We start from the raw sequence: 114,667 nt of genomic DNA on the forward strand, positions 1-114,667 counted from the left end.
GCCGTTACGCACCAGCGTGTAGTTTCCGCATTCGCCGCAGGGGTCGCCTTCGTAGCCCTGCATCTTAGCCTTGGTGCGGGCGTCCATACTGGTCGTCACAGTTGTTTCCACGACGGACGCTTCGAATTGTGCAGCGGGTTCCGCCATGCCGCTCACTTCGGCCTGGCCACTGTTGAACACGACCAAGTCTTGCGGAAGGCGCTTTCTTAGGTATCCGGTTGAACTGATTTGTTTTAACACTTCCAAAGACTTGGACGCCGCACTTTCACTGATTTCCGACACGTTCGCACGGCCCTCTTCTTCGCCCCGGCCCAGATCGTCGAAGGTCGCTCCTTCGGGCTTCACATGGGCCAGATCGGTGCGGTCCAGATAGGACACGGCCAGTTCGCGGAAGATGTAATCAAGGATCGACGTCGCGTTCTTAATCGAGTCGTTGCCCTGCACCATCCCAGCTGGTTCGAACTTGGTGAAGGTAAAGGCGTCGACGAATTCCTCAAGCGGAACACCATATTGCAGGCCGACCGACACAGCGATGGCAAAGTTGTTCATCATCGCCCGGAAGCCAGCGCCTTCCTTGTGCATATCGATGAAGATCTCGCCCAGTTTGCCGTCTTCGAACTCGCCGGTGCGCAGATAGACCTTGTGTCCGCCAACGATCGCTTTTTGCGTGTACCCCTTGCGGCGGTGCGGCAGTTTCTCGCGATGACTGCGGATCATTTCTTTGACCACAACCTTCTCGATCACTTTCTCTGCCAGAACGACGGCTTTTTCCTGCGCCGATCCGCTTTCAAGAACTTCTGCTGCTTCGTCATCATCCTCGACCAGCGCCGCCGCCAGAGGTTGCGACAGTTTCGAGCCGTCACGATAAAGAGCGTTCGCCTTCACACCCAGCGACCAGCTAAGTTCATAAGCCTTCTGGCAATCCTCGATGGTCGCGTCATTGGGCATGTTGATCGTTTTCGAGATCGCGCCCGAGATAAAGCTTTGCGCCGCAGCCATCATTGTAATGTGGCTATCAACCCCAAGGAAACGTTTGCCTTTCTTGCCGCACGGGTTGGCGCAGTCGAAGATCGCGTAATGCTCCTCTTTCAGGTGCGGTGCGCCTTCCAGCGTCATGGTTCCGCAGACATGGTCGTTGGCCGCGTCGATATCCGCCTTACTGAAGCCAAGATGACGCAGCAAATCGAAGGTAGGGTCGTTCAGCTTGGTCGCCGGAATGCCCAGAACACCGGTGCAGAAATCCTCTCCCAATGTCCACTGATTGAAGACAAACCGGATGTCGAATGCGCTTTCCAGTGCGGCGTCTACCTTGGCCAGTTCGCTTGGACCAAAACCGTGACCGGTTAGCGACGTGTGGTTGACGCCCGGCGCGTTGCCGATTGTACCGTGGCCGACCGCGTAACCTACGATCTCTTCAATTTGAGACGAGGAGTAGCCCAGCTTTTCCAGCGCCGAAGGCACCGAACGGTTGATGATCTTAAAATACCCGCCACCGGCCAGTTTCTTAAACTTTACCAGAGCGAAGTCCGGTTCGATCCCAGTCGTGTCACAATCCATCACCAGACCGATGGTGCCGGTCGGTGCGATCACGGTGGCCTGCGCGTTGCGATAGCCGTTCTTTTCACCCAGGCTCAGCGCCTCATCCCAAGCCGACATGGCTAACTCGACCAGCCGCTTATCCGGACAGTTGCCATGATCCAAAGGCACGGGCTTAACGGCGAGCTTCTCATAACCCTCGGTCACGCCCTGCGCCGCGCGGCGGTGATTGCGAATCACGCGCAGCATGTGGTCGGCGTTGCGCTTGTACCCTTTGAACGCGCCCAGCTCCCCGGCGATTTCAGCCGACGTCGCATAGGCCACACCCGTCATAATGGCAGTCAGCGCGCCACAGATCGCCCGCCCCTCATCCGAGTCATAGCTGTAGCCCATGTTCATCAGCAAACCGCCGATATTGGCATAGCCCAGACCCAGCGTGCGGAAGTCATAGGACAACTGCGCGATCTCCCTTGACGGGAACTGCGCCATTGTCACCGAGATTTCCAGCGTCAGCGTCCAGAGACGCGAGGCGTGCATATAATCCTCCGCCTGGAATTCACCATCCTTCAGAAAGGTCAGCAGGTTCATCGACGCCAGGTTACAAGCCGTGTCGTCGAGGAACATGTACTCCGAGCACGGGTTTGATCCGCGAATCTCGCCATCTTCGGGACATGTGTGCCATTCGTTGACGGTGTCGTGGAATTGAATGCCCGGATCGGCGCAAGCCCAGGCCGCGTGTCCGACCTTTTCCCACAGATCGCGAGCCTTAACAGTCTTGGCCACCTTACCATCGGTGCGGTTTATCAGTTCCCAATCGGCGTCTTTCTCGACCGCTGTCAGGAACGCATTGGTCACACGGATCGAGTTGTTCGAGTTCTGACCCGAGACCGAGCTATAGGCCTCGGAATCCCAGTCTGTATCGTATGTTGGGAATTCGATACTGTCATGCCCCTGCCTAGCATAATCTAGCACACGTTTAACGTATGTCTCTGGAATTGCGACTTTTTTGGCCTCGCGAATGGCCTTCTTCAATGCCGAATTCTTTTGGGGGTCATACGCGTCATCCTGCGCACCATCCCACGCGCGGATGGCCTCGAAAATGCCGTTCAGCATCTTTTCGTGCATCTTAGATCCGGCAACGATCGAGGCCACCTTCTGTTCTTCGATCACCTTCCATTCGATGAATTGTTCGATGTCAGGGTGATCCGCATCGACGATCACCATCTTTGCTGCTCGACGGGTTGTGCCGCCTGATTTGATCGCGCCAGCGGCGCGGTCGCCGATCTTGAGAAAGCCCATAAGGCCCGAGGACTTGCCGCCACCCGACAGCGCCTCACCTTCTGCACGCAGGTGGCTGAAGTTGGTTCCGGTGCCCGAGCCATATTTGAAAAGGCGGGCCTCGCGCACCCACAGATCCATGATGCCACCTTCATTCACCAGATCATCACCAACAGACTGGATGAAGCACGCGTGTGGCTGCGGATGTTCGTAGGCGGATTTCGACTTGGTCAGTTTGCCAGTCTTGTAGTCGACATAGTGGTGCCCCTGCGCAGGGCCGTCGATGCCATACGCCCAATGGAGACCAGTGTTGAACCATTGCGGCGAGTTCGGCGCAGCGCGCTGCGTCGCCAGCATGTAACGCATCTCGTCAAAGTAAGCGCGCGCGTCTTCCTCGGTCGAGAAATAGCCACCTTTCCAACCCCAATAGGCCCAAGCGCCGGCCAGACGGTCGAATACTTGCTTCGAAGACGTCTCACCGCCGAATTCTGCTCCCTCAGCGGGAACCGAGCGCCATAGGAACTCGGGTACGTCCTTTTCTTTGACCTTCTTCAGCTTACTGGGAACGCCCGCCTTACGGAAATACTTCTGCGCAATCACGTCGCTTGCGACTTGGCTCCACTCTGCGGGAACTTCGATTTCTTCCAGGCGGAAAACAATTGTTCCATCCGGGTTACGGATTTCGGACGTCGCTGTGACAAAGTCCAGATTTGCGTATGCGTCCTGCCCCGACTTAGTGAATTTTCTGTCAATCTTCATGTCCGCCGCCCTAGATTCAATCAACTTTTCCGTTTGCGTCAGGCGCGCCTGCGCAACCCGAACGCCGTGCCAGACAAGATTGGGCGCGGCTGGCCAAGCACCGCCTACGGCAACGTAATACCGCCGACGCGGCTGCACGATAAATTGATGTGCTTTCCGGCCCTCGCCCTGTGCTTTCTTCTAGTTTTCCTACTAGATTTAGTAGCACCTCTCTCGGCCCATACAACTTGACGTATTCGGCCATAGATCGTCAACGGCATTTTTCAGCGATTTTTGAAATCTTTTGTATTGACCCAAAAGTTACAGCAACCGCGGTTTTTGGCCGACACCGATTCCTCCACAGGGTCATCTAGGGTCCGCAGAACCGTCTTGAGCTTTGACGCAGCAAAATTAGCTGTTTTTCTCTACACAGTTACGAGCACTTTATAAACTCACGATATGGTGGATGGGTTCAGAAAGAATCAGGGCCCTTCACCGACCGCACCAGTCAGGAGGCAGCATGATCGAGGCAGTGAGTCAAAAGGATGATGGGCGATGAAGGTACTAAGGTTGTTTCCAGTACTGACCCTGATCGTGGCTTGCACACAACAAATCGCCCCCACCCCTACAAAAAGCGCACAGTTCGAATCCTATCCTGAACGTCTTTTCACAACCTTCGAAACCGAGTGTGATGGCCTAGCCGAGCAGTTCGAAAAAATCGGGAATCGGGTTTTCGAATGTCAGGAACTGTTACCGCCCGAGACCACAGCGTTTCTGATTCTCAACTACGACGGTTATCCGCAGGATCTGCCGAAAAGTGTGATGCGCATGACATCAACAAAAAACGCGTCGGGCTACCGTGTGGATGCCGAACTGTATTTTAATGTGCCGCAGAAAAAAGGCCCTGCTGTAAAAGTCCCTGTGGAAAGCAAGGCTTTGGACGCGGCTATTGGTGCCCTGTTTCAAAGAATGGGTGGAACACCAACGTAGTAATAGAAGTGGTCGGGGCGGCAGGATTCGAACCTACGACCCCCTGTACCCAAAACAATGGGCGCAAACCATTTTAGGAAATAATTTCAAAAGTTTGACGAACGGCCCTTCGATTCTGCCTCACTTTTCTCTAGCCGAATTCGCGATCCTAGACACTTCTTCGCTGGAAGCACACTACTTGATTCTTAGAGTATTCTTGAATCCAAGAAAAAATTGCCGCCCGAGTCTCCCGCTCACCCGGTCTTTGTCATGGAGAGATTCTGAGTCGGGAATGTACAAGCAGTAAGTATTTACAGGCTGACTTACCTATTAGTTTCGAAACACTGCCTAAGAAGACTGAAAAGCTTAGGCCAAGTGCCTTGCAAAGCTCCCTCGAGAACTTGGTTTTGCCGATACCAGGAGAACCAACCAAAAGCGTCGGTCGGAACCGGATGACATCGGATCCCATTCCCCAACTCAATTCGATGTCATGAGCAATACCGTCGACGGCCCGCTTGCAGTGCGGAAAACTTGTCGGCAGCAAGCGAACTTTCTCAAGGTGTTCCGGAACTTTGAGGCGCGCGAACTGGCCACTCCATTCAACCAACTCCTGGATGTGTTTTGGCATTTCGTTTTTGAGATTGCGCGGCAGGTAGTCAAAGTCGCTTTGACCGATGAGGCAACGTGCGTCGAGCTTATTTGAATCTTCGTCAGACTCACCATCCTCTGCCGACGTCGTCTGGTAGTTTTTGACAAGCAATTTAGCGACCTGGTGCCACACATCCATGCTGGGCATCTGGTTGATTGCATCGGCTGCGAAAGATGTTGGGATCGGGTCGTTTTCTTTCAGTTTGTCGATCTCGGTTTGTCGCCAGTCTGTGTCGTCTGAAACGGTATACATAGATGCTTCAGCGCCCCTGCTTTTGATGACCTTGAACGCGTTTTCGGGTGGCTGCTGGTCGATAATGCGCGCCTTGAGTTCGTCCCATTCACGCTTGTCTCCAACAACTTCGACAGCGCGGCGAACAACGTCCTGAAACTCCCAGTCGAACCCCGAGAGCCGCCTGACTTCTGCGTCTTCCCATTTCCGTCTCTTGAGTACCATTTCTACAGTCCTTTGGAGACGCAACACGGGCACCGATGACCGATTGCCGTCCAAGCAATTTGACCCAAATAGCCGCAATTTTGACACCGGAGCGGATCATCCAGCAGGTGTTGGATGTTGAATCTCGGCTTCGACTTGCCAGTGTTGTCCGCCATGCGATGCATGCACCAGCAGCACATGTTGACGATCCAGGCATCGAGGATTTGCGTCCGGCAGCTGTTTCCGCACCACTCGCAACTGCGATTGGCCTCAGTGATCGCGGTCACAATGTCCGAATCCTGGTAGCCGTCGGTGTTTGCGCGGCTGTAGTAGATACGCAGCTCGCCAAACTTTTGCTTGATCTGATGAACCTCGGGAGCATGCCTTTTTTGCCCAATCGCGCGCTTCTTGACGCGCTCAAGCGCTTCTTCGACGATCCGGATCCAGCCCTGGCACTCCTTTCCGAGTTCGCTGACTACGCCGTTATGGATATCATCCCAATCAATCACGGACATATCTACCTCCCGTTTCTTGCCGACAGGGGCGATTTAGCCATGTGTTCACAGATTGCTTCCGCTACCAACTCTCGGAACATAGACCACCAGAGACTTGGTTCCGCTACGCGCAGGTGCCGTTTGAATTCCTGGTTGTCTTGATGGTGGGCTACGCTTCTAGGAAGCCAATTGAATTCATGCTGAGACTTACTTTCCGACACAAGAAATTCCTCCTTTGAAAATGGTAGGAGGGGTCGGAATCGAACCGACTCGTGCACTCTAATCTGGAGCTATCACAGGGGTATAAGCCCCGCCCGCATACCAATGCTGCCTCCCACGGGTTTCGCGTTGACTATCGACCTCAGGTCGATATTCGGTGGCAGATGATGCGTGCGTTTGACATACGCTAAGGCTGGTCCAATTCCTGCGCCCACGTCAAGACGGAAACTGAAGCGCCAAGTGAGATTATTTATAGATGATTGAAAATAATCAATTATTTCCATTAACATTCTACGAATGCGCAGTTTGAGTACCAGCTCACATGACTTCGCTAGGTGAAGAATCGACCGATCCTGATGCTCGCGTTGTTCATGCTTGGAGCGTCAGGTAAAAACGCCCTGAGAACGCTTGATGCGAGTGACTTTTGTTGGTTCAGCAGTCTCAGGAACAAGATTTAGAACAACGAAAGCGAGCCTGCTTGCCAAGGCTTGGATGGCTTGAGAGTCCTCCATCAAAAATAAGATGAAAAAGTCATGCGTCGTCTTTTTCATAGAATTCCTTTCGAACCCTTTTCTGATATTCAATGTCATGAACAAGAATTGCGCAGATCTTGGTCGTATCTAAGAATACCTTTTCAATCTCTTCGTCTGTAGCCGCTTTCGGCTCTTCAGGCAGACTTCGCCATGTCAGCCAACATACTGCTAAACCAAATACACCGATGCCGACGGCGAAGATTGAAATAATCTGATCAGGCTCCATTCGCTCATTTTACCATAGCTATCCTGAGTGGAGAAAGAATTTGCGTACGAACAGCCCAAAGCCGACCTTCAAATCCGAACTTTGCAGTTACTATGTTGCGTGACCAGGCCGCCGGTTTTATCAGCGCAACTTGGTTCCGGCACCGCTATTCTGGCAACCCTGCACGATGAAGCGCCTCAAAGTAGCGTTCAGCGCCTTCAGAGCCGCCATAGTCCACGTTGCCCCGCCACTTCGAGATCGTTTCATCAGGTTTCATTTGCAGCATCTGCGCCAACGCCGCAGACGCTTTATCAGGTTCCCCAAGCATTGCGTGAGCGGCGGCCCTTGTGCTGTGGAGTGCGGCATAGTTCTTTGAGAAGCGCAAACCAGCCTCTGCGTAGGCGATAGCATCATGGTCTCGACCAAGCATTACGCAAGAGGTGGCGGCACCCCCGGAAGCACCCACGAAAACGGCTCCATATCGGCCCAACCGAAGCGCCGTCTGAAAGCAACTCAATGCCATTTTAGGAAACCCGGCCCAGTTGTATCCCCAACCCATAAACAAATGCAGGCGGGCATCTAATGGCGCTCGTTGCCGGATTTGCTCCAGCGCCACTGAAAGTCGATCCGCGTCCCCGTCAACGTTGTAGTCAGCCACGGCAACACTCAGATCAAGCGTCGGGCTTTGCCCTGCCATCTGTCGTCCGACCTCAATCCAGCGTGGCAATTTCTCATAGTAGGATGACAGCTCGCGACGAAGATCATAGGTTCTCGCGCCATTCATTGTCCAAATAGCCTCGGCATAGGCGGCAGCGAGGGTTGGTTTGGCTTCGATGGCTCTGGCGTGATACGATAACGTTTCTTCGTAGCTGTCGATGCTGGCATCCGACCAAGCGATCATGCCCATAAGGACGCATTGCTCAGCGGTCAATTCGTCCTCTGGCAAAGCGGAGAGCTTTGCGGTCTCAGACTGAATCAAGAGTCCACCAACGGCGTCCAACAGCTTTTCTACGACTTCGTCCTGCCAATCGAAGATGTCTTCTATCAAGCCATCGAACTTCTGAGTCCAGATTTCAGAACCAGAAGGGTCATTTAAGCGGGCCTCCAAGCGCAATCGTTCACCGTGTCCACGTAGCATGCCACGAAGTGCATACCCCTCTGATGGTATTGTGGAAGTTATCGCCGCGTTTAACCAGTTGATCGTTTGAAAATAAGACCCGAAATCTGAAGTGAGGGCGGCGGCCATTTCTTGTAATTCAGTGCGTAGGTCGCTGCACGTGACAGGATGAATGGAGAGCTTTGGCAAGCTCGTCTCGGCGAAGGAATTCGAGCTTTGCCATGCGCCCAGGTGTGGCCCATCGTAAATCCACACATCCAGGCTGCGCTGGATGTTCTTGAGCTTCTTTTTCCCAACTGCTTTGAAAGCGTCTGCAAGAGTGTGTTCAAGATTCAAGTGTACGGGTTCAGAAATTGCGATGCCACCGGTTGGCGCAATACTCTCAAGCCGTGCGGCAATGTTTACACCGTCACCCAGGATGTCATCACCTTTTTCTGTGATGTCACCCACATGAACACCGATCCGCATGTTCATTAACGTGTGTTCAGCCAACTGCTCTTGCAGCTGCATTGCTGCGGTTACAGCTTGCGCCGCGCTGTCAAATTGCACCAGCCAACCATCGCCCATGCTCTTTACGACACGACCTGATTGGCCTGCTATCGTTGGGGTGACGATGTCGCTTTCCAGGTTATCAAGCATTAGAATTGTAGCTTGCTCATCTTTGTGCATAAGCGCCGAATACCCAACGACATCCGCAGCTAGTATTGCCGCCAACCTTCGTTGCAACTGTTGACTCTTGTCCGACATGCGTTCGACGATAGATGATGCGGCTCTCTACTCCAACTGCCTGAAAACGAGGGTCGCTCAGGGCTCTTTGCTGAAGTTCTCCGCCCTTGGCATCAGCGACAGTTCCAGCCCAAAGCAGACATGCCACAGCAACACACGGGACGGGAACTGCCGTTCTTTGCAGTTGCAAAGTCATTCATGGGAAACTCAAAAAGCGGCCATTCAGGTTCAGTATGACGATCTCGACGATCCCGCGGCCGCACCTATGTCACCGAAGCGCCCAGTAGAACGGTTAGTCCACCGTAGCGTCTGTTCAGCGAAGAAAAATCGACGTCACCTCAGTTTTAATAACGCCAAACAAAGCCTTAGATAGTACAGGAGAGACATCAACGTTTACGGATAAGCAGAGGGCGTTGCACCTCACAAACGCACCTTAATCTGTATTTCGGGCAGTGCGAAAAGCGATCATGGTTAAGTCATCCAAACGTTCTTCATTCGTACTATAATCTTGAAAAGCGCTGTGAATAGCCGACAATAGATCTGCCGAACAAGACCACTCTTCCTGTTCAAATACAGATACAATTCTCTGAAAACCAAAAGCTAAACGTTTTTCTCCACCTAATTGGTCAATCAACCCATCAGTTGAAATAAAAAAATCTGTGATTTGATCCATTTGAACTTCGTGCTCCAAGTATTTTGGACCAATTGGAGTATCCGCATACCCAATGCTCAGCTTATCACCTCGGATTCGGTCAATGCCGGTCTTGGATTTGACCAAAAGAGACATGTGGGCACCTGCAAACGTCGCTACCCCTTTTGCTGAATCGATCTGGCATATCGCAGCGTCCATGCCGTCGTTGGAGGTCCCGTTTTCAGTATCCTGGTTTAGAAGTGAACGCGTCAAATCGCTCAACTTGGACAGCGCCAGCGACGGGCTAAGCGTTTCATTTTCGAAGTAGAGCCGCTCGAGTGTAGCGATTGCCAACATGGTCATGAAGCCTCCGGGAACGCCATGTCCAGTGCAATCAATTACGGCGAGCGTCGTAATTGGGCCGTCCGCTTTGATCCAGTAGATATCCCCACCAACCAAATCGCGTGGTTCCCATATGACAGCGAAATCAGCAAAGGCTTCCTCGCACTGGCTTGTCGTAGGCAACAAACCCTGCTGAATTCGCGTGGCATAGTTTACGCTTGCGACGATCTGGTGGTGCGCCTCGCGGATTTCATTGACACGTTCAACCTCCCGATCCAACATTGAGTTATAGCTTTGAACAACCTTGCCAATCTCATCTTCCGACTCGTATGGGACAATTTGAGGGTCATCGTATCGCTCGAACCTTTCAATGGCTTTCAACATTTGGCCGAGAGGTCTGTTGATGAGCCATAAAAATGCAGCAGCGCCTGCTAAGATGAGTGCAAATCCCCCGAGCATTCCAAGAAGGACCACAACCCCCACTTCTGTCCTTAACTCATCGTTCAGGATCTCCTGATCAATTCGGACCAACATCGTGGCTGGCCCTGCGGCCGTCGGAACAGAAACGACGACGTCTAGACCAGATTTTTTTATCTTGTCGCATCCAATAGCAGGCCAGGAAACCAGAGATTCCGAGCTTCGCTCTAACCTCTGTTCAGCGCAAATAATGTAAGGAAAACCCGAATAGACGGCGAGCAGACTCGTTGCTTGCGCAAAATTCCCTACTTCAACCAATTCAGCCAATGGGCGTGCTATACGATTGGCAATCGTTGCAACCTCTGCGGCAACCTGATCCGTTTGAGCTTTCTTTTTAAATTCATAGTAAAAAAGAAGCACAATGGCATTTAACACGCCTCCGAGCAGGAGGGTCGCCAGAATATGCTTTAGAAATATTCGGCGCTTCAAGAATGTCCAGAGTTTACGCACTAAATGCCTCTATAGTGTCCGGCATCTAGTTCCCGATGTTCTTCATCGCGGCCTGAAGAGCGCCACGATTGTTGACGATCATCTGCACAACTTTGTAGTCCCCGGAAACTTCCCGCACAAGAAAGTCTGCCGTCACAGTGTCGCCATCTTCGGTTATCATTTCAGAGCAGACGAAATAGTCATTTCCCGCAAGAAGAACCATGGGATGAACATTCGCAGGGTAAACGGTTTCAAACGCGTTGGTTGTCGTGTCCAGATACGTGTAAGAACCGTCGACCATCACCCCATCGACATGCGAAATCATGGCGGATTGGAGCTTTGCCTTGACCTCAGTTGGAATGTCGGCCGCTGTAGCCGGGTTGGACGATATTACTACGGCGACCACACACAATAGCCTAATCACATTAACCTCCCCACTTACAACACTGCACAATTGATACACTAAAAATGCATAAATGTGTATCTTATGATATTAAGACCTGAATTGAACTTGGTGCCACCCAAGCATGACCAAGGGGAACAGATGCTTGCAAGCGAAGTCTACGAACTACGCGCCAACCTGCGCCGACAAGGCGTTGTCTTTGCATACAGTGGTTATGTAACCGAAGGTATTCTCAGTGGTGTTGGCGATGCGTTAAAGCAGAAATTAGTGTCTGAAGATGCTGACACCAAAACTCTCCGAAGCGTTTTCGCTGTTTTTGTAGAGCAAATGCAGAACATCATCAGATATTCAGTTGAACGGCTACCAGCCGAAGGTGAGACCGAGGTGTTGGACATAAGTTACGGCATCGTGACTATCGGCAACGAGGCCGACGGCTATGTCGTTCATGCGGGCAATCTGATCCTTTTGAGTGACGTAGATAACATGCGAAAACGACTTTCCGAACTACGCGCCATGAATCGTGAGGAACTTAGGGCTGCGTACAAAGGCCAACTCCGGTCAGAAACTGACGCCGTCAGCAATAGTGCAGGTATCGGGTTAATTGAAATTGCGCGCCGAGCGTCAAAGCCAATCGAGTTTGATTTTATGCGGATTGACGATCAGCACGCATTCTTCGCACTCAAAGCGACGGTTTAAGAGGGTACGAATGCAGAAAATTGATATCCCGGCAACAAACCGCACCCCGGCCGTGGCGTTCGATTTTGACGTTGGCCACCTCAAACTGATTGGGGAATCCTACCCTGAGGATGTTACGACATTCTACAACCCGTTGTTTGATGCTTTGAAAAGTTGGTTGTCGGATGGTTCAGTATCCAAATGTCGTTTTGACTTTGAACTCATCTATTTCAATTCGTCCAGCGCCAAGGCCATCATGATGATCATGGAGCTTTTGGATTCCGCTGCTGAGGCGGGGAATAGCGTTGACGTCTATTGGTTTCACGACCCCGAAGACGAGACCATGGAAGAACTTGGGGAGGAGTTTGGGGAAGACCTGAAACATGCCAAGTTCACACTGGAAAAGTTGTTGGATCGATGACTATCGACGATCTCTTTGTTCGCGAGAATGAGGCTTTGGAAGTCGCGGAAGCAGCTTTAAACAGTGGACAATTTCCGAATGATGAAACACGCAAATCAATTGAAAACCTTGTCGGAGAATACAGAAAGCTGCTCAGAACCACGCGGCGCATGATGCGATTGAGTGATCGTAACGAGCGGGAACTGAATGCACTAGCCGAAAAACAGCGCATCGCCGCCGAAGAGGTTACCCAAAAAAACCAAGAGCTTGAGGCATTGTCAGGAAAGCTTGCCAAATACTTATCGCCTCAAGTCTACAACTCGATCTTTTCCGGTCGCCAAGAAGTTAAACTCGCGAGTAAGCGAAAAAAGCTGACAGTGTTTTTCTCGGACGTCGCCGGCTTCACAGAGCTTACGGATCAGATGGAGTCGGAAGATTTAACAGAACTCCTGAACAGCTACCTGACCGAAATGGCGGAAGTCGCTCTGAACCACGGTGCGACGATAGATAAGTTTATCGGCGACGCAATCCTTGTCTTCTTTGGAGATCCGGAGACTAAAGGGGTGCGGGAAGATGCTTTGACATGCGTGAGAATGGCAATTGCAATGCGAGACAAGTTGACAGAGTTGCGGGCAAAATGGAGCCGTCATGGAATAAGACAACATTTACAATGCCGTATAGGTATCAATACAGGCTTTTGTACGGTTGGGAATTTTGGAAGTGACGACCGAATGGATTACACTATTATCGGCGGCGCTGTAAACGTGGCATCAAGGTTGGAGCATCAGGCCGAGGAAGGAGAGATTTACATCTCGTACGAAACCTGGGCGCACGTGAACCACGAAATAGAGACCGAAGAAGTTGGAGCTATCCAAGTCAAGGGCGTGGCTCAACCTGTCATGACATACCGCGTCTTGGGTCAAAAGAAATCGAGACCGCGCGCAGAAAAAGTAGTATATGAAAACCCGAACTTTCAAATGGTGTTGGACCCGAGCTCGATGACACCAGAAGAACGCGCCGCAAGCTTAGAGATACTTACGACGGCGCTTGCTTCACTCCGCAAAAACGAACACTGAGGTCTCGCAGCCAGTGTTTGGACGTGTCTCGGCAAATTCCCACGAATACTCAAGAATTGTTCCATGCTGTGGACAAGGTCAGTTTTGTTCATAGATCTGAACTAGATGAAACTGCTTCAAGGGTAGCTTCGCCCGCGGACTGTGAGCTCACCCAACCCAAAACATTGCTCTTGCAGCGGACGGCTGCAATGCGATCTGCGACCACAGAATAAAGACCTACCCTTGGATGTCAAAAGAGAGCTGTTCGCCAAAATTTGCAAAGCCCGCTTTCTGCGCATAGCCGCTGTTGGAACTGATCGCAGAGAAAGCCCAATATTATTCTTCCTAGTAAAGGAAAAATTGCAGCAGTCTTTTGTAGTACCGCATACAGAACACTGAAAAGTCCTCCAAGAACAGATAAGTCGAATTCTATGCTTAAAAGAATCAGGGATCAGGTTCAGATCTCTACCCCACTTTTTCCCAGCTTTACTTGGGTGTTCCAGCGCCCGCCCGCGTTCGTCCCCGTTCAACATTGTATCGGCGGCTAATCCTACGAAGCCAATTAAGACCTTAATAGATCATTGTTTTTCTCGAAGAACAGATATGAGAAGTGGTCGGGGCGGCAGGATTCGAACCTACGACCCCCTGTACCCAAAACAGGTGCGCTACCAGACTGCGCCACGCCCCGGACCGTGCGCCTTCCTAACGATACCGTTCGGATTTGAAAAGCCCTAACAGGGCCAAATTGCAGGTCCTTGTGAAAAAATTTTGTGCTGCATCTGCGTACCCGGTGTGATCCGGTACTGCTCGGCGAGCCCGGCGTTGATTTCGAGAACCGCAAACACCGAATCGCCACCCTCGATCGGCGTTTCGTCGCCCGGAATCGCGTTGTGGTGCACATGAACAACTGTGCCGTTGCGACTCAGGAAAATGATATCCAGTGGAATCAGAGTATTTTTCATCCAGAATACGACTGGTTGCGGCGGGTCGAACACGAACAGCATGCCAGCCCGCTGCGCCAGCGACTCACGGAACATCAAGCCACGCGCCCTCTCCTGCGGGCTTATTGCCAGTTCCACGTTGAAGGTAATCTGAGCCTTATCGTTTCGCAGGCTGACGCGGTCATCCACACATGCAGCAAGAACCTCACCGGTCCATAGCATCAGGATACTTGCAAGAACCGTAAAAATTCTGGCCATCAGGATTTATTCGTCCAACGCCGCTTCCCAGGCCAATACCTGAGCAGCCATACGTCCGCGTTTGCCACTGATAACGCGCATAGCAAGCGCCTCACCGGGTTGCAGATCGGCCAAACCAGACCTGCGCAGAACTTCGATATGCAGAAACACATCCTCGCCGCGGCCAAAAACATTGGCGAAACCAAAGCCTTTGCCCTTGTCGAACCATTTTACCCGTGCAGCTTCTAACGGTGCTTCGGCGATCACGACCGGATCAAGCTCAGCAAAATCCGCAAGCATCATTGAGTCGGTCCGCGCAGGCGGATCAACGCTGATAACTTCTACAGCCTGAACACCGCGATCCGTGCGATGCGTCATAATCTCGATCCCGGCACCATCCGCGACCGAGCTTTGACCGAAATTGCGCAATACATTTACGTGCAACAGGATATCCGGGCCACCTTCGTCCGACACAACAAACCCGTATCCCTTAGCGGGATCGAACCATTTCACGTGTCCACGAACGCGGTACATATTGTTCAGGTCTTCTGGCACGGTTTTCCTAACGCGAATGTCAACTGCTCGTTAAGGGTCCGATGTGTATGAAATTGTCGCGCAAATTCAAGTTGAAAAAAACCTTTAGTTCCTGCGTGTTGCATTTCACGATACGCGAACGTCATGGATTTAACCTTTGCACTTCCCATTCCGAGCCTGCCTGATCCCGGCGCCATTGGAACCGGTCGTGCAGACGGAACGCACCATCGGCCCAGAACTCGATCTCTGTCGGCACCAACCTGTATCCACCCCAAAATGGTGGTCGCGGTGGGTTAGGTCCCAATTTCGCGGTCACCTTTGCAACCTCTGCCATCAAAGCAGACCGACTGCTGAGAGGCTGGGACTGCTTTGACGCCCACGCCCCCAAACGGCTTTTCAACGAACGAGAGGCATAATACTCATCTGCCTGCGGCCCGGTTTCACGTGTTATTGTACCACGAACACGGATTTGACGCCGCAATGATTTCCAATGCATCACAAAAGCCGCTTTTCCCGCCGAATCCAGCTCGGCCGCCTTGGCGCTTTCGTAATTGGTGTAGAAAACAAAAGCGTCGGATTCGATTTCTTTCAGCAGAACCATGCGTGCATTGGGCAGGCCATCGCTATCCACGGTCGCCAGCGCAATTGCGTTGGGATCATTCGGTTCAGTGTCCTGAGCTTCTGCCAGCCACCGTCCCGCAATTGCAAAAGGATCAGTGCCAGCGAAAATGCCGTCACGCTCTGTCATTTCCATCCCCCGGAAACTTTTAAGTTACACCCTAGGGCGAGAACCCGCTGCGAGCAAGAGTTCACGGCCTTGATGGAACGCACCCAATGGCATAAACCAACGCAACAAATCGCGACGACAGGCGGAGAACCACACATGTCAAATCAGTTGATGGCCGGCAAACGCGGCCTCATCATGGGACTGGCCAATGATAAATCGATCGCATGGGGGATTGCGCGCGCTCTATCGGATGCCGGGGCCGAATTGGCCTTTTCCTATCAGGGCGATGCGCTAAAAAAGCGGGTCGATCCATTGGCAGCACAGCTTGGCAGTGAAATCGTTCTGCCCTGTGATGTCAGTGATGAGGCGTCAATTGATGCCTTGTTCACCTCGCTCGAAGATAAGTGGGGCAAACTGGACTTTGTTGTTCACGCGATCGGCTTTTCCGACAAGAACGAGCTTCGTGGCCGTTATGTCGATACCAGCCGGGCAAACTTCAAGCTGACCATGGACATATCTGTCTATTCCTTCACGGCCGTGATGCAACGCGCCGAGAAGATGATGTCAGAAGGAAGCAGCGCGATTACGCTTACCTATTACGGCGCCGAACAGGTTATGCCGCATTATAACGTAATGGGTGTTGCAAAGGCAGCATTGGAAGCATCGGTCAAATATCTGGCCGAGGATCTGGGCAAGGACGGTATCCGCGTCAACTCAATCTCGGCCGGTCCGATCAAGACTCTGGCCGCCAGTGGCATAGGCGACTTCCGCTACATTATGAAATGGAACGAGTATAACTCGCCCCTGCGCCGCAACGTGACCATCAATGATGTCGGCAGATCGGCGCTTTACCTCTTGTCTGATCTCAGCAGCGGCGTGACCGGCGAGAACCTGCACGTGGATTCGGGATATCACATCGTCGGCATGAAAGCCGTCGACGCCCCTGACGTTGAAAAGGGTTAAGCCATGAGCGCCAAGGACCGTCTGCCCCACGAAAAGGGCTTTCACATAAGTTGGGACCAAATTCATCGCGACTCGCGCGCGTTGGCGTGGCGTCTGGACGGGCAAGGCCCAGATGATGGTGCCTGGCGTGCCGTAGTTGCGATCACACGCGGCGGTATGGCGCCTGCGATGATTGTCAGCCGTGAACTGGATATTCGTACCGTTGATACGATCAGTGTGCGCTCGTACCATCATCAGGCACAAGGCGAGGCTGAGGTGCTCAAGGCTCCGGACGCCGAACTTATGGGCAATGGCGAAGGCATTTTGATCATCGACGATCTGGTCGATAGTGGCAAAACCCTCGAGCTCGTGCGCGCGATGTACCCCAAGGCGCATTTTGCGACTGTTTACGCCAAACCCAAAGGTCGCCCGATGGTGAACACGTTCATCACCGAGGTCAGCCAGGACACCTGGATCTTTTTCCCTTGGGATATGGCCCTGCAATATGTTGAGCCGTATCGCGGCACCGACTGATCCTGTGCAGAACAACAAGGACCGCGCATGAGCCTGACACGCACTGCTGCTACGTTTGCCCCTCCGGTGATGGAGGCGCGGCGATGGTTGGAAGGTGTAGTTTTTCCTGAAGACCGCCCTTTAATCAATGTCAGTCAGGCAGCGCCAGTAGATCCGCCGCCCTTGGCTATGCGTCAGGCAATGGCCGAATTCGCTGTAACCGAAGACCGCGCACATCTTTACGGGCCGGTTCTTGGAAACCCCGAACTGCGGACCGAACTGGCAGCGCAAATAGGTCGGCACTACGGGGCCAACGTGGCCACGGATCACGTAGCTATCACATCAGGATGCAATCAAGCCTTTGCCGCCGTTATCACCGCGATTACGGATCAGGGGGATGAGGTTATTCTGCCAACACCATGGTATTTCAATCACAAAATGTGGTTGGATATGGCAGGCGTTAGCGCCATCGATCTTCAAACTGGGGACGATTTGCTTCCCGATGCAGAAGTCGCACGCGCGCTGATCACCGACAAGACTCGCGCCATCGTTTTAGTGACGCCCAACAACCCGGGCGGGGTTGAGTATCCCAGCGATTTGGTCCGCGAGTTTTATGACCTCGCGCGCGAAGCTGGCATTCGTCTTATATTGGATGAGACCTACCGCGATTTCGACAGCCGCAGTGGCCCGCCCCACGATTTGTTCAGTCAACCCGGGTGGGAAGACACGCTGGTCCACCTCTATTCTTTTTCCAAGGCCTATCGACTGACCGGCCATCGGGTTGGTGCAATTGCCAGCGGAGAAAGCCTATTGAGGGAGGTTGAAAAATTCCTCGACACAGTCGCGATCTGCCCAAGCCAGATCGGCCAATTCTCGGCCCTTTGGGGTATACAGAACCTGTCGCAGTGGGTCGCGCAGGAGCGTGACGAAATCCTCGACCGTCGCGCCGCGATTCAAGAGCATCTACCACGTTTGACAGAGAAGGGCTGGCGCTTGTTAGGTTTGGGTGCCTATTTCGCCTATTTTGAACATCCCTTTGACATCCCATCGGACACGCTGGCGCGACGTCTGGTCCCCGAGGCCGGCATTCTTTTACTGCCCGGGACCATGTTCATGCCCGACGGCGACCCGGCTGGAAAACGTCAGGTTCGCATAGCGTTTGCCAATCTCGACCGGTCGGGAATCGCGCAATTGTTCGAACGGCTGCAAGCGCTGTCCTTCTAAGCTTGCCCCTCAGCGGTGCGCGTCGTATTCAGGGCGGCAACCGACAGGGCAGATCCTTGCCACAGAACAAGAGGGCACCATGGCCGCAGGCATGAAAAACCTATCGAAAACCTTCGTCTGGATACTGATGGGCCTGCTGTTTGTGGGCCTTGCAGGATTTGGCGCAACCAACCTGACAGGAACGGTGCGCTCTGTTGCGCAGGTAGGAAACGAGGATATCTCGGTCAACGAATACGTGCGTGAACTTCAGCGCGAAATCCGTGCTGTAGAACAACAAACTGGACAACCCTTGCAAATGTCGCAGGCGCATGAAATCGGTTTGGACCGATTGGCCTTGTCCCGCCTGACCGCACTGGCCGCGCTGGACAATGAGGTTGGCGAGCTTGGCATCTCCATCGGCGACGAAAACCTGCAAGAGGAAATCCTCGCAATCCCCGCTTTTCAAGGTGTAAACGGCAGCTTTGACCGTGAAGCCTATCAATTTCAACTTGAACAGGTTGGAATGACGGATTCCGAGTTCGAGTCGGATTTACGCAAAGAGTCCTCGCGTACGATCGTCCAAAACGCGGTGGTTAGCGGGGTCGAAATGCCTGCTGTCGTGACGCAGGTGCTAACCGACTATATCGCCGCGCGTCGCAGTTTTACCGTTGCTACGGTGTTGCCAGATGCTCTGGAGACGCCCGTTACTGCACCGACGGATGAACAGATTCAGGCCTATTACGATGAAAACCAGGATCAGTTTACCCTGCCCCGCACAAAACAACTGACCTATGCGATCTTGTCCCCCGACATGCTGCTGGACAGCGTCGAGGTCGATGAAGAGATGGTGCGCAGACTCTACGATCAGCGCGCGTCCGAGTTCTTTCAGCCCGAACGTCGTCTGGTCGAACGCCTGACATATCCGAATGAAGAAGCGGCAGAGCATGCGATGGCCCAACTTGAAGTTGGCGGAACGACATTTGAAAACCTCGTGCGTGATCGACAGTTGGAACTTAGCGATATCGACCTTGGCGATGTCACCCGGGAAGATCTGGGCGAAGCTGCCGATGCCGTTTTTGCCGCTGATCTTGACACCGTGGTAGGCCCGTTGCCCTCGACCTTTGGCCCCGCGTTGTTCCGCGTCAACGGCGCGCTGGCCGAAAACAGCACACCGTTCGAAGAGGCAGCCCCTGCCCTGCGCGAGGAACTGGCCGCAGATCGCGCCCGCCGTCAGATTGAGGCGCAGGCAGAAGGTATCAATGACCTGCTTGCTGGTGGCGCAACCTTGGAAGAGGTGGTTCAGGAAACCGACATGGAGTTGGGTCAAATGGACTGGACCCGTCAGAGCGATGATGGCGTCGCGGCGTATGACGGGTTTCGTACGGCTGCAGAAGCGGTGAACGAAGGCGACTTTCCCGAAGTCGGCTTCCTTGAAGATGGCTCAATCTTCGCCCTGCGTCTGAACGAGGTTTTGCCCCAACGCCCCGAACCACTGGAAAGCGCACGCGACCGTGTCGCTGCGGCGTGGACTTTGACTGAGACCAACAAAGCACTGGAATATAAGGCAAAATCGGTCCTTGAAGCATTGAAAGAGGACGGGGATTTCAATGTCACTGGCCTGCCTTTCCGCGTAGAGAATGCGCTGACCCGCACTGCCTTTCTGGACGATGTCCCGGCAGATTTCATGACCCAGGTCTTCGAGATGGAAGTGGGCGAGATGCGCGTCATACCCGGTGCGGGTTCGGCCTTTGTCGTCCGCCTTGATGAAACGCTGCCGCCTGCGGAAACCGACGAATTGCGCCAGGCCCAATCCGCGCTAGAGGCGCAGATGAACCAAGCGTTGGCCCAGAACATCTTCGACGCGTTCGTGCGGGACGCACAGGCCCGCGCCCGGCCAGTCATTGACCAGCAGGCTTTGAACGCCGTTCAGTCGAGCTATTAAAAGAGACCGAAAATGGCCCTGACCCCCGAGTTCGACAGATTCGCCCGCGCCTATGAAGCTGGCGAAAACCAGATCGTATACACCCGCTTGGCGGCCGATCTGGATACGCCGGTGTCACTGATGCTCAAACTGACCGGAGCACAGAAAGACGCATTTATGCTGGAATCGGTGACTGGTGGCGAGGTTCGTGGCCGCTATTCGATCATCGGTATGAAGCCGGACCTGATCTGGCGGTGTCGGGGGGACACATCCGAATTGAACCGCTCGGCCCGGTTCGACGCCGACGCGTTTGTACCTCAGGATGGCAACCCGATGGACAACCTGCGCGCACTGCTCGCAGAAAACCGGATTGAACTGCCCGACGACCTGCCGCAAGCCGCGGCAGGGCTGTTTGGATACCTAGGCTATGACATGGTGCGGTTGGTGGAATACCTACCCGACGTGAATCCCGACCCGTTAGGCCTGCCTGATGCCATCATGCTGCGCCCATCCGTGGTTGCGGTTCTGGACGGCGTAAAAGGAGAGGTCACCGTTGTCTCACCCGCGTGGGTTGCTGAGGGGCAATCAGCCAAAGCCGCTTACGCGCAGGCCGCCGAGCGTGTTATGGACGCCGTGCGCGATCTGGAGCGCGCAATGCCCGCTGAGACGCGTGATTTAGGCGATGCGTCTGAGATTGCGCCGCCAGTATCGAATTTCACGAAATCCGGTTATATGGAGGCGGTCGAAAAGGCCAAGGACTACATCCGCGCGGGCGATATTTTTCAGGTCGTCCCCGCGCAGCGCTGGACGCAGGATTTCCCGCTGCCGCCCTTCACCCTCTATCGTTCGCTGCGACGCACGAACCCTTCGCCCTTTATGTTCTATTTCAATTTCGGTGGCTTTCAGGTTGTCGGTGCCAGCCCCGAGATTCTGGTGCGTGTCTTCGGCAATCAGGTCACGATCCGGCCAATTGCGGGCACCCGTCCACGTGGCGCAACTCCCGAGGAAGACAAGGCCAATGAGGTCGACCTTCTGGCCGACAAGAAAGAGCTGGCAGAGCATCTGATGTTGCTGGACCTTGGCCGCAACGATACCGGTCGTGTGGCCAAAATCGGCACGGTGCGTCCGACCGAAGAGTTCATCATTGAGCGCTACAGCCACGTAATGCACATTGTTTCAAACGTGGTCGGAGAGTTGGCCGAAGACAAAGACGCGCTGGATGCGTTTTTTGCCGGGATGCCCGCGGGCACCGTCTCGGGTGCGCCGAAAGTGCGCGCGATGGAGATCATCGACGAACTGGAGCCCGAAAAACGTGGCGTCTATGGCGGCGGTGTGGGCTACTTCAGCGCTGGGGGCGACATGGATATGTGCATCGCGCTGCGGACTGCAATCGTAAAGGATCATAAGCTGTATATTCAGGCCGGCGGCGGTGTCGTCTATGATAGCGACCCCGAGGCCGAGTATATGGAGACGGTCCACAAGTCGAATGCCATAAGGCGCGCGGCAGCCGATGCAGCCCGGTTCATGGGCTCTGGGAATTCATGATAAACGGCTGGCCTTTCAGGTGAGCCGTTTACCATTTCTCTTTACTGAATCCCTTTCATCATCACCGCCGAAATCGGTGCCATCGCAACGCGGCCGCCCCGATCTTCGAGTCCCCACAACAATAGGGCCGAGATCGTTTCGGGACGCACGCGCCCCAGCATTACAACAGTTCCTTCCTGACCAGCCCGGAAAGCGGCCTGATCCAGAAACCGGCGCATGAGTTTGGAATCCTGACGCGCACCATCTATGTCACGAAAGATCACACTTGAAGGTACACCGTTCCGCGCGGCCAGCTTTTGCACGGTGTTCAAACCATTATCCTGCGTGATCAGACCCCGCCCTGTCCCGGCAGCAATCGCGGCAACCTGATCGGCCAGTTTGCGGTTGCCTTGAATACCCGATTTGACACCTTCGAGAATGCCAACCGTTTCGGGTAACGTATCAAGCCAAACACCCAGTGACACCTCGGCATCCTGCGCGCTGGCGGCTTCGGGTAGATCGACCAAGGCCAGCACCTCGAACCCTGCCTCGCGATGACGGGCCATTTTCTCGGCGGCCTCCGGGTCAGACGGGCTGACAGCAAAGCTGAGCGGATACGGGAAATCGCGCAAGGCTTCGGCCCCATACGCCCCTTCATCGTCGATCAGGATGATGGACATAAGCGGCTTGTCGTCGGGATTTTCAAATTCGGCGGCGAAGACCTCAATCGGCTTTCTTGGTGCAAGTGTATCCGAAGTCGTAGAGCTTACCGGTGTGACATCGTCGCGCTCAGTTAGTGGCAGAACGCGCTTTCCGACCGTGGGAACCGAGGACGATTCATCGGTTCCGCCGATTTGTGGAACCGAAGCAATTCGGGGCAAATCGCGCGGAGCGGTATCCTCGTCGCCCTCGACGGCAATCGGGCTATCGACAAATGGGTTCACGTCCTCTTCTGGCTTGTCGACAGCCGCGACATCGGGTTCGGGTTGCGGTTCAACATCAGACGCTTCAGGCTGGGGCTGCGGTTCAACTTCAGCGGTTTTTGGGTCAGTCTGCGGTTCAACCTCGGCGACTTTTGGTTCGGGTTTGGCTTCCGTTTCAGTAACCTCAGGCTCTGCTGACTGCTCGGGCGTGGCTACTTCAGCGTTGGGTTGCGACTCGGCATTTGTGGTCTCTGGCTCAACCTCAGCAATCGGCGCAGGCTGCGGTTCGGGGACGACGAGCGACACTTCGGGCAAAGCTTCTGCGCTTGGCGATGCTTGCGCAAGCGGCGGCGCCTGCGGCGCAACCGGCACCTCGGTCGCCACGGAAACGGCTGTCGAGCTTGGAATGCTAGGCGCGTCAACCTGCTTGGCCGCTTCTTTCAACTCGGGCTGCGCTTCCGGTTCAAGCTCGACATCCGACAATTCGGCCAACGTATCCGTCTCATCGTCAATAGCTTTGGGTGTGGTCGGGGCCAAGTCCAGTACATCGGCGTCACTCACAGCGTCGGTGGCATCTGCAACCGTTTCGGGGACTTCTACCGCCTCAGGAGCCGGAGCCGTCACCGCCACGTCCGGTTCGTTCGTTAGGGGCGCGTTCAAAGACAACACCGCCCCCAGCGCAAGTACAACGATCGTTCCCACGATCATCCCGCCCACAAATCCGCCCATAACAATTGCCTCTCGTCCTGGCCTTGCTTAAATACACACTCGCCGTCTACTGCAGCAGTTACTTTCGGCAACAGCAAGAACAGGATGTCCCCTTGACGCTGCCGCGCAAGCCTGAGCATGTATGTCCCGACATTATACCTTGGCGCGGGGCTGCATCGCCAGTCCGAAATGCCCAATCCGAGACAAGTGCCCAAATGCTGCTGCTGATCGACAACTACGACTCGTTTACCTACAACCTCGTCCACTATATAGGCGAACTTGGTGCCGAAATGGTCATTCGGCGAAACGATGCCCTGGATGTTCAGGAAGCAATGGCCATGAATCCGGCGGGCATCCTGCTGAGTCCCGGGCCTTGCGACCCTGATCAGGCCGGAATTTGCCTGGCCTTGACCGAGGCCGCGGCCGAGACAAAGACGCCTTTGCTAGGTGTGTGCTTGGGGCATCAGACAATCGGACAGGCCTTTGGAGGAGATGTCATCCGGTGTCATGAGATTGTGCACGGTAAGATGGGGACCATGCACCATACGGGTAAAGGTTTGTTCGCTGGTCTGCCTTCGCCTTTCGAGGCGACGCGTTATCACTCGCTGGTCGTCGATCCGAAAACCTTGCCCGACTGTCTTGAGGTAACGGCCAAGTTGGAAGATGGCACGATAATGGGCCTGCAGCACCAAGACCTGCCGATCCATGGTGTTCAGTTCCACCCGGAATCCATCGCCTCCGAGCATGGTCATGCCCTGCTCAAGAATTTCTTGTCCGAGATGAAAGTTCCTGCATGAGCGACGCTCTGAAACCGTTGATCGGGGCCGCTGTTGATCGGCCGTTGACCCGCGCTGAGGCTGAACAGGCCTTTGGTATTCTATTCGAAGGCCAGGCGACGCCCAGCCAAATTGGCGGCCTTCTTATGACCATGCGAACCCGTGGCGAGACAGTCGAGGAATATGCCGCCGCCGCCGCCGTGATGCGCGCAAAATGCCACGCGGTCAAAGCCCCGACCGGTGCGATGGACATCGTTGGTACCGGCGGTGATGGCAAGGGTACGCTAAACATCTCGACCGCGACCGCCTTTGTTGTCGCGGGTGCCGGTGTGCCCGTTGCCAAACACGGTAACCGCAATCTCAGCTCGAAATCCGGGGCCGCGGACGCTTTGGGACAGTTGGGAATCAACGTTATGGTCGGCCCGAAAGTTGTTGAAAAAGCACTGGAAGACGTTGGCATCGGCTTTATGATGGCGCCAATGCATCATCCGGCCATTGCCCATGTGATGCCGACCCGGCAGGAGCTTGGAACCCGCACCATTTTCAATATTCTCGGCCCGTTGACAAACCCGGCCGGTGTCAAACGCCAGTTGACCGGTGCTTTCAGCCGCGAGCTGATCCGCCCAATGGCCGAAACGCTGGGGTTGCTGGGCGCGGAACATGCTTGGCTGGTTCACGGGTCGGACGGTACGGATGAGTTGACCATAACTGGCGTAAGCTGGGTCGCGTCTCTCGAAGATGGCGGAGTGAAAGAGGTCGAATTGCACCCCGAAGACGCGGGATTGCCGGTCCACCCGTTCGAAGACATCCTTGGTGGATCACCTGAAGAAAACGCAGTTGCTTTCCGCGCGCTGCTGGATGGAAAGCCCTCGGCCTATAGAGACGCTGTGTTGCTGAATTCGGCGGCTGCGTTGGTGGTGGCAGACGCAGTCTCAGATTTGCGTGAAGGCGTTGCAATGGCCATCGAAAGCATCGATAGCGGAAAAGCAAAAGAAAAAATCGCCGCACTGGCCCGATTGACGCAGGAGGCCGCATGACCGAGACGGTACTGGACAGAATAAAAGCCTATAAACTTGAGGAAATCGCTTCAGATAAAGCTGATAAGTCGCTGGAAGAACTGGAAAGTGAGGCCCACAGCGCCCCGGAAGTTCGTGGTTTTACCGATGCCTTACAGGCGTCTGCACGCAGCGGTTATGGCCTGATTGCCGAGGTTAAGAAAGCGAGCCCCTCCAAAGGACTGATCCGTCCGGACTTTGACCCGCCCGCGCTTGCCAAAGCCTATGAAGAAGGTGGGGCAACTTGCTTGTCCGTGCTGACCGATTCACCCAGTTTCCAAGGTGCAAAACACTATCTGACTGCAGCCCGCGAAGCGACGTCGTTGCCAGCATTACGCAAGGATTTTATGTATGACCCCTATCAGGTGGTTGAGGCGCGGGCTTTGGGTGCGGATTGCATTCTGATCATCATGGCCTCGGTCGAAGATAGCCAGGCCGCTGAACTGGAACAGACCGCATTTGATTGGGGTATGGATGTTCTGATTGAAGTTCATGACGAAGCTGAACTTGAACGTGCAACTCAACTGAAAAGTTCACTAATCGGGATAAACAATAGGAATCTCAAGACTTTCGAAACCACTCTTGATACGACGCGCCGGCTATCTAAACTGGTTCCCGCTGATCGTATAATCGTTTGCGAAAGCGGGCTGAGCACACCCGAAGATCTGGCCGATATTGCCAGATACGGCGCGCGGTGTTTCCTGATTGGGGAAAGCCTTATGCGGCAGGATGATGTTGCTGGCGCGACGCGGAGCCTGCTTACCAACCCGTTGATCCCCGGAGTGATGTGATGCCCCTGACCCATTTTGACGCTCAGGGCCAGGCTCATATGGTCGATGTCTCGGGAAAGGACGTGACAGACAGGGTGGCGGTTGCGGCTGCTTACATTAAGATGATGACGGAAACCTTTGATTTAATATCAGAAGGCCGGGCAAAAAAGGGTGACGTGTTGGGCGTAGCACGTCTTGCTGGCATCATGGGTGCGAAAAAGACACCGGATCTGATCCCGCTGTGTCATCCTCTGCCGGTCACGAAAGTGTCCGTCAATCTGACGCTAGACCCTGATTTGCCGGGCGTTCAGATTCGGGCGACCGTAAAAACTTCGGGCCAGACCGGAGTGGAGATGGAGGCCCTTACCGCGGCCTCAACCGCTGCACTGACCGTGTATGATATGACCAAGGCGGTTGATAAGTCGATGGAAATTGGCGGCATTCGTGTTCTTCTAAAAGATGGCGGAAAATCAGGACGTTACGAGGCGAAATGATTTCTGTTGAAGAAGCGCGGGCACTGCTGTTTGATCTTGTCCCACCACTCCCATCCGAGCATATCCTACTTGCAGAAGCATCCGGTCGTGTTCTTTCTGAGGATATGACGGCGACGCGCGATCAGCCGCCTTTTGCTGCGTCTTCAATGGATGGCTATGCACTGAAATCGACTGAGGCCGAGCTGCACGCCATGTTTGAAGTTATCGGCGAATCCGCCGCCGGGCGTCGGTTCGACGGCGTGGTTGGTCCGGGTCAGGCGGTGCGTATATTTACTGGCGCCCCAGTGCCTGAAGGTGCGGATTTTGTTGTTGTTCAAGAAGATACAGAACGGCGTGAAAGTCTTATTACGATCACAGAAGACCCTGGTGCAAAAACGAATATCCGGCCTGCAGGTATAGATTTTACCCAAGGCACAAAAATTGCCGCCCCGCGTGTTTTGCGCCCCGAAGACATTGCATTGATGGCCGCAATGAACCTTCCTACTGTGCCGGTGACACGAAAACCCGTAGTTGCGTTGATCTCAACCGGAGACGAACTGGTGATGCCCGGCGAAACGCCCGGCCCCGACCAGATCATCGCTTCGAACACCTTTGGACTGAAGGCACTGTTGGAAAACGCGGGTGCGCATGTTCGAATTCTTCCAATCGCCCACGATACGGTTGCGTCGCTTGAGACAGCTTTTGGGCTGGCCGACGGGGCCGATCTGGTCGTCACAATTGGCGGTGCTTCTGTTGGGGAATATGATCTGGTTGCCGAAGTATCACAGACCCTGGGGATGGAGCGGTCTTTCTACAAAATCCGCATGCGCCCCGGTAAGCCCCTGATGGCCGGGCGGTTGGGGAACACCGCCATGGTTGGGTTACCCGGAAATCCTGTGAGTGCAATGGTTTGCGGCTATCTCTTCTTGCTTCCGATGCTGCGCCGTATGCTGGGGATCGAACAGGTTCTCACCCCATTTCAAAGTGCCCGGCTGGCCGAGCCCATCAGTAAGAATGGCCCACGTGAGCACTACATGCGCGCTGTTCTTGGGGCTGATGGTATACGTGCTTGCGCAGATCAGGACAGTTCGCTGCTTAGCGTTCTGGCCCAAGCCAACGCGCTGTTGGTACGCGAACCACATGACCCTGCGCGCCGAGCTGGTGATGAGGTCCGGTACCTACCTCTATAGGTCCCGCTCAAATCCGTTGACACAAAACGTGAACATGCGTAGAACAAAAGAAAACGCATGACCGACGAGGTGAGAGCAATGCTGACCAAGAAACAGTTGGATTTGTTGGAATTCATCCACAAGCGCGTTCAGGCGGACGGTGTTCCGCCCAGCTTTGACGAAATGAAGGCCGCGCTGGATTTGCGTTCAAAGTCCGGCATTCATCGCTTGATCACTGCGCTGGAAGAGCGCGGCTTTATCCGTCGGCTAGCCCATCGGGCCCGGGCAATTGAAATCGTAAAACTACCCGAGAGCCTCGGCGGCGAACCAACTGTCGCCTTTAAACCTCGGGTAATTTACGGTGACAAACCGACCGGCCCGCGTCCTGCCAATTTTGAGCCTGTAACCGTAGACGCAATGGAACTACCGGTGATGGGCCGCATTGCTGCCGGTGTGCCTATCGAAGCCATTAGCCATGTCTCGCACCGTGTGGCGGTACCGGGCAGCATGGTCTCGGGCAAAAGCGAACATTACGCGCTTGAGGTTCGCGGCGACTCGATGATCGACGCCGGCATTAATGACGGTGACGTCGTTGTAATCCGCGAAAGCACAGTGGCCGACAATGGCGACATTGTAGTTGCCTTGGTCGAGGATCAGGAGGCCACGCTGAAACGCTTTTTCCGTCGTGGAAATGCCATTGCACTTGAAGCAGCAAACCCCGCGTATGAGACCCGCGTTCTGCCCGAGGATAAGGTTAAAGTCCAAGGACGGCTGGTTGGATTGATTCGCAGCTACTGACCCCGTTTGAAATCGCGGCTTCCGCCTTCACTAGGGGACCACAACCGATGGCCGATCGTTTCGCGGCTGGTTGCCATTTTTTCGCCATTCAGGGCGAGGCTTCCCGTGCGTTTTAGACGCCGGGGGTCAAAATGGCTACAATCTCCACTCAGGTTCAGATCTACCGCGGACACCACGATTTGGTTTTCTCGGCATTCCGCGAAACCTTGGGCGGCACGCTTTCCGGTGATGTGAACCAGCTCATTGCCTTGCCAAATATACCGCCGGATATCACCAGAGCTGTCGGGCCAACGGCTCGCCGCCTTAACTTGGTTCGCTCCGTCGCCGTCATTTTCAAGCCAAACCGATGCAATAAAGCCGCTGCCTTTTTCCTTGCTCAGCGCGCGACCACTTTCCGTCATTACACCCACCAACCCACCGGAATCAGCAATCAGAACGTCAGGACGATGTCCCTGCCCCCAAAGAAAAAACGCCGCGAAAACCGGCGCGATCCCGATCCATTTGGCCCGACCACGCCACAGCGCCAACCACAAGGCGCCTAGCGCGAACATGGGAAGAACATAGTGCGGTGGACTGACGATATACCCCTGGGCTCCGCTCAGGCCCGACACCCTCTCGGACACGGTCAGAATCCACTCCAATCCCAATCCCATGACGTGCAACGCGATAGCCTCAAGTCCGAACGGGGCCAAAAGTCCCGCAACAAAACCCGCCGGAACAACAATAGCACCCATCATGGGAACTGAAAGCATATTGGCCAACAAGCCGTAGTGCGACATCGTGTTAAAATGCGCTGCCCCGATCGGTGCAGTCGCCAATCCGGCGATAGCCGATGACAAAAACAAACCGACTACAGGCTTCAGCCATTTCGGTCCGGGCATCGGACCAAAATCGCGGAGGTGGCTGAATACTGCAACAAGCGCCGTAGTTGCAGCGAAGGACATCTGGAACCCGGGGCTCAACAGTGTTTCGGGCCGCAGGGTCAAGACAATCAACGCAGCGACAGCAACAGCGCGCAGCGAAATCGCACGGCGGTCGATAAGGATGGCACCCAGCATCACGCTGGCCATTACAAACGCGCGTTCTGTTGCAACGTTCCCCCCGGACAGCATTAGGTAAAACGTGGCGGCGACCAGCGCAAAGAGCGCGGCCAGCTTGCGCACGGGCAGCCGCAAAGCCACGGCGGGAATGGCGGACATCGCCAGCCGACTGACCATAAACACGAAGCCGGTCAGCAGCCCCATGTGCAGTCCAGAGATTGCCAGCAGGTGCGCCAGGTTTGATGCACGCAGCGATCTGAGCGTGTCTTGCCCCATACCACTGCGGTCACCAGTCGTAACCGCGGCTGCGAACCCTCCAATCTCACCCGGCAGGATTGAGCGCACCCTTTCCGAAATGGCCATTCGCAGGGCTGTAATGCGTACCCCCTCGGTCGCGTCGCTTGGCGGCGCAATCGTTACAACAGGGGAACGCGTATACCCAACTGCGCCAAGACGTTGAAACCAAGCGTGACGGCGGAAATCGAATCCACCGGGCTCAACCGGTCCCTGAGGCGGCGACAGGTGTCCCGTGGTCATGATCCTTTGTCCCGGTGTCAATGATACCGATTCGCCATGCAATGAAAGTCGGACGCGCTGCGGTCTGCGGTCCGGGGGCACATCCCCTATACGCACCTGGTCCAGCGTCACGCGCAGCGCGTCCGACGCAGAGCGGTCCAAGGCAACGACCCTCCCCTCGATAGGGCCGTAGTAGCGCCAGGACAGGACCGGCTCTGCAACCGAGTGGGCCCGCGCACCCGCCAAGACAAACCCAGCGGTAATCAGCGCGACCCCAAGTGCCAACGGACCCCAACCGGACTGCAGCGCGCGACCGATCCAGACCAACACCACAAGCGCAGCCAGAAGACAGGTATAGATCTGCCAACCCGGCTCAAACCGAAGGCTGAAGTAAAGGCCGACTCCAACGGCCAGACAAATCGGAGACCATTGGAACAGATACCCAGTCTGGTTCAGCACTGCGGCTTTAACCCGTGTCAGAACACGCATGGTTGCCCCCGTCCTTAGGGCTCGTTAGACAGACGCCAAACTATGCCAGCCAAGGTTACCAAAAGGTTAATTTTCCAAAATGTCCGATCAGGTTGTTACCCGCTTCGCCCCGTCGCCCACCGGCTTTCTGCATATTGGTGGTGCCCGTACCGCCCTGTTCAACTGGCTCTATGCGCGGGGCCGCGGTGGGAAGTTCCTGCTGCGGATCGAAGACACCGACCGGGAACGCTCGACACCCGAAGCAACAGCGGCGATTCTGCAGGGTATGGAATGGCTTGGACTGAATCATGATGGTGATGTGATCAGCCAGTTCGAGGGTGCAGAGCGTCATGCCGAGGTGGCGCATCAGTTGCTGGCGGAAGGAAAGGCATACAAGTGCTTCTCGACCCAAGATGAAATCGCCGCATTTCGGGAAAAGGCGCGGTCCGAGGGCCAATCGACCCTGTTCCGCAGCCCTTGGCGTGACACTGACCCAACAACCCACCCGGATGCACCTTTTGTGATCCGCATCAAAGCACCTCAGGACGGAGCAACCGTGATCCGGGATCAGGTGCAGGGTGACGTGACCATCCGCAACGATCAGTTGGATGACATGGTCCTGCTCCGCTCGGACGGTACGCCGGTCTATATGCTGGCAGTGGTCGTTGATGATCACGACATGGGCGTGACCCACGTAATCCGCGGCGACGACCACCTGAACAATGCGGCGCGCCAAATGATGATCTATGAAGCGATGGGCTGGAACGTCCCGGTTTGGGCACATATTCCACTGATTCACGGCCCGGATGGCAAAAAGCTGTCGAAACGCCACGGCGCATTGGGGGCGCAGGAATATCAGGCGATGGGCTATCCCGCAGCCGGTATGCGCAACTACCTGGCACGCCTCGGTTGGAGCCACGGTGACGATGAGTTTTTTACCGACGCACAGGCGAAAGAATGGTTCGACCTTGACGGAATAGGTAAAAGCCCGGCCCGCTTCGATTTGAAGAAGCTCGAGAATCTCTGCGGCCAGCATATCGCCATTTCTGATGATGCTGCGTTGCGGCATGAAATCGGTGCGTATCTGCAAGCCGCAGGGCGCCCTGGTCTCACCGAGACACAAAATAGTGATCTGGAACGTGCGATGTATTGCCTTAAAGATCGCGCAAGCACATTCCCGGAATTGCTTGAAAAGGCTCATTTTGTATTGACATCTCGACCGGTTGAGATGGATGAGAAGGCTGCAAAAGCCTTTGAGGCAGTATCCGATGGTATACTGAAAGAATTGACGCCGCATGTGCAAAATGCTAGCTGGTCGCGAGACGGACTGGAGGAGGCGCTCAGTGCCTTTGCAAACGACAAGGGCATAAAGTTCGGCAAGCTGGCTGCCCCCTTGCGGGCGGTTTTGGCAGGCCGTGCTGTAACTCCTTCGGTTTTTGATATGATGCTTGTGCTGGGGCGCGAAGAAACCTTGGCACGGATGACTGACGCAGCGAACTGAAACTGATTTTATATTCAGGTAACGCTGCTCCGCTATGAAACGGAAAGCACATTAGTGCGTGACCGCAGACCGCAGGGCCGATAACTCGTTTGGCGTGCGCATGAACGAAGAAGGGACAATGATGACCGACAGCCAAAAAACAGCTACCCTCACCATACATGGCGAAAAATACGAGTTGCCGGTTAACTCGCCGACTGCTGGTCCGGATGTTATCGACATTCGCAAACTCTACAGCGACGCTGGCGTGTTTACCTACGATCCTGGTTTCACCTCGACAGCTAGCTGTGACAGCACCATCACCTATATCGACGGTGAAAAGGGTGAACTGCTGCATCGTGGTTATCCGATTGATCAGCTGGCAGAGAAATCTCACTTCCTCGAAGTTTGCTACCTGCTTCTATACGGAGAGCTGCCAGCAGCCAAAGAGTTGGAAAACTTCGAAACTACCATTACCCGTCACACCATGCTGCACGAACAGATGCAGTATTTCTACCGTGGCTTCCGCCGTGACGCGCATCCGATGGCGATCATGGTTGGTGTGGTCGGTGCTATGTCGGCGTTCTACCACGACTCCACCGACATCTCGGACCCTCACCAGCGCGAGGTCGCCTCGCACCGCCTGATCGCCAAGATGCCGACCATCGCGGCCTGGGCGTACAAATACCATACCGGCCAGCCCTTCGTTTATCCGCGAAACGATCTGGACTATGCTTCGAACTTTCTGCGTATGTGCTTCAGCGTTCCGGCCGAAGAATATGAAGTCAACCCGATCCTGAGCCGTGCAATGGATCGTATCTTTACCCTGCATGCCGACCACGAACAGAACGCTTCGACTTCGACCGTGCGTCTGGCGTCGTCTTCCGGTGCGAACCCGTTTGCCTGTATCGCGGCTGGCATCGCCTGCCTGTGGGGTCCTGCCCATGGTGGTGCAAACCAGGCCTGCCTAGAAATGCTGGAAGAAATCGGCAGCGTCGAGCGTATCCCGGAATTCATCGAACGCGCCAAGGACAAGAACGATCCGTTCCGCCTGATGGGTTTTGGCCACCGCGTCTATAAGAACTTCGACCCGCGTGCGAAGGTGATGAAGCAGTCGGCTGACGAAGTTTTGGATCTGCTGGGCGTCGAAAACAACCCGAAACTTCAGGTAGCCAAAGCACTGGAAAAACAGGCTTTGGAGGATCCGTATTTCGCCGAGAAGAAATTGTTCCCCAACGTTGACTTCTACTCGGGTATTATCCTCGAAGCGATGGGCTTCCCGACCTCCATGTTCACCCCTATCTTTGCGCTGTCGCGCACCGTCGGCTGGGTGAGCCAGTGGAAAGAAATGATCGCTGATCCACAGAACAAAATCGGCCGCCCGCGCCAATTGTACCTGGGCGAAACCTTGCGCGACTACGTAGATATCGAAAAGCGCTGATAGCACCAAATCACAAAAGCCCCGGTCGATTGTCCGGGGCTTTTTCTAGAGAAGGCTCAGTTGATCGCCAATCTGGGCCGGTCGCGCAAACAGATCACATCTAAGAGGCGGCAGTTTCACAGCAAGGTCAAATCGTTTTACCGCCAGCTTGAACCGCTTGGCGATCAATTCCGCATACTCACCTTGCCCGCGCATGCGGTGCCCCCACCGCGGGTCATAGTCCCTGCCCCCATGCATTTCCCGCAGCTTGGACATGATCTTTTCAGCCCGCGCAGGCTCGTTAGTCTCCAGCCATTCTTGCCACAGAGTCGAGACTTCGCGCGGCAGGCGCAGCATGATCCAGCTTGCGGCATCAGCGCCCGCATCCCGGCCAGCCTCTAGCAGATGTTCCAACTCGTGATCCGTGAGCCCCGGAATGATCGGCGAGGTCATGACTCGTACAGGAACGCCCGCGTCCGTCAGGCGACGAATAACGGCCAAACGACGCTGAGGCGATGGTGCGCGCGGCTCCATCCGGCGGGACAGTCCGGCGTCCAGCGTGGTCAGCGAAATCCCGACCCGCACCAAGCCTTGTTGCGCCATCGGGGCCAAAATATCCAAGTCACGCTCGATCAACGTTCCCTTCGTTACGACTCCGATCGGATGGTTGAACTCTTGTAGGACTGAGAGGCAATCCCTTGTAATCGAATGTGTCTTTTCAATCGGCTGGTAAGGGTCAGTATTCGTACCAAGTGCGATGGGCGCGACTTTGTATCCCTTGGCAGAAAGCTCTCTGCGCAACACCTCAGCTGCGTTTGGCCGCGCGACCAGACGGGTTTCGAAATCCAAACCTGGCGATAGGCCGAGATAGGCATGAGTCGGACGCGCGAAACAATAGACACAGCCATGCTCACATCCGCGGTACGGATTGATCGAGCGGTCGAAGGGCAAGTCTGGTGAGCGGTTGTAGGTAATCAGGCTGCGGGCAAATTCATCCCGCACATCCGTCCGCAGCGGTGGGATATCTTCTTCGATATCCCAACCATCATCACAGCGAATGGTGTCGAATTTCTCGAACCGCCCTGAACGGTTAGTGGCAGTTCCCCGCCCTCGGATATGCGGCGCATTCATATTTGTTCTTTCTTTGTTCTCATTCTTAGTAATAATAAGAAAAACGTAATCGGACAAGCACTCCACGCAAATTCAGAGGTTTGCCAGCTAATTTACCCAAATGATACGGTCTAGGATCTATTGAACGGAATGCAGGATGATCATGCAGATAATTCTGTCGTGGGATGTTAGAATCTGCCGTATAGGTCGGTCCCGAAACCACTGAGGTCGCAATCGTCACAGTAAAACTGCGACGTTTTGGCCAAAACGGAAAAAATGCCACCAAGGGCCGATGGTCCAAAAAGCTTAGGGAAAAGACCCATGTCCGATGAAGAAGACATCGTCCTGTCCGAACTGAATGACGACGAATTGGTCGAACAGATGTTCGACGATCTTTATGACGGCCTGAAAGAAGAAATCGAAGAAGGTGTGAACATCCTGCTGGAACGCGGATGGACACCATATGACATTCTGACCAAGGCACTGGTCGGAGGTATGACTATCGTTGGTCACGACTTCCGCGATGGTATCCTTTTCGTGCCCGAGGTTCTGCTTGCGGCAAACGCGATGAAGGGTGGCATGACGATCCTCAAGCCGCTGTTGGCCGAAACCGGTGCACCTCGTGTTGGCAAAATGGTCATCGGCACCGTTAAGGGCGACATCCACGACATCGGCAAGAATCTTGTATCGATGATGATGGAGGGCGCAGGGTTCGAGGTGGTCGATATCGGCATCAACAACCCGGTCGAAAACTACCTTGAGGCGTTGGAGACTGAACAGCCGGACATTCTGGGCATGTCGGCTCTGCTGACCACGACCATGCCGTATATGAAGGTTGTGATCGACACGCTGGTCGAACAAGGCCTGCGCGAAGACTATATCGTTTTGGTCGGTGGTGCGCCGCTGAACGAAGAATTTGGCAAAGCGATTGGCGCGGATGCCTATTGCCGTGACGCGGCGGTTGCTGTTGAAACCGCCAAAACCTTCGTGTCTCGTAAACACAATCAACTGGCCGGCTGAACGGACAAACAGATTGTTCCAAAGCCGTCCGGTTTGCGGGCGGCTTTTTTGTTTTCCTGCCGGTCACATACTATCCAAGGGGCGCTTGATGCAGCCAACTAACTTGCCAGATGATGCCAGCCTGACAACCTCAGGTTACGACTCTGATTCCCAAGGGCGGATATTGTTGTTGGCCTGCGGCGCCCTTGCTCGTGAGATTCTGGACCTGAAGCGTCGAAATGGTTGGGATCACATGGCGCTGACTTGCCTTCCTGCGATCCTGCATATCCATCCAGAGAAAATCACTCAGGCCGTACAGGAAGCCATCGAAAAGCATCGCGAAAACTACGATCAGATTTTTGTCGTCTATGCCGATTGTGGCACCGGTGGTCTGCTAGAGAAAGCGTGTGCGGAGTTGGGCGTCGAGATGGTCAAGGGCCCGCATTGCTATTCTTTCTTCGAAGGAAATCAGGCGTTTGAGGCGCGTGGTGAAGATGAAACAACGGCGTTTTACCTAACCGATTTTCTGGCCCGCCAGTTCGATGCGTTTGTCTGGAAACCCCTGGGTTTGGATCGGCACCCCGAATTGCGCGATATGTATTTCGGTAACTACACAAAGCTGGTCTACCAAGCACAGATCGACGATCCAAATCTGACAGCCCGCGCCCGCGACTATGCCGACCGGATGGGTCTGGAATTCGAGCGGCGGTTTACCGGGTACGGCGACCTTGAAACCACCCTTGCTGATTGGGCGAACCGCAAACCTGTAGATTAGACCCTAACAGGCGTTCTCCTGCGCGACCTCACGGATGCGTTCGATCATGGCGCGCAATCCGTTCGAACGCTGCGCAGACAGGTGGTCGTTCAAGCCCAAACGCGCCAGCTCACCCCCTGCGTCGACTTTCGGGACCTCGCTAACAGGTAAACCGTTGTACAACGACCGCAAGACGGCGATCAGCCCTCGCACGATCAAAGCGTCACTATCGCCGTCGAACCGAAAGACACCACTTTCGATGATTGGGTGCAACCAGACTTGACTGGCACACCCGTCAACCTTGGTTGCAGGAACTTTGAGCGCATCGTCCAGTGGGTCCATCGCCTTACCCTGTTCAATGACATGACGATACCGGTCTTCCCAGTCCTCCAGGAACTCAAAATCCTCGACGATCTCTTCAAAGGCAGGTGTTGCCATGTTGCGGCGATCCTTTCATTGCAACCACAATTGTGAACTATGCCGCCGAACTATGCCTGTCCACCCCTTTGCGTGGCTTTTCAATCAGCGGAAAGTGCGATAACCCGTTGCAGGACTTACTGCTCTGGACGTTGAGACCATGCAAAAATCGTTTACTGTTCTCTTGGTGGCCACGCTAACCCTGTCTGCCTGCAACAGTTGGAGCAACTCTCGGGCGAACCCGTCTAATTGGTTCGGGTCCAGCACGTCCACGGAAACGGTGGATACAGCCACCTATGATCCAAACGCCCTTGTGCCCGAAGTGTCAGAGGGCGGAGGTCTGTTTTCCCGACCAGTACCTGAGGACACCAGTGTTCCGATCACACGAATCGATGAGCTGCGGATTGATCCGACGCCTAACGGAGCGATCATATTTGCGTCAGGAACCGCAAGCCGGCAAGGAGCTTACGACGCACGGCTTGTTCGCACTGAGAATGAAGAGAATCAAGAGAACGGCGTTTTGGAGTTCGTCTTTCGCGTGACCTATCCCGAAAGAGCGACAAATCAGGGAACCGAACGCTCTCGCATGATCTCGGACGCCATCAACATCAGCAAGGACGACTTGCAAGCCACCCGTTTGGTTCGGGTTGTCGGGCAGCAAAACACACTGGAATCGCGGCGCCGCTAAGCTGCGTTACAGGGCAACAACCCTGACGTTTTGTCCTTGGGCGGCCAATGCGATTTTGCCTTCACACAGCTTCAGAGCATCCTCGCCGAACACTTCGAACCGCCATCCTGACATTGAGGGCAATTCACGCTCACCCGCAGCAATCTGGTCCAGTTCCGAACTGGTGGCAATTAGCTTTGCCGCCACACCCGAGCTTTCGGTTTTCGATTTCAACAGCACCCGCAGCAAGTCTGCCAAGGCCGGATTTACCTTCAACTTGTCGCGACTGTTGTCCACTTTGGGCATTTGATCTGCCGGACAGTTCAAACCCTTATCAATAGCGGCCAAAATCCCTTCCGCAATCGCGCCTTTTCGCGCCTCGCGCAACAACAGGCGTGAGCCGCCCAGATCAGAAGGCGTTCTGGGCTTGGTCGAGGCCAGTTCGATCAGCGCATCATCTTTGAACACCCGGCTACGGGGGACGTTGTTATCTTGGGCGTAGGACTCGCGGAACTGGGCCAACTCGCGAACCACGGCCAGAAATCTGGCGGAATTTGTGCGGGTTTTTACACGCTTCCACGCGTCCTCGGGGCGGATGTCATAGGTTTCCGGCTGGGTCAGCGTCCGCAGCTCCTCAGCCACCCAATGGTTACGATTCGTTTTTTTCAGTTGCGCTGCGAGATGTTCATAAATCTGGCGCAGATGAGTCACATCCGCCAAGGCATAGCTTTTTTGCGCATCGGTCAGCGGTCGCCGCGACCAATCCGTAAAGCGTGACGTTTTGTCGACGCCCTGCTTGCAGATCTTACGCACCAGCGTCTCATAGCCCACCTGCTCACCAAAGCCGCAGACCATGGCAGCGACCTGAGTGTCAAACAGCGGATTGGGAAAGATGCCCGCTTCGACCCAGAAAATTTCAAGATCCTGACGCGCGGCGTGGAATACTTTAACCACATCCTCGTTTTTGAACAGCTCATATAGCGGATCCAAAGAAAGCCCCTCGGACAGGGGGTCTAGCAAAACTGCACTGTCTTCATCACTGGATGGAAACGCCAGCTGCACCAGACATAGCTTTGAGTAGTACGTCCGTTCGCGCAGGAACTCGGTGTCTACGGTGACATAGTCATATTGCGCCGCGGCCTTGCAGAAATCGGCCAGCTCTTGCGTCGTTGTAAGGGTTTTCATACGCCGTACTGTTCTTGCTTTTGTTTTCAGCGGTTGGAGGCAGTTCTTTGCCGTACCCAACCGTAGTGCGGACCATAGGACGATTATGACAGGCGTGTAAATCACCCTGAGAGTTTCAGGGCAGCAACACCGGAGTCCGGTCTCCATTGGCGTATCGGCGCAACACTGCGGGATAAAGCTTGTGTTCCCAAATCAGAACCCTGGCGGCAAGGCTTTCAGGAGTGTCTCCTGCTTCAATCCTGATCCGCGCCTGTCCCAAGATCGGTCCGTCATCCAACGCCGCTGTGACTTCGTGAACCGAACATCCGTGCTCCGTCTCACCGGCCTCGATAGCGCGGGCATGCGTGTTGAGGCCCTTGAACTTTGGCAGCAGTGACGGATGAATATTCAACATCCGCCCCTGAAATCGAGAAACAAAGTCTCCTGTCAGAACCCGCATGAATCCCGCGAGGCAAATAATGTCAGGCTGCGCCTGTTCCAGCGGTTTCAGCAGTTCGGCCTCGAACGTCGCGCGGTCGCCCTTGAACGGGCGGTGGTCCACTACAGCCGTTGGAATACCGCGCGCGGTGGCCTTCTTCAGCCCACCTGCCGCAGCATCATTTGACAACACCAGACATGGCCGCGCCGGGTGGTCGCCGACCATGCTGTCGACCAGCGATACCATGTTGGATCCGCCCCCTGAAATCAGGATCGCGACGCGTTTCTGGGTCACAACAATTGGCCTGTGTATGCCACGCCAGGCGTTTCCGTAACGGTGCCGATGCGGGCAACGGTTTCACCGGCTTCGGCCAGCAGGACGGTTAATTCGTCAGCATGCTCTTCGGAGCAAACAACAATCATACCGACACCGCAGTTGAAGGTTTTTAACATCTCGGTCTGGTGGATGCCGCCGGTTTCGGCCATCCAACGGAAGACGGGCGGCAGGTCCCAGGCATTCAGGTCAATCGCGGCCCCCATCCCCTCGGGCAAGACGCGCGGCAGATTCTCGGTCAAGCCGCCCCCGGTGATATGAGCCAGCGCATGTACCCCCCCTGCCCGGATCGCCTGTAGCACTGGCGTTACATACAGCCGTGTCGGCGTCAGCAGTGCGTCACCCAAAGCACCATCGCCAAAAGGCGAAGGCGAATCCCAGCTTAACCCGGAAAGATCAACCAATTTGCGGACCAGAGAATAGCCGTTTGAGTGCACTCCGTTTGAGGCAAGCCCAAGCAGGACATCACCCTTCTGCACGTCCGCCGGTAAATGCGACCCGCGCTCCATCGCACCAACCGAGAACCCGGCCAAATCAAAATCACCATCCGGATACATGCCGGGCATCTCAGCCGTTTCACCACCGATCAGGGCGCAGTTGGACTGCACGCAGCCCTCAGCAATACCTTCGATGATCCGGGCAGCGGTATCCGTGTCCAGCTTGCCGGTTGCAAAATAATCCAAGAAAAACAGGGGCTCTGCGCCTTGACAGACCAAATCATTGACGCACATCGCAACAAGATCAATGCCCACGCCATCAACCACGCCGGTGTCGATAGCGATTCGCAGTTTTGTTCCCACACCATCCGTCGCGGCAACAAGAATCGGGTCTTCGTACCCCGCAGCCTTGAGATCGAACAAAGCGCCAAATCCGCCAAGTCCGCTCATCACTCCCGCCCGATTCGTCCGTTTGGCCGCAGGCTTGATCCGGCCAACCAGAGCGTTCCCAGCATCAATATCGACACCCGCATCCGCATAGGTGATTCCGTTCTTGCCAGTTGTCATGTCCAGCCCCTCATGAATGGTACCCGCGCGGGTTAGTCGATTGTGAAGCTTGTTGCAACGGTCAGGCTTGACGCGGCCATCCACCGTGATACGCAAATCCCTTAGGCGGACATGCAGCACAAATGGTCTGAGCAATGCGCTTAAAACGATTTGGTTGAGGCTCTTGCCTTTTTTGGTGGGCATACGTCTGCTGATTGGTTGATCCTGTCGACAAGCAAAAGACTTTGAGACCGGGAAATCGACGAACTTCCTTCTAGCCCGGGTGACAATGGACGGGCTTGTAAGAAAATTCGATCAGATCGATCGATCACCCTTGGCGTCGCGGCAACATTGCTGTAACCAACGCCTGCTCCTGGGGGATTAGCTCAATTGGTTAGAGCAGAGCGCTCATAACGCTTTGGCTGGGGGTTCAAGTCCCTCATCCCCTAGGTGAGCAGCCGTCGAGAATTAAGGCTATTCCTTTCAAAATCATACATCAGGCAACTACTGTTAAGCATCTGCCTAACTTGGGCTTTTCAAGATACGCTCGTTTAAAACGACGTCGACCGAACCGAATCGTTACACCAAAAATAACACCTGGCCGGCCTGACGCTTTGATCGCCCCGATGCAAAGGACGGTCGCGCCCCCGCGCTAGTTGTCCCGGTATGCTCTTGGCTGTAGCCCAGACTGAAACCAGCTGACCAAAGAGACGATGGAATAAACCGGCAGTCCAGTTGCCTGTTGAATGTCGGCGGCATATGGGCACATGTTCGTGCATTCCAACACTAACGCACCAAGGTCTTGATGCGCTTCTTTCATCGCCAGGGCAGCCTCGACGTTTTCGGCGCGGGCTTTTTCGACGTCTAGCGTTAATTCGTTATCCAGAATTGCCCGCGTGAATTCCCGCCCTCCCTCGGTCGACCCGATGGGCGTGCCTTTGGGAACCCGCGCGCTGCGCAAATGCGCGTCAGTGAGGGTCGAGGCTGATATGGTTAGCACCCCTGCCCGTTTACCCGCAGGCAGAACCCTGTTCACCATCTCGACCTGCATCAGCGATGAGGTGACGACCGGTACTGGCACCGCCTCGGATAGCTCTTTTTGGAACAGCGACAGGAACCCGCAATTGGTGGTGATCCCGTCCACTCCGTCTTTCACCAACTCATGCGCAGCAGCAATAAAGGCATCCAGCGTTCCTTCGGCTCTGCGGCGCACGACCAGATCGGGCGAAGCATCCCTAACGATGCGATAGTGTACAGGGAACGGCCAGGTCAATGCGTTGCCCATGTCACCCGGAATGCGAGGAAAGCGCGCGTCCAGCATCAAAATACCCACCGAAGCGCCGTATATCGATTTTCCGCCAGTTGCGATCATCAGTCACCCCCGCTGTTCAGTGTCACGCGTCGTGCTCAGAGTTATGTTTCGACGCGCGAAACGCAGAGTTCCTGCAGTACAGATAAAGGTCAACAGGTAAATCTGGCCACGCTCCAGAGCTAAAAAAAATCCCTTACTCCAGCACTTTATACCATGTCCCTAGCCGGGTCCGTTTGTAAGGAGAATGCCTGCATCGCTGGCGTAAGCTGGGCCAGAAATTCTTGAGCAATTGTCGACAGCGGGCGCCCTTTCGCAGTGATGATGGCAAGATCCAAAGTGACTGCGGGCCGGAAGGGTCGGGTTTGATATCCCCCCTCGGCATCGAAGCTAACGGTGAAAGGATCAATCACCGCAACCCCCAGGCCCTGTTTGACAAAGCTTAACAGGTTTTCGGACAAATGCGTGTGAATCTGCGTTCTCCACGTCCGATTGGCCGCTTGAAAAATGTCACGTGTCCCGCGGTGGGTCTGATGCTCTGGCCCCATCACGATAAAGGGTTCATTCTCTAGCAACTCAGGGGTCAGCACATCGTATCGGGCCAGATGACTGCCTTCGGGAAATGTGGCCACCGTTTCAAACCTGAAGACCTGAGAGTTAAGCGTGTCGTGCAAGATCGGCACCTCAACCACGCCCACTTCGAACAGGCCCGAGATCACCCATTCTTGAATCTTCGAGGAGTATTGCGACTGGAAGCTGACCGACAAATTCGGGCGGCTGGCCGCGAAACGCGCGATCTCACGGGGCATAAAGCCAAAAGACAGCATGTGCGGCGCGGCCACCTGCAACTGACCGGGGTGTTTGTTTTGCAAATCCGTCACGGCTTGCGCCACATGATCCAGCCCCCGCACGACTGTATCAACCTCGCGATACAGCAGATCGGCCTCTGGTGTCGGCAGCAACCGGCCTTTGCTGCGTTCGAATAATGGCAATCGGGCTTCGCGTTCTAACTGCGCCAAAAGGTTGCTGATACCGGGTTGCGAGATACCCAGCACCGATGCGGCCCCGGTCACTGTCCCCGTTTCCATGATCGCGTGAAACGCCTGTAGTTGCCTGAACCGAATGGACATCGCCCTTGATCCATCATTTTATCTGATACCCTTGCTATAACATAGTATTTGAAATGATATAGCTGCCTTGGCACGGTTCCTGGCAACAACCGGGGGACCGATGAGCAATCTGAACCAAACCATCACAGGGTTTGACCTTTGGCACCTTGAGCTGCCTGTGAGATCACGGCGCGACCATGGAATCGGGTCGGTCCAAGGCAACTGCGAGGTGGTGATTCTGCGCCTGACCTCAGAAGATGGGACTGAAGGGTTTGGCGAGGCGTCGCCGTGGTCCGTCTTTACTGGAACGCCCGAAGCAACCTTTGCGGCACTTGATCGATACCTCCGCCCATTGGTCATCGGATCTCGCGTCGCAGATCGGTCCGCGGTCATGTCCAGGGCCGCCTATTCCGTCGCCAATTGCACTGAAGCCAAAGCCGCATTGGAGGCTGCCCTGCTGGATTTGACCGGACGCATAAGCGGGTTACCAGTCTGGTCGCTGCTGGGTGGGAGGTGCCGGAATGAAATTCCACTAAGCTGTTCAATCGCAAACCCTGATTTCACACAGGATATCGCCCTGCTGGGCCAGCTGCGCGAGGATGGCGTTCGCACCGTCAAAGTAAAGACGGGCTTCAAAGACCACGCATTCGATATCATGCGGTTGGAACATTTGGCGCAGCATTTCCCCGAGTTTTCGGTACGCGTCGACTATAATCAAGGCTTATCAATCGAGAGCGCTGCGGCCCAACTGCGTGACGTCGCCCAATTCAAGCCGGATTTCATAGAACAACCTGTTCGCGCGCATCTGTTTGGGATGATGGCTGAACTGCGCAGTCAGATCGCTGTGCCGCTGTTGGCGGATGAAAGCGTATTTGGACCAGAAGACATGGAACGCGCAGCGCGTGAGGGCATCTGTGATGGTGTCTCGATCAAGATTATGAAATCAGGTGGGCTTAGCCGAGGTCAGACGGTGGCCCGCATCGCCGCCACCCATGGGCTTAGCGCCTATGGCGGAGATATGTTCGAGGCCGGTCTGGCTCATCTGGCCGGAACTCATATGATCGCCGCGACCCCTGAAATCAAATTGGGGTGTGAATTCTACCAAGCCTCATATTTCCTGAAAGAGGACATTCTTGAAGAGCCGTTCCATGTTCAAAACGGGCAGGTCATAGTCCCCGAAACTCCCGGGCTGGGCGGACGCCCGGATCTGGGCAAGCTAGACTACTATGCCGTGGTAAAGGCGGTGGCAGCATGAGCAAGCGAAAAACGATCGCTATCATCGGAGCCGGCATTGTTGGTGTGTCGGCGGCGGTCTGGCTGCAACGTGACGGGCATGACGTTGTCCTTATCGACAAGGCTGGGCCCGGCGAAGGCACTTCACACGGGAATGGAGGGGTCCTCGCGTCTTGCTCGATCATTCCTGTTACGGTTCCAGGATTGCTTGGGAAAGCGCCGCGAATGCTGTTCGATCCGTCGCAGCCATTGTTTCTGAAGTGGGGCTATCTTCCCAAGCTTCTGCCTTGGCTGGTTCGGTACTTGAAACATGCAAACGCGAAGGATGTGGACCGCATCGCTGCAGCGCTAATGCCCATAGTCGGCGACAGCCTGAACGATCATCAGGCCCTGGCGCAGGGAACCGGGGCCGAAAAATGGATAGTCCCATCGGACTACCTTTTTCTATATGAAAACCGCCAACATTTCGAAGGCGACGCCTTTGGCTGGGGTATTCGGCGCAAACATGGGTTTGATTGGGAAGAACTCGAAGGCGAGGCTTTCCACTCCTACGACCCGATCTTCAGCCAGGACATCGGCTTTGCCGCAAGGCTGGGCGATCACGGCCACATCACCGACCCCGGTCGGTATGTCAAAGACCTAGCCGCGCATGTCGAGGTCAATGGTGGCCGGACCATCCGTGCCGCTGTCGACGACGTGGTACGCGAAAACGGCAAGGTCACCGGTGTCCGGGCGGGCGGCGAAACTATTCACTGCGACACCGCAATTGTTACCGCCGGCGTCTGGTCCGGGCCTCTGGCCAGCAAACTGGGTGTTTCCGTTCCGCTGGAAACGGAACGCGGGTATCATATTGAATTGGTGGAACCTTCCGCAATGCCGAAAAGTCCGGTTATGGTGGCCTCAGGCAAGTTTGTGGCCACACCGATGGATGGCCGCATACGACTGGCCGGTATAGTGGAGTTCGGCGGGCTGGACGCACCGCCCTCGCAGGCGCCGTTCGAACTGATGCGCAACAACGCCCGGGCGGCCTTTCCCGGCGTGACCTGGAAGGACGAAGTGGAATGGATGGGGCACCGGCCAGCGCCTGCAGACTCGATCCCAATCATCGGAGAGGCTCCGGGCGTGAGCGGTGCGTATATGGGCTTTGGCCACCACCACATTGGCCTTACAGGCGGGCCAAAAACAGGGCGTCTTTTGGCGCAAATGATCGGCGGACGTACACCCAACACGGATATCAGCGTTTACGCACCGTCAAGATACACAGGCTAACAACCGGTGAACAACACCGGCAAAACCAACACTAAATGGGAGATCAAAATGACAAAACTAACAAGCCTTCTGGCAGCAACCGCACTAACTGCGGCCGCAGCCGCTCCGGTCGCGGCAGAAAAATGGGACATGCCGATGGCCTATTCGGCGTCGAATTTCCATTCCGCGACCGGCGCTGAGTTCGCCAAATGCGTAACAACCGGCACCGGCGGTGAGATTGAAATCGTAACCCACCCCTCGGGGTCACTGTTCAAGGGCGCGGACATCAAACGCGCCATCCAAACCGGACAAGCCCCGATTGGTGAGCGTCTACTGTCCGGTCATCAGAACGAAAACGCGCTGTTCGGCTTTGACTCGATCCCATTCCTCGCCACATCCTTCGATGACAGTGAAAAACTGTGGGAGGCCGCCAAGCCCACGATTGAAAGTCTTCTGGTCGAACAGAACCTAACGCTGCTTTATGCTGTTCCCTGGCCGCCGCAGGGATTGTATTTCAAGAACGAGGTGAACTCGGTCGCGGATATGAAAGGCATCAAGTTCCGCTCGTACAACAATGCCACATCGCGCCTGGCCGAGCTGACAGGCATGCTGCCAGTGACAATCGAAGCAGCTGAGATAAGCCAGGCCTTTGCGACCGGTGTGGCGGACTCGATGGTGTCATCGGGCTCAACCGGATATGACCGCAAGGTCTGGGAAAGCCTGAACTATTTCTATGAAGTGGATGCCTGGCTGCCGCGAAACTACGTGATGGTGAATTCGGACGTTTGGTCGGGCGTGTCTGATGCCAACAAGAACGTCATCAAGGCTTGTGCGGAATTGGCCGAATATGCGGGCAACTGGCGTGCCAAGGAATACACCGGGTTCACTCTGCAAGGCTTGCGCGATGGTGGCATGACAGTTGGTCCGGCCTCGGAGCAGATGGTCAACGAATTGAAAGAGATCGGCGTCACCATGACCAACGAATGGCTGGAAGCGGCGGGTGACGAGGGCAAAGCCATCGTCGACGCTTTCCGTGCGCAGCAGTAGCCCATCTGACGCGGGCGGCAGTGATTTGCCGCCCGTGCTTTATCCGAACAAAACAAAAGCGGGGACGGTATGGCAGCATTGCGAGGGCTTCGGTCCGTACTGGATTTCATCTATCTGGCGGCGGGCGTTCTGGCCGCGCTGAGTCTGGTTGCCATTCTGGTCCTGATCGTGGTGCAGATGCTGGCCCGTTGGACGGGTGAGGTCTTTCCCGGCGCGCCCGACTACGCCGGTTACGCAATGGCCGCAGCTTCGTTTCTGGCTTTTGCCAACGCCTTGAATCGGGGCAGTCATATCCGTGTCTCGATCCTGCTGAATGCGGTGCCGCACAAGTTCCGCCGTGTTATTGAAGTCTGGTGCTTCACCATCGGCGCCGCAGTGATGTGGTATTTCTGCTGGTACGCTTACCGCTTCGTTTACTGGAGCTGGAAGTTCAACGACATCAGCCAGGGCCAGGACAAAACCCCCCTTTGGATACCCCAATCCGCCATGCTGATCGGCGCAGTCATTCTGGCCATCGCGCTGACCGATCACCTGGTTCATGTTCTGTTCCGGGGCGACCACCGCATCACCCGCGATCTCGCCGATCAAAGCCACGGAGAGTAAGGGCATGGAAAACGCATCAATCATCATCCTCTTTCTCTTTGTCCTGTTCACTCTGCTGGGCACCGGCGTCTGGGTCGGCCTCGCCCTGATGGGCGTCGCCTGGGTCGGGATGGAGCTGTTCACCACCCGCCCTGTCGGAGATGTCATGATCACGACGATCTGGTCGGCTTCTTCCTCGTGGACGCTGACGGCGCTGCCAATGTTCATCTGGATGGGTGAAATTCTGTACCGAACGCGATTGTCTGAAGATATGTTCAAAGGCCTCTCACCGTGGATGGCCCCCCTGCCGGGCGGTCTGGTGCATACCAATATCGTGGGATGCACGGTCTTTGCAGCAGTGTCCGGTTCCTCTGCCGCCACACTGACCACAGTCGGCAAGATGTCGATCCCGGAACTACGCAAGCGCAACTATCCCGAACGGATGATCATCGGCACGCTGACCGGCGCGGCAACTCTGGGGCTTATGATCCCGCCGTCGCTGACGCTGATCGTCTATGGCGTGACCATCAACGAATCGATCACAAAACTGTTCTTTGCAGGTATCCTGCCGGGATTGGTTTTGGCCTTCATGTTCATGGGCTATGTCGCGATTTATTCGAAGATCGGCAAAGATTGGGCCCCGGATCAGGAAAACAAACTGACCTTTGCTGAGAAGATCAGGAATTCGCGTTTTTTGCTGCCGGTGATCCTGTTGATCGTAGTTGTGATCGGATCAATGTATCTGGGTTATGCCACAGCGACCGAGGCCGCCGCCTTTGGCGTGATCGGAGGGCTGCTGCTGGCTGCCAGCCAGGGCTCGCTTAGCTGGAAGACTTTTGCCGAAAGCCTAATGGGAGCAACACGCACGAGCGCCATGATCGCGCTTATTCTGGCGGGTGCGGCGTTTCTTTCGCTGTCGATGGGCTTTACTGGTCTACCGCGCGGATTGGCCGATCTGATTGCCCAGTGGGACCTGACCCGGTTCGAACTGCTGATGGTGCTGCTGGTCTTTTACATCATTCTAGGGTGTTTCCTCGACGGTATTTCTTCGGTCGTGCTGACCATGGCCGTGGTCGAGCCGATGATACGTGACGCCGGGATCGATTTGATCTGGTTTGGCATCTTCATCGTGGTCGTGGTCGAGATGGCGCAGATCACACCGCCCATCGGGTTCAACCTGTTTGTGATGCAGGGCATGACCAATCACGAGATGAGCTATATCGCCCGCGCCGCGATCCCGATGTTTCTGATCATGGTGGTGATGGTTTTCGTGCTGATCTGGTTCCCGGAACTGGCAACGTGGCTGCCGGACAACCTGCGCCAAAGCCCGACCGGGTAGCATCTTTGAACCCGCTTTTGATCGCCGCCCGCAACGGGCCTTATGTTCTGCTGACGGGTTTGTTTGCCGGATTACTGCTGCCGGGTTTGGCTCAGCCCATGCGCCCGTTTCTGCCGACAATGGTGGTGTTGCTGCTTTTCGTTACTGTGCTGCGCATGGAACCGAGGCGCATATTCGGGTCGCTGCACGATTTTCGCCGGGTTGTGATGGGGGTCTTCGGTCTGCAACTCGCCTTGCCCCTGACCGTACTAGCGGTTGGCGCGTTGGGCGGGTGGCTAGACTCACCTGCCTTGTTCGCCTTGCTGGTCATGACTGCGGCCCCGTCGATTGCCGGAAGCCCAAATATGTGCCGGATGATGGGCTACCCTTCAGAATACGCCCTTCGTTTGTTGGTGATCGGTACGGCATTGTTGCCCCTGACCATGGCGCCAGTTTTCTGGCTGGCTCCGCAACTGGATGGAATCGGTGCCGTGATCTGGGCAGCAGCAAGGTTGCTGATCACCATTGTCCTTGCAACGATGGCTGCGATCTTTGTCCATCACACATTTCTGCGCAATCCATCGCCCAAGACCGAAAGTGCCCTTGATGGCCTCGCACATATCACGCTGGCCGTTTTTGTAATTGGTCTGATGCCATCACTCAGCAAAGCCATTCTGACCGATCCAAAGCGAGCGCTGCTGTGGATTGCTTTCGCCTGTCTGGCCAATTTCGGGTTGCAGCTGATTTGCTATCAGCTGTCCCGTATGCGTTTTTCACCGGGGGCGGCGACCGCAGTGTCACTTATCGCGGGCAATCGCAATATCGCGCTGTTCTTTGTTGCGCTTGCGCCCGAGGTCACCGCGCAGATCATGGTTTTTATCGGTGCCTACCAGATTCCCATGTACCTGACCCCGCTTGTGATGCGGCGAATCTACCGGAACAGCGCCTAGCGGCCGATGATGATATCGGCGCAAAGGCCGCCCAAACGCTCACTTTTGCTCAGGCGCAGTACGCCCCCATGGGCGCGCGCAATGTCCGAGACGATGGCAAGGCCCAACCCCACGCCGCTGCCCCTGTTCTGATTGCGCGCGGGATCAAGGCGCGAGAATGGCTTGATTGCCTCAGACCGTTGTTCGGGTGGGATGCCGGGCCCGTCATCTTCAACGCGGATGCGCATGGATTTTGGCGTGATCGTTAGGCTTATATCCGCACGCTCACCATAACGGACTGCGTTTCCGATTAAGTTTTCCACAGCGCGCCGTATCGCGGTGGGACGCAGCGCAATTGTGCCTTCCCCCTCGACCGAAACAAGGGCAACCTCATGCCCCGCTCTGCATGCGTCTTTCACGATTTGCTCAATCAACGCTATCGGCTCAACGGTTTCCGGGGACCCTTCGGTTGTCCCCTGCGAAAACTCAAGAAACGAGTCCAACAGTAGCTTCATTTCGTCAACATCTTGCTTCAAGGGCGCGGCTTCGTCCTCGGGCAACATCGACAAGCCCAATTTCAGACGAGTCAGCGGCGTGCGCAAATCATGACTTACACCGGACAGCATCATGGTCCGCTGCTCCATCTGGCGTTCGATACGTGCGCGCATGTCCAGAAAAGCGCTGCCCGCGGCGCGGACCTCGATCGCACCGCCGGGCGAATACGGCACCACCCTACCCCGACCGAAAGCTTGCGCAGCTTCGGCCAGCCGTGTGATCGGACGCAACTGATTGCGCATATACAGGAAAGAAATTGTTGTCATGACGACCGCAAAAAACACCATCGTCACGATCAACTGATGCGGCGCCGCCGGAGACAGCCGACGGCGGTCAAACGTTAATTGCAGCAATCCAAGATCAGTATTGATGTACAACCTTGCTTCCTGACCGCTGGGCAAAGCCACGCCCTCGATATCGGGCAACAATGCTCTCAGGTCGGCTTCGACCCGCGGCGCGATAAAATCATACCAGCGACGCTGCCCGATCATGGGTTCTTCGTTAATACCTAGGAAACTGGCTGTCATGGACAGCGCCTGCAAATCGGGACGCGCAGCCGCCAGGGCCTCTTGCTGCGTTTCTGCACCCTCCATGACGCCCACAACCAAAAGAACTTCTCGCGACGCTGCGCGGGTCATTTGTTCGGTGACGTCTTCCAAGTGTTTTTGCAGAAATGCGATCCCAACGACCAGCAACACGACAACCACCGGCAGGACCAGTATCAGCGCAGCGCGGGCATAGAGGCTGCGCGGCATATAGGGTTTGAGCCAATCCGCGGACATGCGCTAAACCTAACGGGCTGTTACGACAAGAGAAAGAGCGCAGAATGCAGGCTCCCGACGATTTCAACCCACCCACTGGCGCTGTTATAGACCTTGTGCCGGGTTTGCGGCGTATTTTGGCCCCGAATCCATCCCCGATGACATATCGCGGAACCAACACCTATTTGTTGGGCGCAACCGAACTTGCCGTAATCGACCCCGGGCCGCTAAGCGAGTCGCATCTGAACGCGATTCTGGATGCGGTCCAGCCCGGTCAGAGGATCAGCCATGTCATCGTCACACACAGCCATCTGGATCATTCACCCTTGGCGCGTCCACTTGCCGACCGCACCGGAGCACCGGTTCTCGCCTTTGGCGGGCCCGACGCCGGACGCAGCATGGTCATGGCTGAACTTGCTCAGAACGGGCTGGCGGGTGGTGGTGAAGGCAATGATACCGCTTTCCGCCCAGATAGCGAACTACCAGACGGCGCGCTTATCTCTGGTGCGGGCTGGCAGCTTGAGGTGATTCATACGCCCGGTCATCTGGGCAATCATATCGCTTTGGGCTGGGGCGATGTCTGTTTTACCGGGGATCACGTGATGGGATGGGCCAGTTCGCTCGTTTCGCCCCCGGACGGCGACCTGACCGATTTCATGACAGCCTGCCACCGCCTGCGCTCACGTGATTGGTCGGTCTTTCACGCCGGGCATGGCGCGCCGATCACCGAACCCGGCGCGCGGTTGGATTGGCTGATCAATCACCGCCTGACCCGCGAGGCGCAGATCTTGTCGGCGCTGGAAGATCAGCCCGGTACAGCCAGAGATATAGCCCAGAGAATCTATGTAGAGACTCCAGCCGCCCTGTTGCCAGCCGCCGAAAGAAATGTTTTCGCTCATCTCATCGATTTGCTTGGAAAACATCAGGTCTCAGCACAAGGACAGCTTTCGGTAAACGTCGAATTTAAAAGGCAAACCTGAACCGTCATAAGTTTTTTGCGAAATCGTCACTTTCCCCTCTGGACGGGAAAAATCGGGATTGTTATACGCCCCTCAGTTCCGGCGTAGCTCAGCGGTAGAGCAGTTGACTGTTAATCAATTGGTCGTAGGTTCGATCCCTACCGCCGGAGCCAAATTCCCCCCGCTATTCCATTGAGCTGCTTGCAAACTATTTCTTGCCCCCCAACACGGGCAACTTCGTCTGCAGCTTTAGAGGCCGCAAAGCCTTTGCAGATGGGGATTGTGACGGATAATCTATCCGGCGCGTTTCCTTGGCTTCGCTTTGGTCAAATTGGTTTTTGCATGTATCTCGAAATTGCTATCCTTCTTGCCCTCATTTGCCTGAACGGCCTTCTGGCCATGTCTGAGCTTGCGGTCGTTTCTTCGCGGCCCTCGCGGTTGCAGACGCGCGCTGAGCGAGGCGACCATGGTGCGCAAGTTGCTCTGCGCTTGGCTGACGAGCCGGGCGGTTCCTGTCGACCGTACAAATCGGCATAACGCTTGTGGGCGTTCTGTCCGGCGCGTTTTCAGGCGCAACACTGGGTATCAGAATGGCCGAAGCCCTTCCCGGGCTTGGTCTGCCTGAGCGGTACGCCACCGAAGTCGGCGTCGGGATCGTTGTTGTCGTCATCACCTATTTGACGCTGATTGTGGGCGAACTGGTGCCCAAACAGATCGCTTTGTCCAACCCCGAGGCGGTCGCATCCCGCGTCGCACCCGCAATGCGATTTCTGTCGATTGTAGCCCTACCGTTGGTTTAGTTTCTCGATCGGTCAGGCAAGCTGGTGCTCTCCGTCTTCGGTCAGTCTGGCCGCCGCGAGTCCGGGGTAAGCGCAGAGGAAATCCGAACGCTCATCGCTGAGGCAGAAGGCGCTGGCGTGATCGAAAAAGCCGAGACGGAAATGCTCGCAGGGGTAATGCGTATCGCTGACTGGACCGCAAGGGGTCTGATGACACCCCGCCACGATCTTGAAATTGCCGACGCTCAGGAAGACAAGGCGGCCATCCTCGCCCGCTTCCAAGCCTCATGCCAGTCCCGACTGCCGCTACGCGATGGTGCCGCAGACGATGTGATCGGAGTGCTACACAGCCGAGACTTGCTCCACGCTCCGGAAAAAGGCTTCGATGCGCGGGCGTACATGCAGCCGGTGCCTATCATCAACGACACGATGCCCGCGATCCAGGTCATCGAACGATTGAAGGACGCAGCGGTTCACATCGTGCTTGTGTTTGACGAATACGGGCATTTCGAGGGGATCGTTACACCGATGGATATCCTTGGTGCCATCACTGGCGGGTTTGACGAGACCGAGCAGGCAGAGCCTAAAGTAATCGAGCGAGACGATGGCTCACTTATCGTAGCCGGATGGATGCCGGTCGACGAATTCGCGGACCGCCTTGGCCTGCAACTAAAGCATGCACCCCAGTTTGAAACGGTTGCTGGGCTCGTTCTCGATTATGCGGCGAAACTTCCACAGGTCGGGCAATTCGTCGTCGTTGATGGCTGGGTGCTGGAGGTTATCGATATGGACGGGCGCCGCATCGACAAACTTCTTGTGTACAGGACTAAGGAAACGACGCCCTTCTACGCGAAAGGTCAGATATGACCCCGGCAAACGCCTCGTGCCACGCCGACGAACGTAGCCGACGCTCGTTTTTCGATAGTAGGTAAAAATTGGTGACAGTATACTTCGCCATCCTCTGCGCCTTTCATCCACTATCCGCCGCTCAGGCGAGCGCGCACGCAAATTGAGGTAAATCAAAGCGATGGCGCGCCCTACCTGCTAGCAACAAAGATCTTTCGGTGGGACGTTTCGGGACGTACCGTGTTCTCTGGCCTGATCCCTCGGGCAAGGTTGAACCGGTCGCTATTGGCGTTCAGGGATCAACCGCGAAGACAGAGTTCGCGACCAAGAGACCCCCGCAGCGGCCGGAAATGAGCGGTTGGAGAAGGGAGAGACAGACCTGTGTGCTTTTCAGCCTCTGCAAGTTTTGCGACAGCAGCCGTTTTGATGCCAGTCGCCGCAGTCACTTTGACAACCGCCATCCGATGTAACCGCAAATACTTGGGCTTTGCCGTTTTCCCGTTGTTTTTTGGGGTTCAGCAAGCTTTGGAAGGCGGGCTTTGGCTTAGTCTTGGACAGGGCGCACCTGAGACTACACATTGGTTTGCCATCGGCTTCCTTTTCTTTGCCTACTTCTTTTGGCCCTTCTGGGTTCCCCTGTCCGCATATTCTGTCGAACCAAAGCGGCATCTGAAACGCATTTTTCTTATTTTTTCCCTATTGGGCGCCTTGCTTGGGGCTTTGTTGTTCGCCCCCCTTCTGTTTCTGGATGAGCCGCTTCCAATCCATATCGTAAAACACTCGATTCACTACAGCTCGCCGCTGATGTGGGATAACGTCGTGCATCGAACGCTCATCCGCGGAGTCTATGCAATCATCGTTTGCGCCCCCATTCTACTGTCTTCGATCAGTGCTGTTAGAGTATTCGGGTTACTAATCACTCTCTCAGTCGTTGGTGGCTTTTTGGTCGCGCATTACGCCTTCACATCAATCTGGTGTTTCGCCGCAGCCATCCTCTCGTGCTATGTGCTTATTATTGTACGGGAGGCGTCCAACAGCGTTCCAGCGCGCAGACCCAACGAAATCTGAAAAATTACCGCGTTGAATCGACCTGCACGAATGCCCGAGTGTCTCTGCGCGCGTTCGTGACACGACCGTCCGCTGCATTTCAGAGGGCGGCTTACCGAACTCCGGGGTTTCAGGTTAATTTCAGGACGGCGGGGTTTTGTGTTTCTCGTATTACAGCGGTTGGCTTTCCAGGTTTGAACCGCTAACTGGGGTCCCAAAGTTACAAGGCACTGCCACTTGGAAGCGATTTTGGTCTGGACAGCCGGGCCATCTTCCCGCTGACAGGCTTTCTGCTTGCGTAACAATACAATGACGCATTTACTGAGCGTGAAAAATAATACTGGGAGGCTCAAGTGAGAAAATCAACGCTACTAAGTACAGTCATTGCCGTTTGTGCAGGCGCGGCCTGGGCGGACTGCGATACCGTTACATTCTCGGATGTGGGATGGACGGACATCACCGCGACAACTGCAGCAACGACAACGGTTCTGCAGGCGCTTGGCTATGAAACGGATATCAAGATCCTATCCGTGCCGGTGACCTACACATCGCTTGCCGATGGCGATATCGACGTCTTTTTAGGCAACTGGATGCCGACGATGGAAGGCGATATCGCACCCTACCGCAAAGCGGGAACCGTGGACACGGTGCGCGCAAACCTCGAAGGGGCCAAATACACACTTGCGGTGAACCAAGCCGCAGCAGACCTGGGGATCGGCAACTTCGCAGACATCGCTACACACCAGGATGCTTTGGAAGGCAAGATTTATGGCATCGAGCCTGGCAATGACGGCAACCGTCTTATTCAGGAAATGATCGATAACGATGCATTCGGCCTCAGTGGCTTTGAAGTCGCTGAAAGCTCGGAACAGGGTATGCTGGCGCAGGTCGCACGTGCGGATCGGCGAAACGAGCCGGTTGTTTTCCTCGGCTGGGAGCCTCACCCGATGAACGCCAACTTCCAGTTGACCTATCTTGAGGGTGGCGATGACTGGTTTGGCCCGAACCTTGGTGGTGCGACCGTTTTCACCAACACCTCCGCAGGCTATGTCAGCGAATGCCCGAATGTCGGCAAGCTGCTGGAAAACCTGGAATTTACCCTTGCCATGGAAAACGAGATCATGGGCGCAATCCTTGATGACGGTCTAGAACCCGGCAATGCAGCAAAAACCTGGCTTGCGGCTAACACAGGCGTGCTTGATGGCTGGCTGGATGGCGTCACCACGAAAGATGGCGGTGACGCGATGATGGCGGTCAAATCGGCGCTTGAAAACTAAAAAAGAGACGACAATGAGCCGGGAAACCCCGGCTCTGTTGAGGTCGGCCAATATAGGGGGGCGGCATGGATTGGCTGACCGAAAACAAGATTCCGATCGGCATTTGGGCAAGAGACATTTTTGACTGGATGCAAATCAATCTGGCGTGGTTCTTCGACACGTTGTCGGACCTGATGGACGCGTTGATCGACAGCATCCTTTGGGTGTTGCAAACCCCCCACCCACTAATCATTGTCGGCGTCTTTGCCCTGTTCACTTGGCTATTGCAGCGCAACTGGAAAACCTGCGTGCTGGTGGCAATAGGCTTTCTGTTCATCCTCAACCAAGGGTATTGGGAGGAAACGACCGAAAGCCTTACGCTGGTTCTGTCCGCCTGTATCGTATGTATGGCCGTTGGCGTACCAATTGGCATCGCGGCCGCACACCGACCAAAGCTTTATTCCTTCATGCGTCCGGTTCTGGATCTGATGCAAACCCTGCCGACTTTTGTCTACCTGATCCCGGCAATCGTATTTTTTGGCATCGGGATGGTGCCGGGCCTTCTGGCGACGGTCATCTTTGTCGTACCGGCGCCGATCAGGCTGACCTATCTTGGGGTATCCGCAACGCCCAAGGCACTGCTTGAGGCCGCGCAAGCCTTCGGAGCGACCGGGCGGCAGATACTCTGGAAGGTCGAGCTTCCATATGCCTTTCCGCAGATAATGGCGGGGCTTAATCAGACAATCATGTTGTCACTTTCAATGGTCGTGATCGCGGCGCTTGTCGGGGCGGACGGTTTGGGTGTGCCTGTGGTGCGTGCCCTGAACCAAGTCAACACGGCTCTCGGGTTCGAAAGCGGCTTTGTCATCGTCGTTGTCGCAATCATTCTCGACCGGATGCTGCGAGTGGAGCGCAAGAAATGACCCAACAGCCCGCTGTCATATTCGACAATGTTTCCATCGTCTTCGGTGATAACCCCAAAGCCGCGTTACCTTTGATGGATGAAGGCCGAGAGCGTCCCGACATACAGAAAGAAACCGGGCAAATCCTCGGGGTTCACAATTGCTCACTCGAGGTCAAAACGGGTGAGATTCTGGTACTCATGGGTCTTTCAGGTTCGGGCAAATCGACGCTTCTGCGCGCGGTGAACGCGCTGAACCCGGTCGTGCGCGGCTCGGTCACGGTCCACGATGGAGAGTGGAGTTGCAACGTCACATCTGCCGGGGCTGAGGACCTAAGAAAGGTGCGTCGTGAATGCGTATCGATGGTTTTTCAGCAATTCGGCCTCTTGCCCTGGCGCAGCGTGTCAGAGAATGTCGGACTTGGCCCGGAACTGGCAAAACTGCCAAAGGCGGAACGTAACGAGAGGGTGAAGAAACAGCTTGAGCTCGTCGGGCTGTCCGATTGGGCGGACCGTCGTGTCGGCGAATTGTCAGGCGGAATGCAACAGCGCGTGGGACTGGCGCGCGCCTTCGCGACCGAAGCCCCCATCCTTCTCATGGACGAACCGTTCTCGGCCCTTGATCCCCTCATCCGCACCAAGCTTCAGGACGAACTTCTTGAGCTTCAGGCGCGCATCCGCAGGACGATCATTTTCGTCAGCCACGACCTCGACGAAGCCTTCAAGATCGGCAACCGCATCGCGATCATGGAAGGCGGGCGGATTGTGCAATGCGGGACACCGCGCGAGATTTTCACCCAACCGGTCAATGATTACGTCGCCGACTTCGTGGCGCATATGAACCCGCTTGGCGTATTGTCGGCTGCGGACGTCATGGAGCCCGCATCCGGTGAGCTAACGGAAACAGTGCCCGAAGATACCGCCATCGTGGACCTGATGGATGTGCTTGCCAATAACGACGCGACGATCGGGGTTACGCAGGACGGTGCTTTGGTCGGACAAATCACACAAAGCGCTCTGATCGCAAGGCTCGTCGATCCCAGCGGCGCGGCAAAGACCTCGGACAGTTGACGTTCTTGGCTGTCCATCCCGGCGGCGAACGACATAGGATCGACAACGTCCACATCGTTGCAGTTGATGACCCTTTCTTGCGCCTCGACCCAAGCGAACAGCGCAACCAGCTCAGACTCTCACCGCTACAGCCCCGGTCATCAAAACAGCAATGCTCCAGTGGTAGGCAGAAGTACGGAATAGACGCTTGTCGATGCAGTAAGGAACAATCGGTTGCGCTTCGGCCCACCAAAACAGACGTTTGAGACCTCTTCGGGGATGAATATCTTGCCCAGCAGCGTCCCATCAGGGTGATAGCAATGAACGCCATCTTTTGCGCTCGTCCAGATGCGATCCTGGGTATCGATCCGGAACCCGTCAAAGACGCCTGCTTCGCATTCCGCAAATATGCCCCCGCCTGAAAGAGTTCCGTCAGCGCCGACGGAGAATGCCCGGATATGGTGTTCTCCGCTGGGATAGCGGGTGCCACCGCTGTCTGCGATATAGAGCGTCTGTTCGTCTAGCGAGAAGGCAAGGCCGTTGGGACAGGCAAAGTCACTTGTCACCTTTGTGATGTCACCGGTTGCAGGGTCCAAGCGATAAACATGCTCACCGTCGAGCTCAGATTCAGCTTGAAAGCCTTCGTAGTCCGATTCGATTCCATATGCCGGATCACTGAACCAGATCGTATCGTCAGACCGCACAACCACGTCATTCGGGCTGTTGAACCGCTTTCCCTCAAAGTGGCTGGCCAAAGTCGTGACAGAACCGTCATGCTCAATCCGAGTAACACTTCGCGTTCCATGCTCGCACGCGACGATCCGTCCTTGGCGGTCGAGCGTGGACCCGTTGGTATAGCATCCAAGGCCCGAGCGGATGTCTGCAACAGCCTCTGTCAGTTCATCCCAACGAAGCCTTCGATCATTTGGGATGTCGCTCCAGATAAGGAACCGGAACGCCGGGGAATAAACGGGCCCCTCGGTCCACTTACCGCCCGTCCAGATTTGTTCGATTGGCTCATCCAACTTGATGCTGCGTGCAAACCTTTTATCGCGGATTTCGTAGTTTTCTGTCTTCGTCATTGGAAACGCCATTCCAGCTTGCTACATATTTTGTAGCAAGCTAAATCACTATAGAAAGTATAGCAAGTGACCAAGATACCAATCCCAGGGCAGCCCGTGCGGGGATCAAAAAGCGGTGCGCCCATTATGGCGTTGTTCGATCTCATTGGACGGCATTGGGCCATGGGTGTGATTTGGACCCTGAGCGAAATCGGACCATGCACGTTCAGAAGGCTGCAAGAGGAATGCGAAACAATCTCACCCGCGGCTTTGAACACACGCCTCAAGGAACTGCAGGCAGCAGGTTTCGTGCATCGGGTAGACGCCGGATACGCGGCAACGGATTTGGGCTATCGTCTTTACGCGCACCTCCGCCCTCTGGGCGATTTCAGCAAGGAATGGGCAAAGCACTTGACCGCGCCGGACGACCAAAGCAGGTCAGCATCTTAACCTTGCGCAGCGAGTTGGCCTATCCATTCGGTGCACAAGTGCATCCGTGACCAGCACTTAGTTGAGCGCGTTAGCGTTTTTCGACTAAAAATCTTTTGCACCCACTGGACGGCGCAGAAACGGGTTGCTATACGGCGCGAACCGTTCCGGCGTAGCTCAGCGGTAGAGCAGTTGACTGTTAATCAATTGGTCGTAGGTTCGATCCCTACCGCCGGAGCCATTTCCAACTTTCCCCGATCAATCCGCCAAGGCGTTTTCGAATTCCGTGCGAAGTTTTCGCTTTAGAACCTTTCCCGTAGCATTCAGTGGCAGGGCGTCCACGAACACAACTTTATCCGGCACTTGCCACTTGGCGATCTTGCCGTCGTAAAACGACAACACATCCTCTTCGGTTGGATCCTCGCCTTCGGCTTTGACGGCCACCAACAGCGGGCGCTCGTCCCATTTTGGGTGGGGAACGCCCACAACCGCCGCTGTCGCGAGTTGGGGGTGCGCGACAGCGATGTTCTCTAACTCGACCGAGCTAATCCACTCTCCGCCTGATTTGATGATGTCCTTGGACCTGTCGCGGATTGTCATGTACCCGTCAGGGTCAAGCGTTGCGACATCACCCGTTGCAAACCACCCATCCCGAAGCAAGTCTTCATCCTGCATCTGGAAGTAGCTGTCCAAGACCCAGTGCCCGCGCACCATAAGATCGCCTTGGGTCTTGCCGTCATGTGGCAAATCATTCCCATCATCGTCAACGATCTTCAATTCGACGCCATAGCACGGTCGCCCCTGGCTTTGCCTAACTTTGTGCTGTTGTTCAGGCGGCAGTTGGCGGTGCTTGGCCAGTGGGTGATTTGCAGTACCCAACGGGCTCATCTCGCTCATACCCCAGGCGTGAATAGTGTCGACGCCATAGGCTTCACGAAAGGTTTCGATCATCGAAGGCGGGCATGCGGCCCCACCGATCACCGTCCGTTCAAGGCTGACCAGTTTGCTGCCGGATTGTGCAGCATATGACAGCAGTCCTTGCCAGATTGTCGGCACCCCCAGCGCCAAGGTTACGCCAAATTTGTCGATCAGATTTACCAGTGCTTCACCGTGCAGATCCGGCCCCGGCAGAACCATGCGCGACCCCGACATCGCACAGGCATAGGGCGACCCCCACGCGTTTACGTGAAACATCGGAACCACTGGCATGACTACATCCATGGCCGAGTAGCCAACGACGTCGCGCGTGTTCGATCCAAAGCTGTGCAGCACTGTTGAGCGGTGTGAGTAAAGAACACCTTTCGGGTGCCCAGTCGTACCTGAGGTGTAACAAAGGCTGGACGCTATGTTCTCATCAAAGCTAGGCCACTGGTATCCTGCATCGCCGGTTGCAATCAGATCGTCATAGAACTTCACATCGGGAATCTGAGCGATTGCATCCTCGTTTCTTGGCCCCATAAGAACGAAATGCTGCACATCCGGCAAATGCTCATGCAGGGACGCAACCAATGGGATAAAGGTCGCGTCAAAGAACAGAACCCGATCTTGCGCGTGATTGATGATATAGTTCAATTGCTCGGGGAACAGCCGCGGATTGATCGTGTGGCAAACAAATCCAGCCCCGGACGTTCCGTAGTAAATCTCAAGATGCCGTCGGTTATTCCAGGCCAGCGTCCCGACCCGCGCCTGCGGCTCCAGCCCCAGCGCGGCCAGTACAGATGCAAGCTTCCGCGCGTTTCCTGCAATCTGGGCCCAACTGTTATCAGTCACCGTGCCATCGGTCTCGACTGAAAATATCTCGGTCTGACCATGATAGCGTTCGGCGTGGTCAATCAGTGACGAGATCAGCAAGGGCTGCGTCATCATCTGTCCCAGCATGGGCCTTCTCCATTTTTTACTCCCGACGCGCATCGGGTGTTTTGCTTTTTCTAAGTTGGAACCCTGCCAATCATTTAATTGTCTGACAATAAGAGATTTGGGCTTTCCCCGTGCGCAATCTTGTTACCATCGACAGCTTAGCCCCGGTGGCGTAGTGCGTAGGCGACCAAAGCCGCGGTCGATCCATCCTTGCCGCTAGCGGTTTCTTCACCATCCACGATTGGACCTAACGAGGTCGCAAGCTCTTTGCCCAATTCGACACCCCACTGATCGAACGAGTTGATCCCAAGCAAGACGCCTTCAACAAAAACGCGATGTTCGTACAGGGCGATGATCTGACCAAGTACGAATGGGGTCAGCTTTGGGAAGATCAGGGTTGAAGACGGTCGGTTGCCCGGGAAAACACGATGACGGGCCTGCCGATCCAACTCTGCACCAGTCAGCCCGTTTTCCGCCATGCGCTGACGCGCTTCGTCCAGTGAGCGACCCCGCATCAGCGCCTCGGACTGCGCCAGACAATTGGCCAATAACAAGCGATGGTGGTGGGTCAGTTCCGGTTCATGCCCCCGTGCGGCCACCATGAACTCGCAAGGGATCACGTCCGTGCCCTGATGGATCAATTGATAAAAAGCGTGCTGGCCGTTGGTGCCGGGTTCCCCCCAAACAACGGGGCCAGAGGCAATGGTTAATGAGCTTCCGTCCATCGCGACAGACTTACCGTTAGACTCCATTTCAAGCTGTTGAAAATACGCCGGTAGCCGCAGCAAACGTTGATCATAGGGCAAGACAGCGCGGCTGGTATGGCCAAGAACCTGACGGTGCCAAATACCAACCAAAGCCAGCATCACCGGCATGTTCTCTGCCCAATCGGCGGCGCGAAAATGGACGTCCATCGCCTGCCCGCCACGCAGGAAAGCGTCGAAGGCGTTCGATCCAACCGCGATCATCACCGGCAATCCAACCGGTCCCCAGACCGAGTATCGTCCACCGACCCAATCAGCAAAGCCAAATACACGCTCGTCTGGGATACCAAAGGCTTTGGTCTTGTCCACGGCGCTGGACACGGCAGCGAACTGCATGCCCGGATCACCTCCGCCGTCTTCCATCCATGCGCGCGCCGTTCGGGCGTTGGTCATGGTTTCGATCGTGGTAAAGGTTTTGGACGCCACAATCACCAGCGTCCGCGTCGGATCAAGCTGCCGCAACGTATCGGCAATATGCGCCCCGTCCACGTTTGACACATAATGCACCTGTGGACCATCGTGATACGGGGCCAGCGCGTGGGTTGCCATCACGGGGCCAAGGTCCGAGCCGCCGATGCCGATATTCACAACATCGGTAAAGCTGCCCCCTGCCCCGGAAACTGCGCCACCGCGCACCTCTTCGGCGAACACGCGCATCCTTTGCAGCGTGTCCAAAACGTCTGGCATGACATCAAGCCCATCGACCTCGATTGGCCCACCGTCCAGGTTACGCAATGCCGTGTGCAGAACCGCGCGCCCCTCGGTTTCATTGATCTTCACGCCCGCAAACATGGCTTCGCGCCGGTCACCGAGGTTAGCCGCCTCGCAAAGGTCGATCAGGGCCTCCCGAATTTTTTTGTCGATCTGTGTTTTGGAATAGTCAAACAGCAGATCACCGGTGGACGCTGAAAACGTCTCGGCCCGGTTCACGTCTTTGGCGAACAGATCAAGGATTGTCCGCTCTTTGCTTGCAGAAGCCAGCGAGATGAGGGTGTCCAGTTGCATAACGCCTACTCCGCCCAGTGAACTGTCATGCCGCTGAGAACTGCGGCGATTGGAGCCTCTTCCGGTGGCAGTGACATGGCGCGATCCAACGCATCCCGTTTCGCGGCACCGAATATGATCAGGTGTTTCGATAACGCACCATCCAACACGGGCGCTGTCAGGGTGATCCGAGCCTCGGGCTGAACTTCGGTCCGTGCGACGGCCAGAGGGGGCGCGTTGCCGTCTAACGCGGCCTCAAGCCCCGCCATTCCGGGGAACAGGGACGCGGTGTGCATGTCTTCACCCATCCCCAGAACCAGCACGGACAACGGCCTGATCGGAGCGATCAGGCTTTCGAGTTCAGGCAACACATCCTCGGGGTCCTTACCCGGCACGTAAAGGGGGATATACTGCGCCACAGAGGCCCGGTTGGTCAGCAACCGCTCGCGGATCAGACGTTCGTTCGAGCGTTCGTGATCGCCCGGTACACATCTTTCGTCCGTTGGTAAAACCCGCACCCTGTCCCATTCAAGGTCTGCTGCGCAGAGCACATCGAAGATCGGACCGGGCGTTGTACCACCCGGAACGGCCAGTGATACCAATTCGTGATTCAGCAAGGCGGATTCCAGATTGCCCGCCAGAACGTTCGCAACGTCGATGGCCAGCATATCCCGGTCAGCGTATTCTTGTAGTTTCATGGATTAATCCCTTGCCAGCGGCGACCGTCTCGTTTCATCAGCAGCTCGGCGTCGCCCGGGCCTGTGCTGCCACTTTCATAAGGTTTGGGAACGTCCCCACGCGCCTGCCAGCCTGCAATAATCGGGTCGGTCCAAGCCCATGCGGCCTCGACCTCATCCCCGCGCATGAACAGCGTCTGGTTGCCGCGGATGACATCCATCACCAGCCGCTCGTAAGCGTCAGGCGGGTCTTGGTTTTCCGGGCCCAGTGCCTCGGCAAAACTCATATCCAACGGCACATCGACCAAACGCATCCCGCCCGGACCCGGTTCCTTGATCGTTACCTTCAACGTAATGCCTTCGTTTGGTTGCAGCCGGATGGACAACACATTGGCATGTCGCCCGGCATCAGCGCCAAAAATCGAATGCGGAGCGTCTTTGAACATCACGTTGATGACCGAGGACCGTTCGATCAGTCGCTTACCTGTGCGCAAGTAGAATGGTGTCCCGGCCCAACGCCAGTTGCTGACATGGGCGCGCAGGGCCACATAGCTTTCCGTGGTCGAGCGCGGGTTGCCTACGGTATCCCGATAGCCCGCCACGCCCGGCCCCGCCTCAAACTGGCCGCGTACGATGTGGTGCGGTTCAACCGGATCAAGCGCGCGGATAACCTTGAGCTTTTCGTCGCGCACTGCATCGGGATCGAATTTCGCCGGAGGCTCCATTGCAATCAGGCAAAGAAGCTGCATCAGGTGGTTTTGCATCATGTCGCGCATGGCCCCCGCACGATCATAATACTCCTCGCGCCCGTCTATACCGACGGCCTCGGCAACCGTAATCTGGATGTGATCAACATACTGGCTGTTCCAGAGCGGTTCGAACAGCATGTTGCCAAAACGAACCGCCATCAAGTTCTGAACCGTTTCCTTGCCCAGATAATGATCGATCCGGTAGATCTGCCCTTCAACGAAATGCGCGGCCAGAGTCGCGTTCAGCGCCCTCGCGCTTTCCAAGTCGTGACCGAATGGCTTTTCGACGACGATCCGTGTTTTCGGCGTCGCCAAATCGTGATGCTTGATCCGTTCGGCCAACTGGCCAAACAGTTGCGGCCCCACCGAGAAGTAAAAGGCCCTTACCCGGTCATCGGTAAGCTTGGCCGCCAGCCTATCCCAAGCGGTGTCCGAAAGTGCATCCAGCGGAACATAGTCGACCCGTTGAATGAAGGTATTCAGCGCGTCGGCGTTCCGCGACTGTGCTGGCGCATGGCTGCGCAATGACTCGGCAACAACTTCGCGGAACGCATCGGGAGTATACCCAGCCCGGGCCGCACCGATAATCTGTGCATCATCGGGCCATTGACCCGCGCAAAACCGCCGGAAAAGTGCCGGAAGAATCTTGCGCTGTGCAAGATCGCCGGTACTGCCAAAGATGACCAAATCAAACGGGTCCACAGGTATGACACGAGAAACCATGTGTTTTCCCTACCTTACCCCTGCTGTCATGTCTAATGTTAGCGCAATCATTTTTGAACTTTTTTCCGATCTTCAAAACTCTGTCAGATGCGGTCTGATGCCCTTAACTAACCCACCCCAAAGCGCTAAGTCGATTGATAGCCTTCAAAGAACCGGATACTGGAATGAAAGACAACGCCCCTCAGGCTGCCAATATCGGCAAGTTTCAGAACAAATTAGTAACAGCTGACGGGCAAGCGCGGGCGTCCGTTCCACTGCGCAATCCAGAAACGCTTTGGTTCAATACGGGCACGTTGTGCAATATCCAATGCGTCAACTGCTATATCGAAAGCAGTCCGACCAATGACGCGCTGGTCTATATCTCGGCAGACGAGGTGCGAGACTATCTGGAGCAGATCAAAGCCCGCAACTGGCCTGTGCGCGAAATCGGCTTCACTGGGGGTGAGCCGTTTATGAATCCCGAAATGATCGACATGACCCGCGCGGCGTTAGAACGCGGTTACGACGTGTTGATCCTGACCAACGCAATGCAGCCAATGATGCGCCAAAAAATGCGCGATGGCCTGCTTGAATTGCAACGTGACTATGGTGACAAGTTGACCTTGCGGATTTCAGTCGACCACTACCGCCATGAATTGCATGATGAAGAACGGGGCAAAGGCAGCTTTGCCAAGACCCTGACCGGCATGAAATGGCTGCGCGACAACGGGTTCAACATGGCCGTTGCTGGCAGGACCGTGTGGGGTGAGAGTGACGCAGAGAGCCGAAACGGCTACGCTGCCTTCTTTGCTGAGCACGATTTTAGTATTGATGCGCAGAACCCGAGCGAGACCGTTCTGTTCCCCGAGATGGACGGAACCGTCGAAGTTCCCGAAATCACGACCGCGTGCTGGGGTATTCTGAACAAGTCACCTGATGCGCTCATGTGTGCCAGCGCCCGCATGGTGGTAAAGCGCAAAGGTGCAAACAGACCTGCGGTTCTGGCTTGCACCCTACTGCCCTATGCGCCCGAGTTCGAGATGGGACATACTCTGGCCGAGTCTGAGGCCGACGTACATCTCAACCATCCGCATTGCGCCAAGTTCTGCGTTCTGGGTGGTGCAAGCTGCTCGGGCTGATCAGTTCAACTCGGGCGATTTCCAAAACTTCGTGCCTGATGCTGCGGCTGATACGCGCCAGCCTTTCTTGCCCAACACAAAGAATGACCGTCCGTCGGTAAAGCGGACTGTCTCACTCGTCCGGTCCTCGCCATGCATCGCATCGGTTCCGGCTGTGGCGTCATATCCGTGTTCAATGAATCTCTGAAAATCGGCCTGCGTTTCGAACATGATCACGAACTTACTCTCGAACCCGCCGATACCCATGGCTGCGCCAACACCACCCGTTCCCATATTCATATAAATGCGCTCCCCAGTCTCGTTCGAGACTGCAACCCCTCGTCCATACCCGGCCGAAACCGGAAATACCGTCACTTTGCGCGAGTCGAAAACTGCATGCCCTGCGCTGATGGCAAACAGGCTGTCGGCCTCGGGATTTTCAGCCAACAATTGAAACAGAACCTCGTCGGCCATAAGGTCCAGCTTGACGCGGGTTTCTTCCGGAGTGGCTTCGTTTGTCACCAGATCGGCCGTGGAACTGACTGTTTCATCAACCGCGTTGGCGCCTTTTTCAAGCGTGCCTCCTACGGCCTCAGCCCCACGCCCAATCGCGTCAGCCGTGCCCTCGGCACCCTTTTTGATTTTATCCAGAACGCCTTGGGCGAAAACAGGCCCGGTGATGAAAAGGGCAGCAGCTAGGAACAGATATCGGAGCATAAAGCGAAGCCTCGCGTAACCACTTATCTGATTGTCACTTTAACCCAAAAACAAGTTTTGACAGCATCTCAATTTCTACTGGCCAAAACTACCGGTCGGATCCCTAGTTCAATCTGAATTCACCGACCATGTTGCGCCATTCGCCGGGCGCGATCATCTTGCGGTGCGTGAACCGGACCGAATGCAGCGGACCTTCAATTTCACGCTGCCAGAAATCAATGAAATCAAATAGTTTCGGATGGTCCGGCGCCAGATCGTATTCCTGCCAGATAAACGTGTTCAAAACGTGGATGTAGTCGGGCATATGGTAGAAGAATTCCGCCGTCGTCAGCCCGTATCCCTTGAGCATCAATTCGGTTTCGCTTTGCTTCATGCAGACCTCCGGTTTTCGTGCAAGGCCCGTTTAGAGTACCACAAAAATATCCTAATCCTTAGATAACAATATGTTACTCTGGTGTTACGGGGTTTTTCGCACACAAAAAGGATGCTTGCTTGCACCTTATGTGCCAGGTCTGATAAGGTGCATCCACAAGATATAGACCCTGCACAAAGAACGGGCAGTTTACGTGAGCGATACGCCAGAAACCCCAGAAAACATGGATGAAACCCCGCCCGAGAGGCCCGTCTACGATGGCCCGACGGTATCCATCGAATCCGAGATGCGAACATCCTATCTGGATTACGCCATGTCGGTTATCGTCTCGCGCGCGATCCCTGATCTGCGCGATGGGCTCAAGCCCGTGCACCGGCGCATTCTCTACGCCATGCACGAGACGGGAAATACACACGACAAAGCATACCGCAAATCCGCCCGACCCGTTGGCGACGTGATGGGTAAGTACCACCCCCACGGCGACAGCGCGATTTACGACGCTCTGGTACGGATGGCGCAGGATTTCTCGATGTCGCTGCCTCTGCTGGATGGTCAGGGCAACTTTGGTTCGATGGACGGCGATAACCCCGCCGCCATGCGATACACCGAAGTGCGGATGGACAAGCCCGCCGCCGCCCTGCTGGCAGATATCGAAAAAGAGACGGTCGATTTTCAGGACAACTATGACGGCAAGGACCGGGAACCTACAGTCCTACCGGCGCGTTTTCCGAACATGCTTGTCAACGGTGCCGGCGGTATTGCCGTGGGCATGGCTACGAATATCCCGCCACATAATCTGGGCGAGGTGGTCGACGCCACTTTGGCTCTCATCGACGACCCAGACCTGACGTCGGAGCAACTGATCGAATACGTCCCCGGCCCTGACTTCCCGACCGGCGGCGTGATGCTAGGCCGCTCTGGCGCGCGCAAGGCTTATCTGGAAGGCCGCGGTAGCGTCATCATCCGCGCCAAGACCCGCGTGGAAGAGATCCGCAGAGACCGCTATGCGATTGTAGTGGACGAAATCCCGTACCAGGTGAACAAAGCAGCGATGATCGAAAAGATCGCTGAGGCCGTGCGCGAAAAACGTATCGAAGGCGTGTCTCATGTTCAGGACGAATCCGACCGCAACGGTGTCCGCGTGGTGGTTGAGCTAAAACGCGACGCAACACCCGAGGTGGTGCTGAACCAGCTTTATCGTTTCTCGCCGATGCAGACGTCCTTCGGCTGCAACATGCTGGCGCTGAATGGTGGCCGGCCAGAACAGCTAACCCTGCGCCGGTTCCTGACCTCGTTCATCGACTTCCGCGAGGATGTCGTTGCCCGCCGCACCGCCTATGACCTGCGCAAAGCGCGCGAACGCAGCCACATCCTGTGCGGATTGGCCGTGGCCGTTTCGAACGTTGACGAAGTGGTCGCCACAATCCGGTCGTCCGCTGACGCCGCGGAGGCGCGCGAGAAGCTGATGACCCGCCGTTGGCCCGCTGCCGAGATCGAAGGCTATCTACGCCTGATCGACGACCCTCTGTCCAAGATGAACGACGATGGCACCTATAACCTGACCGAGGTTCAGGCCCGCGCAATCCTTGACCTGCGCCTGCAGCGCCTGACCCAAATCGGCGTCAAAGAGGTCACGGACGAGTTGGAGGAATTAGCCTCTAAGATCAAGGAATACCTTGATATACTGTCCTCACGTGAACGCATCATGTCAATCATCGCGGATGAGCTGCGCGATGTGCGAAACCAATTTGCCGTGCCGCGTCGCACCGAGATCGTCGACTGGTCCGGTGATATGGAAGACGAGGACCTGATCGAGCGTGAAGACATGGTCGTCACCGTCACGTCCGGCGGCTACATCAAGCGTACGCCTCTGGCTGATTTCCGCGCCCAAAAGCGCGGCGGCAAGGGCTTGTCGGGAATGCAGACCAAGGAAGAGGACGTTGTAACGAACCTCTTTGTTGCGAACACGCATACACAGCTGTTGTTCTTCACGACCGAAGGGATGGTCTACAAGCTCAAGACCTGGCGCCTTCCACAGTCCAGCCGGACCGGTAAGGGCAAGGCCATCGTGAACATTCTGCCGATCCCGACCGGTGTTTCCATCGCGGCGATCATGCCCGTCGATGTGCCAGATGAAGAATGGGAGAACCTACAGATCGTGTTCGCCACCAGTGCCGGTGACGTGCGGCGCAACCGCCTGTCGGATTTCACCAATGTCCGCCGCAACGGCAAGATCGCCATGAAGCTGCCAGAGGATGTCGAACTGGTAAACGCCCGTATCTGCTCGGAAGATGAAGATGTGATGCTCGTCACAAATTCAGGCCGCGCGATCCGGTTCCGGACAACGGACGTGCGCGTTTTCAACTCACGTGAGTCGACAGGTGTTCGTGGGATCAAGCTGACAAATGGCGACCGGGTCGTTTCGATGTCGGTGATCCGCCACTTTGAAGCGGGACCAGACGAACGGGCAGCCTACCTCAAGATGCGCCGCGCTGTGGCGGGTATCGCTGACGACGGCGAAGCCGATGAGGATGAAGCAGCACCAGGCACCATTACGCAAGAGCGTTATGCCGAAATGTCTGCTGCAGAAAACCTGATCCTGACAATAACTGCGGGTGGCGCAGGTAAGCTCAGCTCCAGCCACGATTATCCCGTTCGCGGGCGTGGTGGTATGGGCGTAGCCGCGATGGACAAAGCCATGCGCGGCGGTGAACTCGTTGCCTCATTCCCAGTGGAAATCGACGACCAGATCATGCTTGCCACCTCAAAAGGCCAATCAATCCGGGTGCCGGTCGACGGTATCTCATTCCGTTCCCGCAGCGCGGGCGGCGTCAAGGTGTTCAACACCGGAAGAGGGGAAGAAGTCGTCAGTGTCGCCTGGATCGCCGATCAGGGCGATGAGGAAGCCGAAGAGTAACGTCAAGGCCCCAAAGCACGTGTTTTGGGGCCTTCAGTTTCCCGTAAGGTCATCATTCGCGCTATACGCCCGTCTGAATACACTATTTTTCGACCCATACATTGACTTGGTACGCGGTGCGCACTGAAACTCGCTGTCAGATCGGTTTGTGATTATCTGTTGGTGTGTGTGAGGTGCGATCCAAAATGAAGGTTATTGCCTGCTATTCCAATAAGGGCGGAGTGGGTAAGACGGCAACCGCAGTCAATCTGGCGTATTCCCTTTCAACGGCAGGCGTTCGGACGCTGTTATGCGACCTCGACCCTCAGGGCGCGTCGGGGTACTACTTTCGCCTTAAACCTTCCAAAAAACTGACCGACGCGCGGTTCTTTGACGATGCCAAACAGGTGCGGAAGGCGATAAGAGAAAGCGACTTCGAAAACCTCGACATCCTGCCATCTAACCCTAGCTATCGTGAATTCGACATTCTGTTGTCACAGATGCGCGGGGGTCAGCCCCACCTGGGTCGGGCTTTGTCAGGGGTCGAAAAGGATTATGAAGTTGTCGTGCTGGATTGCCCGCCGAACCTGTCGCTTTTATCCAGCCACATCTTTGAAACGGCGGACGCAGTTGTGGTGCCGGTCATTCCAACAACCCTGTCTCAACGTACGTTAGAGCAGTTGATAAGGGTGTTCCGAAAAAAGAACCTGCCGACAAAAAAGCTCCACTGCTTCTTTTCGATGGTCCAGCGGTCTAAGAACCTGCATCAGGACACCATCGCGGACATGAGAACTGCATATGGCAAAAGGTTTCTCACGGCTCAGATTCCGTTTGCGTCCGACGTGGAAAAAATGGGGGTGCACCGAGCCCCTGTTATGGTGACGGCGCGTAGCAGCCCCGCAGCCCGAGCTTATGTAGCGCTTTGTGAAGAGTTGATTTCTCGTGTTTTCAAAACCTAAGCAGAGCTGCCAGCACCCGTCTGTTCGACAGCTTACAAACTGTAAAGCGCTCCATATTTTTCTTCAAGATAACTAAGAAACGGCTCGGGACCCGCTTGCATGCCGCAAGCGCGCTGGATGGTTTCACGCGGGGTGTATAGCCCGCCGTGGCGTTGCAGATTCTCGCGCAGCCAGCCAGTTGCGCCAGATGTATCACCCTTGGACAATTGAGCATCCAGATCCGGCACTGCGTCGCGAAGGGCTTGATAGAGGCATCCGGCGTAGACATTGCCCAGCGAATAGGTTGGAAAATACCCGAACAGCCCAACTGACCAATGCACATCCTGCAAACACCCGTTCGAAGGTTTATCGACGGCATAGCCGAAATCCGTCTTGAACCGGTCGCTCCACGCCGTCTCAAGATCATTCACGTTAAGGTCTCCGGACATCAGGGCGCGCTCAAGATCGAACCGTAGCATGATGTGCAGGTTATACTGCACCTCGTCGGCCTCGGTGCGAACATAGCCGTTATGGACTCCGTTGACGGTGGCGTAAAAGGCGTCAGCGTCTGAGATTCCAAAATCTCCGAACGCATCAATCATCTGATCGTACAACCAACCGGTAAATGCACGTGAGCGTCCCAGTTGGTTTTCGTAAATTCGGCTTTGGCTTTCGTGCACGCCCATCGACACGCCCTGCCCCAGCGGCGTGAGCGTATAGGCCGGGTCAATGCCCTGTTCGTATGCGGCGTGGCCGACCTCGTGAATGGTCGAGTAGAAACAATTGAACGGGTCGGTCTCGCTAGTGCGCGTGGTGATCCGCACATCCAGTCCGCTGCCCGAGCTGAACGGATGCACGGCCTTATCCACGCGACCGGTATGCAAGTCATAACCAAATGTCGTTGCCAGTTTCTGCGACAGACGCATTTGGGTCAGTTCGTCAAATTTTCCGGCCAAGACCTGCGGCGCGGGTTTTTCAAGAACCGCTGCGCGCAGGGCCACCAATCGCGGACGCATCTGGTCGAAAATCTCGGAAATCTGCGCACCGGTTGTATAGGGCTCATAGTCTTCGACCATCGCGTCATAGACGTCGCCACCTTGCGCCAACGCCGCGCCTTCTTCGCGTTTCAGCGCCACAACTTCTGTCAGAACGGGCAAAAACGCGCCCACGTCTTCATCCGCGCGGGCCTGCGCCCATGTGCCCTGAGCGGCAGAGGTCACGCGCGCGATTGCTTTTGCCAGATCAGCGGGCACTTTCACCGTCCGCTCATAGGTTCGGCGAATGTCGCGCAATTGGGCGCGGGCGACGTCATCTTGCGGGTCGGCTTGCTCCAGCCATTCAGCCACGCGCGGGTCAGATCGGCGCGCGTGCAAAACAGCCTCGATCGCGGCCATTTCCTCAGCACGCTGAGGCGCCGCACCACGCGGCATCACCGTTTCCTGGTCCCAACCCAGCCGCCCGGCAATCTGCCCCAAGGCCGAGGTTTCACGCTGGAAGGCCATCAACTCGTCGTAGGCGCTCATCTCTTTAAACTCCGCGAATTGAGGTCACGATTGGGTATGCGGTCAGGAAACGCGCCCGCAGGATGAGGGTCCAAACAACAACGGCCAGAAACTGGTGGACGATGGCGATCTGCCACGGTGCTGCATAGACGACCGTGACGATGCCGACCACGACCTGAAGGGACAGCGCGGCAAACGCGGCATTGAAAGCAAATCGCGTCTGTGGGTGCGCGCTTTTGCTGCCGCGCCGCCAGACGATGATGCCGAAGATCAACAGAAGGTAACCCGCGCAACGATGAATGAACTGCACCAGACCAGGACTTTCAAAGAAGTTGCGCCACATCGGCTCAAGCATCGTGGCGTCAGGAGGCAAAATCTGACCGCCGATAAGTGGCCAATCGGTGTAAGACCGCCCGGCATCTATACCAGCGACCAGCGCACCGATGAGAATCTGCAAAAAGGTAAAGTGCAGCAGTCCGGTGGACAGCGAGAACAGTTTGGCCTCTTTCGCACGGCGGGCCTGCATCAGATCACGTTCATCGCGACCCAGTTCAAAGATGTACCACGCAAGAAACCCGAGGATCACAAAGGCCAGCCCCAGGTGGGTCGCAAGCCGATAGCTGGCAACGGCAGTCATCCCCTCGCCCTGCGTCACGCCCGAGGCAACCATCCACCAGCCAACAGCGCCCTGAACCCCGCCCAGAGCACCGGGAATCAGCAGTTTACCCGTCCAACCCGTGGGGATTTTGCGCGCAATCAGAAACCCAAAGAACCCAAGCGCCCAAACCAGACCAATGACACGGCCCAGTTGGCGATGGCCCCATTCCCACCAGTAGATAAATTTGAAATCGTCCAGCTCCATCCACTGGTTCTGGATGCGCCATTGGTCGATCTGTTTGTATTTGTCGAACTCAGACTGCCAATCCGCCTCATTCATCGGCGGAATAGCCCCTGTGATCGGGCGCCATTCAGTGATCGACAGCCCACTATCGGTCAGGCGGGTCAGCCCGCCCACCGCGATCATCACCACAACCAGCGCGAACAGGATCATCAGCCACGCTCGCATCGCTTTGCGTGCTCCACCACGCCCCCGGTCAAGCATACCCGGTTGAACGGCCTGTTGTTTTTCTGTGTCTGAGACGTCTTCGAAGATGCTGCGCTTACCGCTCATGCTGTCCTCATGTCCTTGATTTCGTCGCAAGCTAGGGCCATCAAGGGCGAAGGTCCAGCCTCAGCCCCTGTCCTTCCAGCGGACCATCTGACGCATGATCCCGTGCAGCATCTGCACATCCGCGCGTGTCATCCGCATCCGCGACCACAGATTGCGCAGGTTGGTCTTCATGCCTTCGGCCTTTTCGGGCGGGTAGAAAAAGCCAGCCTCGTCCAGCCGATCCTCATAGTGTTCGACCAGCTTCTCAACCTCGATCCCGGTCGCCCAATCGCCTTTGCCCAGATCGGTGGCCTCATGCACCACATCACCGGTTTGACGCATCCACTCATAGGCCGTCAGCAACACGCATTGGGCAAGGTTAAGCGACGCGTATTCCGGATTTACCGGCACCGAGATTATGGCGTTTGCCTTGGCGATGTCCTCATTCTCAAGCCCTGCACGTTCTGGCCCGAACAAAACCGAGACCTTTTCCCCAGCCGCCACTTTCTGAGCCGCGATCTGCATTGCCCGTTCGGGGCTGTAGACCGGTTTGGTCAATCCGCGTTGCCGGGCCGTGGTGGCGAAAACAAATGTGCTGTCTGCCAGCGATGCGGCCAGATCGTCAAACAACTGCGCCTCGTCCAGCAACCGGCCAGCGCCGCTGGACATCGCTACGGCCTTTGGGTTCGGCCATCCGTCGCGCGGGGCTACGATCCGCATCCGGTCGAGTCCAAAATTCCACATCGCCCGCGCGGCTGCACCGATGTTTTCCCCCATCTGAGGGCGCACGAGCACAAAGGAAGGCTGAGATTGATCGCTGGGCATAGCTGTCTCCGAAAACTTGGCCTGCTGTAATCGGCGCGCTGGCCCAGGGCAAGTCATCCGGGCCGCCAATTGCGCCATATAACGGCATAAAAGTTTGCTTCCTCGGCGCAATCCGCTAAACCGCGCCAAAGACTGAAAGCGAAGGACGCGCCAATGGACACCCCCGAGCAGCCGCAGATTTACCTGATCACTCCGCCAACCATCAAGCTGAGCACCTTCCCAGACCGACTGGCCAGCGTGCTGGACGGGGCCGAGATCGCCTGCATCCGGCTGGCACTGGCCGGCGGGGACGAAGACGCCATCGCCCGGGCCGCCGATGCCTGCCGCGAGGTCGCGCATGCCCGTGATGTGGCGCTTGTGATCTCGAACCATGTTCTGCTGGCGCAGAGGTTGGGTCTGGACGGGGTGCACCTGGACGATGCCGCACGCTCGGTCCGGGCGGCGCGTAAGGAACTGGGTCCAGACGCCATCGTCGGCAGCTTTTGCGGGGCCTCAACCCATGACGGCATGACGGCTGGTGAGGCCGGTGCCGACTATGTTGCGTTCGGTCCGGTTAGCGCTTCGGCACTTGGTGACGGCACCAAGGCCGAGCTGGACCTGTTTCAATGGTGGTCCGAAATGATCGAAGTCCCCGTCGTCGCCGAAGGTGGCTTGACCCCTGAACTTATCCGCGACCTTGCCCCTTGCACCGATTTTTTCGGCATCGGCGATGAGATCTGGTCACAGGATGACCCGCTTGCCGCACTGCAAGCCCTCACCAACCCGATGTAAGCGTTAACTCTTGCGCCCATTCAAGGGCTGCGGCATGAGATCGACATGACTCAGAACAGTGAAATCCTGTGCATCGGCTCGGTCCTCTGGGACGTGATCGGGCGGTCTGCCAGCGCGATGCGGCAAGGCTCGGACGTGCCGGGACGGATCACGCGCCTGCCCGGTGGCGTGGCCATGAATATTGCCATGACGCTAGTCCGGTTCGGAATGACCCCAACACTACTGACAGCCATTGGCCGTGACCCCGAGGGCGACGAACTGGTCAACGCCTGCGCCCGGTTGGGGATGGTGACGGACCATGTTTACCGGTCGCAGGATTTGCCAACCGACCGCTACATGGCTGTCGAGGGCGCAAACGGGTTAATCGCCGCAATTGCCGACGCGCATTCGCTGGAAGCCGCCGGGGCCAAGATATTGAGCCCGCTGATGGATGGACCGTTGGGGCGAACCAACAAACCTTTCGATGGTCTGATCGCCCTCGACGGCAACCTTACTTTAACCTTACTGGAAGAAATCGCGCAGAGCCCCGCCTTTAAACAAGCTGATCTGCGCGTTGCCCCGGCCTCTCCCGGTAAGGCGGAACGACTGCTCCCGTTCCTTCAACACTCTCGAGCGACGTTATACGTCAACCTGGAAGAGGCCGGTATCCTGTGCCAGCGCGAATTCACCGATTCTGAAAGTGCGGCCAAAGGGTTGTTGGACCGTGGCGCGCTGAGGGTTCTGGTCACGGATGGCGGCAACTCGGCCACTGTTGGCAGTGCTGATGACCTTCTGACCCAAACTCCCCCCTCTGTTCTGGTCACGCGCGTGACCGGCGCAGGAGATACTTTCATGGCGGCGCATATCGCATCCGAGGCTGAAGGCGCCACAAGCGATGAGGCGTTGAACCGTGCCCTGCACGCCGCTGCAACTTATGTTTCCGGAGAAACCCCACTGTGATCGACATCCAATATTCCGCCGAGGTCCGCGCCGCAAAAGACGCGGGGCAACCCATCGTTGCGCTTGAAAGCACCATCATCACGCATGGAATGCCCTACCCGCAGAACATCGAGGTGGCGGCGCAGGTTGAACAAGACATCCGTGACGCCGGTGCTGTGCCAGCCACGATCGCCGTGCTCAAAGGCAAGCTTCATGTCGGCTTGGAAGCGGATGAGTTGAAATCACTCGGTCAGGCACAAGGTGTCGCTAAGATATCCCGCGCGGACATGGCCGCCTGTATTGCGACCGGCGGAACAGGTGCGACCACCGTCGCTGCGACGATGATCGCGGCACACTATGCCGGAATTGAAGTTTTCGGCACAGGCGGTATCGGCGGTGTGCACCAAGGGGCAGAAACATCGTTCGATATCTCGGCAGACCTTCACGAACTGGCTCAAACCCCGGTCACGGTCGTCGCGGCAGGTGCCAAAGCAATCCTCGACCTGGCCAAAACGCTTGAGGTCCTTGAAACGCTGGGCGTTCCTGTCATCGCTCATGGTCAGGACGAATTCCCAGCCTTTTGGTCTGCCAAATCGCCGTACGCGGCACCGTTGCGGATGGATAACGCCGATGACATTGCCAAGGCCCACGCCACGCGGCGCGCACTTGGCCTGCCGGGCGGCCAACTGGTCGCAAACCCGATCCCGGACGCAGACCAAATTCCGGCCGAAGAACTGGCTCCGATCATCGCTTCGACCCAAGCCGACGCCGACGCACACCGGATAACAGGAAAAGGCGTCACGCCCTACTTGCTGCAACGAATCTATGAACAGACCGAGGGCCGTTCACTGACGGCGAACATCGCATTGGTGCGCAACAATGCCCGGCTTGCAGCCAGAATCGCAATTGCCCTGACGAAAACTGCCTGAATTCTTTCTATTGTACCAAGACCCCGGACTGCTTAATTAAATCGGCAAACCACTCAGGATCGCAATGAACACTCCGTTTGACGAAGAACCCCATCGCCGCCCAGGGCTTTTTGCCCGGTTGCGTGCGTCCTTTCTGACGGGCATCGTCGTCATTGCCCCTGTATGGCTGACGGTTTGGTTGATCTGGTCCGTGGTAGGCTGGATCGACAGCGCGGTTCTGCCGCTGATCCCGCAGCAATTCCAGCCCGAGCAATATGTGGGCATAAACCTGCGTGGCGTCGGCGTCATCATCTTTCTGGTCTTCACCGTTCTGGTTGGTTGGATTGCAAAGGGAATCTTGGGCCGGTCCTTTATCTCGTTCACCGAAAGCTTGGTGGACCGGATGCCGGTGGTGCGTTCGATCTATTCCGGAATCAAGCAGATCTCGGAAACGGTTTTTGCGCAAACAGAGCGGTCGTTTGAAAAAGCCTGTCTCGTGCAATACCCGCGACGTGGTATCTGGGCCATTGGCTTTGTCTCGACCAGTGCCAAAGGTGAGGTATCAAAACGCGCAGAAACCGGTGGCGAATTGCTAAGCGTGTTCATCCCCACCACGCCAAACCCAACCTCGGGGTTTCTTTTGTTTTTTCCGGTCGAAGACGTCATCCTGCTGGATATGTCCATCGAGGACGCGGCAAAACTGGTGATCTCGGCGGGGCTGGTTTATCCAAACGGAAAAGAACCGAAGCAACCTCCTGAGTAATCAGCCGAACATCTCGGGCAAATTGACCGTGCTGGCTTCACCCAGCTTTGACTTATGGTCACTAATAAACCGATGCGTCGCCGCGCGCCCGGCCTCTTTCAGCTTGTGCAGAACCACCGGGTTTGGAACGGTTTTTGTTGCCACTGACAGAGAATTCATTAATGCATCGTCGGCGATCATATGGACCAGAACGCGGCTCATCTCACCCGCGTTTAACTTGCCCTCAGCCAACAACCGCTGAACAAAACTGATCGCGCGCAACTCACGAAACAGGGATGAGTTAAAGCTGATCTCGTTGACGCGGTTCTGGATTTGCTGAGGTGTTTTTGGCACCTCGTCCCGTTCCAGCGGGTTGATATTAACGATCACCACATCATTTGGTAAATCATTGTTAAACAATGGATAAAGCGCTGGATTTCCGGTATAGCCACCATCCCAATAGGCCTCTTTCCGGCCGGACTTCGGATCAAAAATCTCGACCGCCTGAAACAGGTTCGGCAAGCAGGCCGAGGCCAGAATTGCATCCGTCGAGACTTCGTTACCCGTGAACACCCGGATTTTACCGCTGCGCACACAGGTGGCGCAGACAAACAGGCGCGGGCCTTGATCAGCACAGATTTCTGCAAAGTTGAACTGATCCACCACCGGTTCCAGCGGATTGCGGTAGAACGGACCATAGGCGTAGGGCGACACAATCCGAGACCATGCGTCGCCCACCGAAAACGGCAGGGAATACTCCATCGCATGTGCGATTTGAGCAGGTTCAATCGCTTGCATCCAATTGGCAAGGCGCATATCGCCCACTGCGCCCATGCGCTCCCAAAGCTGATTCAGATTGTCGCGCGCTCCGTCGCGCCCATTCCGAACCATGCCGGACTTGAAAGCCGCACCGTTCAACGCCCCGGCCGAGGTTCCGGTGATCGCCGCAACCTCGATATCTTCTTCGTCCAATAAACGGTCCAGAACACCCCAGGTGAACGCGCCATGCGCGCCCCCGCCCTGCAATGCCAAATTGATCCGTTTCATGGCGCGATCCCCTGCCTTACAAAGCCGTCCAACCGCCATCGACCGAGATCGTTGTCCCGGTTATCTGTGCCGCCGCGTCCGAACACAAGAAAACCGTGGTCCCGCCCATTTGCTCGACCGTTGCAAAGGCCTTCGATGGTTGCCGTTCAAGCATTACGTTCTTTATGACATCCTCACGGCTCATATTGTATTCTTTCATCGTATCGGGAATCTGCGCCTCGACCAGCGGCGTCAGTACATAGCCCGGGCAAATCGCGTTGCAGGTGATCGGTTCCTGAGCTGTCTCCAAGGCCACTGTTTTCGTCATTCCGACCACGCCGTGCTTTGCCGCCACATAAGCCGCTTTGAACGGTGACGCCGTCAGCCCATGCGCAGACGCGATATTCACGATCCGTCCCCATCCTGCCTTGCGCATCATCGGCAACGCAGCCGCCATCGTGTGAAAGGCCGAGTTCATGTTGATCGCTATAATCGCGTCCCATTTTTCGACCGGAAACTGATCAATCGGGGCAACATGCTGAATGCCCGCGTTGTTCACAAGAATGTCGCAAGCGCCCGCATTTTCGATCAGCGCACGACATTCATCCCCATTGGACATATCGGCTTTGATGTATCTCGCCTTGGTTCCGGTTTCTTGCGAAATCTCGGTAGCCAGCGCGTGATCTTCATCCCGGTCGGTGAACGAATTCAGCACCACGTTGGCCCCGGCCTTTGCCAATTCGCGCGCGACACCCAGACCGATACCCGAATTCGACCCTGTGACTACCGCTGTTTTACCCGACAAGCTCATAAGCTCTCTCCCTCAGATTTCGCGTTGGGCGCACATTGCCATGCTGCACCTGCAAAGAAAACTGGGAAACATCCGGGTGCCGCTTCTGGTGTGGAAAATGCCAAAAAAAACGCCCGCGCAAGGCGGGCGTTAAGTTATTGAGGCAGGTTTCATACAGGCAAGAAACCTATCGAGCAGTGCCCTCTTTATACGCAATTCCTTGCATTCATCCAAGCTAAAAGTTTGAAAATAAGAAAAATCATCGGTACGGTGAAAGCCAACAAAATAAGGCCAGAGCAGGATTGTTTCCAAAATGAGCCCCAATTTTCTAAGCCCTGTTCGCCCTATGATTGCGGGAATCACCTTCGTTTTTGCCGCCACGTGCGCTCATGCAGAATCGGCTCATGGCATAGCTATGTACGGGGACCCTGCCCTACCACCGGATTTTGTGTCTCTGCCCTACGTAAACCCGGACGCGCCGAAGGGCGGTAAAGTCGTTTTCGGCAACACCGGCGGCTATAACAGTTTGAACCCGTTTGTGCAAAAAGGCACCTCGCCCTGGCAATTGCGATTTTGGACCCACGAGAGCCTTATGGGTCGTTCCTGGGACGAACCTTTCACTCTTTATGGGTTGTTAGCCGAATCAGTTGAGACTGCGCCCGACAGGTCTTGGGTCGAATTTACCCTGCGCGAAAACGCCCGCTTCTCGGATGGCAGTCCAGTGACCGTGGACGATGTCATCTGGTCGTATGAGATATTGGGTACAGAAGGACACCTGCGGTATCGCGGACTCTGGGGCAAGATCGACAAGATTGAACAAACAGGCCCACGCACGGTGCGCATCACGTTCAATGAACCTGATCGCGAACTTGCGCTGATAGCCGGACTGCGCCCCATCCTGCAAAAAGCGCAGTGGGCGGGGAAAGATTTTGCCAACGCGTCTTTGCACGACATTCCAATCGGCTCGGGTCCTTATGTGGTTGATGGGTATGAGGCCGGCCGTTACGTGACGCTGCGCCGCATCCCGGAATACTGGGGGGCAGATGTCCCGTTTCGCCGCGGCACCATGAACCTGGATGAGATGCGCATCGAATTCTACGGCGACGGCACCGTGCTGTTTGAGGCTTTTAAAGCAGGCGAACTGACCGCCGTGCGTGAGTTCAACGCCGACAAATGGCAAACTCAGTACAACTTTCCGGCCGTGCAACGTGGCGATATCGTCAAAACCGAGATCCCGCATGGTAAACCTTCGGGCATGACCGGCTTCGTCATGAACACGCGCAAGGCTCCTTTTGATGACTGGCGTGTGCGTGAGGCCATGTTGCTGGCCTTTAACTTCGAATTTATCAACGACACGATTACAGGTGGTGTGCAGCCCCGGATCACGTCGTATTTCTCGGGGTCCGATCTGGGTATGAAGCCCGGCCCTGCAACGGGTCGCGTGGCCGAGTTGTTGGAACCCTATGCCGACGACTTGCCCCCCGGCGCGATCGAAGGCTATGCCCTGCCCGTCAGTGATGGGTCTGCCCGCAACCGAACCAATATCCGAGAAGCAAACAAACTGCTGTCCGGGGCAGGCTGGACCATTCAGGATGGCGTGCTGCGCAACGAGGCTGGTCAAGACTTTACCATCAGCGTATTGCTGCAACAGGGCGACACCGAAAGTCAGACGGCCATCGAAATCTACACACGCGCGCTTGAGCGCCTGGGCATCACCATCAGTGTCGAGCAGGTGGACAGCGCGCAATTCGCAGGCCGGACTGCCGAACTGGACTTTGATATGACGTTCTTCCGCCGGGCGCTTTCGCTGTCTCCGGGCAATGAACAGCGGCTGTATTGGGGCAGCCAAGATGCCAACACGCAGGGCACGCGCAATCTGATGGGTGTTGCCTCACCCGCTGTGGACGGCCTGATTGACACGATGTTGGCCTCCGAGACCCATGAAGATTTCGTGGCCGCAACCCGCGCTTTGGATCGGGTTCTGACAGCAGGTCGCTATGTCATACCCATCTGGAACTTCGATATCGGCCGCATCGCCCATGTGAAGGAACTGAAGCAGCCTCAGACCTTGCCGATCTATGGCGATGGCCCTGAATATATGCCGCAGGTCTGGTGGTACGAAGACTAGCTGAACACCGCTGAAGCTGTGCTGGACGGTTTCGTCTCGTTTCTTGGGATGGGTCCGCACATCTGTGGGTTTAGTGACGCTAGTTTGCGACGTAGACCCTTCGCACTTTTCGGCGGATTTCAGCACACGCACACTAACATGCCATATTTAGGGCACTGAGATACGGGTCCCGCCAGAATTTGTTCGTCCACCCAATTCCAGCTTAATTCCAAAAAACGGCCACAAGGGGCTTTACGGATCGCACTTCTTGGCTGTAACCTATTGGTATTTCTATGTGTTGTTAGACTAAATTATTCTGATTATTTCGTGAGATAACTAGCCTTACGACACGTGGCACTTTGATTTTACGGACCGGCCCCCACTCACTCCAAAATCAGGTCCGTAGGCCCGTTGCGTGTCGTGCGCAACGGGCCTTTTTGATTTGAAGCTAGCGATCATTGGGTGCGACATTTTGTCATCCGCGCGGAACCCTGCCCCCTTCGTAACGTGATCAAAGGGCTGGGCAGCCGTGAAACCTTAACAACGGAAAGCACACAGATGTTAAGCTGGACTGACCTTACTCAAGACTGGGACGCAATGTATTCACGCGCCAAAAGACGTTTCCCGAACCTACGCGATCAGGATAAATCACAGCTGTGCAAAGACCGAAAAGGGTTCGAAGCGTACTTGGCCGAGCGCCACCACCTGACCGTAAACGAAGCGCACGAAGAGCTTGAGGATTTTCTGTTCACCGAAGGCCTCAACCGCGAGTGTGGTCGATCCTTAGGCAAGTGACGTCACCCAGAGAATCGTTGCATCTTCGTCGCTGACCGAAATCACGTTGTGACCCATACTGCCGTCATAATAGGCACTGTCTCCGCGACGCATTTCAACTGGTTCATAGAACTCGGTGTACAGTTTCACAACGCCGGTCAGCACGAAAAGGAACTCTTCTCCGTCGTGGCGCACCCAGCCGTCAAATTCGTCCATTGAACGGGCCCGGACGCGGGCGCGATAAGGCAGCATCTGCTTTTTCGTCAGTGTCTCAGCCAGCAGTTCATGCTCGTAGGTTACGGTTGGGTGCGCGGCACCTTGTCCCATACGGGTTACGGCCATGCGTCCGATTACCTGGTCGCGCTGAGGGGGCGTAAAAAGTTGGGGAACCGAAATCTCTAACCCGGTCGCCAGCTTTTTCAGCGCGTCATAAGTCGGCGACATCTGCCCGTTTTCGATCTTGCTGAGCGTAGATCGCGCAAGCCCCGCCTGCGAGGCCGCTTGTTCCAGCGTCCAGTTCCGCGCCTTGCGCAACTGGCGCACGCGTGCGCCAAGATCCAGCGGCTCAGGATCGCTATGCTCGCCCGAGTCACGGGCAATACGGATAAGGGATGGCTGATCATTTGTGCTCATGCGCAACTCTATAGGCGCACCCTGCTCTGCTTGCAACGCGGCAAGCGGCGCGATAGCCAGTGTCATGCTTTCCGTTTTCGTCCAAGGGCCATTTCAGGCCTGCCCCACACCGTTTAATCTGGCCGCGCATGTACTGCAAAAAGCGGATAGCCGACCAGAGAAGGTCGCGCTTTCTGTTCTACGCGGCACTGGTACCGAGGACTGGAGTTACAGTGCGTTGAAAGCGGCAATCCTCGGTACAGCCTCCGGTCTGCTTAACGCTGGGCTTAAACCCAGTGACATCGTTTTGATGCGGTTGGGAAACACAGTGGATTTTCCCATTGCCTATCTCGGTGCGATTTCGGTCGGGATAGTGCCAGTCCCCACATCGTCACAGCTGACCGAGCCGGAAACGGAACGCATGATCGCGGACCTGAACCCCGCCGCCATTCTGCGCGACCCAGACGTCGCCTGTGCGGCGCATCCTTCGCAGATCACGTTGGGCGCGCTGTCAGACATGCGCACCTTGCCCCCTGCTGAGTTCCAATTCGGCGACCCGGACCGGCTGGCTTATGTCGTCTATACCTCTGGCACCTCAGGCAAGCCGCGCGCCGTGGCCCACGCGCATCGCGCCATCTGGGCGCGGCAGATGATGGTGGATGGCTGGTACGGGCTGCGGGATACGGATCGATTATGCCATGCCGGGGCGTTCAACTGGACCTACACTCTCGGCACCGGTCTGATGGACCCCTGGACCATTGGCGCAACGGCAGTGATCCCGGAACCGGGCACCGACCCCGACGACCTGCCCACCTTGCTGCGGAAACATCGGGCGACGATTTTTGCCGCCGCACCCGGTGTCTTTCGCAAGCTGCTAAAAACCGCGCAAACCCTGCCTCTGCCAGACTTGCGCCACGGTCTTTGTGCAGGAGAGAAGCTGTCGCGACATCTGCATGCGCAATGGGCCGACGCGACCGGAACAGAATTGTACGAAGCGTACGGCATGTCCGAATGCTCGACCTTCATCTCGTCCAGCCCTGCCCACCCAGCGCGTGGTGACGCGTTGGGTCAGCCGCAGCCGGGACGCCGCGTGGCGATATTAGGACCGGATGGACCCGTTCCGCAGGGGCAGGAAGGCACCATCGCCATTCACCGCTCGGACCCTGGCCTGATGCTGACCTATCTGAATGCACCCGACGAGGCCGAGGCCCGAATGCAGGGCGACTGGTTCCTTACCGGCGATCAAGGTGCTATGGCCATTGACGGGCAAATCACGTATCTGGGCCGCGACGACGATATGATGAACGCGGGCGGCTATCGCGTCTCACCGGTCGAGGTTGAGGCCGCACTGTCCAAATACCCCGGCATCACGCAAGTCGGCGCTGCGGCGGTTGAGGTCAAGCAGGACACATTTGTGATAGCTGCCTTCTACACAGGCCCGGCAAAGCTGGACGATGCCGACCTGCATGCCTATGTCGAGGCAAACCTGGCGCGGTACAAGCAACCCCGTGCTTTTATTCACATGCCCGAACTGCCCACTGGCGGCAACGGCAAACTCCTGCGCCGGGCGCTTCCGGCCTACTTCAAGGCGAATACACCATGACCCAGACCGTAAAACTCGACATCATGTCTGACCCGATCTGTCCGTGGTGCTATATCGGCAAGACACATCTGGACAAGGCGTTAGCCGCGATCCCTGACCACCCGTTCGTGATCGAGTGGCATCCGTTTCAACTCAACCCGGACATGCCGGACGAAGGCATGGACCGGCGCGAATATCTTGAGCGCAAGTTTGGCGGCAAAAAAGGTGCCGTCCGCGCCTATGCGCCTGTTGTTGAGCATGCTGAAAAAGCTGGTCTGAGCATAGACTTCGAAGGCATGAAGCGCACGCCCAACACGCTGGACGCCCATCGCCTGATCCACTGGGCCGGGATTGAGGGAAAGCAGGGCGCGGTCGTTGACGCTCTGTTCGACGCGTATTTCGTGCAGGCACGAGACATAAGCGACCACGAAGTGTTGGCCGATATTGCCGACGGTGTCGGTATGGACGCGGCCGTTGTGCTGAAGCTGCTGGACTCGAGCGCTGACCGCGACGATATTCGGACCCGCGATACCCATTCGCGCCAGATGGGGGTGAACTCTGTTCCAACCTTCATCGTGGCAAGCCAGCACGCCGTGCCGGGGGCGCAACCACCAGAGATGTGGGAAAAAGTGATCGGTGAGATCATGTCACAGCTTGAAGAGCCCTCTGCAAATTAGCACAGAGCCCTGCGCATTTTGATCCTAGCGCCACCTGACCTGTCGTGATAGCGCGGTCAGGTCAGGAGGACGCCATGACAGGTCGGATGTCTACGGGTGAATTCATCGCACTGATCGCAATGATGTTTGCGACCATTGCGTTCTCAATCGACTCCATGCTGCCCGCACTTCCTCAAATCGGAGCGCAACTGAGCCCCGATGACGTCAATCGGGCACAGTTGATCTTGACCTCTTTCGTACTGGGCATGGGGATCGGGACGTTCTTTGTGGGACCCTTGTCTGACGCTTTTGGGCGCAAACCAGTGATCTTTGTCGGCTCGGCCTTGTACATCGTTTCGGCGGCGGTGGCTTGGGCGAGCTCCTCGTTGGAATTGCTGTTGGTTGCACGGGTTGCGCAGGGTATCGGCTGCGCTGCACCGCGTGTGGTATCAATGGCCGTCATCCGCGATCTCTATGCGGGCCGGGAAATGGCGCGGATCGTATCAATTGCTATGATGATATTTACGCTCGTCCCAGCAGTCGCGCCGATGCTGGGGGCTGGAATGATCGCTATCGCCGGATGGCGCGGAATCTTTGCCTCATTCATCCTGTTCTCGGTCGTCACCGTCATTTGGATGGGCCTGCGCCTGCCCGAGTCCCTAAAGCAACAGGACCGCCGACCGCTGCGATTATCCCTGATGGCCTCGGCAGCGCGCGAGATGTTCAACCATCCCACAGTCCGGGTGTCCATCTTCGTGCAGACGCTTTGCCTTGGCATGTTGTTTACCATGTTGACCATGGTTCAACCGGTTTATGACGTGATCCACGACAGCGCGGACAGCTTCCCCTTCTGGTTCGGTTTCGTGGCTTTGATGGCAGGATCAGCAAGCCTGCTGAACGCAGCGCTGGTTATCCGGGTGGGTATGCGGCGGCTGGTGACATGGGCTTTGGGTGCGCAGATCGTCGTGACAAGTGGCGTCATCGTTCTGAATATGATGCCACTTTCGGCCAACCTGTCATTTGCCGTTTTTGTCTTCTGGCAGACTTCGATATTTTTCACGGCTGGCATGACAATGGGGAACCTGAACGCCATCGCGATGGAGCCGATGGGTCATATCGCGGGAATGGCCGCGTCAGTCATCGGTGCGTTCTCAACCGTTCTGGCCGCTGCCATTGCCGCCCCGATCGGTTTGCTGTTCGACGGGTCCCTAACCCCCCTGACCACCGGGATTTTGGTTATGAGCGCCACCGGCTTCGGGCTTATGCTACACATGGGCCGGATCGAAAACAGGCTGCTCGTCTGATCTGTGCAGCTTCGGTAAAACTCGCTAGGCTGTCATCGACCTGAGGGGAGGTGATGAATGAGCGACTATTACGACCTAGGGACATATTCCTGCCCAATCAGCACATCGGTACCCGAGGCGCAGCTTTGGTTTGATCGCGGGCTGATCTGGACGTATGGCTACAATCACGACGAAGCTGTTGTTTGCTTTCAGCGAGCGGCTGAATTCGATCCAAACTGCGCCATGGCCTTTTGGGGAATAGCCTACGCTGCAGGACCGAATTACAATCTGCCATGGCATCTGCAGGATGAGCGTGGTCAACAAAAGGCGCTGGCGCAGGCCTATGATGCGACCCAGCAGGCGCTTTCCAAAATGGAGGCCTGCACGCCGTTAGAACAGGCACTGATCCGCGCTTTGCCATCCCGCTACCCGCAGCGCGAACCGTTGCCGGACATGCACGGCTGGAACCACGATTTCGCCGACGCGATGCGCGCGGCTTTTGCAGATCATCCCGATCATCTGGAATTGCGCACGATTTATGTCGAGGCTCTGTTGAACCTCACCCCTTGGCAGATGTGGGATCTGAGTTCAGGCAAACCCGCCGAGGGCGCAGCGACGCTTGAGGCTCAGAAGGCGCTGGAAGATGCGATGGCCAACGCCCCCGGCGCAATGTCCCATCCGGGGCTTTTGCACCTTTATGTCCACTTGATGGAAATGTCGCCAACCCCGGAAAAAGCGCTCAAGGCCGGGGATGTGCTGCGTACGTTGGTTCCTGACGCGGGCCATCTGGTGCATATGCCCACTCATATCGACGTCCTGTGTGGCCACTACCACGATGTTGTGTACTGGAACGAAAAAGCCACTGATGCCGATTTGAAGTATTACGAGCGTGAAGGTGCGTTCAATATCTACACGGGGTATCGGCAACACAACTATCACTTTGCCATTTACGGCGCGCTGTTTCTGGGTCAGTTGGAACCGGCCCTACGCGCCAATCAAGGTATGTGGAATACCACGCCCGAGGATTTGCTACGCATCGAAAGCCCGCCCATGGCCGATTACTTCGAAAGCTACATGTCAATGGGGCCGCACATCCTCATCCGCTTTGGCTTGTGGGAGGAGGCGAAGGCCCTGAACCTTCCTGACGATCCTGACCTTTACCGCACTCTGACCGCGACGATCCACTACGCCCGTGCAATCGCATTTGCGGCCACGGACGATGTAACCAAGGCAGAAGTCGAGGAACAACTCTTCCTTTCGGCCAAAGCCTGCGTGCCAGAAACGCGATTGCTGCACAATAACCGCGTTATCGATCTGCTTGAAATCGCGCGGGAAATGCTGCGCGGAGAGATTGAGTACCGCAAAGGCAATTTCGATATCGCATTCGCCCATCTGCGCCGATCGGTCGAATTGGACGACACGCTTCCTTATGATGAACCATGGGGCTGGATGCAGCCCACCCGTCACGCGCTTGGCGCATTGCTGTTCGAGCAGGGCCACGTGGCCGAGGCCGAAGCCGTCTATCGCGAAGACCTCGGACTCGGCGGCAGGCTTAGCCGTGCCTCGATCCACCCCGACAATGTCTGGAGCCTGAAGGGTTTGCACGACTGCCTGAAGGCACGCCAAGAAGACACTGAAATTACGCAGATCAAACAGAGGCTTGATCTGGCGCTGGCACGTGCAGACCGCGCTGTTGGAGCTTCTTGCTTTTGCGCCCAGGCCGCTATGAGGGCCGTGGAATGAGATACGCGCTGTTGTTGGTGGCCGTGCTTTGCAGTCCGGCCTATGCCGACCGCCAGACCTTTCCCCCTGCGGATCAGGCCAACCGCGATCCGTCGCTGGTGGCCTTTCGCGACACCCTGCTGTCCTATGTTTCCGCAAGAGATGTCGACGCCGTCGTTGCGACCGCCTGTCCCGATATCTATCTTAGCCATGGCGGTAGTGGCGGTCCGGAAGAGCTGCGCACCAATCTCACACTCGATCCTGAAACCCTGTCGGAAGAGGATCAAGGCAAGGCTGATGAATTGCGCGCGCAGTACTGGGCCGATCTGGAATACACCCTAACGCAGCCCGGCTATTTCGACGAGGAAGGTGAATTCTGGATGCCGCATCAATGGCAGATCACCTTGCCAGCGTCGTTAGATCCCCAGTTGGCCTTTTTCGTCACCGGCACCGATGTCGCCCTGCGCCAGGGGCCGGACCGCACTGCGCTCACATTGGGATTGATAAGTCATGAGGTCGTCATCGTCCGCGATTTTCAGAGCGATACCGAGTATCAGCGCGTTCTGCTGACCGACGGCGCACAGGGTTATATGCACCGCGACTATCTTTGGCCCATGACCGGCTATCGCGCCGCGTTTTCAAAATCAGACGCGGGCGACTGGCAGCTTTGCACCTTTGTCAGCGGCGACTAGGCCTTGGCCTTTTTCTTTTCGGCTACAACTTTTTCGGCCAAGTCACGGGCGATTGCGAACGCACCCTTGATCTTGTCGCTGTCCTTCTTCCAGTCACGCCGAACAATGATCTTGTTGTCTTTGACCTTGGCAAGGCCGCGTTGATCCTGAATGAACTCCACCAATCCTTGGGGCGAGGCAAACTTGTCATTATGAAACTGGATCGTTGCGCCTTTTGGCCCACCGTCCAGTTTGGCGATACCGGCCCGTTTGCACATTGCCTTGATGCGCACCACCAACATAAGAGTGTTCACCTCTTTCGGAAGTTTACCGAACCGGTCGATCAGCTCCGCCGCAAACCCTTCCAATTCAACCTTGGTCGAAAGTGACGACAGGCGGCGGTAGAGGCCCAGACGCACATCCAGATCGGGCACGTAGTCCTCGGGGATCAAAACAGGTACGCCCAAATTGATCTGCGGCGCCCACTGATCTTCGGTCTCCGACAGACCCTCCATCTCACCGGCTTTGATCTTGGCAATCGCCTCCTCCAGCATCGACTGGTAGAGTTCATAGCCAACGTCGCGCATCTGGCCCGACTGCTCCTCACCCAGCAAGTTACCCGCGCCGCGAATATCGAGGTCCTGACTGGCCAGCGTGAACCCAGCCCCCAGCGTGTCCAAGGAACCAAGAACCCGCAGGCGTTTCTCGGCTGTGGCCGTCAGCTTCTGGCGCGGTTTTGTGGTCAGATAGGCATAGGCGCGGGCTTTCGACCGCCCAACACGGCCGCGAATTTGATAAAGCTGCGCAAGGCCGAACATATCCGCCCGATGCACGACCATCGTGTTCGCTGTGGGAATGTCCAGGCCGCTTTCCACAATCGTTGTGGCCAGAAGCACGTCATACTTGCCGTCGTAGAAGGCGTTCATCCGGTCATCGAGTTCGCCAGCCGCCATCTGGCCATGCGCCACAACATAGGTGAGTTCCGGCAGTTGTTCCTTCAGAAACTCTTCGATCTCAGGCAGGTCCGAGATGCGCGGGACAACATAAAAACTCTGCCCACCGCGATAATGTTCGCGCAGCAACGCCTCGCGGATCGTGACGGCGTCGAACTCGCTGACATAGGTTCGGATCGCCAGCCTGTCGATGGGCGGCGTGCCGATAATGGACAGATCACGCACGCCCGTCAGCGACAGTTGCAGCGTGCGCGGGATCGGCGTTGCGGTCAGGGTCAGCACGTGAATGTCTGAGCGCAGTTGCTTCAGGCGCTCTTTGTGACCGACGCCAAAATGCTGTTCTTCGTCAATGATCAACAGGCCAAGATTGTTGAATCGAATACCCTTGGCCAACAGCGCATGGGTTCCGATCACGATGTCTATGGTTCCACGCGCCAGCCCGTCACGCGTTTGCTGCGCCTCTTTCGAGGATACAAACCGCGACAATTGACGAACCTCAAGAGGGAAGCCGCGAAAGCGTTCCTTGAACGACGCCGCATGTTGACGCGCCAGCAAGGTGGTCGGCGCAATTACTGCAACCTGTACCCCAGACATCGCCGCGACAAACGCCGCGCGCATGGCGACTTCGGTTTTTCCAAAGCCGACATCACCGCAAATCAGGCGGTCCATCGGCGCGCCCGAATGCATATCCTCCATCACTTCCGCGATCGCGCGTAGCTGATCTTCGGTTTCCTGATACGGAAAGCGTGCGCTGAATTCCTCCCACGCGTGGGGCGGCGGGTCCATGACCGGAGCTTTGCGCAGCGCGCGCTCAGCCGCGATCCGGATCAGCTTATCCGCCATCTCGCGGATGCGTTCTTTCAGCTTGGCCTTTTTGGCCTGCCATGCGCCGCCACCCAAGCGGTCCAGCAGACCTTCGTCATGACCATATTTCGATAGCAGTTCAATATTCTCGACCGGCAGGTAAAGCTTGGATTGCTCAGCATATTCCAACAACAGGCATTCGTGGGCGGCACCTGCAGCGGTAATAACCTCCATCCCCATGTAGCGCCCGATCCCGTGATCAACGTGCACCACAAGATCACCGGGGCTGAGGGATTGCGTTTCGGTAAGGAAGTTTTCAGCCTTGCGGCGTTTTTTAGGCTGACGGATCAGGCGATCGCCCAGAACGTCCTGTTCGGCAATCACGGTCAGATTGGGGGTCTCAAAACCGCTCTCCAAGGCCCAGACCGCAAGATGCAGCCCACGCTTACCTATGCGCGTGCCATCGGCGACAGGGATGGCCTCGGCCAGACCTTCGTCTTCGATCAGCCCGGTCAGGCGTTCGCGCGCACCTTCTGAGTATGACGCAAGCAGAACTGGACCTTTGGCCAGCTTATCAGAAATATGACTGACAAGCGCACCAAACAGGCTGACGCTTTCTTGTTGCCGTTCAGGCGCAAAGTTCCGGCCGATCCGACCCCCAGCGTCAATCACACCCGGCCCACTGGCCTGCGGCAACGGACTGAACTGCATCACACGCCGATCCCCCACTGCCCGTTCCCACGCAGCATCGTCGAGGTACAGCAATCCGGGCGGCGTCGGTTTGTAAACCGTGTCCATGCGGGACCGATTTTCCAACGCCAGCCGTCTGGTTTCGTATTGATCCTCAATCGACTCCCACCGGGCCAGTCGTGCAGGCGTAACCTGATCGTCCAACGAGACCGTGGCATCGGGCAGATAGTCAAACAGGGTTTCCAGCTTTTCGTGGAAAAACGGCAACCAGTGCTCGATGCCCTGATGTTTACGGCCCGCGCTGACCGCCTCATACAGCGGATCGTCCGTGCCAGCCGCGCCGAACTCGATGCGGTAATTCTGGCGAAATCGCGTGATGGCGGCGTCATCCAAAATGACCTCGGATACCGGGGCCAGTTCCACGACCTCCAGCTTTTCGGTTGTGCGCTGAGACACCGGATCAAAACGCCGTGCACCGTCGAGAACGTCGCCGAACAAGTCCAAACGGACCGGACCGGATTCGCCGGGAGGGAAAATGTCGATGATCCCGCCCCGTACCGCGTAGTCACCAGGTTCCATGACCGTAGGGCTTTGAGTAAATCCCATGCGCACCAGAAAGTTTCGCAGAGCGGTTTCGTCTACACGGTGATTAACACGCGCCGTAAACGCGGCTTCTCTCAATACGTCCCGCGCGGGCACGCGTTGAGTTGCGGCATTCAGCGTGGTCAGCAGAACGAACCGGTCAGGCATCTGGTGCACCAACGCTGCCAGCGTCGCAACACGCGCCGCAGCAATATCAGCGTTGGGTGACACCCGGTCGTAGGGCAAACAATCCCATCCGGGAAAAACAAAGACCGGCATGTCAGGTGCGAAAAAGGCAAGGGCCGCCCGCATCGCCTCCATCCGTTTGTCGTCCCGTGCGACATGGCAGACGGGCTGCCCCGAACGCTTGATCTCGTTCAGGACAAGCTGCGCGTCAAACCCCTCGGGGGCGCCGCCGACACTTACGTGGTTCGGAGCCGTCATCATCTTGCCTTTCCGAATTTCCTAGCCCAGCACACCAATCGAGAAGTTCTGGTACATGCCCCAAAGCGATGTGATCAAGATCGAAATCATACCGATAATCTGCGTGTAGATCCGGCAGCGGGTCAAAACTTTGCTCACGAACTCCAGCGTCTTTTCGCCCGCACGCAACTTGCGCGCTGCCCTGATGTGAAGGAGCACCACAAAACAAACCGGAAAAAGCAAAAGGAAAACCGCCTGAGCAAATTCCACGCCGTAGTAAAACCCAAGCGTACCCAGCCCGGTAAACACGAAACAGGCCAACCCCAAAAGAGCCAGCCCTGACACGTCAACGATATAGATAATCCGGTTTCCATTGATACGAACGATATCCAGAAGGTCCTGTTCCGTCTGCCCTCTGATTCGACGTGCGCGTACCAAAAGGTCATGCGGCACGCCCATCGTCCAATGGCTGACCGACGACCACAACACCGCCAGCGCGATCCAGTACCACAGATTCGAAAAGCTGCGCATGTCGATGATTTCGAAAAGCGTAGAGGATATGTCCAAGCGTCAGCCCTTTGTTCCACGTCCTGAGGGGCTAATTCGCACCGGCGCGTTCATCCTTACCCTTGAGACCACACGGAATTCATGCCACCCAATGCGGGATTATTCAAGGAGAGCGCGACATGAAACCCACTATCTCCCCCTACCCCCTGACCCGTTTCCGCAGGGCGCGCCAATCTGCGGCGGTGCGCGGGCTGGTCCGGGAGAACACGTTGACCACGGACGATTTGATTTGGCCCGTTTTCGTGCGTGACGGTGAGGGTGTGGAAGAAGCCGTGCCCTCGATGCCCGGCGTGGTACGTCGGTCCGTGGACCTGATCGCCAAGGCCGCGGTTGAGGCGCAAGCGCTGGGAATTCCGGCGATCTGCATCTTTCCCTACACGGATTCCAGCCTGAAAACCGAAGACTGCGCCGAGGCGTGGAACCCCGACAATCTGTCCAATCGCGCCATCCGCGCCATCAAGGCCGCCGCCCCCGATATTGCGGTCATGACGGACGTCGCGCTGGACCCGTACAACATCAATGGTCACGATGGTTATGTCGTCGATGGCGAAATTGTGAACGACGAGACGGTCTCGGCCCTGGTCAAGATGACACTGGCGCAGGCTGAGGCCGGGGCTGACATCATTGGTCCGTCCGACATGATGGATGGCCGTATTGGTGAGATGCGCAAGGCGCTGGAATCAGCCGGACATCAGAACGTAATGATCCTCAGCTACGCCGCGAAGTATGCGAGTGCCTTTTACGGTCCTTTCCGCGATGCGGTCGGTGCTTCGGGCGCGCTGACGGGTGACAAGAAAACCTACCAGATGGACCCGGGAAACTCGAACGAAGCCTTACGCCTGATCGAACGCGACCTGACCGAAGGCGCCGATATGGTGATGATCAAGCCCGGCATGCCCTATCTGGATATCTGTCGCCGCGTGAAAGAAACCTTTGGCGCGCCAACTTATGCGTATCAGGTATCGGGCGAATATACGATGATCCAAGCAGCCGCCCAGAACGGCTGGATCGACGGAGAAAAGGTCATGCTCGAAAGTCTCTTGGCCTTCAAGCGTGCTGGATGCGATGGCATCCTGACCTATTTCGCACCTCAGGTCGCGCGTATCCTGCAAGGCTAAAACCCCAAATTCTCGCAAGTTTTCGCCGATTGTGATCTGTCAGTGCTCAGCTTTCCCGTGACACGCAGCCGCAATCGGCGTATTCTTGCACACAAGATCGGGTACACCCGACATATCAGGCAGCTATACAGAGAAAACATTATGAGCAGTTCCAACGCATCCCGACTAAGCCGTCGCGGCTTTGCTGTCGGCATGGCCGGCCTTACCTTTACAGCCGCTTGCGGAAATGGCGTGGGCAACTCGAACGCGGTCAAGATTGACGCCCGCGTCGATGCCACGCTAACCGAAATGTACGCGCGCTATCCAAACACGGTCGAAATCGCCAACAAATCCAATGGCATGTTGGTCATGCCGCTGATTACCGACGCTGGGTTCATATTCGGCGGTGCCTATGGCCAGGGTGCGCTGCGCATCAATGGCGCAACGGTAGATTATTACTCGGCCGTTTCAGGCAGCGCAGGTTTACAGATCGGCGCGCAGCAGTATGCCCATGTCCTTTTCTTCATGACGCAGGACGCGCTGAACGACTTCCGCCGCTCCAGCGGTTGGACGGCCGGGGCTGACATCGGCTACGTCGTCGATGCGACCGGCGACACGCTTTCAACCGACACCACGACCTTGCGATCACCCGTCTTGGCCGCCGTATTTGGTCAGGCCGGTCTGAAATTCGGTGCAACGGTCGAAGGCACAAAATACACGCGGATCATTCCGTAACTTCGGGCTGCCACTCCCCCGATCCTGGCCCCCGCCATCAGCCCTAAGCTGTGGCGGGGTTTTTCATTTTTGAGTACCGAAACAGGAATATTCGCCGGTTGCCCCTCTTTCGGTCGGAACCCCCTTACACTAGTCTTGCCGCAACAAGAATTGGATCGGGATTGTAGGCCGTAGATGGGATTTGTGTTTCGCTGGCTCGTGCGTATTACAACAGGCCTGATCCTGCTGGCTCTGGCCGCGGTGGCCCTTGTGTATTTCCTCGCCAGCCAGTCACTGCCGGACTATGATAAAACGGTTGAGGTCAGGGGGTTGACAGCGCCGGTTGAGATCGTTCGGGATACAGCCAATGTGCCGCATATTCTGGGTCAAACTGACCCGGATGTGTTTTTTGGACTTGGCTATGCCCACGCACAGGACCGGCTGTGGCAGATGACTGTCATGCGCCGTACAGCGCAGGGACGCTTGTCCGAAGTATTCGGTACACGCACCGTCCATGTCGACAAACTGCTGCGTCGACTGGACCTCTATGGTCTCGCCCATCGTTCGGTTGAGGTGCAGGACGATTACACAAAGGCCGCGCTACGTGCCTATGCCGCCGGAGTGAACGCACGGCTAGAGGAAATCAACGAAAACGCCTTAGGTCGTGGCGCGCCCGAAATGTTTCTGTTCAATGCGACCGTATCCCCTTGGCAACCCGGCGACAGTATCGCCGTGATCAAGCTGATGGGCCTGCAACTATCTGGCCACCTTCAGGACGAGTTGCTGCGCGCCCGTACCTCTTTGATGCTGAATGATTCCGAACGTCTGGCCGATATTCTGCCTGACGTGCCCGGCGCAGGCGTTGCAGCACTGCCCGAATATGCTGCTCTATTTCCCGGTGTGCCGCGTTATGCCCAAGGCACGCCAATGCCCGAAACACCGCTGTCGCCCTTTCCGAAACGTGGCTTGGCCGGCGCATCCAACGCCTGGACTGCTGCCCCGTCACGCTCGGCCAGTGGCGGCACCTTGCTGGCCAATGACCCGCATCTGGGTTTCACTGCGCCCGGCACCTGGTATCTGGCGCGGCTAGAACTGGCTAAGGGTGGTGTGATTGGCGCGACCATACCTGGTGTTCCCGCCGTGATGACAGGACGCAGTGATCGGTTGGGCTGGGGTCTGACCTCGTCCTATCTGGACGATCAGGACGTGCATATTGAACGGTTGAACCCCGACAACCCCGAGGAATACCTGACCCCGGATGGTTTCAAAGAATTCCGCACCCGCCCTTCGATCATTGAGATCAAGGACGAAGCGCCCATCACCCTGACCCTGCGCTGGACGGAAAACGGTCCCGTCCTGCCCGGCACCCACTACGATCTGGAGACGATCACCCCGCCGGGTCATGTCGCGTCACTTTCGTGGACAGCACTCAGCCCACGCGACACGTCCATAACGGCTTCGATGGAACTTATGAATGCGGACAGTGTCAGGGATGCAATTGATGTGGCCGAGCTTTTCATTGCGCCCTCGCAGAACCTATCGCTGGTCGACAAAGACACGATCGGGATGAAACTGATCGGTGCCATGCCCAAGCGAGACCTGCGCAATCAAAGCCGAGGTCGAATTCCGACGCCCGGTTGGCTGGCTGAAAACCTTTGGCACGGCCGCTTGCCTTATGCCGATAACCCTGAATTCGTCGCGCCGGTTGGCGGTATACTGGGCAATACCAACAACAAGATCATCGACCGCCCCTTCCCTCAGCATGTGTCCTACGAATGGGGCGACACGCAGCGTGTGCATCGCTGGGAACGCCTCATGCAATCGCGCGAGGTCCACACCCGCGACAGCTTTATCGAGGCGCAACTGGATACCGTCAGCTTCACAGCCCGGTCATTGCTGCCGCTGATCGGTGCCGACTTGTGGTTCACCGGAGCCTCGGCCCCCGAAGGCACGCCGGAACGCCAGCGCCAGATCGCCCTGTCCCTTCTGGCCGAGTGGAATGGCGAGATGAACGAACACCTGCCCGAACCGCTGATCTATGCGGCGTGGTTGCGGGCGCTGCAGAACCGTCTGATCTCGGACGAGCTTGGCCCGCTGGCGGCAGAATACAAACATGTCGAGCCGCTGTTTATCGAGCGGGTTTATCGCGACATCGACGGAGCGTCGGTCTGGTGCGATGTCCGCCAGAGCGCCCCGACAGAGACCTGCACCGACATGGCCAGACTGGCCTTGGACGACGCACTGATCTGGATCGGTGAAACCTATGGAACTGCGCTGGAATCCTTGCGCTGGGGTGACGCCCATCAGGCCACACATGATCACCCGGTTCTGGGGTCAGTTCCCGTGCTGCGGTTCTTCGTCAACATCCGCCAATCCACCAGCGGAGGTGACAATACTCTGCTGCGCGGTCGAACCTCGGGCGAAGGTCGGGACCCGTTCCAGAACGTTCACGGTGCAGGCTATCGCGGGGTCTATGACTTTGCCGATCCGGACAGTTCGGTCTTTATCACGGCCACCGGTCAATCTGGTCATTTCCTGTCGCGCTATTACGATGATCAGGCGCAGCTGTGGCGGCGCGGAGAATACATCCCGATGTCGCTGGATCTGGATCTGGCGCGGGCCGCTGCCGTGGGGGTCACTACCCTGATCCCGCGCTGATTTAGCCTGTTTCGGCAGGACCTTGCCCTTTTGTGTTACCCGCCGTGGACGCAGACCAGCCTTTTCGCATACGATCTTACAGGGTCAGTTTTTTTGGACCGGGGGGGGATACAGATGGCCAGTATTCGCGATAGGCTGAACAATCTCGCGCGCGACTATGCAATTGCCTGGAGTTCAGGCGACCCGAACGCGGTGGCCGAGTTCTTTGCCTCTGACGGGCAGATTTCGATCAACCGGGGCGAGCCAATTGTCGGTCGTTCGGCAGTGGCTGAAATGGCGCGCGGGTTTTACACCGATTTCCCCGACCTTGAGGTCAGGTGCGATATGCTGCGCTGGGCCGGATCGCACGCGATCTTCGTCTGGACACTGGAAGGTCATCACGCCGAAACAGGCAACCATGTGGTCACGCGGGGTTGGGAAGAATGGGAGTTGACCGAAAACTACAAAATCCAGACGTCGCTTGGTTGGTTCGATGCGGACGATTATCAGCGTCAGATCGACGGTGTCTGACGCCTAAAGCCCCGCAAATTGCGCTGCTTGTTTGTCGGTCCAAAGAACGGTGATCTGAAACCCATCATCCGTTTGTTTTTCAGACCGAACCACATCCTGCCGAAACAGCCAGGCGCGCTTGTTGCCTTCGGCAAAATCCAACGAAAGCACCTCCTCGTGTCGCGCGCCCTGCAACTTGGCTGCAATTTCAGCCAAAAGGGGTTCTACGCCTTCACCTGTTACGGCTGAAATGGCAAATATTGCAGGGTCGCGGTCGGCCCGCTTCAATGCCGCTTCGCGTTCTTCGTCGTTCAGCAAGTCGATCTTGTTCCACACTTCCAACCGCGGGCGTTCGTCATCCACACCCAATGATGTCAGGATCGTTTCTACATCCTGTGCCTGCGCTTCAGTGTCTTCGTGGCTTATGTCACGGACATGAACTATGATATCAGCGCCCAGAACTTCTTCCAGCGTGGCCCGGAAAGCCGCAACCAGCTCGGTCGGCAGGTTCGATATAAACCCCACCGTGTCCGACAGGATCACCTCGGGCCCATCAAACAGTTCGACACGGCGCATGGTAGGGTCCAGCGTCGCAAACAGCATGTCCTTGGCCATCACCTTGGCCCCGGTCAGGCGGTTGAACAGCGTGGATTTCCCGGCGTTGGTGTAGCCCACCAAAGCAACGATCGGATACGGAACCTTGGCCCGCGCAGCACGATGCAGCGTTCGCGTCTTGACGACTTTTTGAAGTTGCCGGCGCAACCGCACGAGTTGTTCGTCAATGGCGCGGCGGTCGGCCTCGATCTGGGTTTCACCCGGACCACCGACAAATCCCAATCCGCCCCGCTGCCGCTCAAGGTGCGTCCACGCACGCACCAGTCGCGTTCGCTGATAGCTGAGCGCGGCCATTTCGACCTGCAACACACCCTCGCGGGTGCGGGCACGGTCACTAAAAATCTCTAAGATCAGGCCGGTTCGGTCGAGGATCTTGACCTTCCAGGCCTTTTCAAGATTGCGCTGCTGCACCGGCGTCACTGGGCCGTCAATCAGAACCAATTCGATCTTGTTGTCGCGGAGACGCTCGGCCAATTCCTCAATCTTGCCACTACCGAACAACAAACCAGGCTGGGCACGTTGCAGACGCACGATTTCAGACCCGATCACATCAAGATCGGGCAACGCGTCGGCCAAAGCCACCGCCTCTTCCAGCGCTGGTCCGGGAACACGGCGCTGTTCATCTGATTTGATTTCCGGATGCAACACCCAAGCGCGGGTGTGCATCCTGTCATGTTCCATCAAGAGGCGTCTTCGCCCTCATAAAGGCTGATCGGCTGCGACGGCATGATGGTCGAAATCGCATGTTTGTAGACAAGCTGCGACTGACCGTCGCGGCGCAGTAACACGCAGAAATTATCGAACCAGGTGATGACACCCTGCAATTTTACGCCGTTGATCAGGAATATTGTGACCGGGACCTTTGCTTTCCGTACATTGTTCAGGAACGCGTCCTGCAGATTCTGTCTGTCCGAAGCCATATTTTTATAATCTCGCCATTGTTCTTGCTACGCGCTGCGGACCAACGCGCTCCCTCCGGGTGAGTATGGAGTGTCATTAACCGAGTTTCCAGATGAAAAAACAGTCAATTCGCATATGAGGAAGATCAGTCCCGCCATAGGCTTGGGGTAATAAGCGCAATAATCGCCAGCGTTTCCAGCCGTCCAATCACCATGGCCGCACACATTGTCAGCTTGGCACCACCGGAGAGATCCACGAGGCGAATGGGAATATCCGTGGCCAGCTCGATCACCGGACCCGTTGTGCTGAGCGCTGCAACGGTCAAAACCATGGCCTGTTCAAACCCGGCCCCCATCATCGCAAGCAACAGGTTGAATAGGGCTGCAGTCAACGCGAACATCATGAGAAAGATCCACGCGATAAAGGCACCATCGCTTTGGATACGCCGATTTCCGCCACCTACGCCACTGACGGATGACGGGTAGATAAGCCTGTCAATCTCGCGCGCACCATTCAAGTACAGGGCGAAGACGCGCAGCAGCTTGACCCCTCCCGCCGTGGTCGCGACGCCGCCACCGATAAGTGCCAAGCCCATCAGGATCAGACCCGGCGTACCCAGCCCGGACAATTGTTGGGAGTCGTTCCAATTGGCACTTTCAAATCCGGCCGTCGTCAGGAATGACAGGACCGTGAACAGCATGCCCCAAAAGACGTTCACCGCGTCGATCGGGCGAATCGTACCGCCAATTTCACTCACACCCGCCAGAGCACGAAAGAACAGAAGCACCGCAATTGCTATCGCGATCATTATACCGATCCGGAATTCGGGATCCTTGTCCAACCGCGTGTAGCCAGACGCAGCGGTATCCGATGAAAACGTCAACCGGGACAGCGCAAAGAACAGGAACAGAAATATGACCGCCTCGCCTGTGATCCCGGCTTGCGCTCCTTCAAGCCCACCGACCGGAGAAACCCCCGACGTAGCCATCGTAGACATTGCATGGCAAATAGCGGTCAGTCCCTGCTCACCCGAGATTAATAGCAACACCCAGATCACGGTGGTCAGACCTGCATACACCGGTGTCAACGTGCGTGTCACGCGGATCAGACGCCCGCGCGGGTCAACCTTTTCGCTTTGCGCCACGCCCGAAACCGGTCGGCCGGGCTCCCCGCGTGCTGTCACCTCGAACCCGCCCAATGACAACGGTGCCAGAATCGCGGCGGCTGAAATCCACATCAGCAAACCGCCCATCCAGCCCACCAGCGCGCGCCACAGATGCATCGGGGCGGTCAAGCGATCGGGGTCTGGGAAAATATCCGCACCTGTGGTTGTCAGTGCACTGACCATATCGAAATAGGCGTTGAGAAAGGTGGTGTTTCCCAGCGCATCATGAAGGGGGATGGCCAGGAATAGTGGCAGCACGATAAAGCAGCCAAGCAACACCGCAAGCTGCCCCAGCGTCCCGCGCCGTGGAACGCGATTCATGGACGCCAGCGAAATGATCGCAACGACAAAAATGCCCAGCAGCCCCGAGTAGAAGAACGACCGCGACACATCATGGTCATCCAGTGCCAATGCATAGATTGCAGGAGCCCACATCGACAGTGAAAACACACCCCAGATCAGCAGAAACAGCGGCAATCGCCGCAGCAGCCCAATCTGTTGTGTTCCCGCGCGCTGCATCAGAAAAAGTCGATTGAAACTTGCAGCAACCGTTCAACCTCGGGCACATCCTTGGCCAAGGCAAAGATCGCCACAACATCCTTTTCTTCGATCCGCAGACTGCCCGAAGGGCGCAGCACCTGATCTCCCTTTTGTACGGCTCCAACCAAAACGCCCTCGGGGAAATCAATGTCGCGCAACCTCTGCCCCGCAAGCGGCGAGGTTGACAGAACCTCGGCCTCGATAACCTCGGCCTCGGCATCGCCAACGGAATAGACCTGCCGCACGCGCCCGTGGCGAATGTGGCGCAGGATTGAGCTGACAGTCGTGGCGCGCGGGTTGATATAGGCATCGATCCCCAGCGGCCCCATCAGCGCCACCATGCTCGGGTCGTTGATCAACGCAATCGCCAAGGCGCACCCTTCGGCCTTGGCCCGGACAGCAGCCAGCATGTTCGCCCGGTCATCATCAGTCACCGCCAACATGGCGTCGGCTCGTTCGATCCCGGCCTCACGCAGCAAGGCGGCGTCCAAACCGTCTCCATTCAGAACAATCGTCCTTTCCAACGCTTCGGCAGCCAGTTCGGCGCAATGACGGTCGCGTTCGATGATCTTGGCGCGAACCCGGCTTTCGCGTTCTTCCAATGAACGCGCGACCTCAAGGCCCACATTGCCGCCACCAACGATCACTACGCGGTCTTGTTTCTTCTGGGTCTTGCCAAAGACCTCAATCGTGCGGTCCACGTCCTGGACGCTGGTGAAGACATAACATTCATCACCAACAAACAGTTGATCTTCGGCCTCCGGGGCGAAAAGGCTGCCTTCGCGTCGTACACCCACAACGATCGAGCTGAGGGTCGAAAAAAGGTCCGTCAGCTGCCGTAGCGGCGTATTCACGATCGGACAGTCGTCGTCGATCCGGATGCCCAACAACTGCGCTTTTCCGTCCATGAACATTTCGGTATCGAAGGCCGAGGGGGCCGATAGGCGGCGCATGGCGGCGGCGGCGACCTCACGTTCCGGGCTGATGACCACGTCAATGGGCAGGTGATCCCGGCGAAAAAGGTCCGAATGGATCGCCGCAAGATAGGATTTCGACCGCAGACGCGCGATTTTGCGTTGGATTGAGAATACAGAGTGCGCCATTTGACAGGTGACCATATTCACCTCGTCCGAATGGGTCGCGGCAATGATCATGTCGGCGTCGCGCGCTCCGGCACGGTCCAGCACATCGGGGTAGCTGGCAAAGCCCGCAATCCCCTGCACATCCAGTGTCTCAGTCGCGCGGCGGACCAGATCGGGGTTGTTGTCCACCACTGTCACGTCATTCAGTTCGCCTGACAGGTGCCGTGCAATCTGCCAACCCACCTGACCGGCGCCGCAAATAATGACCTTCATGTTCCTGGCCTTTCTGCCTGAATTGCTTGAATGACAGATGCCCCCAGAGCGGTCAATTCATTTGTCATCGGGGTGAAGCTGCGGCAAGATAAGTGCATGAAAACAGTGCTTCGTTTGCTACTTACTGTTGTAATCCTGTCGTCTTGCAGTCCGCTTTCGCTATATTACCGCGAAGGCGAGACCGTGTCTCGCATGCAAGCCGAAACCCAAAAATGCCAGGTCGAAGCGTTGCAGGATGTGCCGGTGGCAAACCAGGTAAGGCAAAGCCCGCCCACCTATTGGCCCGGCCGCACGTATTGTGATGGTCGGGGCCGCTGTTATCGCTCGGCCGGCTGGTGGCAGCCCGGCCAAGTCTACACGGTCGACGTCAACAAAACGCTACGCAATCAGGTCGAGGCGCAATGCATGGCCCAGAAAGGGTATCGCCCGGTCAGCCTTCCACCCTGCAAACAGGGCGTAAAGTCACAGGTGCCGAGAACGCGCACCACAACGCTGCCACCGTTAAGCGCGCAATCGTGTTTTGTAAAAATAGAGGGCGGTTCGTTCCAGATCATCACGCCCGGTCAGGCAGGGTAACGCCCCGGCGAATTACTCCGCCGGTTCCGGTTCATCCAGCTGCGCCACCCGCGCGCCCGATTTGTTCGATGTCACAACGCCCAGCGATTTCAGCTTGCGGTGCAATGCGCTGCGTTCCATCCCGACAAAGCTGGCGGTGCGGCTTATATTGCCACCGAAACGATTGATCTGAGTTAACAGATATTCCCGCTCGAACGCTTCGCGTGCCTCGCGCAATGGCAAGGTCGCCAAAGCGCCCGACAGGACAACACGCCCTGAATCGTCGGTCTTTTCCTCTTCGGTCGGCAATTCCTTAGCCTCGATCGGACCAGACCCTTCGCCAAGGATAAGGACACGCTCAATCAGGTTCTTGAGTTGCCGGACGTTGCCGGGCCACGTCATCGTTTGCAACAGCGCCACCGCCTCTTCCGAGATTTCACGTATCGCCAGACCCTGAGATTCGTTGCACATCTCAATGAAATGCTGGGCCAAAACCGGAATATCCTCGCGGCGTTCTTCCAGTGACGGAACCGCAATCGGCACCACGTTCAGGCGGTGATACAGCTCTTCTCGGAAGCGGTCAGCGGCAATTTCCACCTCAAGATCACGATTGGTCGACGAGATCACCCGCAGATCAACGCGTACTTTGTCTGATCCACCAACGCGCTGGAATTGCTGGTCGACAAGCACGCGCAAAATCTTGGACTGCGTGCCCTTTGGCATATCGGCCACTTCGTCGAAATACACCACGCCACCATGCGCCTCTTCCAGCAGGCCAGACTCAATGCCGCGCTCAGGCGTTTCACGACCGAACAAAACCTCTTCGACCCGTTCAGGTTCGATCCCGGCGCAGTTCACGGTCACAAAGGGGGCATTGGCGCGGTTGGAATGCGCATGGATATATCGGGCTGCGATCTCTTTGCCTGATCCGGCCGGACCACTCAGCATTACCCGGCCATTTGATTTGGTCACTTTGTCCAACTGGCTTTGCATCGCACGGAACGCAGCGGACTTGCCGATCATGTCCGAGTTCGTGACCTCTTTACGTTTAAGCGATGCGTTCTCGCGGCGCAGGCGAGAGGTTTCCATCGCGCGGCGGATCACCACCATCAACTGGTCAATATTAAAGGGTTTTTCGATAAAATCATACGCACCCTGCTTGATCGCTGCCACGGCGATTTCGATGTTTCCGTGGCCTGAAATAATCACCACCGGCACATCCGGATTGTCGCGCTTTACCGCCTTGAGTATGTCGATTCCGTCCATGCGGCTGTCTTTCAGCCAGATATCCAGAATCAACAGCCCCGGCGGTTCGGAGTTGATCTCAGCCATGCACTCATCCGAGTTGCCAGCCAGCCGGGTTGAATAGCCTTCGTCCTCCAGAATGTCGGACACCAGCTCGCGAATATCGCGTTCGTCATCTACGATCAGAATGTCACTCATCTTTGGCCTGCTTTCAGTTTGTTAATATGAATTGCCTGCTTTTGTGGCGCTGTCGTCGGAGAGAAATTGCCCCCCGGTAATCGGATCACGGCCATCGCACCGAAATGGTCCTGTCCGTCAAATTTGGGGGCATCTTCCAGCGTCAGCGCCCCGCCGTGTTCTTCGATAATCTTTTTGACGATGGGCAGGCCCAAGCCTGTTCCTTCGTCCCGTGTGGTCACATAAGGCTCGAACAAACGCGCGCGGTCTTCGGGCAATCCGATGCCATTGTCAGCAATCGTAATCACCGTGCCCGCATCATCTCGGGTCACGTCCACCTTGATCTGAGGTTTCAGGTCTTCCGGCGGTTCCTTTTGCTTGAGCGTTTCAATCGCCTCACCTGCGTTCTTGATAAGATTTGTCAACGCCTGAGACAGCATCGTTGCATCCACATCCGCGAGGATTTGCTGATCCGGCAACGTGGCATCAATTTGTACGTCCGGTTGTCCGGCTTGCTGCAGCAACACGGCCTCGCGCACCAAACCAACTACGTCTTCTTCGCGTCGATCCGGTTGCGGCATGCGCGCGAATTTCGAAAACTCATCGACAATGCGTCGTAGATCGTTGGTTTGACGCACGATCACGCTGGTCATGGATTCAAGGCTATCGCAATCCTCTTCTTCCAATTTGCGCGAGAATTTGCGTTTGATGCGTTCAGCGCTGAGCTGAATTGGGGTCAGCGGGTTTTTGATCTCATGCGCGATCCGCCGCGCAACATCGCCCCACGCGGCCATTCGCTGCGCACTGACAAGATCGGTCACGTCATCGAAGGCCACCACGTAACCTTCAAGCCTGCCATCTTCACCCCGGCGGGTCGCCATGCGGACAAGCAGGTTTTCCAGCTGCCCCTTACGGGTCACCTTGATCTCACCCTGAACCGCCTCTTGTCCGCTTTCTTTGAGGCTTTCAAACAGCGGCAGAAACTCCGGGACCGCGATCCCGATCGAGAGTTTTTCATCCAAGCGCGTCCAGTCCAGCAACCGTTCCGCAGAGCGGTTTACAAAAGTCACGCATCCATCCGGATCAACACCCACCACGCCAGATGTCACCGAGCTGAGAACAGAATCAAACAGCCGCCGACGGCGTTCGATCTGGCGGGTATTCTCAAGCAATGTGTCGCGCTGGCCTTTAAGTTGCCGGGTCATCTGGTTGAAATACCGGCCCAACATCGCGATCTCATCATCGCTGGCCTCTTCGATCACCTGCACACTCAGGTCCCCGGCCCCAACGCGCTGTGCAGCTGTCGTCAATCGACCCACAGGACGTGAAAGACGTTCCGCAAACCACATGCCCAGCGACATAGCTGCCAGGATCAGGATCACAGCAAAGCCAAGGTAAAGCAGGCCAAACTCAAAAAGCACCCTGCCCCGCTCACTTTCAAGCTGTTGGTAGAACTGCGCCGTTTCCTTGGTGTCATCCAACAGCGTCAACAACTGCCCGTCGACCTCGCGGCTGACATACAGATATCGGTCAAGATAAGCCCGCAACGGAACCAACGCGCGGAACTCATTGTTTTCCCAGTCAGCGATGATCAAAACACCATTGTCCGAGGATTCAACAAAGTGTTCCGGCGTGGGCGCTTCGTAATCGAACAGATAAGACCGATCCCCGCGTGAGCGGATTTCACCGCTGCCATCAATGACATACGCCTCGCGCAGGCCGCGCTGGATTTGTGCCTGACCCTGTGCCAGAACCTCACGCAGTTCGGCGTCGGAAATGTAGAAGTCCAGATTTCTGGCGTTGTCGAGATACCGCGCCAACACCGCAGCGTCCTGCGTTAGTCCCTGCCGATGTTCTAGTTCATAGGCTTCGGCTGCTGTAAGGGATGAGCCTACCACCTGCCGTACACGGTCGGAAAACCAGCCTTCCAGACCGATATTCACCGTTAACCCTGCAAAGATCGCGACAGTGACCGTCGGCACCAATGCCAGCAGCGTAAAAGCGCCGATCAGCCTTAGATGTAGCCGGGAGCCAGCCGATTTCTCGCGGCGCGCTGCGATCAGACTGAAAACCTGACCCAGAACCAACGCGGCGACGACCAGCACATAGACAAGGTCAGCCAGCAGGATCAGGCGCAATGTCGGCGCGGTTGTTCCAAGGTCAAATGGACCGATGACAAGATACGTGGCCAACGCCAGCGCCGGCCCTAAAAGAACCAATCCCAAGGTGCCGAAATTGCGCAGTTTTCGGGATTTCCGCCACCGATTGATCGCTGGAATAGGCCCGCTCTGTGCCCGGGTTGCCACCGTCTGCCCTCATTCTAATGTGCCGCTTGCGCGACGAACCGCCATATGTCGTGGTCCTTGCCGGATGCTGACCCGGATGCCACGCCTTGTGTGGCGATATTACATCAGTTTACGGCGTCGTGTCACCTGAATATCGAGGTCCGTTATTTTTTTGCGCAGCGTATTTCGGTTAATCCCCAATAGATCTGCACATTTCGCCTGATTTCCACCGGTGGCGTCCAAAGCCAGCTCGATCAGCGGGGCTTCGACCTCGCGCAGGATGCGCTGATACAGACCCGGAGGTGGCAAAATATTGCCGTGCAGGTCGAAGTAACGACGCAAGTGGCGCGCCACCGAAGCCGACAGTTTTTCGCGCGCACCATCGCCCAAAACTGGTTCCGCTTCGGGCTGCGTGCCCAACACCATCTCTACCTCGGCCTTTGTGATCTCGTCGGCTCGGCTAGTCAGGCTGAGGCGGCGAATTGCGTTTTCAAGCTGCCGCACATTGCCCGGCCACGAATAGCGTCGGACCAGTTCTACCGCCTCGGGGCTCAGCCAGCGCTTGGCGCCGTGCTCACGTTCCTCCCGCGCCAAAAAGTGCTCGGCCAGCAATGGGATGTCGTCAACACGCTCGCGCAGGGCCGGCACATGAACGGTTGCGCCGCAAAGACGGTAGTAAAGGTCCTGGCGCACCCGGCCGCTCTCCATCGCTTCGGTCAGGTCCGACTGGCTGGTGGCCATAAAACGCGGTACATGGTCGCCGGGTGTATCCATCATCCGAACGATCCGGGCCTGTAACTCGTCCTCAATATCTGCGATTTCATCGATCAGCAGCGTACCGCCGCGCACCCGGGCCATCACCCTTGCTGGCCCTTCCAGGTCACGCAAATCCGACGCAGTCACCGTCACGAAAGGCAATGTACGCCGATCCGAAAAATCATGAATAGCACGCGCAATCAGAGACTTACCAGTGCCACTTTCACCGGAAATCATGACTGACAAGTCCGTGTTCATGACCCGCGCCACCAACCGGTACAGCGCCTGCATGACGGGCGTACGCCCAATCAGGGGCAATTCCTCGGGGCGATCCTCGGAAGGCTCCGCTACGTCCGTCTGAACCCGCTGTTTCTGCTCCAACGCCCGTGCAGTGCGTTTCATCAGATCGGGAAGATCAAACGGTTTGGGTAGATAGTCGTATGCGTCCGCCTCGGCGGCCTGGATCGCGGTCATAATCGTGTTCTGGGCCGAAATAACAATGACCGGCAGGCCCGGTCGATCCTCAGCGATCTTGGGCAGCATTTCCAACCCGTTTCCATCCGGCATGACCACGTCCGAGATCACCACATCCCCCTTGCCCTCACCAACCCACCGCATCAGCGTGGTAAGCGATGAGGTCGCGTGAACTTTGCACCCCGCCCGGGTCAGGGCCTGCGTCAGAACAGTGCGGATCGTGCGGTCGTCATCTGCGACCAGTACAGTGCCATCCATCAGGTGCTCTCCTTACTCTGCGTTCTTTTCCGCTATGATTTCGGTTGCCTCTTTCGGTGCCCGCCTCAAAGAGATGCGAAACACCGTGCGGCCCGGCACCGACTCGGCTGAAATCCAGCCGTCGTGGTCCGAAATGATTTTGCTTACCAGCGCCAGCCCAAGGCCGGTGCCATTTTCCTTGCCCGATACGAAAGGATCAAAAATGTCGCCGCGGATCTTCTCGGGCAAACCTGGCCCGTCATCTATGATCTCTATTTGCAAGGGCAGCATATGCCCCGAACCATCGCTGCGACGAAGCCGAAAGGAATGTTCGTAATAGGTACGTAACCTTATGGTTCCGCCCTTGGGATCAGCAGCTTCTGAAGCGTTCTTGAGAAGATTAAGAACAACCTGCAAAAACTGATCCGGATCGCCGTAGGCTAACGGTAGCGAAGGGTCATAATCCTCGATAATCCGCATATGCGCGCCAAACCCAAGCAAGGCCGAGCGACGCGCGCGATCTAGGACATCATGTATGTTCACCGGCTTGAAATCAGGCTGCGACAGGTTTCCGAACTGTTCGACCTGCTCCAGAAGCTTAACGATGCGGCGGCTTTCAGTCACAATTAGGTCTGTAAGTTCCATGTCTTGCGATGAGATATTCATGCTGAGCAACTGCGCTGCACCCGTGATGCCAGCCAGTGGGTTCTTGATCTCATGCGCCAGCATCTCAGCCATACCGATGGCCGACTGTGCGGCGGATTTAACCGTGTTGCCCCGCGTCATGCGCCCAGCCAGTTCGCGCGGGGTGATGATCATGATCATTGACCCTTGATGCCCGATCAGCGGCGCGATTTGTAAGGCACATTGCAGTGGCGCACGGTTTCCTGACCCTACATCCACGTCATTTACAAAAAGCGGTGTGCCCTGCTTACGCGCACGTTCAAAGGCTTCTTCAAGCGGAGCGTCCACGGCGATCTGATCCCAGACGGGATGCCCTAGCACGGACTTCTGCGAGGCATTCAGAAACCCCTCACCCGCCGAATTCACATCGGTGATCCGATCCTCGACGTCGATGATGAACGCCGGAACAGGCAGGGACGCCCAAATGCTTTTGTCTGAGTTCACGCAGCCGCCTCCGCATCCGCGCAGAGCGCATCGCCCAGCAGGCGCATCACCTCTTCTGTATCGCGCGAGGTCAGAATGGCGCGGCGCAGCGGCGCGGGTGTACCGGCCTCATCCATGTACCAACCCAGATGTTTGCGGGCGACGCGCAGGCCAAGCTCCGGCCCGTAAAACTCCAACATGGTCTGATAATGCGTGCACACCATATTGACCAAACTGTCACCCGTGGGAATTTCCGGAGCGTCTGTACCGTAGAGGTCATGACATACCTGCGCCAAAAGCCACGGCTTGCCCTGCGCGCCCCTGCCGATCATCACTCCGTCTGCACCGGATTTATCCAGCGCGATACGCGCGGTCGCCGTGTCTACGATATCACCGTTCGCGATGACGGGGATCGAGACAGCCTCTTTAACCGCTCGAATAGCCTGCCAATTAGCTTGGCCCTTGTAGAATTGACACCGGGTGCGGCCATGGATTGTAACCATGCAGATACCCGCATCCTGCGCACGTCGTGCGATTTCAGGGGCGTTCAACAAGGCATCATCCCAGCCCAGCCGTGTTTTCAACGTAACCGGCAGATTGACTGCTCCAACCACTGCTTCGATCAAAGTCAAAGCGTGATCGGGCGTTTTCAGCAGCGCCGAGCCGGAATACCCGCTTGTGACTTTCTTAGCCGGACAGCCCATGTTGATGTCTATTACGCGCGCTCCGCGGTCAGCCACCTGACGCGCGGCCTCGGCCATCCAGTACGCCTCACGCCCCGCCAGCTGAACGGCGGTGTTTTCTACATCCGCAGACAGTTCGGCCCGTTCCCGCACACCGGGTTTAGCCTGAACCATTTCCTGGCTGGCGACCATCTCACTCACGACCATGCCCGCGCCAAAACGCATCACCAGATCACGAAAAGGCCGGTCCGTGATTCCGGCCATCGGCGCCAGCATGACCGGCGGGTTCAGGGCTTTGTCAGCAAGTTGAACGTTCAAGGTGCTTAATCCTTAGGCAGTTGTAGGTTTGATATAGAATTGAGCGCATATGAACAACAAATCGACCCCCGGCAAGCCCGCAAAATCATCACTTGCCTATTTTTTAGGCAGATTAACGCGGGTGATTGCCTCTGCATTCACCACAGCCTAAACATCACCCTCGAACCAAACGGAGATCGCGCCCCCATGACCACCGCCGCAATCATTGTCGCCGCAGGACGCGGGCAACGTGCCGGCGGGGAAATTCCCAAACAGTGGCGCGCCCTTGCAGGTCGTCGCGTTGCGGATTGGACCATCGACCAATTTCGCGGCCAAGTGGACCATATTGTGCTTGTGTTATCTGAAGAGGATCAGAATGCCTGGGCGGAATTCGAAGGCTCTGACCTGATCCTGGCCAAAGGCGGCCATGATCGTGCGGGGTCTGTCCGCAGCGGTCTTTCAGCGCTCAGGTCGTTGGGGGTACAGCGGGTTTTGATCCACGACGTTGCGCGGCCCTGCGTTCATAAGCAGACTATTCAGCTGGTTTTGACGGCACTGGACACCCATTCGGCTGCGGCCCCAGGATTGGCGGTCACGGATGCGCTCTGGACAGGCAATGGAGTCCTTGTGACCGGCACGCAGGACCGAACTGGCCTGTTTGCCGCGCAGACACCGCAGGGGTTTCACTATGACGCAATCGTCGCAGCACACGCGGCCCACCCCGGAGGCGCCGCAGATGATGTCGAAGTGGCCCGAGCTGCGGGGCTGGATACGGCCATCGTGCCCGGTGACGCGGATAACATCAAAATCACACGACCCGAGGATTTTGTCCGGGCGGAACGTATATTGGGAAAAGCTATGGATGTAAGGCTGGGCAACGGGTACGACGTGCATCGGTTTGGCGACGGGGATCACGTGATCCTGTGCGGTATAAAGGTGCCGCATGACCGTGGCTTGCAAGGCCATTCTGACGCGGATGTTGGCATGCACGCCGTTACCGATGCAATTTACGGCGCGCTGGCGCAGGGCGATATTGGCCAGCACTTCCCCCCGTCAGACCCACAATGGAAAGGCGCCGCCAGCAAGATCTTCCTGCATCATGCGGTCGAACTGGCCGGGAAGATGGGCTATCGGATTTCGAATGTCGATTGCACGCTGGTCTGCGAATACCCAAAAATCGGCCCCCATACGCCCTCCATGCGGGACGAGATGGCCCGGATCATGGGGCTGCGCGCCGATCAGGTCTCGGTCAAGGCAACAACGTCTGAGCGTCTGGGTTTCACCGGGCGTAGCGAAGGAATTGCCGCGCTGGCCACCGCATGTCTGGTGAAATCATGACTGCCGCGCGTCTGATCGGAACCGTTTGCGGTGTTGGCTATCTGCGTCCCGCGCCGGGAACATGGGGATCGCTGGCCGCCCTGCCCTTGGTTTGGGTCCTGCACACGTTGGGCGGGTTCCCATTGTTGGCAATCGCGACGGTCGCCGTTTTTATCGGCGGGCTCTGGGCGACGCGCGCCATGACTGCGGGGGCGGAAGATCACGATCCTTCCGAGATCGTCATAGACGAAGTCGTCGGGCAGTTTATTGCGCTTTGGGCTATTTCCTACCCGTCCTGGGCGCATGGGATCGAGATTACAGCGCTTTGGCCCGGCTGGGTCGCCGGGTTCCTGCTGTTCCGCCTGTTCGACATCACCAAACCCGGCCCTGTGGGTTGGGCCGACCGGCGCAATGACGCGATGGGCGTAATGTTGGACGATGTGATTGCAGGCATTCTTGCCGGGATCGGTGTTCTGATCCTTGCTGGCATAACACACGGAGTACTGGGCCTATGACCGTTGCCGAGCTTCTCGACCAAGCCAAGGCGCAAGGCGTGATGATCTGCACCGCGGAAAGCTGCACGGGCGGTATGGTCGCGGCAGCTCTTACCGATATTCCCGGCAGTTCGGCAGTGATGGACCGTGGGTTCGTGACCTACACCAACCTGGCCAAGCAGCAGATGCTTGGCGTTCAAGCCGAAACGCTGGCCACGCATGGCGCGGTCTCGGAACAGGTCGCAGGGGAAATGGCTGAGGGCGCGTTGAAACATTCCGACGCACAGCTTGCAGTCTCGGTTACAGGTATCGCGGGTCCGGGTGGTTCGGAATTCAAGCCCGAGGGCCGGGTTTGCTTTGGGCTGGCCGCCAAAGGTGGTTCAACTCACACGGAAACAGTGGAATTCGGCGCACAAGGGCGCAGCAACGTTCGCTGCGCCGCAAGGGATCACGCGCTGTATTTGCTTTCGCAGGGCCTCGTGACGCTCGCACAAAAGTAAGGTATCCGCTCCTTCAGTGGCCCCACCCGGATCGTTATAACAACCGCCCCGGTCCTATTCATAAAACTGCCTGGCCTTGTTTTATGGTGGGCTTGTCCGCGCCCGCAACGTGCTCAACGTATTCATGACGTATTCATGATTGCCGCCTTTGGTTTGGGGTCGTGGACGGCCCAACTGGGAGGGCTGGTGATCGTAGGTGCCTTCACGACAGTTGTCACTTTTGTGTTGATCAAGGTGGTTGCGCTTATCACCCCGCTTCGCGTAGACGCCGAGACCGAGACAAACGGTCTGGATCTGTCGGTACACGGCGAACGGGCCTATGACATGAGCAGCTAAGCCCACCTTGGCAGGCTCTGCCCGCAAGGGCGTTAAGCGGACCTGTTCAGGGTCCGCTTTTCTTTTGCGCGCAATCCTCTCGACTCTGGGACGGTGCTCGGGCTATCAGCCCGCAACATCATTCCGTACCGAGGTTGCACCATGATCCCCAGTTCCTTTCCCGATAGCACCGAAATCGCCCGACTGACCGCGCGGATGCTGCTGGAGATCAAGGCCGTCCACTTCAATGCACGCGAACCGTTCACACTGGCCTCTGGCCTGCCCAGCCCGACCTATATCGACTGCCGCAAGCTGATCTCATACCCGCGCATCCGCTCGACCCTGATGGATTTCCTGACCGTCACCGTGATGCGGGACGCGGGTTTTGAAGCGTTCGACAACATCGCTGGTGGTGAAACTGCGGGCATCCCCTTTGCCGCGTTGGTGGCCGAGCGGATGGCCCTACCGATGACATATGTTCGAAAAAAGCCCAAAGGTTACGGACGCAATGCCCGTATCGAAGGCGCGATGACCGAAGGTGAGCGTGTCTTACTGGTTGAGGACCTGACAACCGATGGCGGTTCAAAATTGTCCTTTGTCGACGCCATCCGCGAAACGGGCGCGACCTGCGGACATACAGCAGTGATCTTCTACTACGGCATCTTTCCCGAAACTGAGAAAACGCTCGGCGATCACGGCGTTCAACTGCATCATCTGTGCACGTGGTGGGATGTTCTGGCCGAAGCCAAAGCGCAGAAAGCCTTTGATCAAGAGACACTTGAGGGTGTCGAGGCCTTCCTTAACGACCCGCGCGGCTGGCAGGATGCGCAAAAAACAACCTGAACCCTCTGTGTATAAGCTGGGGGTAAGTCAAAATAGAATCGCCCCGAGGGTGCTTGCATCTTGTGTGGCCGCTTGACCCCTGCACAAAATGTTGCGTGACACAGCGTTTTTTGGCAGAGTTGTCCAAAGTTATCCCAAGCTGAAGCCAAGTTATACGCGACTTATCTTCAGAAATTTACAGATGGCCCTAGCAGGGTCTGATTGATTAGAACTGCCACAGGGCAGCGGGGACAAAATGAACGAGATTAGCAGTATCGAGCAGGCAGCAGCTCAGATTCAGAATGCCGAAACCATGCCGCACTCCATTGAGGCAGAGCAGCAGCTTCTGGGCGCGATTCTAACCAATAACGATCTGTATGACCGGGTGGCTTCGATCATCGGGGCCGAGCATTTCTATGATCCGGTCCACGCCCGGATTTACGAGGTAGCCGCCGCACGCATCGCCAAGAATGCGCTGGCCTCACCCGTGACGCTGAAATCCTTCATGGCCGAAGACGAAGGGCTGAAGGAACTGGGCGGCCCGGCTTATCTTGTCAAACTGGCTGGCGCGTCGATCAGCGCGTTTGCTGTGCATGACTACGCCCAGATGATCTATGACCTTGCTATCCGGCGCGAGTTGATCCGGCTGGGCCGCGATATCTCGGACAAGGCGGCGCGGGTCGAGATCAGCAGCGAACCAAAAGAGCAGATCATAGAGGCCGAGCAACAGCTTTATCAGCTTTCCGAGCAGGGCCAGACCGAACAGGGTTTCAAATCCTTCCTCAAGGCGGTCACAGAAGCCGTCAACGTCACAAACGAAGCGTATCAGCGCGGTGGCGGCATGGCAGGGATTTCCACCGGTCTGGCCGACCTCGACAAACAATTGGGTGGCTTGCACCCGTCCGACCTGATCATTCTGGCGGGTCGTCCGTCGATGGGTAAAACGTCACTGGCAACCAACGTCGCGTTTAACGTTGCCAAGGCGTACAAACGCGGCATCAAACCCGATGGAAGTGAAGGCGCGATTGACGGTGGCGTGGTCGGGTTCTTTTCGTTAGAGATGAGTGCCGAGCAGCTCGCGGGCCGTGTTCTGGCCGAAGCGTCCGAGATTTCATCGCATAAAATCCGTCAGGGTGACATGACCGAGGCCGAATTCCGGCGCTTTGTCGACGCGGCCAAGGAACTGGAAGCTTGCCCGCTGTTCATTGACGACACCCCGGCCTTGCCGATTTCGCAACTTGCGGCCCGTGCGCGGCGGTTGAAGCGGACGCATGGTCTGGACCTGCTGGTGATTGACTACCTTCAA

General features: G+C 56.4%; 100 protein-coding genes, 4 tRNA genes and 2 pseudogenes (2 of these 106 cut by a window edge). 61 read left to right on the forward strand and 45 right to left on the reverse strand.

What is annotated here, in order from left to right; all coding sequences use genetic code 11:
* On the reverse strand, window positions 1-3,573 hold the 5' portion of the coding sequence (locus tag AC2FIT_RS00270) for a vitamin B12-dependent ribonucleotide reductase (RefSeq protein WP_496825569.1). The gene continues 48 nt to the left of window position 1, outside the view; the window shows 3,573 of its 3,621 coding nt (coding positions 1-3,573); it begins with the start codon at window positions 3,571-3,573; its stop codon lies off the left edge, out of view.
* A 534-nt stretch (window positions 3,574-4,107) separates the two neighbouring features.
* Between AC2FIT_RS00270 and AC2FIT_RS00275 the strand changes: the two genes are divergently transcribed.
* On the forward strand, window positions 4,108-4,542 hold the full coding sequence (locus AC2FIT_RS00275; RefSeq protein WP_496825571.1) for a hypothetical protein: 435 nt from the start codon (window positions 4,108-4,110) through the stop codon (window positions 4,540-4,542).
* 247 nt (window positions 4,543-4,789) lie between these two features.
* Here AC2FIT_RS00275 and AC2FIT_RS00280 read toward each other — a convergent pair whose 3' ends face one another.
* From AC2FIT_RS00280 to AC2FIT_RS00305, 6 genes are all read right to left on the reverse strand, one after another.
* Complete coding sequence (locus tag AC2FIT_RS00280) at window positions 4,790-5,626, reverse strand: hypothetical protein (protein WP_496825573.1); 837 nt, start codon at window positions 5,624-5,626, stop codon at window positions 4,790-4,792.
* 2 nt (window positions 5,627-5,628) lie between these two features.
* Window positions 5,629-6,120 (reverse strand): hypothetical protein, encoded by a 492-nt coding sequence (locus AC2FIT_RS00285; RefSeq protein WP_496825575.1) that lies wholly within the window; start codon window positions 6,118-6,120, stop codon window positions 5,629-5,631.
* Window positions 6,121-6,849: 729 nt separating this feature from the next.
* A complete protein-coding gene (locus AC2FIT_RS00290) occupies window positions 6,850-7,077 on the reverse strand; it encodes a hypothetical protein (RefSeq protein ID WP_496825577.1) in 228 nt (75 codons plus the stop codon).
* Window positions 7,078-7,222: 145 nt separating this feature from the next.
* A complete protein-coding gene (locus tag AC2FIT_RS00295; RefSeq protein ID WP_496825578.1) occupies window positions 7,223-8,920 on the reverse strand; it encodes an adenylate/guanylate cyclase domain-containing protein in 1,698 nt (565 codons plus the stop codon).
* Window positions 8,921-9,332: 412 nt separating this feature from the next.
* Window positions 9,333-10,799 carry a SpoIIE family protein phosphatase gene (locus AC2FIT_RS00300; RefSeq protein ID WP_496825580.1) on the reverse strand — a complete coding sequence of 489 codons (1,467 nt, stop codon included), beginning with the start codon at window positions 10,797-10,799 and terminating at the stop codon, window positions 9,333-9,335.
* Between the two features lie 25 nt (window positions 10,800-10,824).
* Window positions 10,825-11,202: a hypothetical protein gene (locus AC2FIT_RS00305; RefSeq protein ID WP_496686294.1), complete on the reverse strand. Its 378-nt coding sequence runs from the start codon at window positions 11,200-11,202 to the stop codon at window positions 10,825-10,827.
* 120 nt (window positions 11,203-11,322) lie between these two features.
* Here AC2FIT_RS00305 and AC2FIT_RS00310 point away from each other — a divergent pair, with 120 nt between their 5' ends.
* From AC2FIT_RS00310 to AC2FIT_RS00320, 3 genes are read left to right on the forward strand one after another with little or no spacing between them, the layout of a single operon-like run.
* Window positions 11,323-11,877, forward strand: a complete 555-nt coding sequence (locus tag AC2FIT_RS00310; RefSeq protein WP_496825583.1) for a SiaB family protein kinase — start codon at window positions 11,323-11,325, stop codon at window positions 11,875-11,877.
* Window positions 11,878-11,887: 10 nt separating this feature from the next.
* Window positions 11,888-12,277, forward strand: a complete 390-nt coding sequence (locus tag AC2FIT_RS00315) for a DUF1987 domain-containing protein (RefSeq protein WP_496825585.1) — start codon at window positions 11,888-11,890, stop codon at window positions 12,275-12,277.
* Window positions 12,274-13,332 carry an adenylate/guanylate cyclase domain-containing protein gene (locus tag AC2FIT_RS00320; protein ID WP_496825587.1) on the forward strand — a complete coding sequence of 353 codons (1,059 nt, stop codon included), beginning with the start codon at window positions 12,274-12,276 and terminating at the stop codon, window positions 13,330-13,332. The genes AC2FIT_RS00315 and AC2FIT_RS00320 overlap by 4 nt, the downstream gene beginning before the upstream one ends.
* Window positions 13,333-13,922: 590 nt before the next feature.
* Here the strand turns inward: AC2FIT_RS00320 and AC2FIT_RS00325 are convergent.
* The 4 genes from AC2FIT_RS00325 to pdxH all read right to left on the reverse strand — a co-directional run bounded on the left by AC2FIT_RS00325 (window position 13,923) and on the right by pdxH (window position 15,771).
* Window positions 13,923-13,999: transfer RNA gene (locus AC2FIT_RS00325), tRNA-Pro, on the reverse strand.
* A gap of 43 nt (window positions 14,000-14,042) precedes the next feature.
* A complete protein-coding gene (locus tag AC2FIT_RS00330; RefSeq protein WP_496825589.1) occupies window positions 14,043-14,510 on the reverse strand; it encodes a DUF192 domain-containing protein in 468 nt (155 codons plus the stop codon).
* A 6-nt stretch (window positions 14,511-14,516) separates the two neighbouring features.
* Window positions 14,517-15,023: a cold-shock protein gene (locus AC2FIT_RS00335; protein ID WP_263618898.1), complete on the reverse strand. Its 507-nt coding sequence runs from the start codon at window positions 15,021-15,023 to the stop codon at window positions 14,517-14,519.
* A gap of 142 nt (window positions 15,024-15,165) precedes the next feature.
* A complete protein-coding gene (pdxH, locus tag AC2FIT_RS00340; protein WP_224889056.1) occupies window positions 15,166-15,771 on the reverse strand; it encodes a pyridoxamine 5'-phosphate oxidase in 606 nt (201 codons plus the stop codon).
* Window positions 15,772-15,906: 135 nt separating this feature from the next.
* Between pdxH and fabI the strand changes: the two genes are divergently transcribed.
* The 5 genes from fabI to trpE all read left to right on the forward strand — a co-directional run bounded on the left by fabI (window position 15,907) and on the right by trpE (window position 21,874).
* Window positions 15,907-16,713 carry an enoyl-ACP reductase FabI gene (gene fabI, locus AC2FIT_RS00345; RefSeq protein WP_496825592.1) on the forward strand — a complete coding sequence of 269 codons (807 nt, stop codon included), beginning with the start codon at window positions 15,907-15,909 and terminating at the stop codon, window positions 16,711-16,713.
* Between the two features lie 3 nt (window positions 16,714-16,716).
* Window positions 16,717-17,226, forward strand: a complete 510-nt coding sequence (gene gpt / locus AC2FIT_RS00350) for a xanthine phosphoribosyltransferase (protein ID WP_496825594.1) — start codon at window positions 16,717-16,719, stop codon at window positions 17,224-17,226.
* Window positions 17,227-17,253: 27 nt separating this feature from the next.
* Window positions 17,254-18,429 carry an aminotransferase gene (locus AC2FIT_RS00355; RefSeq protein WP_496825596.1) on the forward strand — a complete coding sequence of 392 codons (1,176 nt, stop codon included), beginning with the start codon at window positions 17,254-17,256 and terminating at the stop codon, window positions 18,427-18,429.
* 79 nt (window positions 18,430-18,508) lie between these two features.
* Entirely contained in the window at window positions 18,509-20,350 is a 1,842-nt protein-coding gene (locus AC2FIT_RS00360) for a peptidyl-prolyl cis-trans isomerase (RefSeq protein ID WP_496825598.1), read from the forward strand.
* Window positions 20,351-20,362: 12 nt separating this feature from the next.
* Window positions 20,363-21,874: an anthranilate synthase component I gene (gene trpE, locus AC2FIT_RS00365; protein WP_496825600.1), complete on the forward strand. Its 1,512-nt coding sequence runs from the start codon at window positions 20,363-20,365 to the stop codon at window positions 21,872-21,874.
* A gap of 41 nt (window positions 21,875-21,915) precedes the next feature.
* Here the strand turns inward: trpE and AC2FIT_RS00370 are convergent, their stop codons facing one another.
* On the reverse strand, window positions 21,916-23,505 hold the full coding sequence (locus tag AC2FIT_RS00370; RefSeq protein WP_496825602.1) for a divergent polysaccharide deacetylase family protein: 1,590 nt from the start codon (window positions 23,503-23,505) through the stop codon (window positions 21,916-21,918).
* A 194-nt stretch (window positions 23,506-23,699) separates the two neighbouring features.
* Between AC2FIT_RS00370 and AC2FIT_RS00375 the strand changes: the two genes are divergently transcribed.
* From AC2FIT_RS00375 to lexA, 6 genes are all read left to right on the forward strand, one after another.
* Window positions 23,700-24,281: an anthranilate synthase component II gene (locus AC2FIT_RS00375; RefSeq protein WP_496826466.1), complete on the forward strand. Its 582-nt coding sequence runs from the start codon at window positions 23,700-23,702 to the stop codon at window positions 24,279-24,281.
* Window positions 24,278-25,297 (forward strand): anthranilate phosphoribosyltransferase, encoded by a 1,020-nt coding sequence (trpD, locus tag AC2FIT_RS00380; RefSeq protein WP_496825604.1) that lies wholly within the window; start codon window positions 24,278-24,280, stop codon window positions 25,295-25,297. The genes AC2FIT_RS00375 and trpD overlap by 4 nt, the downstream gene beginning before the upstream one ends.
* Window positions 25,294-26,106, forward strand: a complete 813-nt coding sequence (trpC, locus tag AC2FIT_RS00385) for an indole-3-glycerol phosphate synthase TrpC (RefSeq protein ID WP_496825606.1) — start codon at window positions 25,294-25,296, stop codon at window positions 26,104-26,106. The genes trpD and trpC overlap by 4 nt, the downstream gene beginning before the upstream one ends.
* Entirely contained in the window at window positions 26,106-26,579 is a 474-nt protein-coding gene (moaC, locus tag AC2FIT_RS00390; RefSeq protein ID WP_496825608.1) for a cyclic pyranopterin monophosphate synthase MoaC, read from the forward strand. Before trpC ends, moaC begins: the two co-directional genes overlap by 1 nt.
* Window positions 26,576-27,748, forward strand: coding sequence for a molybdopterin molybdotransferase MoeA (locus AC2FIT_RS00395; RefSeq protein ID WP_496825610.1), 1,173 nt, complete (start codon window positions 26,576-26,578; stop codon window positions 27,746-27,748). The genes moaC and AC2FIT_RS00395 overlap by 4 nt, the downstream gene beginning before the upstream one ends.
* A gap of 78 nt (window positions 27,749-27,826) precedes the next feature.
* Complete coding sequence (gene lexA / locus AC2FIT_RS00400; protein ID WP_496826468.1) at window positions 27,827-28,525, forward strand: transcriptional repressor LexA; 699 nt, start codon at window positions 27,827-27,829, stop codon at window positions 28,523-28,525.
* Here lexA and AC2FIT_RS00405 read toward each other — a convergent pair.
* Window positions 28,519-30,570: a ComEC/Rec2 family competence protein gene (locus AC2FIT_RS00405; RefSeq protein ID WP_496825612.1), complete on the reverse strand. Its 2,052-nt coding sequence runs from the start codon at window positions 30,568-30,570 to the stop codon at window positions 28,519-28,521. The two genes, lexA and AC2FIT_RS00405, sit on opposite strands and share 7 nt — an antisense overlap.
* 79 nt (window positions 30,571-30,649) lie before the next feature.
* Here AC2FIT_RS00405 and gltX point away from each other — a divergent pair, with 79 nt between their 5' ends.
* The gene (gene gltX / locus AC2FIT_RS00410; protein ID WP_496825614.1) at window positions 30,650-32,050 is read left to right on the forward strand and encodes a glutamate--tRNA ligase; all 1,401 of its coding nucleotides are present in this window, start codon (window positions 30,650-30,652) and stop codon (window positions 32,048-32,050) included.
* A 121-nt stretch (window positions 32,051-32,171) separates the two neighbouring features.
* On the forward strand, window positions 32,172-33,467 hold the full coding sequence (gltA, locus tag AC2FIT_RS00415) for a citrate synthase (protein WP_496826470.1): 1,296 nt from the start codon (window positions 32,172-32,174) through the stop codon (window positions 33,465-33,467).
* A 45-nt stretch (window positions 33,468-33,512) separates the two neighbouring features.
* Here the strand turns inward: gltA and AC2FIT_RS00420 are convergent, their stop codons facing one another.
* Window positions 33,513-34,577 (reverse strand): PA0069 family radical SAM protein, encoded by a 1,065-nt coding sequence (locus AC2FIT_RS00420; RefSeq protein ID WP_496825616.1) that lies wholly within the window; start codon window positions 34,575-34,577, stop codon window positions 33,513-33,515.
* A 300-nt stretch (window positions 34,578-34,877) separates the two neighbouring features.
* On the opposite strand from AC2FIT_RS00420, the gene AC2FIT_RS00425 reads away from it, so the two are divergent.
* Entirely contained in the window at window positions 34,878-35,576 is a 699-nt protein-coding gene (locus AC2FIT_RS00425) for a corrinoid protein (protein ID WP_068331454.1), read from the forward strand.
* 88 nt (window positions 35,577-35,664) lie between these two features.
* Window positions 35,665-36,330, forward strand: a complete 666-nt coding sequence (locus AC2FIT_RS00430; protein ID WP_496825618.1) for a DUF1638 domain-containing protein — start codon at window positions 35,665-35,667, stop codon at window positions 36,328-36,330.
* Window positions 36,331-36,333: 3 nt separating this feature from the next.
* Here AC2FIT_RS00430 and AC2FIT_RS00435 read toward each other — a convergent pair whose 3' ends face one another.
* A complete protein-coding gene (locus tag AC2FIT_RS00435) occupies window positions 36,334-36,747 on the reverse strand; it encodes a SufE family protein (protein ID WP_496825620.1) in 414 nt (137 codons plus the stop codon).
* A gap of 139 nt (window positions 36,748-36,886) precedes the next feature.
* On the opposite strand from AC2FIT_RS00435, the gene AC2FIT_RS00440 reads away from it, so the two are divergent.
* The gene (locus AC2FIT_RS00440; RefSeq protein ID WP_068331460.1) at window positions 36,887-37,414 is read left to right on the forward strand and encodes a hypothetical protein; all 528 of its coding nucleotides are present in this window, start codon (window positions 36,887-36,889) and stop codon (window positions 37,412-37,414) included.
* A gap of 6 nt (window positions 37,415-37,420) precedes the next feature.
* On the opposite strand, the gene rnd is transcribed toward AC2FIT_RS00440, so the two are convergent.
* The 3 genes from rnd to purM all read right to left on the reverse strand — a co-directional run bounded on the left by rnd (window position 37,421) and on the right by purM (window position 40,333).
* A complete protein-coding gene (rnd, locus tag AC2FIT_RS00445) occupies window positions 37,421-38,578 on the reverse strand; it encodes a ribonuclease D (RefSeq protein WP_496825622.1) in 1,158 nt (385 codons plus the stop codon).
* Between the two features lie 115 nt (window positions 38,579-38,693).
* Window positions 38,694-39,290: a phosphoribosylglycinamide formyltransferase gene (purN, locus tag AC2FIT_RS00450; RefSeq protein ID WP_496825624.1), complete on the reverse strand. Its 597-nt coding sequence runs from the start codon at window positions 39,288-39,290 to the stop codon at window positions 38,694-38,696.
* Window positions 39,287-40,333, reverse strand: coding sequence for a phosphoribosylformylglycinamidine cyclo-ligase (purM, locus tag AC2FIT_RS00455; protein ID WP_496826472.1), 1,047 nt, complete (start codon window positions 40,331-40,333; stop codon window positions 39,287-39,289). Before purM ends, purN begins: the two co-directional genes overlap by 4 nt.
* A gap of 354 nt (window positions 40,334-40,687) precedes the next feature.
* Here purM and AC2FIT_RS00460 point away from each other — a divergent pair.
* A tRNA-Ile gene (locus tag AC2FIT_RS00460) sits at window positions 40,688-40,761 on the forward strand.
* 203 nt (window positions 40,762-40,964) lie between these two features.
* On the opposite strand, the gene AC2FIT_RS00465 is transcribed toward AC2FIT_RS00460, so the two are convergent.
* Window positions 40,965-41,684, reverse strand: coding sequence for an aspartate/glutamate racemase family protein (locus AC2FIT_RS00465; protein WP_496825626.1), 720 nt, complete (start codon window positions 41,682-41,684; stop codon window positions 40,965-40,967).
* 146 nt (window positions 41,685-41,830) lie between these two features.
* On the reverse strand, window positions 41,831-42,751 hold the full coding sequence (locus tag AC2FIT_RS00470) for a LysR family transcriptional regulator (protein ID WP_496825628.1): 921 nt from the start codon (window positions 42,749-42,751) through the stop codon (window positions 41,831-41,833).
* A gap of 100 nt (window positions 42,752-42,851) precedes the next feature.
* On the opposite strand from AC2FIT_RS00470, the gene AC2FIT_RS00475 reads away from it, so the two are divergent.
* From AC2FIT_RS00475 to AC2FIT_RS00500, 6 genes are all read left to right on the forward strand, one after another.
* Complete coding sequence (locus AC2FIT_RS00475; protein WP_496825630.1) at window positions 42,852-43,985, forward strand: enolase C-terminal domain-like protein; 1,134 nt, start codon at window positions 42,852-42,854, stop codon at window positions 43,983-43,985.
* The gene (locus AC2FIT_RS00480; protein ID WP_496825632.1) at window positions 43,982-45,232 is read left to right on the forward strand and encodes an NAD(P)/FAD-dependent oxidoreductase; all 1,251 of its coding nucleotides are present in this window, start codon (window positions 43,982-43,984) and stop codon (window positions 45,230-45,232) included. Before AC2FIT_RS00475 ends, AC2FIT_RS00480 begins: the two co-directional genes overlap by 4 nt.
* A 48-nt stretch (window positions 45,233-45,280) precedes the next feature.
* Window positions 45,281-46,258, forward strand: coding sequence for a TRAP transporter substrate-binding protein (locus AC2FIT_RS00485; protein ID WP_496825634.1), 978 nt, complete (start codon window positions 45,281-45,283; stop codon window positions 46,256-46,258).
* A gap of 69 nt (window positions 46,259-46,327) precedes the next feature.
* The gene (locus tag AC2FIT_RS00490) at window positions 46,328-46,861 is read left to right on the forward strand and encodes a TRAP transporter small permease (RefSeq protein WP_496825636.1); all 534 of its coding nucleotides are present in this window, start codon (window positions 46,328-46,330) and stop codon (window positions 46,859-46,861) included.
* Between the two features lie 4 nt (window positions 46,862-46,865).
* Window positions 46,866-48,179, forward strand: coding sequence for a TRAP transporter large permease (locus tag AC2FIT_RS00495; RefSeq protein WP_496825638.1), 1,314 nt, complete (start codon window positions 46,866-46,868; stop codon window positions 48,177-48,179).
* Window positions 48,140-49,108 carry a hypothetical protein gene (locus tag AC2FIT_RS00500; RefSeq protein WP_496825640.1) on the forward strand — a complete coding sequence of 323 codons (969 nt, stop codon included), beginning with the start codon at window positions 48,140-48,142 and terminating at the stop codon, window positions 49,106-49,108. The genes AC2FIT_RS00495 and AC2FIT_RS00500 overlap by 40 nt, the downstream gene beginning before the upstream one ends.
* Here the strand turns inward: AC2FIT_RS00500 and AC2FIT_RS00505 are convergent.
* Window positions 49,105-50,424 carry an ATP-binding protein gene (locus AC2FIT_RS00505; protein WP_496825642.1) on the reverse strand — a complete coding sequence of 440 codons (1,320 nt, stop codon included), beginning with the start codon at window positions 50,422-50,424 and terminating at the stop codon, window positions 49,105-49,107. The two genes, AC2FIT_RS00500 and AC2FIT_RS00505, sit on opposite strands and share 4 nt — an antisense overlap.
* A 44-nt stretch (window positions 50,425-50,468) precedes the next feature.
* Between AC2FIT_RS00505 and AC2FIT_RS00510 the strand changes: the two genes are divergently transcribed.
* From AC2FIT_RS00510 to choV, 7 genes and pseudogenes are all read left to right on the forward strand, one after another.
* Window positions 50,469-51,383: an MBL fold metallo-hydrolase gene (locus AC2FIT_RS00510; RefSeq protein ID WP_496825644.1), complete on the forward strand. Its 915-nt coding sequence runs from the start codon at window positions 50,469-50,471 to the stop codon at window positions 51,381-51,383.
* 77 nt (window positions 51,384-51,460) lie between these two features.
* Window positions 51,461-51,535: transfer RNA gene (locus tag AC2FIT_RS00515), tRNA-Asn, on the forward strand.
* A gap of 169 nt (window positions 51,536-51,704) precedes the next feature.
* A pseudogene (locus AC2FIT_RS00520) lies at window positions 51,705-53,008 on the forward strand (hemolysin family protein).
* Window positions 53,009-53,368: 360 nt separating this feature from the next.
* Window positions 53,369-54,055 carry a DUF6629 family protein gene (locus tag AC2FIT_RS00525; protein WP_496825646.1) on the forward strand — a complete coding sequence of 229 codons (687 nt, stop codon included), beginning with the start codon at window positions 53,369-53,371 and terminating at the stop codon, window positions 54,053-54,055.
* A gap of 332 nt (window positions 54,056-54,387) precedes the next feature.
* Window positions 54,388-55,311, forward strand: coding sequence for a choline ABC transporter substrate-binding protein (gene choX, locus AC2FIT_RS00530; RefSeq protein ID WP_496825647.1), 924 nt, complete (start codon window positions 54,388-54,390; stop codon window positions 55,309-55,311).
* 65 nt (window positions 55,312-55,376) lie between these two features.
* Window positions 55,377-56,213, forward strand: a complete 837-nt coding sequence (gene choW, locus AC2FIT_RS00535; protein WP_496825649.1) for a choline ABC transporter permease subunit — start codon at window positions 55,377-55,379, stop codon at window positions 56,211-56,213.
* Complete coding sequence (gene choV / locus AC2FIT_RS00540) at window positions 56,210-57,262, forward strand: choline ABC transporter ATP-binding protein (RefSeq protein WP_496825651.1); 1,053 nt, start codon at window positions 56,210-56,212, stop codon at window positions 57,260-57,262. The genes choW and choV overlap by 4 nt, the downstream gene beginning before the upstream one ends.
* 140 nt (window positions 57,263-57,402) lie before the next feature.
* Here choV and AC2FIT_RS00545 read toward each other — a convergent pair whose 3' ends face one another.
* Window positions 57,403-58,323 (reverse strand): SMP-30/gluconolactonase/LRE family protein, encoded by a 921-nt coding sequence (locus AC2FIT_RS00545; protein WP_496825653.1) that lies wholly within the window; start codon window positions 58,321-58,323, stop codon window positions 57,403-57,405.
* A gap of 66 nt (window positions 58,324-58,389) precedes the next feature.
* Between AC2FIT_RS00545 and AC2FIT_RS00550 the strand changes: the two genes are divergently transcribed.
* Both AC2FIT_RS00550 and AC2FIT_RS00555 read left to right on the forward strand, forming a co-directional pair.
* Window positions 58,390-58,752, forward strand: coding sequence for a winged helix-turn-helix transcriptional regulator (locus tag AC2FIT_RS00550; RefSeq protein WP_496825655.1), 363 nt, complete (start codon window positions 58,390-58,392; stop codon window positions 58,750-58,752).
* A gap of 145 nt (window positions 58,753-58,897) precedes the next feature.
* Window positions 58,898-58,972, forward strand: a tRNA-Asn gene (locus AC2FIT_RS00555).
* Window positions 58,973-58,989: 17 nt separating this feature from the next.
* Here the strand turns inward: AC2FIT_RS00555 and AC2FIT_RS00560 are convergent.
* The 4 genes from AC2FIT_RS00560 to zwf form a co-directional block, all read right to left on the reverse strand.
* Complete coding sequence (locus AC2FIT_RS00560; protein WP_496825657.1) at window positions 58,990-60,609, reverse strand: long-chain-fatty-acid--CoA ligase; 1,620 nt, start codon at window positions 60,607-60,609, stop codon at window positions 58,990-58,992.
* 137 nt (window positions 60,610-60,746) lie between these two features.
* Window positions 60,747-62,357, reverse strand: coding sequence for a glucose-6-phosphate isomerase (gene pgi / locus AC2FIT_RS00565; protein WP_496825659.1), 1,611 nt, complete (start codon window positions 62,355-62,357; stop codon window positions 60,747-60,749).
* Window positions 62,358-62,362: 5 nt separating this feature from the next.
* Window positions 62,363-63,034: a 6-phosphogluconolactonase gene (gene pgl / locus AC2FIT_RS00570; RefSeq protein ID WP_496825661.1), complete on the reverse strand. Its 672-nt coding sequence runs from the start codon at window positions 63,032-63,034 to the stop codon at window positions 62,363-62,365.
* Window positions 63,031-64,485, reverse strand: a complete 1,455-nt coding sequence (gene zwf, locus AC2FIT_RS00575) for a glucose-6-phosphate dehydrogenase (RefSeq protein ID WP_496825663.1) — start codon at window positions 64,483-64,485, stop codon at window positions 63,031-63,033. Before zwf ends, pgl begins: the two co-directional genes overlap by 4 nt.
* A gap of 164 nt (window positions 64,486-64,649) precedes the next feature.
* Here zwf and AC2FIT_RS00580 point away from each other — a divergent pair, with 164 nt between their 5' ends.
* Window positions 64,650-65,603 carry a radical SAM protein gene (locus AC2FIT_RS00580; protein ID WP_496825665.1) on the forward strand — a complete coding sequence of 318 codons (954 nt, stop codon included), beginning with the start codon at window positions 64,650-64,652 and terminating at the stop codon, window positions 65,601-65,603.
* On the opposite strand, the gene AC2FIT_RS00585 is transcribed toward AC2FIT_RS00580, so the two are convergent.
* On the reverse strand, window positions 65,604-66,299 hold the full coding sequence (locus tag AC2FIT_RS00585) for a lipid-binding SYLF domain-containing protein (protein WP_496825667.1): 696 nt from the start codon (window positions 66,297-66,299) through the stop codon (window positions 65,604-65,606).
* 103 nt (window positions 66,300-66,402) lie between these two features.
* Window positions 66,403-66,672, reverse strand: a complete 270-nt coding sequence (locus AC2FIT_RS00590; RefSeq protein WP_068331526.1) for an usg protein — start codon at window positions 66,670-66,672, stop codon at window positions 66,403-66,405.
* Between the two features lie 193 nt (window positions 66,673-66,865).
* On the opposite strand from AC2FIT_RS00590, the gene gyrA reads away from it, so the two are divergent.
* Both gyrA and AC2FIT_RS00600 read left to right on the forward strand, forming a co-directional pair.
* Window positions 66,866-69,589 (forward strand): DNA gyrase subunit A, encoded by a 2,724-nt coding sequence (gene gyrA / locus AC2FIT_RS00595; protein ID WP_496825669.1) that lies wholly within the window; start codon window positions 66,866-66,868, stop codon window positions 69,587-69,589.
* A gap of 185 nt (window positions 69,590-69,774) precedes the next feature.
* Entirely contained in the window at window positions 69,775-70,527 is a 753-nt protein-coding gene (locus tag AC2FIT_RS00600) for a ParA family protein (protein WP_496825671.1), read from the forward strand.
* A gap of 32 nt (window positions 70,528-70,559) precedes the next feature.
* On the opposite strand, the gene AC2FIT_RS00605 is transcribed toward AC2FIT_RS00600, so the two are convergent.
* From AC2FIT_RS00605 to AC2FIT_RS00615, 3 genes are read right to left on the reverse strand one after another with little or no spacing between them, the layout of a single operon-like run.
* A complete protein-coding gene (locus AC2FIT_RS00605; protein ID WP_496825673.1) occupies window positions 70,560-72,029 on the reverse strand; it encodes a carboxypeptidase M32 in 1,470 nt (489 codons plus the stop codon).
* Between the two features lie 4 nt (window positions 72,030-72,033).
* A complete protein-coding gene (ctaA, locus tag AC2FIT_RS00610; protein ID WP_496825675.1) occupies window positions 72,034-73,179 on the reverse strand; it encodes a heme A synthase in 1,146 nt (381 codons plus the stop codon).
* Between the two features lie 60 nt (window positions 73,180-73,239).
* A complete protein-coding gene (locus AC2FIT_RS00615) occupies window positions 73,240-73,983 on the reverse strand; it encodes an RNA methyltransferase (RefSeq protein WP_496825677.1) in 744 nt (247 codons plus the stop codon).
* Window positions 73,984-74,136: 153 nt separating this feature from the next.
* On the opposite strand from AC2FIT_RS00615, the gene AC2FIT_RS00620 reads away from it, so the two are divergent.
* The 4 genes from AC2FIT_RS00620 (at window position 74,137) to AC2FIT_RS00635 (ending at window position 77,343) form a co-directional block, all read left to right on the forward strand.
* Window positions 74,137-74,754, forward strand: a complete 618-nt coding sequence (locus AC2FIT_RS00620; RefSeq protein ID WP_496825679.1) for a thiamine phosphate synthase — start codon at window positions 74,137-74,139, stop codon at window positions 74,752-74,754.
* Between the two features lie 45 nt (window positions 74,755-74,799).
* Entirely contained in the window at window positions 74,800-75,693 is an 894-nt protein-coding gene (locus AC2FIT_RS00625; RefSeq protein WP_496825681.1) for a PfkB family carbohydrate kinase, read from the forward strand.
* On the forward strand, window positions 75,690-76,601 hold the full coding sequence (locus AC2FIT_RS00630) for a pseudouridine-5'-phosphate glycosidase (RefSeq protein ID WP_496825683.1): 912 nt from the start codon (window positions 75,690-75,692) through the stop codon (window positions 76,599-76,601). Before AC2FIT_RS00625 ends, AC2FIT_RS00630 begins: the two co-directional genes overlap by 4 nt.
* 64 nt (window positions 76,602-76,665) lie before the next feature.
* Window positions 76,666-77,343 carry a DUF502 domain-containing protein gene (locus AC2FIT_RS00635; protein WP_496825685.1) on the forward strand — a complete coding sequence of 226 codons (678 nt, stop codon included), beginning with the start codon at window positions 76,666-76,668 and terminating at the stop codon, window positions 77,341-77,343.
* On the opposite strand, the gene AC2FIT_RS00640 is transcribed toward AC2FIT_RS00635, so the two are convergent.
* Entirely contained in the window at window positions 77,344-78,369 is a 1,026-nt protein-coding gene (locus AC2FIT_RS00640) for a patatin-like phospholipase family protein (RefSeq protein WP_496825687.1), read from the reverse strand.
* Window positions 78,370-78,385: 16 nt separating this feature from the next.
* Window positions 78,386-79,159, reverse strand: coding sequence for a 3-hydroxybutyrate dehydrogenase (locus AC2FIT_RS00645; RefSeq protein ID WP_496825689.1), 774 nt, complete (start codon window positions 79,157-79,159; stop codon window positions 78,386-78,388).
* 292 nt (window positions 79,160-79,451) lie between these two features.
* On the opposite strand from AC2FIT_RS00645, the gene AC2FIT_RS00650 reads away from it, so the two are divergent.
* Window positions 79,452-81,266 (forward strand): extracellular solute-binding protein, encoded by a 1,815-nt coding sequence (locus tag AC2FIT_RS00650; protein ID WP_496825691.1) that lies wholly within the window; start codon window positions 79,452-79,454, stop codon window positions 81,264-81,266.
* A 537-nt stretch (window positions 81,267-81,803) separates the two neighbouring features.
* Window positions 81,804-82,040 (forward strand): hypothetical protein, encoded by a 237-nt coding sequence (locus AC2FIT_RS00655; RefSeq protein ID WP_496825693.1) that lies wholly within the window; start codon window positions 81,804-81,806, stop codon window positions 82,038-82,040.
* Here the strand turns inward: AC2FIT_RS00655 and AC2FIT_RS00660 are convergent.
* The gene (locus tag AC2FIT_RS00660) at window positions 82,029-82,652 is read right to left on the reverse strand and encodes a helix-turn-helix domain-containing protein (RefSeq protein WP_068332590.1); all 624 of its coding nucleotides are present in this window, start codon (window positions 82,650-82,652) and stop codon (window positions 82,029-82,031) included. The two genes, AC2FIT_RS00655 and AC2FIT_RS00660, sit on opposite strands and share 12 nt — an antisense overlap.
* 64 nt (window positions 82,653-82,716) lie before the next feature.
* Between AC2FIT_RS00660 and AC2FIT_RS00665 the strand changes: the two genes are divergently transcribed.
* From AC2FIT_RS00665 to AC2FIT_RS00685, 5 genes are all read left to right on the forward strand, one after another.
* Window positions 82,717-84,234 (forward strand): class I adenylate-forming enzyme family protein, encoded by a 1,518-nt coding sequence (locus AC2FIT_RS00665; RefSeq protein ID WP_496825695.1) that lies wholly within the window; start codon window positions 82,717-82,719, stop codon window positions 84,232-84,234.
* Window positions 84,231-84,890 (forward strand): DsbA family oxidoreductase, encoded by a 660-nt coding sequence (locus tag AC2FIT_RS00670; protein WP_496825697.1) that lies wholly within the window; start codon window positions 84,231-84,233, stop codon window positions 84,888-84,890. Before AC2FIT_RS00665 ends, AC2FIT_RS00670 begins: the two co-directional genes overlap by 4 nt.
* Before the next feature lie 74 nt (window positions 84,891-84,964).
* Window positions 84,965-86,173: a multidrug effflux MFS transporter gene (locus AC2FIT_RS00675; RefSeq protein WP_496825699.1), complete on the forward strand. Its 1,209-nt coding sequence runs from the start codon at window positions 84,965-84,967 to the stop codon at window positions 86,171-86,173.
* A gap of 57 nt (window positions 86,174-86,230) precedes the next feature.
* Entirely contained in the window at window positions 86,231-87,895 is a 1,665-nt protein-coding gene (locus AC2FIT_RS00680; RefSeq protein WP_496825701.1) for a tetratricopeptide repeat protein, read from the forward strand.
* Window positions 87,892-88,566: an SH3 domain-containing protein gene (locus AC2FIT_RS00685; protein ID WP_496825703.1), complete on the forward strand. Its 675-nt coding sequence runs from the start codon at window positions 87,892-87,894 to the stop codon at window positions 88,564-88,566. The genes AC2FIT_RS00680 and AC2FIT_RS00685 overlap by 4 nt, the downstream gene beginning before the upstream one ends.
* On the opposite strand, the gene mfd is transcribed toward AC2FIT_RS00685, so the two are convergent.
* Window positions 88,563-92,018, reverse strand: coding sequence for a transcription-repair coupling factor (mfd, locus tag AC2FIT_RS00690; protein ID WP_496826474.1), 3,456 nt, complete (start codon window positions 92,016-92,018; stop codon window positions 88,563-88,565). The genes AC2FIT_RS00685 and mfd overlap by 4 nt on opposite strands.
* 21 nt (window positions 92,019-92,039) lie before the next feature.
* A complete protein-coding gene (locus tag AC2FIT_RS00695) occupies window positions 92,040-92,528 on the reverse strand; it encodes a component of SufBCD complex (protein WP_496825705.1) in 489 nt (162 codons plus the stop codon).
* Window positions 92,529-92,683: 155 nt separating this feature from the next.
* Here AC2FIT_RS00695 and hemB point away from each other — a divergent pair, with 155 nt between their 5' ends.
* From hemB to AC2FIT_RS00715, 4 genes are all read left to right on the forward strand, one after another.
* Window positions 92,684-93,682, forward strand: coding sequence for a porphobilinogen synthase (gene hemB / locus AC2FIT_RS00700; RefSeq protein WP_496825707.1), 999 nt, complete (start codon window positions 92,684-92,686; stop codon window positions 93,680-93,682).
* A gap of 141 nt (window positions 93,683-93,823) precedes the next feature.
* A complete protein-coding gene (locus AC2FIT_RS00705; protein ID WP_496825709.1) occupies window positions 93,824-94,396 on the forward strand; it encodes a lipid-binding SYLF domain-containing protein in 573 nt (190 codons plus the stop codon).
* Window positions 94,397-94,570: 174 nt separating this feature from the next.
* Window positions 94,571-97,033 carry a penicillin acylase family protein gene (locus tag AC2FIT_RS00710; protein ID WP_496825711.1) on the forward strand — a complete coding sequence of 821 codons (2,463 nt, stop codon included), beginning with the start codon at window positions 94,571-94,573 and terminating at the stop codon, window positions 97,031-97,033.
* 114 nt (window positions 97,034-97,147) lie between these two features.
* Window positions 97,148-97,543, forward strand: coding sequence for an SgcJ/EcaC family oxidoreductase (locus AC2FIT_RS00715; RefSeq protein WP_496825713.1), 396 nt, complete (start codon window positions 97,148-97,150; stop codon window positions 97,541-97,543).
* Between the two features lie 3 nt (window positions 97,544-97,546).
* On the opposite strand, the gene hflX is transcribed toward AC2FIT_RS00715, so the two are convergent.
* The 4 genes from hflX to trkA all read right to left on the reverse strand — a co-directional run bounded on the left by hflX (window position 97,547) and on the right by trkA (window position 102,097).
* Window positions 97,547-98,818, reverse strand: coding sequence for a GTPase HflX (gene hflX / locus AC2FIT_RS00720; RefSeq protein ID WP_496825715.1), 1,272 nt, complete (start codon window positions 98,816-98,818; stop codon window positions 97,547-97,549).
* Window positions 98,818-99,057 carry an RNA chaperone Hfq gene (gene hfq, locus AC2FIT_RS00725; protein ID WP_010440340.1) on the reverse strand — a complete coding sequence of 80 codons (240 nt, stop codon included), beginning with the start codon at window positions 99,055-99,057 and terminating at the stop codon, window positions 98,818-98,820. Before hfq ends, hflX begins: the two co-directional genes overlap by 1 nt.
* Window positions 99,058-99,182: 125 nt before the next feature.
* Complete coding sequence (locus tag AC2FIT_RS00730; RefSeq protein WP_496825717.1) at window positions 99,183-100,721, reverse strand: TrkH family potassium uptake protein; 1,539 nt, start codon at window positions 100,719-100,721, stop codon at window positions 99,183-99,185.
* The gene (trkA, locus tag AC2FIT_RS00735; protein WP_496825719.1) at window positions 100,721-102,097 is read right to left on the reverse strand and encodes a Trk system potassium transporter TrkA; all 1,377 of its coding nucleotides are present in this window, start codon (window positions 102,095-102,097) and stop codon (window positions 100,721-100,723) included. Before trkA ends, AC2FIT_RS00730 begins: the two co-directional genes overlap by 1 nt.
* Before the next feature lie 96 nt (window positions 102,098-102,193).
* Between trkA and AC2FIT_RS00740 the strand changes: the two genes are divergently transcribed.
* Window positions 102,194-102,673, forward strand: coding sequence for a hypothetical protein (locus AC2FIT_RS00740; RefSeq protein ID WP_496825721.1), 480 nt, complete (start codon window positions 102,194-102,196; stop codon window positions 102,671-102,673).
* 12 nt (window positions 102,674-102,685) lie between these two features.
* Here the strand turns inward: AC2FIT_RS00740 and ntrX are convergent, their stop codons facing one another.
* From ntrX to dusB, 5 genes are all read right to left on the reverse strand, one after another.
* Window positions 102,686-104,095, reverse strand: coding sequence for a nitrogen assimilation response regulator NtrX (gene ntrX, locus AC2FIT_RS00745; protein WP_496825723.1), 1,410 nt, complete (start codon window positions 104,093-104,095; stop codon window positions 102,686-102,688).
* Window positions 104,092-106,380 (reverse strand): sensor histidine kinase NtrY-like, encoded by a 2,289-nt coding sequence (locus AC2FIT_RS00750; RefSeq protein WP_496825725.1) that lies wholly within the window; start codon window positions 106,378-106,380, stop codon window positions 104,092-104,094. The genes ntrX and AC2FIT_RS00750 overlap by 4 nt, the downstream gene beginning before the upstream one ends.
* A 99-nt stretch (window positions 106,381-106,479) precedes the next feature.
* On the reverse strand, window positions 106,480-107,847 hold the full coding sequence (locus AC2FIT_RS00755; RefSeq protein WP_496825727.1) for a response regulator: 1,368 nt from the start codon (window positions 107,845-107,847) through the stop codon (window positions 106,480-106,482).
* Window positions 107,848-107,859: 12 nt separating this feature from the next.
* Complete coding sequence (locus AC2FIT_RS00760; RefSeq protein WP_496825729.1) at window positions 107,860-108,954, reverse strand: two-component system sensor histidine kinase NtrB; 1,095 nt, start codon at window positions 108,952-108,954, stop codon at window positions 107,860-107,862.
* Window positions 108,951-109,934, reverse strand: coding sequence for a tRNA dihydrouridine synthase DusB (gene dusB, locus AC2FIT_RS00765; RefSeq protein ID WP_496825731.1), 984 nt, complete (start codon window positions 109,932-109,934; stop codon window positions 108,951-108,953). Before dusB ends, AC2FIT_RS00760 begins: the two co-directional genes overlap by 4 nt.
* Before the next feature lie 186 nt (window positions 109,935-110,120).
* On the opposite strand from dusB, the gene AC2FIT_RS00770 reads away from it, so the two are divergent.
* From AC2FIT_RS00770 to AC2FIT_RS00795, 6 genes and pseudogenes are all read left to right on the forward strand, one after another.
* A complete protein-coding gene (locus tag AC2FIT_RS00770) occupies window positions 110,121-111,251 on the forward strand; it encodes a bifunctional 2-C-methyl-D-erythritol 4-phosphate cytidylyltransferase/2-C-methyl-D-erythritol 2,4-cyclodiphosphate synthase (protein ID WP_496825733.1) in 1,131 nt (376 codons plus the stop codon).
* Complete coding sequence (locus AC2FIT_RS00775) at window positions 111,248-111,745, forward strand: phosphatidylglycerophosphatase A family protein (protein ID WP_496826476.1); 498 nt, start codon at window positions 111,248-111,250, stop codon at window positions 111,743-111,745. The genes AC2FIT_RS00770 and AC2FIT_RS00775 overlap by 4 nt, the downstream gene beginning before the upstream one ends.
* The gene (locus tag AC2FIT_RS00780) at window positions 111,742-112,224 is read left to right on the forward strand and encodes a CinA family protein (RefSeq protein WP_496825735.1); all 483 of its coding nucleotides are present in this window, start codon (window positions 111,742-111,744) and stop codon (window positions 112,222-112,224) included. Before AC2FIT_RS00775 ends, AC2FIT_RS00780 begins: the two co-directional genes overlap by 4 nt.
* Before the next feature lie 120 nt (window positions 112,225-112,344).
* A pseudogene (locus tag AC2FIT_RS00785) lies at window positions 112,345-112,560 on the forward strand (ammonia channel protein); the annotation flags it as partial.
* A gap of 141 nt (window positions 112,561-112,701) precedes the next feature.
* Window positions 112,702-113,382, forward strand: coding sequence for an orotate phosphoribosyltransferase (locus AC2FIT_RS00790; protein ID WP_496825737.1), 681 nt, complete (start codon window positions 112,702-112,704; stop codon window positions 113,380-113,382).
* Window positions 113,383-113,617: 235 nt separating this feature from the next.
* Window positions 113,618-114,667, forward strand: partial view of a replicative DNA helicase gene (locus AC2FIT_RS00795; protein WP_068331600.1) — the 5' portion only. It continues 441 nt past the right edge of the window; the window shows 1,050 of its 1,491 coding nt (coding positions 1-1,050); it begins with the start codon at window positions 113,618-113,620; the stop codon falls past the right edge of the window.

The sequence above is a fragment of the Ruegeria sp. YTSA135 genome (assembly GCF_059610165.1).

What these genes read in the sequence shown, in the direction of transcription:
- AC2FIT_RS00275 (WP_496825571.1), top strand. Translation starts at nt 4,108, where the DNA reads ATGAAGGTACTAAGGTTGTTTCCAGTACTGACCCTGATCGTGGCTTGC.
- AC2FIT_RS00280 (WP_496825573.1), bottom strand. Translation starts at nt 5,626, where the DNA reads ATGGTACTCAAGAGACGGAAATGGGAAGACGCAGAAGTCAGGCGGCTC.
- AC2FIT_RS00285 (WP_496825575.1), bottom strand. Translation starts at nt 6,120, where the DNA reads ATGTCCGTGATTGATTGGGATGATATCCATAACGGCGTAGTCAGCGAA.
- AC2FIT_RS00290 (WP_496825577.1), bottom strand. Translation starts at nt 7,077, where the DNA reads ATGGAGCCTGATCAGATTATTTCAATCTTCGCCGTCGGCATCGGTGTA.
- AC2FIT_RS00295 (WP_496825578.1), bottom strand. Translation starts at nt 8,920, where the DNA reads ATGTCGGACAAGAGTCAACAGTTGCAACGAAGGTTGGCGGCAATACTA.
- AC2FIT_RS00310 (WP_496825583.1), top strand. Translation starts at nt 11,323, where the DNA reads ATGCTTGCAAGCGAAGTCTACGAACTACGCGCCAACCTGCGCCGACAA.
- AC2FIT_RS00315 (WP_496825585.1), top strand. Translation starts at nt 11,888, where the DNA reads ATGCAGAAAATTGATATCCCGGCAACAAACCGCACCCCGGCCGTGGCG.
- AC2FIT_RS00320 (WP_496825587.1), top strand. Translation starts at nt 12,274, where the DNA reads ATGACTATCGACGATCTCTTTGTTCGCGAGAATGAGGCTTTGGAAGTC.
- AC2FIT_RS00330 (WP_496825589.1), bottom strand. Translation starts at nt 14,510, where the DNA reads ATGGCCAGAATTTTTACGGTTCTTGCAAGTATCCTGATGCTATGGACC.
- AC2FIT_RS00335 (WP_263618898.1), bottom strand. Translation starts at nt 15,023, where the DNA reads ATGTACCGCGTTCGTGGACACGTGAAATGGTTCGATCCCGCTAAGGGA.
- pdxH (WP_224889056.1), bottom strand. Translation starts at nt 15,771, where the DNA reads ATGACAGAGCGTGACGGCATTTTCGCTGGCACTGATCCTTTTGCAATT.
- fabI (WP_496825592.1), top strand. Translation starts at nt 15,907, where the DNA reads ATGTCAAATCAGTTGATGGCCGGCAAACGCGGCCTCATCATGGGACTG.
- gpt (WP_496825594.1), top strand. Translation starts at nt 16,717, where the DNA reads ATGAGCGCCAAGGACCGTCTGCCCCACGAAAAGGGCTTTCACATAAGT.
- AC2FIT_RS00355 (WP_496825596.1), top strand. Translation starts at nt 17,254, where the DNA reads ATGAGCCTGACACGCACTGCTGCTACGTTTGCCCCTCCGGTGATGGAG.
- AC2FIT_RS00360 (WP_496825598.1), top strand. Translation starts at nt 18,509, where the DNA reads ATGGCCGCAGGCATGAAAAACCTATCGAAAACCTTCGTCTGGATACTG.
- trpE (WP_496825600.1), top strand. Translation starts at nt 20,363, where the DNA reads ATGGCCCTGACCCCCGAGTTCGACAGATTCGCCCGCGCCTATGAAGCT.
- AC2FIT_RS00370 (WP_496825602.1), bottom strand. Translation starts at nt 23,505, where the DNA reads ATGGGCGGATTTGTGGGCGGGATGATCGTGGGAACGATCGTTGTACTT.
- AC2FIT_RS00375 (WP_496826466.1), top strand. Translation starts at nt 23,700, where the DNA reads ATGCTGCTGCTGATCGACAACTACGACTCGTTTACCTACAACCTCGTC.
- trpD (WP_496825604.1), top strand. Translation starts at nt 24,278, where the DNA reads ATGAGCGACGCTCTGAAACCGTTGATCGGGGCCGCTGTTGATCGGCCG.
- trpC (WP_496825606.1), top strand. Translation starts at nt 25,294, where the DNA reads ATGACCGAGACGGTACTGGACAGAATAAAAGCCTATAAACTTGAGGAA.
- moaC (WP_496825608.1), top strand. Translation starts at nt 26,106, where the DNA reads ATGCCCCTGACCCATTTTGACGCTCAGGGCCAGGCTCATATGGTCGAT.
- AC2FIT_RS00395 (WP_496825610.1), top strand. Translation starts at nt 26,576, where the DNA reads ATGATTTCTGTTGAAGAAGCGCGGGCACTGCTGTTTGATCTTGTCCCA.
- lexA (WP_496826468.1), top strand. Translation starts at nt 27,827, where the DNA reads ATGCTGACCAAGAAACAGTTGGATTTGTTGGAATTCATCCACAAGCGC.
- AC2FIT_RS00405 (WP_496825612.1), bottom strand. Translation starts at nt 30,570, where the DNA reads ATGCGTGTTCTGACACGGGTTAAAGCCGCAGTGCTGAACCAGACTGGG.
- gltX (WP_496825614.1), top strand. Translation starts at nt 30,650, where the DNA reads ATGTCCGATCAGGTTGTTACCCGCTTCGCCCCGTCGCCCACCGGCTTT.
- gltA (WP_496826470.1), top strand. Translation starts at nt 32,172, where the DNA reads ATGACCGACAGCCAAAAAACAGCTACCCTCACCATACATGGCGAAAAA.
- AC2FIT_RS00420 (WP_496825616.1), bottom strand. Translation starts at nt 34,577, where the DNA reads ATGAATGCGCCGCATATCCGAGGGCGGGGAACTGCCACTAACCGTTCA.
- AC2FIT_RS00425 (WP_068331454.1), top strand. Translation starts at nt 34,878, where the DNA reads ATGTCCGATGAAGAAGACATCGTCCTGTCCGAACTGAATGACGACGAA.
- AC2FIT_RS00430 (WP_496825618.1), top strand. Translation starts at nt 35,665, where the DNA reads ATGCAGCCAACTAACTTGCCAGATGATGCCAGCCTGACAACCTCAGGT.
- AC2FIT_RS00435 (WP_496825620.1), bottom strand. Translation starts at nt 36,747, where the DNA reads ATGGCAACACCTGCCTTTGAAGAGATCGTCGAGGATTTTGAGTTCCTG.
- AC2FIT_RS00440 (WP_068331460.1), top strand. Translation starts at nt 36,887, where the DNA reads ATGCAAAAATCGTTTACTGTTCTCTTGGTGGCCACGCTAACCCTGTCT.
- rnd (WP_496825622.1), bottom strand. Translation starts at nt 38,578, where the DNA reads ATGAAAACCCTTACAACGACGCAAGAGCTGGCCGATTTCTGCAAGGCC.
- purM (WP_496826472.1), bottom strand. Translation starts at nt 40,333, where the DNA reads ATGACAACTGGCAAGAACGGAATCACCTATGCGGATGCGGGTGTCGAT.
- AC2FIT_RS00465 (WP_496825626.1), bottom strand. Translation starts at nt 41,684, where the DNA reads ATGATCGCAACTGGCGGAAAATCGATATACGGCGCTTCGGTGGGTATT.
- AC2FIT_RS00470 (WP_496825628.1), bottom strand. Translation starts at nt 42,751, where the DNA reads ATGTCCATTCGGTTCAGGCAACTACAGGCGTTTCACGCGATCATGGAA.
- AC2FIT_RS00475 (WP_496825630.1), top strand. Translation starts at nt 42,852, where the DNA reads ATGAGCAATCTGAACCAAACCATCACAGGGTTTGACCTTTGGCACCTT.
- AC2FIT_RS00480 (WP_496825632.1), top strand. Translation starts at nt 43,982, where the DNA reads ATGAGCAAGCGAAAAACGATCGCTATCATCGGAGCCGGCATTGTTGGT.
- AC2FIT_RS00485 (WP_496825634.1), top strand. Translation starts at nt 45,281, where the DNA reads ATGACAAAACTAACAAGCCTTCTGGCAGCAACCGCACTAACTGCGGCC.
- AC2FIT_RS00490 (WP_496825636.1), top strand. Translation starts at nt 46,328, where the DNA reads ATGGCAGCATTGCGAGGGCTTCGGTCCGTACTGGATTTCATCTATCTG.
- AC2FIT_RS00495 (WP_496825638.1), top strand. Translation starts at nt 46,866, where the DNA reads ATGGAAAACGCATCAATCATCATCCTCTTTCTCTTTGTCCTGTTCACT.
- AC2FIT_RS00505 (WP_496825642.1), bottom strand. Translation starts at nt 50,424, where the DNA reads ATGTCCGCGGATTGGCTCAAACCCTATATGCCGCGCAGCCTCTATGCC.
- AC2FIT_RS00510 (WP_496825644.1), top strand. Translation starts at nt 50,469, where the DNA reads ATGCAGGCTCCCGACGATTTCAACCCACCCACTGGCGCTGTTATAGAC.
- choW (WP_496825649.1), top strand. Translation starts at nt 55,377, where the DNA reads ATGGATTGGCTGACCGAAAACAAGATTCCGATCGGCATTTGGGCAAGA.
- choV (WP_496825651.1), top strand. Translation starts at nt 56,210, where the DNA reads ATGACCCAACAGCCCGCTGTCATATTCGACAATGTTTCCATCGTCTTC.
- AC2FIT_RS00545 (WP_496825653.1), bottom strand. Translation starts at nt 58,323, where the DNA reads ATGACGAAGACAGAAAACTACGAAATCCGCGATAAAAGGTTTGCACGC.
- AC2FIT_RS00560 (WP_496825657.1), bottom strand. Translation starts at nt 60,609, where the DNA reads ATGCTGGGACAGATGATGACGCAGCCCTTGCTGATCTCGTCACTGATT.
- pgi (WP_496825659.1), bottom strand. Translation starts at nt 62,357, where the DNA reads ATGCAACTGGACACCCTCATCTCGCTGGCTTCTGCAAGCAAAGAGCGG.
- pgl (WP_496825661.1), bottom strand. Translation starts at nt 63,034, where the DNA reads ATGAAACTACAAGAATACGCTGACCGGGATATGCTGGCCATCGACGTT.
- zwf (WP_496825663.1), bottom strand. Translation starts at nt 64,485, where the DNA reads ATGGTTTCTCGTGTCATACCTGTGGACCCGTTTGATTTGGTCATCTTT.
- AC2FIT_RS00580 (WP_496825665.1), top strand. Translation starts at nt 64,650, where the DNA reads ATGAAAGACAACGCCCCTCAGGCTGCCAATATCGGCAAGTTTCAGAAC.
- AC2FIT_RS00585 (WP_496825667.1), bottom strand. Translation starts at nt 66,299, where the DNA reads ATGCTCCGATATCTGTTCCTAGCTGCTGCCCTTTTCATCACCGGGCCT.
- AC2FIT_RS00590 (WP_068331526.1), bottom strand. Translation starts at nt 66,672, where the DNA reads ATGAAGCAAAGCGAAACCGAATTGATGCTCAAGGGATACGGGCTGACG.
- AC2FIT_RS00600 (WP_496825671.1), top strand. Translation starts at nt 69,775, where the DNA reads ATGAAGGTTATTGCCTGCTATTCCAATAAGGGCGGAGTGGGTAAGACG.
- AC2FIT_RS00605 (WP_496825673.1), bottom strand. Translation starts at nt 72,029, where the DNA reads ATGAGCGCCTACGACGAGTTGATGGCCTTCCAGCGTGAAACCTCGGCC.
- ctaA (WP_496825675.1), bottom strand. Translation starts at nt 73,179, where the DNA reads ATGAGCGGTAAGCGCAGCATCTTCGAAGACGTCTCAGACACAGAAAAA.
- AC2FIT_RS00615 (WP_496825677.1), bottom strand. Translation starts at nt 73,983, where the DNA reads ATGCCCAGCGATCAATCTCAGCCTTCCTTTGTGCTCGTGCGCCCTCAG.
- AC2FIT_RS00620 (WP_496825679.1), top strand. Translation starts at nt 74,137, where the DNA reads ATGGACACCCCCGAGCAGCCGCAGATTTACCTGATCACTCCGCCAACC.
- AC2FIT_RS00625 (WP_496825681.1), top strand. Translation starts at nt 74,800, where the DNA reads ATGACTCAGAACAGTGAAATCCTGTGCATCGGCTCGGTCCTCTGGGAC.
- AC2FIT_RS00635 (WP_496825685.1), top strand. Translation starts at nt 76,666, where the DNA reads ATGAACACTCCGTTTGACGAAGAACCCCATCGCCGCCCAGGGCTTTTT.
- AC2FIT_RS00640 (WP_496825687.1), bottom strand. Translation starts at nt 78,369, where the DNA reads ATGAAACGGATCAATTTGGCATTGCAGGGCGGGGGCGCGCATGGCGCG.
- AC2FIT_RS00645 (WP_496825689.1), bottom strand. Translation starts at nt 79,159, where the DNA reads ATGAGCTTGTCGGGTAAAACAGCGGTAGTCACAGGGTCGAATTCGGGT.
- AC2FIT_RS00650 (WP_496825691.1), top strand. Translation starts at nt 79,452, where the DNA reads ATGAGCCCCAATTTTCTAAGCCCTGTTCGCCCTATGATTGCGGGAATC.
- AC2FIT_RS00655 (WP_496825693.1), top strand. Translation starts at nt 81,804, where the DNA reads ATGTTAAGCTGGACTGACCTTACTCAAGACTGGGACGCAATGTATTCA.
- AC2FIT_RS00660 (WP_068332590.1), bottom strand. Translation starts at nt 82,652, where the DNA reads ATGAGCACAAATGATCAGCCATCCCTTATCCGTATTGCCCGTGACTCG.
- AC2FIT_RS00665 (WP_496825695.1), top strand. Translation starts at nt 82,717, where the DNA reads ATGCTTTCCGTTTTCGTCCAAGGGCCATTTCAGGCCTGCCCCACACCG.
- AC2FIT_RS00670 (WP_496825697.1), top strand. Translation starts at nt 84,231, where the DNA reads ATGACCCAGACCGTAAAACTCGACATCATGTCTGACCCGATCTGTCCG.
- AC2FIT_RS00675 (WP_496825699.1), top strand. Translation starts at nt 84,965, where the DNA reads ATGACAGGTCGGATGTCTACGGGTGAATTCATCGCACTGATCGCAATG.
- AC2FIT_RS00680 (WP_496825701.1), top strand. Translation starts at nt 86,231, where the DNA reads ATGAGCGACTATTACGACCTAGGGACATATTCCTGCCCAATCAGCACA.
- AC2FIT_RS00685 (WP_496825703.1), top strand. Translation starts at nt 87,892, where the DNA reads ATGAGATACGCGCTGTTGTTGGTGGCCGTGCTTTGCAGTCCGGCCTAT.
- mfd (WP_496826474.1), bottom strand. Translation starts at nt 92,018, where the DNA reads ATGACGGCTCCGAACCACGTAAGTGTCGGCGGCGCCCCCGAGGGGTTT.
- AC2FIT_RS00695 (WP_496825705.1), bottom strand. Translation starts at nt 92,528, where the DNA reads ATGCGCAGCTTTTCGAATCTGTGGTACTGGATCGCGCTGGCGGTGTTG.
- hemB (WP_496825707.1), top strand. Translation starts at nt 92,684, where the DNA reads ATGAAACCCACTATCTCCCCCTACCCCCTGACCCGTTTCCGCAGGGCG.
- AC2FIT_RS00705 (WP_496825709.1), top strand. Translation starts at nt 93,824, where the DNA reads ATGAGCAGTTCCAACGCATCCCGACTAAGCCGTCGCGGCTTTGCTGTC.
- AC2FIT_RS00710 (WP_496825711.1), top strand. Translation starts at nt 94,571, where the DNA reads ATGGGATTTGTGTTTCGCTGGCTCGTGCGTATTACAACAGGCCTGATC.
- AC2FIT_RS00715 (WP_496825713.1), top strand. Translation starts at nt 97,148, where the DNA reads ATGGCCAGTATTCGCGATAGGCTGAACAATCTCGCGCGCGACTATGCA.
- hflX (WP_496825715.1), bottom strand. Translation starts at nt 98,818, where the DNA reads ATGGAACATGACAGGATGCACACCCGCGCTTGGGTGTTGCATCCGGAA.
- hfq (WP_010440340.1), bottom strand. Translation starts at nt 99,057, where the DNA reads ATGGCTTCGGACAGACAGAATCTGCAGGACGCGTTCCTGAACAATGTA.
- AC2FIT_RS00730 (WP_496825717.1), bottom strand. Translation starts at nt 100,721, where the DNA reads ATGCAGCGCGCGGGAACACAACAGATTGGGCTGCTGCGGCGATTGCCG.
- trkA (WP_496825719.1), bottom strand. Translation starts at nt 102,097, where the DNA reads ATGAAGGTCATTATTTGCGGCGCCGGTCAGGTGGGTTGGCAGATTGCA.
- AC2FIT_RS00740 (WP_496825721.1), top strand. Translation starts at nt 102,194, where the DNA reads ATGAAAACAGTGCTTCGTTTGCTACTTACTGTTGTAATCCTGTCGTCT.
- ntrX (WP_496825723.1), bottom strand. Translation starts at nt 104,095, where the DNA reads ATGAGTGACATTCTGATCGTAGATGACGAACGCGATATTCGCGAGCTG.
- AC2FIT_RS00755 (WP_496825727.1), bottom strand. Translation starts at nt 107,847, where the DNA reads ATGGATGGCACTGTACTGGTCGCAGATGACGACCGCACGATCCGCACT.
- AC2FIT_RS00770 (WP_496825733.1), top strand. Translation starts at nt 110,121, where the DNA reads ATGACCACCGCCGCAATCATTGTCGCCGCAGGACGCGGGCAACGTGCC.
- AC2FIT_RS00775 (WP_496826476.1), top strand. Translation starts at nt 111,248, where the DNA reads ATGACTGCCGCGCGTCTGATCGGAACCGTTTGCGGTGTTGGCTATCTG.
- AC2FIT_RS00780 (WP_496825735.1), top strand. Translation starts at nt 111,742, where the DNA reads ATGACCGTTGCCGAGCTTCTCGACCAAGCCAAGGCGCAAGGCGTGATG.
- AC2FIT_RS00790 (WP_496825737.1), top strand. Translation starts at nt 112,702, where the DNA reads ATGATCCCCAGTTCCTTTCCCGATAGCACCGAAATCGCCCGACTGACC.